The organism is Rhizobium sp. BK650 (genome assembly GCF_014195325.1).
Taxonomy (GTDB): Bacteria; Pseudomonadota; Alphaproteobacteria; order Rhizobiales; family Rhizobiaceae; genus Rhizobium.
This window is the reverse complement of sequence record NZ_JACIBK010000008.1, coordinates 226986-312388: the sequence shown is the minus strand read 5'-3', so window position 1 is coordinate 312388 and position 85403 is coordinate 226986. Positions and strand designations below refer to the sequence as shown.

88 protein-coding genes and 1 tRNA gene (1 of these 89 only partly in view) are annotated in these 85403 nt (G+C 59.5%); 41 read left to right on the top strand and 48 right to left on the bottom strand.

All coding sequences use genetic code 11. The features are described from left to right. The first annotated feature begins 468 nt into the window (after nucleotides 1-468). Entirely contained in the window at nucleotides 469-2412 is a 1944-nt protein-coding gene (locus FHX15_RS20770) for a M23 family metallopeptidase (protein ID WP_184400237.1), read from the top strand. A 68-nt stretch (nucleotides 2413-2480) separates the two neighbouring features. On the opposite strand, the gene clpB is transcribed toward FHX15_RS20770, so the two are convergent. The 6 genes from clpB to FHX15_RS20740 all read right to left on the bottom strand — a co-directional run bounded on the left by clpB (nucleotide 2481) and on the right by FHX15_RS20740 (nucleotide 12129). Continuing rightward, the gene (clpB, locus tag FHX15_RS20765; protein WP_184400236.1) at nucleotides 2481-5084 is read right to left on the bottom strand and encodes an ATP-dependent chaperone ClpB; all 2604 of its coding nucleotides are present in this window, start codon (nucleotides 5082-5084) and stop codon (nucleotides 2481-2483) included. 387 nt (nucleotides 5085-5471) lie between these two features. Beyond that, nucleotides 5472-6179 (bottom strand): DUF4167 domain-containing protein, encoded by a 708-nt coding sequence (locus FHX15_RS20760; RefSeq protein ID WP_184400235.1) that lies wholly within the window; start codon nucleotides 6177-6179, stop codon nucleotides 5472-5474. A gap of 345 nt (nucleotides 6180-6524) precedes the next feature. Further along, nucleotides 6525-7394 (bottom strand): peptide chain release factor N(5)-glutamine methyltransferase, encoded by an 870-nt coding sequence (prmC, locus tag FHX15_RS20755; protein WP_184400234.1) that lies wholly within the window; start codon nucleotides 7392-7394, stop codon nucleotides 6525-6527. Beyond that, a complete protein-coding gene (gene prfA, locus FHX15_RS20750) occupies nucleotides 7391-8470 on the bottom strand; it encodes a peptide chain release factor 1 (RefSeq protein WP_184400233.1) in 1080 nt (359 codons plus the stop codon). The genes prmC and prfA overlap by 4 nt, the downstream gene beginning before the upstream one ends. Nucleotides 8471-8498: 28 nt before the next feature. Then, nucleotides 8499-10766, bottom strand: a complete 2268-nt coding sequence (gene ptsP / locus FHX15_RS20745) for a phosphoenolpyruvate--protein phosphotransferase (protein WP_184400232.1) — start codon at nucleotides 10764-10766, stop codon at nucleotides 8499-8501. 88 nt (nucleotides 10767-10854) lie between these two features. Continuing rightward, the gene (locus FHX15_RS20740; protein ID WP_184400231.1) at nucleotides 10855-12129 is read right to left on the bottom strand and encodes an aspartate kinase; all 1275 of its coding nucleotides are present in this window, start codon (nucleotides 12127-12129) and stop codon (nucleotides 10855-10857) included. 409 nt (nucleotides 12130-12538) lie between these two features. Between FHX15_RS20740 and FHX15_RS20735 the strand changes: the two genes are divergently transcribed. Together FHX15_RS20735 and ubiG are read left to right on the top strand one after the other, a co-directional pair. Continuing rightward, nucleotides 12539-13021: a BA14K family protein gene (locus FHX15_RS20735; RefSeq protein ID WP_184400230.1), complete on the top strand. Its 483-nt coding sequence runs from the start codon at nucleotides 12539-12541 to the stop codon at nucleotides 13019-13021. A 166-nt stretch (nucleotides 13022-13187) separates the two neighbouring features. Beyond that, on the top strand, nucleotides 13188-13934 hold the full coding sequence (gene ubiG / locus FHX15_RS20730) for a bifunctional 2-polyprenyl-6-hydroxyphenol methylase/3-demethylubiquinol 3-O-methyltransferase UbiG (RefSeq protein ID WP_184400229.1): 747 nt from the start codon (nucleotides 13188-13190) through the stop codon (nucleotides 13932-13934). A gap of 51 nt (nucleotides 13935-13985) precedes the next feature. Here ubiG and FHX15_RS20725 read toward each other — a convergent pair whose 3' ends face one another. The 4 genes from FHX15_RS20725 to FHX15_RS20710 are packed head-to-tail and all read right to left on the bottom strand — an operon-like array spanning nucleotide 13986 to nucleotide 16345. Continuing rightward, nucleotides 13986-14414: a DUF1178 family protein gene (locus FHX15_RS20725; protein ID WP_184400228.1), complete on the bottom strand. Its 429-nt coding sequence runs from the start codon at nucleotides 14412-14414 to the stop codon at nucleotides 13986-13988. Next, on the bottom strand, nucleotides 14411-15268 hold the full coding sequence (locus FHX15_RS20720) for a carbon-nitrogen hydrolase family protein (protein ID WP_184400227.1): 858 nt from the start codon (nucleotides 15266-15268) through the stop codon (nucleotides 14411-14413). Before FHX15_RS20720 ends, FHX15_RS20725 begins: the two co-directional genes overlap by 4 nt. 9 nt (nucleotides 15269-15277) lie before the next feature. Further along, on the bottom strand, nucleotides 15278-15535 hold the full coding sequence (grxC, locus tag FHX15_RS20715) for a glutaredoxin 3 (protein ID WP_184400226.1): 258 nt from the start codon (nucleotides 15533-15535) through the stop codon (nucleotides 15278-15280). Between the two features lie 33 nt (nucleotides 15536-15568). After that, nucleotides 15569-16345, bottom strand: a complete 777-nt coding sequence (locus FHX15_RS20710) for a ComF family protein (protein WP_184400225.1) — start codon at nucleotides 16343-16345, stop codon at nucleotides 15569-15571. Between the two features lie 77 nt (nucleotides 16346-16422). On the opposite strand from FHX15_RS20710, the gene FHX15_RS20705 reads away from it, so the two are divergent. Further along, complete coding sequence (locus tag FHX15_RS20705; RefSeq protein ID WP_184400252.1) at nucleotides 16423-17307, top strand: methyltransferase domain-containing protein; 885 nt, start codon at nucleotides 16423-16425, stop codon at nucleotides 17305-17307. A gap of 15 nt (nucleotides 17308-17322) precedes the next feature. Here FHX15_RS20705 and FHX15_RS20700 read toward each other — a convergent pair whose 3' ends face one another. The 6 genes from FHX15_RS20700 to FHX15_RS20675 all read right to left on the bottom strand — a co-directional run bounded on the left by FHX15_RS20700 (nucleotide 17323) and on the right by FHX15_RS20675 (nucleotide 21461). Beyond that, nucleotides 17323-17490: a Flp family type IVb pilin gene (locus tag FHX15_RS20700; protein WP_184400224.1), complete on the bottom strand. Its 168-nt coding sequence runs from the start codon at nucleotides 17488-17490 to the stop codon at nucleotides 17323-17325. 67 nt (nucleotides 17491-17557) lie between these two features. After that, the gene (locus FHX15_RS20695) at nucleotides 17558-17896 is read right to left on the bottom strand and encodes a hypothetical protein (RefSeq protein WP_184400223.1); all 339 of its coding nucleotides are present in this window, start codon (nucleotides 17894-17896) and stop codon (nucleotides 17558-17560) included. A gap of 124 nt (nucleotides 17897-18020) precedes the next feature. Beyond that, complete coding sequence (mutT, locus tag FHX15_RS20690; protein WP_184400222.1) at nucleotides 18021-18434, bottom strand: 8-oxo-dGTP diphosphatase MutT; 414 nt, start codon at nucleotides 18432-18434, stop codon at nucleotides 18021-18023. Continuing rightward, nucleotides 18431-19237: a GNAT family N-acetyltransferase gene (locus FHX15_RS20685; protein WP_184400221.1), complete on the bottom strand. Its 807-nt coding sequence runs from the start codon at nucleotides 19235-19237 to the stop codon at nucleotides 18431-18433. The genes mutT and FHX15_RS20685 overlap by 4 nt, the downstream gene beginning before the upstream one ends. Continuing rightward, nucleotides 19218-20459, bottom strand: a complete 1242-nt coding sequence (gene argJ, locus FHX15_RS20680) for a bifunctional glutamate N-acetyltransferase/amino-acid acetyltransferase ArgJ (RefSeq protein ID WP_184400220.1) — start codon at nucleotides 20457-20459, stop codon at nucleotides 19218-19220. The genes FHX15_RS20685 and argJ overlap by 20 nt, the downstream gene beginning before the upstream one ends. A gap of 117 nt (nucleotides 20460-20576) precedes the next feature. After that, nucleotides 20577-21461: a peptidylprolyl isomerase gene (locus FHX15_RS20675; RefSeq protein WP_184400219.1), complete on the bottom strand. Its 885-nt coding sequence runs from the start codon at nucleotides 21459-21461 to the stop codon at nucleotides 20577-20579. A gap of 247 nt (nucleotides 21462-21708) precedes the next feature. On the opposite strand from FHX15_RS20675, the gene secA reads away from it, so the two are divergent. The 3 genes from secA (at nucleotide 21709) to FHX15_RS20660 (ending at nucleotide 27279) form a co-directional block, all read left to right on the top strand. Beyond that, nucleotides 21709-24426: a preprotein translocase subunit SecA gene (gene secA, locus FHX15_RS20670; RefSeq protein ID WP_184400218.1), complete on the top strand. Its 2718-nt coding sequence runs from the start codon at nucleotides 21709-21711 to the stop codon at nucleotides 24424-24426. Nucleotides 24427-24585: 159 nt separating this feature from the next. After that, on the top strand, nucleotides 24586-26001 hold the full coding sequence (locus FHX15_RS20665; RefSeq protein WP_184400217.1) for an oligosaccharide flippase family protein: 1416 nt from the start codon (nucleotides 24586-24588) through the stop codon (nucleotides 25999-26001). After that, complete coding sequence (locus FHX15_RS20660) at nucleotides 26002-27279, top strand: GNAT family N-acetyltransferase (protein ID WP_184400216.1); 1278 nt, start codon at nucleotides 26002-26004, stop codon at nucleotides 27277-27279. Here FHX15_RS20660 and FHX15_RS20655 read toward each other — a convergent pair. Beyond that, a complete protein-coding gene (locus tag FHX15_RS20655; protein WP_184400215.1) occupies nucleotides 27276-28907 on the bottom strand; it encodes an AMP-binding protein in 1632 nt (543 codons plus the stop codon). The two genes, FHX15_RS20660 and FHX15_RS20655, sit on opposite strands and share 4 nt — an antisense overlap. A gap of 221 nt (nucleotides 28908-29128) precedes the next feature. Here FHX15_RS20655 and FHX15_RS20650 point away from each other — a divergent pair, with 221 nt between their 5' ends. After that, nucleotides 29129-30109, top strand: a complete 981-nt coding sequence (locus FHX15_RS20650; RefSeq protein ID WP_184400214.1) for an aldo/keto reductase — start codon at nucleotides 29129-29131, stop codon at nucleotides 30107-30109. A gap of 245 nt (nucleotides 30110-30354) precedes the next feature. Further along, nucleotides 30355-31149 carry a class I SAM-dependent methyltransferase gene (locus FHX15_RS20645; protein ID WP_184400213.1) on the top strand — a complete coding sequence of 265 codons (795 nt, stop codon included), beginning with the start codon at nucleotides 30355-30357 and terminating at the stop codon, nucleotides 31147-31149. On the opposite strand, the gene FHX15_RS20640 is transcribed toward FHX15_RS20645, so the two are convergent. Further along, the gene (locus FHX15_RS20640; RefSeq protein WP_184400212.1) at nucleotides 31146-31718 is read right to left on the bottom strand and encodes a TetR/AcrR family transcriptional regulator; all 573 of its coding nucleotides are present in this window, start codon (nucleotides 31716-31718) and stop codon (nucleotides 31146-31148) included. The genes FHX15_RS20645 and FHX15_RS20640 overlap by 4 nt on opposite strands. Nucleotides 31719-31842: 124 nt before the next feature. Here FHX15_RS20640 and FHX15_RS20635 point away from each other — a divergent pair, with 124 nt between their 5' ends. Both FHX15_RS20635 and FHX15_RS20630 read left to right on the top strand, forming a co-directional pair. Continuing rightward, the gene (locus FHX15_RS20635) at nucleotides 31843-33138 is read left to right on the top strand and encodes an MFS transporter (RefSeq protein ID WP_184400211.1); all 1296 of its coding nucleotides are present in this window, start codon (nucleotides 31843-31845) and stop codon (nucleotides 33136-33138) included. An 85-nt stretch (nucleotides 33139-33223) separates the two neighbouring features. After that, nucleotides 33224-33308: transfer RNA gene (locus FHX15_RS20630), tRNA-Leu, on the top strand. A 106-nt stretch (nucleotides 33309-33414) separates the two neighbouring features. Here FHX15_RS20630 and FHX15_RS20625 read toward each other — a convergent pair. After that, nucleotides 33415-33720, bottom strand: a complete 306-nt coding sequence (locus FHX15_RS20625; protein WP_184400210.1) for a hypothetical protein — start codon at nucleotides 33718-33720, stop codon at nucleotides 33415-33417. Nucleotides 33721-33877: 157 nt separating this feature from the next. Between FHX15_RS20625 and FHX15_RS20620 the strand changes: the two genes are divergently transcribed. After that, nucleotides 33878-35620, top strand: a complete 1743-nt coding sequence (locus FHX15_RS20620) for a cation:proton antiporter (RefSeq protein ID WP_184400209.1) — start codon at nucleotides 33878-33880, stop codon at nucleotides 35618-35620. 115 nt (nucleotides 35621-35735) lie between these two features. On the opposite strand, the gene FHX15_RS20615 is transcribed toward FHX15_RS20620, so the two are convergent. Continuing rightward, a complete protein-coding gene (locus tag FHX15_RS20615; RefSeq protein ID WP_184400208.1) occupies nucleotides 35736-36038 on the bottom strand; it encodes a hypothetical protein in 303 nt (100 codons plus the stop codon). 200 nt (nucleotides 36039-36238) lie between these two features. Here FHX15_RS20615 and FHX15_RS20610 point away from each other — a divergent pair, with 200 nt between their 5' ends. Together FHX15_RS20610 and FHX15_RS20605 are read left to right on the top strand one after the other, a co-directional pair. Continuing rightward, entirely contained in the window at nucleotides 36239-36829 is a 591-nt protein-coding gene (locus FHX15_RS20610) for a YqaA family protein (protein WP_184400207.1), read from the top strand. Between the two features lie 22 nt (nucleotides 36830-36851). After that, the gene (locus FHX15_RS20605; RefSeq protein ID WP_184400206.1) at nucleotides 36852-37367 is read left to right on the top strand and encodes a disulfide bond formation protein B; all 516 of its coding nucleotides are present in this window, start codon (nucleotides 36852-36854) and stop codon (nucleotides 37365-37367) included. A 9-nt stretch (nucleotides 37368-37376) separates the two neighbouring features. On the opposite strand, the gene FHX15_RS20600 is transcribed toward FHX15_RS20605, so the two are convergent. Further along, a complete protein-coding gene (locus FHX15_RS20600) occupies nucleotides 37377-37934 on the bottom strand; it encodes an HNH endonuclease (RefSeq protein WP_184400205.1) in 558 nt (185 codons plus the stop codon). 156 nt (nucleotides 37935-38090) lie between these two features. After that, entirely contained in the window at nucleotides 38091-38777 is a 687-nt protein-coding gene (locus tag FHX15_RS20595; RefSeq protein ID WP_184400204.1) for a DNA-3-methyladenine glycosylase, read from the bottom strand. Between FHX15_RS20595 and gluQRS the strand changes: the two genes are divergently transcribed. Beyond that, nucleotides 38776-39657 carry a tRNA glutamyl-Q(34) synthetase GluQRS gene (gene gluQRS, locus FHX15_RS20590; RefSeq protein ID WP_184400203.1) on the top strand — a complete coding sequence of 294 codons (882 nt, stop codon included), beginning with the start codon at nucleotides 38776-38778 and terminating at the stop codon, nucleotides 39655-39657. The genes FHX15_RS20595 and gluQRS overlap by 2 nt on opposite strands. Here the strand turns inward: gluQRS and FHX15_RS20585 are convergent. Then, the gene (locus tag FHX15_RS20585) at nucleotides 39622-40593 is read right to left on the bottom strand and encodes a YihY/virulence factor BrkB family protein (RefSeq protein ID WP_184400202.1); all 972 of its coding nucleotides are present in this window, start codon (nucleotides 40591-40593) and stop codon (nucleotides 39622-39624) included. The genes gluQRS and FHX15_RS20585 overlap by 36 nt on opposite strands. A 68-nt stretch (nucleotides 40594-40661) precedes the next feature. Between FHX15_RS20585 and FHX15_RS20580 the strand changes: the two genes are divergently transcribed. The 7 genes from FHX15_RS20580 (at nucleotide 40662) to FHX15_RS20550 (ending at nucleotide 46049) form a co-directional block, all read left to right on the top strand. After that, nucleotides 40662-41495 (top strand): SDR family oxidoreductase, encoded by an 834-nt coding sequence (locus tag FHX15_RS20580; RefSeq protein ID WP_184400201.1) that lies wholly within the window; start codon nucleotides 40662-40664, stop codon nucleotides 41493-41495. Between the two features lie 18 nt (nucleotides 41496-41513). Further along, nucleotides 41514-41717 (top strand): twin transmembrane helix small protein, encoded by a 204-nt coding sequence (locus tag FHX15_RS20575; protein ID WP_184400200.1) that lies wholly within the window; start codon nucleotides 41514-41516, stop codon nucleotides 41715-41717. Between the two features lie 14 nt (nucleotides 41718-41731). Next, nucleotides 41732-42310 (top strand): cob(I)yrinic acid a,c-diamide adenosyltransferase, encoded by a 579-nt coding sequence (locus tag FHX15_RS20570; RefSeq protein WP_184400199.1) that lies wholly within the window; start codon nucleotides 41732-41734, stop codon nucleotides 42308-42310. 38 nt (nucleotides 42311-42348) lie between these two features. Further along, the gene (locus FHX15_RS20565) at nucleotides 42349-43140 is read left to right on the top strand and encodes a rhomboid family intramembrane serine protease (RefSeq protein ID WP_184400198.1); all 792 of its coding nucleotides are present in this window, start codon (nucleotides 42349-42351) and stop codon (nucleotides 43138-43140) included. Between the two features lie 178 nt (nucleotides 43141-43318). Then, a complete protein-coding gene (locus tag FHX15_RS20560) occupies nucleotides 43319-44068 on the top strand; it encodes an electron transfer flavoprotein subunit beta/FixA family protein (RefSeq protein ID WP_184400197.1) in 750 nt (249 codons plus the stop codon). Nucleotides 44069-44090: 22 nt separating this feature from the next. Beyond that, the gene (locus FHX15_RS20555) at nucleotides 44091-45020 is read left to right on the top strand and encodes an electron transfer flavoprotein subunit alpha/FixB family protein (protein ID WP_184400196.1); all 930 of its coding nucleotides are present in this window, start codon (nucleotides 44091-44093) and stop codon (nucleotides 45018-45020) included. A 147-nt stretch (nucleotides 45021-45167) separates the two neighbouring features. Continuing rightward, nucleotides 45168-46049 (top strand): 3-hydroxybutyryl-CoA dehydrogenase, encoded by an 882-nt coding sequence (locus tag FHX15_RS20550; RefSeq protein ID WP_184400195.1) that lies wholly within the window; start codon nucleotides 45168-45170, stop codon nucleotides 46047-46049. A gap of 178 nt (nucleotides 46050-46227) precedes the next feature. Here FHX15_RS20550 and tlpA read toward each other — a convergent pair whose 3' ends face one another. Beyond that, nucleotides 46228-46890, bottom strand: coding sequence for a thiol:disulfide interchange protein TlpA (gene tlpA / locus FHX15_RS20545; protein ID WP_184400194.1), 663 nt, complete (start codon nucleotides 46888-46890; stop codon nucleotides 46228-46230). A 26-nt stretch (nucleotides 46891-46916) separates the two neighbouring features. Here tlpA and argH point away from each other — a divergent pair, with 26 nt between their 5' ends. From argH to FHX15_RS20525, 4 genes are all read left to right on the top strand, one after another. After that, entirely contained in the window at nucleotides 46917-48320 is a 1404-nt protein-coding gene (gene argH / locus FHX15_RS20540) for an argininosuccinate lyase (protein ID WP_184400193.1), read from the top strand. Between the two features lie 131 nt (nucleotides 48321-48451). Next, nucleotides 48452-48646: an LPS translocon maturation chaperone LptM gene (gene lptM, locus FHX15_RS20535; protein WP_132655554.1), complete on the top strand. Its 195-nt coding sequence runs from the start codon at nucleotides 48452-48454 to the stop codon at nucleotides 48644-48646. Nucleotides 48647-48658: 12 nt separating this feature from the next. Then, nucleotides 48659-49927: a diaminopimelate decarboxylase gene (lysA, locus tag FHX15_RS20530; RefSeq protein ID WP_184400192.1), complete on the top strand. Its 1269-nt coding sequence runs from the start codon at nucleotides 48659-48661 to the stop codon at nucleotides 49925-49927. A 167-nt stretch (nucleotides 49928-50094) separates the two neighbouring features. Beyond that, on the top strand, nucleotides 50095-52734 hold the full coding sequence (locus FHX15_RS20525) for a TIGR02302 family protein (protein ID WP_184400191.1): 2640 nt from the start codon (nucleotides 50095-50097) through the stop codon (nucleotides 52732-52734). A gap of 58 nt (nucleotides 52735-52792) precedes the next feature. Here FHX15_RS20525 and FHX15_RS20520 read toward each other — a convergent pair whose 3' ends face one another. From FHX15_RS20520 to FHX15_RS20510, 3 genes are all read right to left on the bottom strand, one after another. Continuing rightward, the gene (locus tag FHX15_RS20520; protein WP_112545534.1) at nucleotides 52793-53152 is read right to left on the bottom strand and encodes a response regulator; all 360 of its coding nucleotides are present in this window, start codon (nucleotides 53150-53152) and stop codon (nucleotides 52793-52795) included. A gap of 119 nt (nucleotides 53153-53271) precedes the next feature. Then, complete coding sequence (gene hpt / locus FHX15_RS20515) at nucleotides 53272-53814, bottom strand: hypoxanthine phosphoribosyltransferase (RefSeq protein WP_184400190.1); 543 nt, start codon at nucleotides 53812-53814, stop codon at nucleotides 53272-53274. Between the two features lie 110 nt (nucleotides 53815-53924). Then, nucleotides 53925-54578: a hypothetical protein gene (locus tag FHX15_RS20510; RefSeq protein ID WP_184400189.1), complete on the bottom strand. Its 654-nt coding sequence runs from the start codon at nucleotides 54576-54578 to the stop codon at nucleotides 53925-53927. Between the two features lie 205 nt (nucleotides 54579-54783). Between FHX15_RS20510 and ftsE the strand changes: the two genes are divergently transcribed. From ftsE to FHX15_RS20490, 4 genes are all read left to right on the top strand, one after another. Further along, complete coding sequence (gene ftsE / locus FHX15_RS20505; RefSeq protein WP_007825071.1) at nucleotides 54784-55443, top strand: cell division ATP-binding protein FtsE; 660 nt, start codon at nucleotides 54784-54786, stop codon at nucleotides 55441-55443. Between the two features lie 67 nt (nucleotides 55444-55510). After that, the gene (locus tag FHX15_RS20500) at nucleotides 55511-56458 is read left to right on the top strand and encodes a cell division protein FtsX (RefSeq protein ID WP_409527022.1); all 948 of its coding nucleotides are present in this window, start codon (nucleotides 55511-55513) and stop codon (nucleotides 56456-56458) included. 65 nt (nucleotides 56459-56523) lie between these two features. After that, entirely contained in the window at nucleotides 56524-57237 is a 714-nt protein-coding gene (locus FHX15_RS20495) for a YdcF family protein (RefSeq protein ID WP_184400187.1), read from the top strand. A gap of 91 nt (nucleotides 57238-57328) precedes the next feature. Next, nucleotides 57329-58126, top strand: coding sequence for a 1-acyl-sn-glycerol-3-phosphate acyltransferase (locus tag FHX15_RS20490; RefSeq protein WP_184400186.1), 798 nt, complete (start codon nucleotides 57329-57331; stop codon nucleotides 58124-58126). Here the strand turns inward: FHX15_RS20490 and FHX15_RS20485 are convergent. Further along, the gene (locus FHX15_RS20485; RefSeq protein ID WP_184400185.1) at nucleotides 58123-58656 is read right to left on the bottom strand and encodes a gamma-glutamylcyclotransferase; all 534 of its coding nucleotides are present in this window, start codon (nucleotides 58654-58656) and stop codon (nucleotides 58123-58125) included. The genes FHX15_RS20490 and FHX15_RS20485 overlap by 4 nt on opposite strands. A gap of 50 nt (nucleotides 58657-58706) precedes the next feature. Between FHX15_RS20485 and FHX15_RS20480 the strand changes: the two genes are divergently transcribed. Beyond that, the gene (locus FHX15_RS20480) at nucleotides 58707-59723 is read left to right on the top strand and encodes a DUF2125 domain-containing protein (protein WP_184400184.1); all 1017 of its coding nucleotides are present in this window, start codon (nucleotides 58707-58709) and stop codon (nucleotides 59721-59723) included. A 269-nt stretch (nucleotides 59724-59992) separates the two neighbouring features. On the opposite strand, the gene maiA is transcribed toward FHX15_RS20480, so the two are convergent. The 4 genes from maiA to hppD form a co-directional block, all read right to left on the bottom strand. Then, nucleotides 59993-60625 (bottom strand): maleylacetoacetate isomerase, encoded by a 633-nt coding sequence (maiA, locus tag FHX15_RS20475; RefSeq protein WP_184400183.1) that lies wholly within the window; start codon nucleotides 60623-60625, stop codon nucleotides 59993-59995. Next, the gene (locus FHX15_RS20470) at nucleotides 60622-61647 is read right to left on the bottom strand and encodes a fumarylacetoacetate hydrolase family protein (protein ID WP_184400182.1); all 1026 of its coding nucleotides are present in this window, start codon (nucleotides 61645-61647) and stop codon (nucleotides 60622-60624) included. Before FHX15_RS20470 ends, maiA begins: the two co-directional genes overlap by 4 nt. A 49-nt stretch (nucleotides 61648-61696) precedes the next feature. After that, nucleotides 61697-63058, bottom strand: coding sequence for a homogentisate 1,2-dioxygenase (gene hmgA, locus FHX15_RS20465; RefSeq protein WP_184400181.1), 1362 nt, complete (start codon nucleotides 63056-63058; stop codon nucleotides 61697-61699). 68 nt (nucleotides 63059-63126) lie between these two features. Then, nucleotides 63127-64236, bottom strand: coding sequence for a 4-hydroxyphenylpyruvate dioxygenase (gene hppD / locus FHX15_RS20460; protein WP_184400180.1), 1110 nt, complete (start codon nucleotides 64234-64236; stop codon nucleotides 63127-63129). A 127-nt stretch (nucleotides 64237-64363) separates the two neighbouring features. Here hppD and FHX15_RS20455 point away from each other — a divergent pair, with 127 nt between their 5' ends. Beyond that, entirely contained in the window at nucleotides 64364-64864 is a 501-nt protein-coding gene (locus FHX15_RS20455) for an Lrp/AsnC family transcriptional regulator (protein WP_184400179.1), read from the top strand. A 7-nt stretch (nucleotides 64865-64871) separates the two neighbouring features. On the opposite strand, the gene FHX15_RS20450 is transcribed toward FHX15_RS20455, so the two are convergent. Then, on the bottom strand, nucleotides 64872-65333 hold the full coding sequence (locus FHX15_RS20450) for an Lrp/AsnC family transcriptional regulator (protein WP_184400178.1): 462 nt from the start codon (nucleotides 65331-65333) through the stop codon (nucleotides 64872-64874). 124 nt (nucleotides 65334-65457) lie between these two features. Between FHX15_RS20450 and FHX15_RS20445 the strand changes: the two genes are divergently transcribed. After that, nucleotides 65458-66249, top strand: a complete 792-nt coding sequence (locus tag FHX15_RS20445) for a phenylalanine 4-monooxygenase (protein WP_184400177.1) — start codon at nucleotides 65458-65460, stop codon at nucleotides 66247-66249. A gap of 26 nt (nucleotides 66250-66275) precedes the next feature. Here the strand turns inward: FHX15_RS20445 and FHX15_RS20440 are convergent, their stop codons facing one another. The 4 genes from FHX15_RS20440 to FHX15_RS20425 all read right to left on the bottom strand — a co-directional run bounded on the left by FHX15_RS20440 (nucleotide 66276) and on the right by FHX15_RS20425 (nucleotide 69593). Next, complete coding sequence (locus FHX15_RS20440; protein WP_184400176.1) at nucleotides 66276-66695, bottom strand: GNAT family N-acetyltransferase; 420 nt, start codon at nucleotides 66693-66695, stop codon at nucleotides 66276-66278. Nucleotides 66696-66697: 2 nt separating this feature from the next. After that, entirely contained in the window at nucleotides 66698-67624 is a 927-nt protein-coding gene (locus FHX15_RS20435) for a prephenate/arogenate dehydrogenase family protein (protein WP_184400175.1), read from the bottom strand. After that, nucleotides 67621-68718, bottom strand: coding sequence for a histidinol-phosphate transaminase (gene hisC, locus FHX15_RS20430; protein ID WP_184400251.1), 1098 nt, complete (start codon nucleotides 68716-68718; stop codon nucleotides 67621-67623). Before hisC ends, FHX15_RS20435 begins: the two co-directional genes overlap by 4 nt. A 98-nt stretch (nucleotides 68719-68816) precedes the next feature. Next, entirely contained in the window at nucleotides 68817-69593 is a 777-nt protein-coding gene (locus tag FHX15_RS20425) for a class I SAM-dependent methyltransferase (RefSeq protein ID WP_184400174.1), read from the bottom strand. A gap of 54 nt (nucleotides 69594-69647) precedes the next feature. Here FHX15_RS20425 and gloB point away from each other — a divergent pair, with 54 nt between their 5' ends. Then, nucleotides 69648-70418, top strand: a complete 771-nt coding sequence (gene gloB / locus FHX15_RS20420) for a hydroxyacylglutathione hydrolase (RefSeq protein ID WP_184400173.1) — start codon at nucleotides 69648-69650, stop codon at nucleotides 70416-70418. Between the two features lie 18 nt (nucleotides 70419-70436). After that, nucleotides 70437-70859, top strand: a complete 423-nt coding sequence (locus FHX15_RS20415; protein WP_184400250.1) for a cupin domain-containing protein — start codon at nucleotides 70437-70439, stop codon at nucleotides 70857-70859. Here FHX15_RS20415 and FHX15_RS20410 read toward each other — a convergent pair. Beyond that, the gene (locus FHX15_RS20410; protein ID WP_184400172.1) at nucleotides 70856-71749 is read right to left on the bottom strand and encodes a DMT family transporter; all 894 of its coding nucleotides are present in this window, start codon (nucleotides 71747-71749) and stop codon (nucleotides 70856-70858) included. The two genes, FHX15_RS20415 and FHX15_RS20410, sit on opposite strands and share 4 nt — an antisense overlap. Nucleotides 71750-71781: 32 nt before the next feature. Continuing rightward, nucleotides 71782-72564, bottom strand: coding sequence for a DUF3108 domain-containing protein (locus FHX15_RS20405; protein ID WP_184400171.1), 783 nt, complete (start codon nucleotides 72562-72564; stop codon nucleotides 71782-71784). Between the two features lie 241 nt (nucleotides 72565-72805). On the opposite strand from FHX15_RS20405, the gene rpmB reads away from it, so the two are divergent. Then, a complete protein-coding gene (gene rpmB / locus FHX15_RS20400) occupies nucleotides 72806-73102 on the top strand; it encodes a 50S ribosomal protein L28 (protein WP_184400170.1) in 297 nt (98 codons plus the stop codon). Between the two features lie 138 nt (nucleotides 73103-73240). Beyond that, a complete protein-coding gene (locus FHX15_RS20395; protein ID WP_184400169.1) occupies nucleotides 73241-73876 on the top strand; it encodes a VUT family protein in 636 nt (211 codons plus the stop codon). 168 nt (nucleotides 73877-74044) lie between these two features. Here FHX15_RS20395 and FHX15_RS20390 read toward each other — a convergent pair whose 3' ends face one another. The 5 genes from FHX15_RS20390 to FHX15_RS20370 all read right to left on the bottom strand — a co-directional run bounded on the left by FHX15_RS20390 (nucleotide 74045) and on the right by FHX15_RS20370 (nucleotide 79562). Further along, entirely contained in the window at nucleotides 74045-74626 is a 582-nt protein-coding gene (locus FHX15_RS20390) for an AAA family ATPase (RefSeq protein WP_184400249.1), read from the bottom strand. 76 nt (nucleotides 74627-74702) lie between these two features. Beyond that, on the bottom strand, nucleotides 74703-75701 hold the full coding sequence (locus FHX15_RS20385; RefSeq protein ID WP_184400168.1) for an esterase-like activity of phytase family protein: 999 nt from the start codon (nucleotides 75699-75701) through the stop codon (nucleotides 74703-74705). Between the two features lie 22 nt (nucleotides 75702-75723). Continuing rightward, nucleotides 75724-77625 carry a cobaltochelatase subunit CobT gene (gene cobT, locus FHX15_RS20380; RefSeq protein ID WP_184400167.1) on the bottom strand — a complete coding sequence of 634 codons (1902 nt, stop codon included), beginning with the start codon at nucleotides 77623-77625 and terminating at the stop codon, nucleotides 75724-75726. Between the two features lie 12 nt (nucleotides 77626-77637). Beyond that, nucleotides 77638-78630: a cobaltochelatase subunit CobS gene (cobS, locus tag FHX15_RS20375; RefSeq protein WP_112571788.1), complete on the bottom strand. Its 993-nt coding sequence runs from the start codon at nucleotides 78628-78630 to the stop codon at nucleotides 77638-77640. Between the two features lie 311 nt (nucleotides 78631-78941). Beyond that, nucleotides 78942-79562 carry a J domain-containing protein gene (locus FHX15_RS20370; RefSeq protein WP_184400166.1) on the bottom strand — a complete coding sequence of 207 codons (621 nt, stop codon included), beginning with the start codon at nucleotides 79560-79562 and terminating at the stop codon, nucleotides 78942-78944. A gap of 105 nt (nucleotides 79563-79667) precedes the next feature. On the opposite strand from FHX15_RS20370, the gene FHX15_RS20365 reads away from it, so the two are divergent. Beyond that, the gene (locus tag FHX15_RS20365) at nucleotides 79668-79949 is read left to right on the top strand and encodes a BolA family protein (protein WP_184400165.1); all 282 of its coding nucleotides are present in this window, start codon (nucleotides 79668-79670) and stop codon (nucleotides 79947-79949) included. A 3-nt stretch (nucleotides 79950-79952) separates the two neighbouring features. On the opposite strand, the gene FHX15_RS20360 is transcribed toward FHX15_RS20365, so the two are convergent. Genes FHX15_RS20360 through FHX15_RS20345 form a run of 4 tightly spaced genes read right to left on the bottom strand, consistent with a single transcriptional unit; the run spans nucleotide 79953 to nucleotide 83517 of the window. Then, nucleotides 79953-80432, bottom strand: a complete 480-nt coding sequence (locus FHX15_RS20360) for a DUF2938 domain-containing protein (RefSeq protein WP_184400164.1) — start codon at nucleotides 80430-80432, stop codon at nucleotides 79953-79955. A gap of 57 nt (nucleotides 80433-80489) precedes the next feature. After that, the gene (locus FHX15_RS20355) at nucleotides 80490-81800 is read right to left on the bottom strand and encodes an HlyC/CorC family transporter (protein ID WP_184400163.1); all 1311 of its coding nucleotides are present in this window, start codon (nucleotides 81798-81800) and stop codon (nucleotides 80490-80492) included. Next, on the bottom strand, nucleotides 81800-82930 hold the full coding sequence (aroB, locus tag FHX15_RS20350) for a 3-dehydroquinate synthase (RefSeq protein ID WP_184400162.1): 1131 nt from the start codon (nucleotides 82928-82930) through the stop codon (nucleotides 81800-81802). Before aroB ends, FHX15_RS20355 begins: the two co-directional genes overlap by 1 nt. After that, a complete protein-coding gene (locus FHX15_RS20345; RefSeq protein ID WP_184400161.1) occupies nucleotides 82927-83517 on the bottom strand; it encodes a shikimate kinase in 591 nt (196 codons plus the stop codon). The genes aroB and FHX15_RS20345 overlap by 4 nt, the downstream gene beginning before the upstream one ends. Before the next feature lie 148 nt (nucleotides 83518-83665). Between FHX15_RS20345 and FHX15_RS20340 the strand changes: the two genes are divergently transcribed. The 3 genes from FHX15_RS20340 to FHX15_RS20330 all read left to right on the top strand — a co-directional run. Next, nucleotides 83666-83842 (top strand): hypothetical protein, encoded by a 177-nt coding sequence (locus tag FHX15_RS20340; protein ID WP_184400160.1) that lies wholly within the window; start codon nucleotides 83666-83668, stop codon nucleotides 83840-83842. Nucleotides 83843-83846: 4 nt separating this feature from the next. After that, entirely contained in the window at nucleotides 83847-84800 is a 954-nt protein-coding gene (xerD, locus tag FHX15_RS20335; RefSeq protein ID WP_184400159.1) for a site-specific tyrosine recombinase XerD, read from the top strand. Between the two features lie 62 nt (nucleotides 84801-84862). Next, a protein-coding gene (locus FHX15_RS20330) for an acetyl-CoA carboxylase carboxyltransferase subunit alpha (protein ID WP_184400158.1) crosses the window boundary here: on the top strand, nucleotides 84863-85403 show its 5' portion. It continues 413 nt past the right edge of the window; only the first 541 of its 954 coding nucleotides appear in the window; its start codon is at nucleotides 84863-84865; its stop codon lies off the right edge, out of view.

Here is an 85403-nt window from a genome sequence, read left to right as displayed (position 1 = left end):
AGCTTCCCGCCAATCCGCTTGATTTCTTCAGAACGAGGAACTTCGTCGCCAGCAGCGCCGCCGCCCTCGTCAGTGATCGGGCTTATAATCCCTCAACATTCATACAGTCAACAGGGCTTTTTCAAAAAAATCATCTTTCTCGTATATCCTTGTTTTGTCTAGGGGTTTTATAACGACCTATAAAATCCGGTCCTTTTCCGGATTCGGATCGCCCTAGAAAGCCAGTGAAAACATGACTGTTTGTCGGTTTTCTTGTGGAAGATACGATTTTGATCACCTTCGCCCCGACATCATCACATTCTGCTGGTCAGAGGAAACACGCACGATTCACGCAGGCACGCGCGGATAACATGCCCATTCCTGTGTGATTTGACTTCGGCGCCCAAAATATGCACATCTTTCGCCCAGCCAGGATGGCCCGCGGATGCCCAGAACGACATCAAATGTAAGGATGCGAACCCAGCTGCCATGATGACGGAGAAAATGATGATCCGCTCGCTCGGCAGCGAGCCTCCGCTTCTGGCAGACGGGCGACGCGCACCCGACCGGCGCGAAGTTTCGCTTCGCTGGCTTTCGGGCACGTTCCTCACTGGCATTACCTCTTCGATCCTCATGGGTGTCGCGCTTTTTGCCGCCCTCGACGGCCGACAGCAATTGGCAATCCCGGCTGAAGCCTATGCAAGCACATCGGCAGACGCACATCAGGATACGTCCGTTGCCCGCGGCGGCCGTCTGATCGCCCCCGTCATCGCCGCCAAACCGTCCGACCGCGCCATCATGGAAGTCTCGACCGTCGTCCATGACGGCGAAAAAGAAGTCGTACGCCGCCAGCCCTTCTCCCATGTGAAGATGATGCTGGCTGCCAATCACGTGGCGACCGAGGATTATCCGGACTTCGATCCGCTGGCCATCTTCTCGGCTGACGAGCCCGAGCCAGCGCCGCAAAGCCGTACCGGTGCTATTTACGGCTCCGATGTCGAATCCGAAGTAGCATTGAAGACCGTTCCTTTCCCTACCGGCAAGTCCGACCTCAACATGGCCCCCGGCCTGACACTTGACGAAGTCGAAGAGAACGTCCGCTCCAACGGTTCTGTGCTAACGGACGGAAATGCCCAACTTGCCGCCCTCTACTACGTGGATCCGCGCCGCTTCTCCAACGAAGATAACGACGTCGACCTGACCGCCGGCCTCGCGGCCCGCGTGCTCGAACAGAACATGACGGTCTCGGCGCCAGAATCCATCACGCCGCAGACCGAGGAATTTGCGGACGACATCCTGCCGGTGCGCCAGGACACGACGATCGCCAAGGCGCTTGCCGATTCCGGTTACCCGCAGCTGCAGGCGGACGGCATGTCCGGTTACATCGCTCCCTTCCTCGGCACTGATACACTTTCGAAGGGCGACGTCCTGCGTATCGGCATCATTCAGAAGGGCGAGCAGGCAAAGATCATACGCGCCAGCATCTACCGCGGCACCCGACATCTGATTACAGTCGCACTCGATGACCATAGCCGTTTCGTAGCCGGCAGTGAACCGCCGATGCTGGACGCGATCGCCACCGCTTTCGAAGACAATTCCTTCGCCCCGGCCGCCGGCCAGAACCTGCCGCGTGTCTATGACGGTATCTACCGCGCAGCGCTCTCCTATGGCATGACCAAGGACATGACAGCGCTGATCATCAAGCTGCTCGCCGCCAATGTCGATTTCCAGGCGCAGTTGAGGCCGACAGATTACCTCGAAGCCTTCTTCTCCGTTACCGACAGCAAAGGCCAGGCGACGGAGGATTCCGAGCTTCTCTACGTCAATGCCCGCTTCGGCGATACACTGACGCGCTTCTACCGCTTCCAGGACCCGGAAGACGGCACGATCGACTACTTCGATCAGGACGGCAAGAGTATCCGCCAATTCCTGTTGCGCAACCCGGTTCCGAACGGCATTTTCAAGTCCGGCTTTGGTATGCGGCGCCACCCGATCCTCGGCTTCGCCCGCATGCACACCGGTGTCGACTGGGCAGCTCCACGCGGCACGGCGATCATTGCAGCCGGCAACGGCACAGTCGAAAAGGCCGGCTGGGATTCCGGCGGCTACGGCAACCAGACGATCGTCCGTCACGCCAACGGCTATGAATCCTCCTATAACCACCAGAGCGCCATCGCCAAGGGCATCGTGCCAGGCGCCAAGGTGCGGCAGGGTCAGGTGATCGGCTGGGTCGGCACCACAGGCGAATCCACCGGGCCGCACCTGCACTACGAACTGATCGTCAACGGAACGAAGGTCGACCCGCTGCGCATCCGTCTGCCGGGCGGCAAATCGCTCAAGGGCGATACGCTCGCCAAGTTCGAGGACGAACGCAAGCGTATCGACACGCTGCTGAACAACCAGCCCGCGTCGGACCAGGTCGCTAGCAAGTAGTTCTTCCTTTCTGCAGAGACAAAAATGGCGGCCCGAGAGCCGCCATTTTAATCCTCATATATGCAGCCTCACGCTGCTTCGTTCACCGACTGCTTCGATCGGAACAGCAACCGGTCCGAACCACTGGTGATGTTGACCGTCGATCCATCCGGCACCTCACCTGACAGGATCTGCTCAGCAAGCGGATCCTGGACGAACTTCTGGATCACCCTCTTCAGCGGGCGAGCGCCATAGACCGGGTCATACCCCTTGTTCGCCAGCCAATTGCGGGCATCTTCGTCGAGATCGAGCGTAATCTTGCGCTCGGACAACAGCGAAACCAGCCGCTTGAGCTGGATATCGACAATCGCGCCCATTTCCTCACGCTTCAGGCGGTGGAAGAGGATGATCTCGTCGATACGGTTCAGGAACTCCGGCCGGAAGTGACTGCGGACCACATCCATCACCTGCTCGCGCACCGTCTCGCTGTCATCGCCTTCGCGCAATTGCGTCAGGTATTCGGCACCGAGATTCGACGTCATGATGATCATCGTGTTGCGGAAGTCGACCGTACGGCCCTGACCATCGGTCAAGCGACCGTCGTCCAGCACCTGCAGCAGAATGTTGAAGACATCTGGATGCGCCTTCTCGATCTCGTCGAACAGCACGACCTGATAGGGCCGGCGACGGACAGCTTCCGTTAGCGCACCGCCTTCGTCATAGCCGACATAGCCCGGAGGGGCACCGATCAACCGGGCCACAGAGTGTTTCTCCATGTACTCAGACATGTCCATGCGTACCATCGCCGTCTCGTCGTCGAAGAGGAAGCGGGCGAGAGCCTTGGTGAGCTCCGTCTTGCCGACACCGGTCGGGCCGAGGAAGATGAACGAGCCGATCGGCCGGTTCGGATCCTGAAGGCCGGCGCGGGCCCGGCGCACGGCGCGCGAAACCGCTTGAACCGCATCGCCCTGGCCGATCACGGACTTTGCCAACTCGTCTTCCATCCTGAGCAGCTTGTCGCGTTCGCCTTCCAGCATCTTGTCGACAGGAATACCGGTCCAGCGGGAAACAACATGGGCGATATTGTCGGGGGTCACAACCTCCTGCACCATCGCGTTGCGGCTGTTGTCTTCCTTGCTTTCGGCATCAGCAAGTTGCTTTTCGAGACCCGGGATCACGCCATAGGCAAGCTCGCCGGCGCGCTGGAATTCACCCTTGCGCTGGGCGATCGCCAACTCATTGCGGGCGTCATCGAGCTGCTTTTTAAGGTCCGCAGCAAGGCCGAGCTTCTGCTTTTCCGCCTGCCAGCGGGCGGTCAGCGCATCAGCCTCTTCCTCGAGCGAGGTGAGCTCGCCTTCCAAACGCTTCAGCCGATCGGCGGAGGCAACGTCGGTTTCCTTCTTCAACGCCTCCCGCTCGATCTTGAGCTGGATGATGCGGCGGTCGAGTTCATCGAGCTCTTCCGGCTTCGAGTCCACCTGCATGCGCAAGCGAGCAGCCGCCTCGTCCATCAGGTCGATCGCCTTGTCCGGCAGGAAACGGTCGGTAATGTAGCGGTTGGAAAGGGTCGCAGCGGCAACCAACGCAGCATCGGCGATGCGCACCTTGTGATGCTGCTCGTACTTTTCCTTCAGACCGCGCAGGATCGAAATCGTATCCTCGACCGTCGGCTCCTCGACCACGACCGGCTGGAAACGGCGGGCAAGAGCGGGATCTTTTTCGACATGCTTGCGATACTCGTCGAGCGTGGTTGCGCCGACGCAATGCAGTTCGCCACGCGCGAGGGCAGGTTTCAGCAGATTGGAGGCGTCCATCGCCCCATCAGCCTTACCGGCGCCAACCAGCGTGTGCATTTCGTCAATGAAGAGGATGATCTCGCCGTCTTCCGACTGAACCTCGTTCAGCACTGCCTTCAGTCGCTCTTCGAATTCCCCTCGGAACTTCGCGCCGGCAATCAAGGCACCCATGTCGAGCGCCATCAGCTTCTTGTCCTTCAGGCTTTCCGGTACGTCGCCATTGACGATACGCAGCGCAAGGCCCTCGACAATCGCGGTTTTGCCGACGCCAGGCTCACCGATGAGCACCGGGTTGTTCTTGGTACGGCGGGAGAGGACCTGAATCGTGCGGCGGATTTCGTCGTCACGGCCGATTACCGGATCGAGCTTACCCTCGCGGGCTTCGCTCGTTAGGTCGCGCGCATATTTCTTGAGGCTATCGAAACCTTGCTCGGCGCTTGCCGTATCGGCAGTGCGGCCCTTGCGGATGTCATTGATGACCTGATTGAGCGCCTGCGCTGTTACGCCGGCATTCTTCAGCGACTGATAGGTCGAGGCAGACGCTTCGATCGCCAGCGCCTGCAACAGACGCTCGACCGTTACGAAACTATCGCCAGCTTTCTTTGCAGCCTCCTCGGCAGTCGAGAAAACCTTTGCGAGCGGCTGGGCGAGATAGATGTTGCCGTTACCACCGGAAACCTTCGGCAGTTTGGCAAGGGCGGCGTCATTGGCAAACCGTGCAGCTTTGGCATCGCCGCCGGCGCGTTCGATCAGTGAAACAGCCATGCCCTGATCATCGTCGAGCAGGACTTTGAGCACATGTTCCGGCGTGAATTGCTGGTGCCCCTGTGCAAGCGCATAGGTCTGCGCCGACTGGACGAATCCGCGCACCCGCTCAGAATATTTTTCGATATTCATATGTTACCTCCATGAATCGCTCTGCCCTTCATAAGGCACAGACCGATGATTGAGATTGAGCTCCCTCAAAAGGCAAGCCCTGTTTGCCGCCATTGAGATTTACGGCAACCTGGGCAGGATATGGTGGGGAATCCCAAGAGTTTAAAGGGGTAGCATGTGGGAAAACTTCGCCCGAGCGCCATCTCTCGCGCCTGCTATTTGGCTAACAACGGACGTCCGGCAGCACCATCGCGAAGCGGAGCGAATGCCTCGAAGGCGGCATGCGGAAGTACGTCACCGCAACTTTGCGCGTAAACTGTGTCGAGAAGCGAAAATGGCGAATAACTTCGCAAAAGAAAAGGCCGCCCAGAAAGGGCGACCTTTTGAAATTCCGCGCTCGAAGCAAGCCTATTCGGAAGCGGCCTCGGCGAGGGCAGGCGCTTCCGCGGAGGCGCCTTCTTCGCCAGCCGCTTCGCCTTCGGCACCACGGCGCGGACGGCGGGGGCGACTGCCGGCATTGCGTCGGCGGGCTTGGCGCTCGCGCTGGGGCGCCGCAGAACCTTCCTCTTCCATGGCAACTTCGGCAGGAATGCCTTCGATATCCGGCTGCGGCCCGGTTCCGTCGATCACTTCCGCCTGAGCTTGTGCAGGCGCAGGTGTCGCGGCAGCTGGCTGCTGCTGTTCTCGCCGCTGCTGGTGCGGCGGCTGAACGATGACGACATCATCGTTATTTGCTGTATCCAGCTCGTCGCCATCGCGGTCCGTATTGTCACGATCACTAAAATCGTTGCGGTCGTCGCGCTGGAAGCGCTCCTGCATCTGCGCCTGTGCGGCGGCAATGATGCGGTTATAGTGCTCGGCGTGCTGCAAGTAATTTTCAGCAATGACGCGGTCGCCGGAGCTCTGGGCGTCACGCGCGAGCTGAGCATATTTCTCAGCGATGTGCTGCGCAGTGCCGCGGATTTTCACATCGGGGCCGGAGCTGTCATAGGTCCGGGTCAGCGGGTTTCCGCCTTTGCGGTTAAAATTGTTGTTATTGTTATTTCCACCGCCGCCATTGTTATTGTTGTTATTGCCACGCCCTCGACCGCGCTTATTCTGCTGTCCTGGCCTCATCGATCGTTCACCTGAATTCTCTGTTTGTGATTGGATACATGGCACCAACCGCCAAGACCGGTCCATCCGGATCAGGGCCTTCGTGCCGCAAGCATAGTGCGCCTTCGCGCCGACCTGCCGCTTGTCTTCAAGTCAGTTTGACTGATTCACGCATTGGGTCGTGTTCAACCTTTGAAACTCTCGTTTAAAAGAGCAGACCCCCGAAGCTGAGCAAGTACCGAACGAATCTCGTTCATCCCTATGCGCCCAACGCGTAAGGGCAACCTATATTGCTTCCTCGGGAAATCCAAGCCTTTTCTTCGCAATAGCAATAATGTCCAGTTCGATGCTGCAATTTGCCGCCGGTCATGCCGGCGAGAACACAAGCACTCTATCGTTCTGACCATAGTCTTTCACAGATTGGAGGCACTTGAAGCCTTCCGCTTCAAAGATAGCCGTCACATCATTTCGCTGATCGTAGCCGATTTCCAGTCCGACGACCCCATTCGGCCGTACGAACCTTGCTGCATCCTTTGCTATGGCTTTGTAAGCGTCAAGTCCATCCGTACCGCCGTCCAGAGCTGCAGCCGGATCAAATTTCGTCACTTCGGGAGCGAGATCGTGAATGACATTGGAGGCAATATAGGGCGGATTTGAGACAATCGCATGAAACGTCCCGTGGATGTTCTCGAACCAGTTCGAGCGAATGGTTGTGAACCGCTCCTGCAATCCGTTTCTTTCTGCGTTTGATCTTGCCGTTTCAAGTGCATCGGCCGAGATGTCGCTGCCGACGCCTGATGCTTCCGGGCATTCACTCAGGAGCGCAAGGCAAATCGCTCCGGTCCCGGTTCCGATGTCTAGAATATGGAGATCGCCCTCGGTCTTTGCAAGATCGCGCAGATAAGGAATGATCGAATCGACGAGAATTTCGGTGTCCGGCCGCGGCTCCAGCGTGCCTGCCGAAAGCCGAAGCGGCAAGCCGTAGAACTCCCGCTCGCCAAGAATGCGATGCACCGGCTCGTGTTTCAATCGCCTCTCGATTGCCCGCCCAATGGTCCCTGCCTGCTCTTCCGAAATCGCCTCGCGGCCTGCCGTTAACATCGCGGTCGGAGAAAGTTTCAACAATCCCGCGATCAGCAGCCGCGCATCTGTCTGCGGATCGTCGATACCCGCTTCGGCGAAACGGCGCCGGGCCTCGGCAAGCACCTCTGAAACCGTCGGCCCGGACGCGGTCATTGCTGTTCGCCAAGCTGTGCGAGCTGGCTCGCCTGATAGTCCGCCAGCAGCGCATCCACCACTTCGTCGATCTCACCGACCATCATCCGGTCGAGCTTGTAGAGTGTCAGGTTGATGCGATGGTCGGTCACCCGCCCCTGCGGGAAATTATAGGTGCGGATGCGCTCGGAGCGGTCCCCCGAGCCGACTTGGCTCTTGCGGTCGGCGGAACGTTCACTGTCAGCCCGCTGCCGCTCAGCATCATAAAGACGCGAGCGCAGCACCTGGATGGCCTTGGCGCGGTTCTGATGCTGGGATTTTTCCGAGCTTGTCACCACGATGCCCGTCGGCAGGTGGGTGATACGCACTGCCGAGTCCGTCGTATTGACGTGCTGGCCGCCTGCGCCCGACGAGCGCATCGTATCAATGCGGATATCTTCCGGCCGGATTTCGATATCGATCTCTTCGGCTTCCGGAAGAACGGCGACAGTCGCCGCCGAAGTGTGAATGCGCCCGCCCGCTTCCGTCTCCGGCACGCGCTGCACACGGTGCACGCCGGATTCAAACTTCAGCTTGGCAAAGACGCCCTTGCCGGTGATCGTTGCAATGATTTCCTTGTAGCCGCCGGCTTCGCCTTCGCTCGACGACAGCACTTCCACCTTCCAGCCGTGCGTTGCCGCGTAACGCTCATACATGCGGAAAAGGTCCCCGGCGAAAAGAGCCGCCTCGTTGCCGCCGGTACCGGCGCGGATTTCCAGAATCGCGCTCTTCTCGTCGGCTGCATCCTTTGGCAAGAGCAGGATCTGGATTTCGTTTTCCAGCGCCTCGATCCGCTCTTTCACGTCAGGCAGCTCGAGTTCGGCAAGCTCGCGCATGTCGCGATCGACGGACCTATCTTCGAGCAGCACTTCCAGATCGGCAAGCTCATCGATTGCCTTCTCATAGGCGCGGATCTTAGTCACGACCGGCTGCAGTTCGGAATATTCGGATGCGAGCTTTACATAGATGTCCGCCGAGGGACCGGCGGACATGCGCGCTTCGATCTCGCCGAAGCGGCGCTCAAGCTCGCGCATCTTTTCAATGGGAAGCTTCGCCACCCCTTGCTCCTATTCTTCTTATATATCACTAAAGGGGAATATTGTGGCTCTCGGCGAAGCGGGCAAGCACCTCGCGCATTGGCACGGTCGCATTTCGGTCGTCCAGCGCCTCATTGACAGCTTTCGTCAGTGCTTCGGCATCGAGGCCGAGCAACATCGCCTTGACGGGTCCGATCGAGGCCGGCGACATGGAGATGGAACGGAAGCCGACACCAAGCAAAGCCATGGCCGAAAGCGGCTTGCCGGCCAGCTCGCCACATAGCGTCACGGGGGTCTTGTTGCGATCTGCGCCGCGCACGATATCGCGCAGAATCCGCAGGAATGGCCGCTCCAGCGGATCGAATCGTTCGGAAACCCGCGCATTGCCTCGATCGACTGCCATCGCGAACTGGAAGAGATCGTTGGAACCAACCGAAACGAAATCGACCGCATCCATTAACTCATCGAGCTGCCAGAGCAGCGCGGGCACTTCCAGCATCGCACCGAATTGCAGCTTGCGCGGCAGGCCGTGACCGAAGCGCGAAAGATGCTGCACTTCCTTCTGCAGAAGCTCACGCACCTGTTTGAGTTCCGAAACCTCCGTCACCATCGGCACCATCAGCTTTAGCTCGGCACCTGCCGCTGCCTTCAGCATCGCGCGCAACTGCGTGCGCAACAGTCCCGGCCGGTCGAGCGACAGGCGAATCGCCCGCCAGCCGAGCGCCGGGTTCTCTTCCTCGTGGCCACGGAAATAAGGAATAACCTTGTCACCGCCGATATCGAGCGTGCGGAAGGTCACGACTCGGCCACCCGCCTGCTTCAATACATTGCGGTAGAACATTTCCTGTTCTTCCGCCTTCGGCATGGTCGAGGCGATCATGAACTGCAGCTCGGTACGGAAAAGACCGATACCTTCCGCTCCCGATTCCGCCAGCTGTGGCAGGTCGACCAGCAAGCCGGCATTCATCAGCAGCTGGATGCGCTGCCCATCCTTGGTAACCGGCTCGACGGAGCGCAGCGCCCGGAATTGCTCTTGTCGCCTGGCGCGGAAACGGACCTTTTCTTCGTAGGAGCGCTGATGCTCCGGCATCGGCCGGATATGCACATGCCCCTCGTCACCGTCGATAATGACGGCGTCGCCGTTTTCGGCAAGCGCCACAACACCGGCCGCCTGGCCGATGACAGGAATGCCCATGGCGCGTGCGACGATCACCACATGGCTCGTGACCGCACCTTCTTCTAACACCAGCCCGCGCACATTGGCGCGCGGATAGTCAAGGAGCTCCGCCGCACCCATGGCGCGCGCCAAGATGATCGCATCGTTTGGAAAACCCTCGGCCGTCGTTCGTCCGGAGTAGCCGGTCAACACCCGCAGCAGCCGGTTCGCCAAATCTTCGAAATCATGCATCCGCTCGCGCAGATACGGATCTGTCAGGCGCATCATGCGCGCCTTAGTGTCGCTCTGAACCTTCTCAACCGCCGCTTCCGCAGTCAGACCGTTACGGATCGCCTCTTCCAGCTTACGCACCCAGCCCTGGTCGTGGGCGAACATGCGATAGGTTTCGAGCACCTCGCGATGCTCACCTTCCATGGAAACATCGCGGCGCGACAGCATGTCGTCGATAGAAATTCGAAGCGAGCCCATGGCTTCCGCCAGCCGCCGGATTTCTTTTTCCGCGTCCTCGTTGAGCAGATTGGTGACGACGATGCGCGGCTCGTGCAGCACAACGTAACCGAGGCCAATTCCGTCATTATACGTATCGCCGTCGACCGTTACCGAACGAGTGAGATCGAGTTCGAGGCCTGGCTTGGTAATTTTCTTGAGTTCGCCTGTCGCGATCATCTCGGCGAGAACCATCGCCGTAGTCTCGAGCGCTTCCAGCTCCTCGTCGCGGTAATTGCGGCTCGCTTTGTTCTGCACGACGAGAACGCCAAGAGAGCGGCCCGTGCGCAGAATCGGCACCCCGAGGAAAGAATGATAGATTTCTTCGCCCGTTTCCGGCAGGTAGCGGAAGGCCGGATGTGATTGCGCGTCTGAAAGATTGAGCGACTGGGCCGATGCGGCGATCGTGCCGACGAGGCCTTGCCCCATCTTCAGCTGCGAAAGGTGGACAGCTTCCTTATTGAGACCTTCGGTAGCATAAAGCTCGAGAACCCCATCGGCGCGCAGCACGTAGACGGAGCAGACTTCGGCCACCATGTTGCTGGCGATCTGGCGCACGATCCGGTCGAGTCGCTCCTGCGGCTCCAGCGGCTCCGCCATCAACTCGCGCAGCCGCTTGAGCAATACGCGCGGACCGCCGGAAAGGTCTCTCATTGCGTCTCAAGCTCCCGAAACAAACGCCTATGCGGCCAGAAAAACCGGCCGCATCTTCAACCTGAAGGGGCGGGCCGCCCGCTGGGAATCAATTCTTATCCAGACCGTAGCAGGAATGCAAAGTTCTGACAGCGAGTTCTGCATAGGGACCATCGATCAGGATCGAAATCTTGATCTCCGATGTCGTGATCGCCTTTATGTTGATGCCTTTTTCGGCAAGTGCCCGGAACGCGGTCGCCGCAACGCCCGCATGGCTGCGCATGCCGATACCGATGACGGAAACCTTCACCAGCCCCGATTCGCTCTGCGCGACGTCGTAGCCGATCTTCTGCTTGTTGTCGGAGAGAACCTTGATCGCCTTCTCGACATCGCCCGAGGGCACGGTGAAGGTCATGTCTGTCTTCGAGCCGTCTTCGGAAATGTTCTGGACGATCATGTCGACATTGATGTGGCTCTCGGCGAGCGGCCCGAAGATTGCGGCAGAAACGCCCGGCCGGTCGGCAAGACGGCGAAGCGAGATCTGAGCCTCATCCTTGGCATAGGCGATGCCGGTGACTACTTCCTGTTCCACGATTTCATCCTCGTCACAAATCAGCGTTCCGGGCGGGTTCAAGAGGTCGCCCATGCCCGGAGCATCGGGATCCTCGAAAGACGAACGCACGAAAGTGCGCACCTTATGCACCATGGCAAGCTCGACAGAGCGCACCTGAAGAACCTTGGCACCGAGCGATGCCATTTCCAGCATTTCTTCGAAAGCGATCTTCTTCAGACGCCGTGCCTTGGGCTCGATGCGCGGATCGGTCGTATAGACGCCATCGACATCGGTATAGATGTCGCAGCGGTCAGCTTTCACGGCGGCGGCGATCGCAACGGCCGACGTATCAGATCCGCCGCGTCCGAGCGTCGAGATGCGATTGTCTGGCCCGAGGCCTTGGAAACCGGCGACGACCGCAACCTGCCCCTCGCCCATCCGCTTGATGATATCGGCCCCATCGATTTCCATGATGCGGGCCGCGCCATGCGCATTGTCGGTGCGGATCGGGATCTGCCAGCCCTGCCAGGAGCGGGCATTGATGCCCATGCTCTGCAGCGCGATTGCGAGAAGGCCCGATGTAACCTGTTCGCCCGAGGCAACGACGGCATCATATTCGCGTGCATCGTAGAAGGGCGAATTTGCGCCGATTACCTTTGGTGTGCCCTGTACCCAGCCGACCAGTTCGTTGGTCTTGCCGGACATGGCGGAAACGACGACCGCCACTTCATGGCCGGCGTCGACTTCACGTTTCACATGGCGGGCAACGTTTTTGATGCGGTCCAGATCAGCGACGGAAGTTCCGCCGAATTTCATAACGATGCGTGCCATAAGCCTCTACCACGACCCGCGCGAGATTGCCGGAAACGAGATTTGCTTCTCCGGGACGCCACGCGCCATTCACAAATCGCCGGGAGGCTGTTTCATCCTCCGCGGCATCAGAAATCCCAATTGCCGATCGACCGAAGAGCCCGGAAATGCTGGTTTCTGGAACGCTTCTGAAGCCCCGCCAACCAAGGACGAAAGTTGGGCGTCTCTTAGCGAGTTTGACAAAGGGTGGCAAGGGCGGGAACGGAGTGAAATGGAAGCGACAGAATTTCGTCAAAAATGGTTGCAGCGGCTGCTGAAAAAGCGTCCTGTTCCCCATGTCGGTAAAGCAAGAGCACGCAGCCGTTTGAAACTTAATGGGCCCAAATGCGTTTAAATTGCAGATAGATGTATCAGCAATTTGGTGAGCAGAATGAGAAGATTAGCGATAATTGCATTGTCGATCGCAACCGCATTCTCCGGAATGCCTGCATGGGCGGGTCCGGTCTATACCGCAAATCCGGCCCAATCGGCAGCGCAGCCGCAGACCGCCGATCAAACCGACCTTCTTCAAGTGGGCTGCAACAATTTCACGAACTGTCCTCGTTATGACTACGGAGGCCGAGGCTGGCAAAATTACCGCTATTCGGACCGTTATCGATACGACCGCAGCTGGGATCGCCGTTACTACGGAGACCGCTACTACCGCGACCGCCATTATCGCCGGCACGACAACACTGGCGCCATTATTGGTGGTCTGGCTGCTGGCGCTATCATCGGTAGTATTATAGCCTCGCAGCCGCGTGAGCGTAACAGCAGCTCGCATGTCGATTACTGCTACAGCCGTTATCGCTCGTACCGTGCATATGACAATACGTACCAGCCCGCGTACGGCCCGCGCCGTCAGTGCCGGTAAATCGGCATCATCTCACATCCGAAACCCCGCCAAGACGCGGGGTTTTTTACTGCTTCAGCCTTGCTTTATTTTTTCGGTCTTTGCCAAGTCGCCGGTGCGAACTGACCGCCCTTGACTTATTGCCCCGATAGTCCGACTTCACTGACAGGATATGAAGGAGCGGCAGATGAACGAAGCGGCCAAAACCACCATCGACCAGAGCGAGGTCGATCGCTTTTCCGCCATGGCAGCCGAATGGTGGAGCCCGACGGGCAAGTTCAAGCCGCTGCATAAATTCAATCCTGTTCGCTTGGCCTTTATCCGCGACAAGGCGGCGGAGAATTTCTCACGCAATACTAAGAGCGCCAAACCATTGGAAGGCCTTCGCGTGCTCGATATCGGCTGCGGTGGTGGCCTCTTGTCCGAGCCGGTCGCCCGGATGGGCGCTGACGTCATCGGCGCCGATCCCTCCGAAAAGAATATCGGCATCGCCGCCACCCACGCCAAGGCATCGGGTGTCGTGGTCGACTATCGCGCCGTCACGGCCGAGCATCTCGCCGAGACCGGCGAGACCTTCGATATCGTGCTCAACATGGAAGTGGTGGAACATGTGGCCGATGTCGAGCTCTTCATGAATACCTGCGCGCGCATGGTCCGGCCAGGCGGCCTGATGTTCGTCGCCACCATCAACCGCACCATGAAGGCGGCCGCGCTGGCCATCTTTGCCGCAGAAAACGTCCTGCGCTGGCTGCCGCGCGGCACGCATCAGTATGAGAAGCTCGTGCGTCCGGAAGAGCTGGAAAAGCCGCTCGCTGCAAGCGGCCTCGAAATCATTGACCGCACGGGCGTCTTCTTCAATCCACTGGCAAACCAGTGGAACCTGTCGAAGGACATGGACGTGAACTATATGCTACTGGCAAAACGATCGGCCTGATAGCGTCCCATGCAGGCCGAGATATAGAAGGCCAGACGCGCAGCCCACATATCAGTTTACGTCTTCAGGCAGGATCGGCAGGGCGGCGATCTCAATGCCTTCGTCCACCAGCGACTGCGCTTCATCGGGTGTCGCCTGGCCGATAATGCCGCGGGCATCCGTCTCGCCGTAATGGATCTTGCGTGCTTCCTCGGGAAAGCGGCTTCCAACATCTTCGGAATTCGCCTTGATCGCGGCAACGGCTTCCTTGAGCTTCAGGAAGGCTTCACGACGGGCCGTATCCATGGCGACGACCTTCATCTCGTCCTTCTTGCGTGCGGTCGAAACGGAGGGCGCCATGAGCGACTTGGAAATGGAGCCGGAATTGCAGACAGGACAGGTCAGAAAACCGCTCGCGACCTGGCGATCGAAATCCGCGCTTTCAGAAAACCAACCTTCGAACTCATGGGCATTCTCGCAAATAAGGGAATAGCGGATCAAGCTGCTACGCCTCCTGAAACGTCCCCCGCAATCCTCTCGATGGAAAATTCCCGACCATTCTTGAGGTTCGGAATCTTGTCATGCGCGGCCTTCACAGCCGCGGGATCGATCTCCGCCAGAATGACCGCCTCACCAGTTGGGCCGGCGGAGGCCAGCACTTTCCCCCAGGGATCGATGATCATCGAATGGCCAAATGTCTCTCTGCCATCCTCGTGCAGGCCAGCCTGAGCCGCAGCGACGACGAAGACACCGTTTTCGATGGCGCGGGCTCGCAGCAGGATTTCCCAATGCGCTTCGCCCGTCTGCTTCGTGAAAGCGGCCGGAACGGTCATCACCTCGGCGCCGGCAACCGCCTGCGCACGGAAAAGCTGCGGGAAACGCACGTCGTAACAGATGGCAAACCCCATCTCGGCGAAGGGCAGCGACAGGACACGCGCCTCCGATCCTGGCCGATAGGCAGCGCTTTCGCGCCAGCTCTCGCCGTTGTCGAGATCGACGTCAAACATGTGGATCTTATCGTAGCGGTTCAGGATCTCGCCGACAGGCCCGAAGAGGAAACCGCGATTGGCGATCTTGCCATCATCGAGAGCGATCGCCGTCGAGCCGACATGCACGTAAATACCGAGCTCGGCCGCGAGCTCGGAGCCGGTCTTGACGATAATGTCATTGCTCTCGTCGCGCAGTGCTTCCTTTGCTGCAGCGCGATCGCGCTGCAGCATGCCGGTCATTTCGGGCGTCTGCACGTAAGTCGCGCCCTTCGTAGCAGCTTCCCTGACAAGGCGCGCCATCGAAGCGGCATTCCGCTCCGGATCGACACCGGAGCACATCTGGATGGCGGCGGCGGTGAAGCTCATTGCTCTTCCTCAGGCTGCCAGCAGCGGATCGAGCTTGCCTGCTCGATCTAGCGCGTAGAGGTCGTCGCAACCGCCGACATGGGTGCTGCCGATGAAAATCTGCGGGAAGGTGGTGCGGCCGTTCGACTTGCCGAGCATTTCCTGGCGAAGTTCAGGCGAGAAGGTCGCGTCATGCTCGACATAGTCGACGCCCTTCTCTTCGAGCAGGGACTTTGCGCGTGTACAAAAGCCGCAGAACTGCCGCGTATAGATGGTAACGGGTACCATGAATGATCTCCAGACGGTGCTGTTTTCTTATTGTCATATAGTTTCCGCAAGGGCCCTTGCAAAGGTCAAAACCGTTATATCGGCAGCACCTGCCTTACGCAGCGTTCGCGTTGCAGCACCGACTGTCGCGCCTGTCGTATAGACATCGTCGACGAGCACGATGCGCTTGCCGAAAACGTCATTTTCTCTATTGGCGGCGATGATAAAGGCGCCACGAACATTCTCCTCTCGCGCCCGAATTCCGAGGCCGACCTGTTGGCTGGTTCGCTTCGCACGCAGAAGGGTTGCAGGCAGCAGCGGCTTTCCGGCGAGCCGGGCCAGATGCCGGGCGAGTTCCGCTGCCTGGTTGAACTTGCGCGAAACCATTCGGGTGCGATGAAGGGGAACCGGAACGATGGCATCGCAACACTCGACCATGCCGTCTGAAGCGCGCAGCATCCAGCCGGCCATCATCGGTGCAAGGTCGGTGCGATCCCGATATTTGAGGCCATGCACCAGAGTGCGAATGGCATTGTCATGCACGGCTGCCGAACGCAGCCGGTCGAAGGGCGGCGGGTTGGCGATCGCCTCAGCGCTCAGTATGCCGGCTCCAAGATCGTGGGAGAACGGAAAGCCGAGCACCTCGCAATAAGGCCGCTCGATGAACCGAACCTCGGACCAGCATTTGGCACAGAGCCCACGGTGACCGCCCGTCGAAACACCGCAGGCCGCACAGGACGGCGGATAGACGAGATCGGCAAGCATGAAAAAAGGCCGCAGAAGCTGCGCCCATGCCTGTCTCTTCTCTCTTTCCGTCTCGATCATCCCCATATGAGGCAGACTAGCGCGTCGGGAACCAAAGGAAAATCGTCTTGCCGCCTGCCGGACAGGGGATTATGGACATCACTATGGATATCATCTTCGATAAGGTGCAGATCGCCGCGAACCGCCGTCGCGCGCTCGCAAATAATGATCTGAAGGCAGGCTTCCTGCTCGATATCGCCGCCGAGGAACTGGCAGACCGCCTGGCAGTCGTGGAGCGCAGTTTCGAACATGCGGTAGAATTGCACGGCACGACAGGTGCCGCCGCCCGTGCGGCGATGGCGACAGGCAAGGTCGGCAGCCTAACCCGCGTGGAAAGCGACATCCGCTACATCACGTCAGGCGACTCTTTTCTCGAAGCACCGCTCGAAGACGTGCCGCTTGCACCCCAGTCGGCCAATCTGGTGATTGCACCGCTCAACCTGCATTTAACCAACGATACGCCCGGCGTCTTCATACAGATTCGCCGTTCATTGAAGCCGGATGGCCTCTTCCTCGCTGCCATTCCAGGCGCCGGTACGCTGCAGGAACTGCGCGAAGTGCTGCTGGCGACCGAAATCGAGATGACCGGCGGCGCAAGCCCGCGGGTCATCCCTTTCCCCGACGTCCGCGATGTCGGCGGCCTGCTGCAGCGCGCAGGTTTTGCGCTCCCCGTCATCGACGCAGAGAATTACACGGCACGCTACGATTCGCTATTTCCGCTGATGCGTGACCTGAGAGCAATGGGCATGACCAATCCGCTGGAAGCCCGCAGCCGCAAACCGCTGACGCGGGCTTTCTTCTTGCGCGCAGCCGAAATCTATGCCGAGCGCTATTCCGACCCGGACGGCCGTATTCGTGCGACGTTTTCAATAATCTACGTGTCAGGGTGGGCACCGCACGAAAGCCAGCAGCAGCCGTTAAAACCGGGATCAGCAAAAGCTCGGCTTGCCGACGCCCTGAAGGTGGAAGAGAAGAAGCTCAGGCAATGACACCTGACACACAGTTCATCTGATCGTCAGGTTGTTTTCGATGGTGCCGAATACGCCTTGCATGCCGTTGGTGAATGTACCCAAGCCTCCGATGAGCGCTGCCGCCATCAGCGCCGCGATCAATCCATATTCGACTGCTGTCGCACCGCTTTGGTTTGCCAGAAACTTCTTCAGAAAATTCATCGACCTGACCCTAACGCGCCCAAGACGGCAATGAAGTTGACGGCCTCCGGCCGGAAGCTTGATGTCCTCAGCAGCCGGCGCCGACGCCATAACCCTGGATGACGCAGACCGAACCAGGGGTATCCTGGAGGACGCTGCGGCGGATCGTATAACGCTTGCCGTTCTCGGTCTTCGGGCCATTTTCGGACTTCGGGATGGAGCCGGTGGTGATCGTATCGAAATCAGCCGGCGCACTGGCGAGCACGCTTTTCTTCGAGGAATCTGCCAGCATCGGCGTCAGGATGAGGGTGAGCGCCACTACGGCCGTGCCGAACAGAAGGGCGATATTGAGCGCCCCCGTCCTGCGTGAGGCAGACGAAGAAGCCTGTTCCTTCTCCCGCACAGCTTTCCAGAAATCGTCGTCCATGACGTCAAGCCCTTAAATACGCACGCCAGTTGCTTGAGTGAGGCTGATCATTGCCAGAAGGTGCTAAATGATCGATTAATATCCACAGGCGAAACCGACGTTTCGCGCCAACAATTAGTAAAAACTAAAGTAAATCCTGGAGTACCGGGATGAGCGGCTCGTCGGCCGGGGGCATCGGGTAGTCGCGCAGCGCCTGCGGGCGCACCCATTTGATCGCCTGCCCCTCGCGACCGTGTGGAATGCCTTCATAACGACGGCAGATGTAAAGCGGCATCAGCAGGTGGAATGTATCGTAGCTGTGGCTGGCGAAGGTCAATGGCGCAAGGCACGGCACCTTGGTCGAAATGCCAAGCTCTTCATCCAGCTCACGCACCAGAGTTTCTTCTGGCGTCTCGCCGAACTCCACCTTCCCGCCGGGGAATTCCCAAAGGCCGGCAAGCGATTTGCCTTCGGGCCGCTGTGCCAGAAGGATACGCCCGTCCGCATCGATCAGCGCGCAGGCTGCGACCAGGAGAAGCTTCCTTCCGGCTTCGCTCATTCGCAACGCTCCTGCCAATAGCAATAGTGATAGACATCGCGAAAACCGAGACGCTCATAGAGAGCAATCGCCGCTGCGTTGGAAAGCTTCACCTGCAGCCAGGCGGTGCGGGCGCTGCGCATTCTCGCCCAGCGTAGCGCCGAGGTCAGGATTTCGATGCCGAGCCCCTTGCGGCGATGGCTGCCTGCGACCGAGAGCGACATGATGCCGGCGAGGTCGTTGTCCTGCACGCACAGTACGGTTGCCAGCGACCCACGGGTCGCATCCTCGATCATGAAAAGCCCCGACGGAGGCTTGATCGCCGAAATGATTTCGGCAAGCGCAGGCTTCAACGATACGGGCGCTTCATCGACGGCAAGATTGGCATCGACGAACCGCCCGACATCGTGGGTCGGAAGATGATCGAGCGTATCGGGCAGCTCGGCCTGCGACAGGTCGCAGACCATGACGGCCGTCTCATCGAAACGCTTCCATCCCTGCTCTTTGATCAGATCGACCAGAAGGGGCGAAGCAAGCGGCGTCTCACGCACCACAGCCGGACGTCCGTAAGCCTCGAACTTGCGGCTTGCCTTCTCCAGCCGGATCTCGACATCGCGATGATCGGAAGGATCGAGCGGAACGATGGAATTCAGGCGATTCGAGGGATGGCCCGCCGTCAGGCGGATCTGCCAGCTTCCGTCATATTGCACGGACGCAGCCGGCCAGGCGCGAAAACCCACGGCTTCCAGCCGCCGGACCAACGGCAGGTTCTGCTTTGGACGGGGTGCCTGCGTCAACGAACGATCAGCTCCGGTAGTCGCCATTGATCGCAACATATTCCTTGGTGAGGTCGCAGGTCCAGACGGTAGCCTTGCCGGAACCGAGGCCCAGATCGACCTTCACAGGAATATCCTGCTTCTTCATCACCGCGGAGGCCGCTTCCTCGGAATAGGCGGGGTCACGCTCGCCGTTGACGGCAACGCGCACGTCACCGAACCAGATGGCGAGCCGGTCGCGATCGGCCATTTCACCGGCCTTGCCGACGGCCATGACGATACGGCCCCAATTGGCATCCTCTCCGGCCGCGGCGGTCTTGACCAGCGGCGAATTGGCGATGGAAAGCGCGATCGTCTTGGCCGCGGCATCGCTCTCGGCACCGGTCACGGTGATTTCGAGCATCTTTGTGGCGCCCTCACCGTCACGAGCGACCTGGATCGCCAGGTCCTTAAAAAGGTCGTTCAATGCCGAACGGAATGCGTCGAGCCGCTGATCGTCCGCACTCGTAATGCGTACCTGTCCATCGGCTGCGGCGGCACCCGTCGCAAAGAGCATCAGCGTATCCGACGTCGAGGTATCGCTGTCGACCGTCATGGAGTTGAAGCTCGGCTCAACACCGGCAGACAGCAGCGACTGCAGGGCGGAGGAGGCGATATCGGCATCCGTGACGACAAAAGAAAGCATGGTCGCCATGTCGGGCGCGATCATCCCGGCGCCCTTGGCGATGCCGTTGATCGTCACCTTCACGCCGCCGATTTCGGCAGATCGAGTCGCAACCTTCGGATAGGTATCGGTGGTCATGATGGCCTTGGCGGCCTCGAGCCAGAAATCGCCGGTCGCATCGGCATACATCTTGTCGAGCACGCCGGCAAACTTGGTGGCATCGAGCGGTTCGCCGATAACGCCGGTCGACGCCAGAAAGATCTCGTTTTCACTGCAGCCGACGGCAGCGGCAGCGGACTTCGCGGTGAGTTCGGTCGCAGCGCGGCCTTTCATGCCGGTGAAGGCATTGGCATTACCGGAATTGACGACGACGGCGCGTGCCGTGCCACGCGGCAGGTTGGCCCGGCAGAAATCGACTGGAGCGGAAGGGCACTTCGACTTGGTGAAGACGCCCGCGACGGCCGCAGGCGCGTCAAAGACCATCATCAGCACGTCCGTGCGGTTCTTGTATTTAATGCCCGCGGAAGCGGTCGCCATGCGCACACCGCGAACGGGTGGCAGAAAGGCAAAGGTTTTCGGGGCAAGCGGAGAAACCGTAGCGGACATGGAATGTGACCTGCCAATGAGCGTTTCCAGACGGATGAAATCCGGTTCGCCGCCCGGAAATGCGACAATAAACGAGATAGTGAAGGGCCCGGAAGAACCGGGCCCAGATGCTGATGATTACTGCTGCGGCGTCGGAGCCGGCGCGGGTTCGGCACCCGGCTGAGGCTGCTTGTTCGCGTCTTCGTAACCCTTGCGGAGCGTTTCGTCCATGATCTCGACCTTGGAGGAAGCCTTCGCATCGTTCAGAAGCGCAAGATACTTGTCGCGCATGACGAGCTGACGAACCTGGTCCTGGACCTGTTCGAACGGCGGCGGCGGCGCGTCGCGCTTATCCTCGACCTTAATGATATGGTAGCCGAAGTCGGTCTTCACTGGGGCCTTGGAATAGGTCCCCTTGTCGAGGGCGAAGGCTGCATCTTCAAATTCCTTGACCATGCGGCCGCGGGTGAAATAGCCGAGGTCGCCACCATCATCCTTGTTCGGATCGGTGGACTTTTCCTTGGCGAGCTCAGCAAAGTCCTTGCCGGCGTCGAGCTGCTTGATAATGTCCTTCGCCTCGTCCTCGGTCTTGACGAGGATGTGGCGGGCATGAACCTCTTCCTGCTTCGGCAGAGCGGCGACTTCCTTGTCGTAGCGTGCCTTGACGTCGGCATCGGTCACGGTGTCGACGACATGCTTCTTGAAGTAGGCGTTGTGAAGCTCGCGGTCGGTCAGGTACTGCATGCGCTTCTTGAAGTCGTCTGTCTGGTCGAGCTTCTCGGCTGCAGCGTCGGAAGCCAGAAGTTTTACGTCAATGGCGGCCGAAAGTGCGGCAACCTTCTTCTGGTCGTCGGGAAGCTGCGCGAGCTGCGGATCGAGATTAGCCACAGCCAGATCGAGTTCCGACTGGTGGATTTCCAGCGTACCGACCTTGGCAACGACCGCATCATCGGCAAAGGCCGGTGCCTGGAAGGCGACGAGGGCCGTAAACGCCAGCGCAGCAAGTTTGTTGGTGCTCAACATCAAATAATCCTTCACAATTATACCCGCCGGCTTCAGCTTTCATGAATCCAGCCCGAAAACAGCCTTCAACACCGGAATGTGGCCTTTCTATATCAGCCAAATCCGTTGACATCATTTGCCCCCCCTCTTATCTGTCACGCAACCTCGCGTCCAGAACAGTTTCCGGGCGTTTTCAACGCGCGCCTGTTTTTCGGCTGGGTAGCGAACAAGAAACGTCGGGGATGAATATTCAGAAAGGACCAGTCATATGGTCAGCTTTGGCGGTATTGCCCGCAAGTTATTTGGCTCAGCCAACGATCGCCGCGTGCGATCCTTTCAGCCGAACGTCGCCGCAATCAACTCTATTGAAGAGAAGACCAAGGCGCTGACGGATGAGCAGCTTGCCGCAAAGACAGTGGAGTTCCGTGCTCTCCTCGCAGAAGGCAAGACGCTGGACGATATCCTGATCCCGGCCTTCGCGGTCGTTCGCGAAGCCTCCCGCCGCGTTCTCGGCATGCGACCTTTTGACGTCCAGCTTGTCGGCGGCATGATCCTGCATTCGAACGCCATCGCCGAAATGAAGACGGGCGAAGGTAAGACGCTGGTCGCGACCCTGCCGGTCTATCTGAACGCGCTTGCCGGCAAGGGCGTGCATGTGGTTACCGTCAACGACTACCTCGCACAGCGTGACGCAGCGACAATGGGCCGTCTTTATGGCTTCCTCGGCCTGACCACCGGCGTCATCGTCCACGGCCTTTCCGATGAGGAGCGCCGCGACGCCTACAATTGCGACATCACCTACGCGACCAACAATGAGCTCGGCTTCGATTATCTGCGCGATAATATGAAGTACGAGAAGAACCAGATGGTCCAGCGCGGCCACAATTTCGCAATCGTCGACGAAGTAGACTCCATCCTCGTCGACGAAGCCCGCACGCCGCTGATCATCTCCGGCCCGCTCGATGACCGCTCCGACCTCTACAATACCATCGATACTTTCATTCCGCTGCTGGCACCGGAAGATTACGAGATCGACGAAAAGCAGCGTTCGGCAAACTTCTCCGAAGTCGGCACCGAGAAGCTGGAAAACCTGCTGAAACAGGCCGGCCTTCTGAAGGGTGCCTCGCTCTACGACATCGAAAACGTCGCGATCGTTCACCACATCAACAATGCGCTGAAGGCCCACAAACTCTTCCAGCGCGACAAGGACTATATCGTCCGTAATGGCGAAATCGTCATCATCGACGAATTCACCGGCCGCATGATGCCGGGCCGCCGTTATTCGGAAGGTCAGCACCAGGCGCTGGAAGCCAAGGAAAAGGTGCAGATCCAGCCGGAAAATCAGACACTGGCCTCGATCACCTTCCAGAACTATTTCCGCATGTACGACAAGCTCGCCGGCATGACCGGTACGGCGCAGACGGAAGCGGAGGAATTCGGCAACATCTATAATCTCGACGTCATCGAGGTTCCGACCAACCTGCCGATCAAGCGTATCGACGAAGATGACGAAGTCTATCGGACGGTCGAAGAGAAATACAAAGCGATCATCACCGAGATCCTGGACGCCCATAAGCGCGGCCAGCCAGTGCTCGTCGGCACGACCTCGATCGAAAAGTCGGAATTCCTCGCCGAGCTCATGCGCAAGCAGGGCTTCTCGAACTTCCAGGTTCTGAACGCCCGCTATCACGAGCAGGAAGCCTATATCGTTGCCCAGGCCGGTGTGCCGGGTGCCGTGACGATCGCCACCAATATGGCCGGTCGCGGTACTGACATCCAGCTCGGCGGCAACCTCGAAATGCGTGTGGAACGTGAGCTCGGCGAAGTTGAGGCAGGCCCGGACCGCGACGCAAAGATCGAAGCGATCCGCGAGGAGATCAAGCAGCTTAAGGAAAAGGCGCTCGCCGCCGGCGGTCTTTACGTCATCGCCACAGAGCGTCACGAAAGCCGCCGCATCGACAACCAGCTGCGCGGCCGTTCCGGCCGTCAGGGCGACCCCGGCCGGTCCAAGTTCTATCTGTCGCTTCAGGATGACTTGATGCGCATCTTCGGCTCGGACCGCATGGACACCATGCTGCAAAAGCTCGGCCTGAAGGAGGGCGAAGCAATCGTCCATCCGTGGATCAACAAGGCTCTGGAGCGCGCCCAGAAGAAGGTCGAAGCCCGCAACTTCGATATCCGCAAGAATCTCCTAAAGTACGACGACGTTCTGAACGACCAGCGCAAGGTCATCTTCGAACAGCGCGTCGAGATGATGGAAGCGCCGAACATTTCCGAGACTGTCTCCGACATGCGTCGCGAAGCCATCGACGATCTGGTCACCACCCATATCCCGGAGCGCGCCTATGCCGAACAATGGGATGCCGTGGGCCTCAAGACACAGGTTGCCAATATCCTGAATCTCGATCTGCCGATCGAGGACTGGGTAAAGGAAGAGGGCATCGGCGAGGACGATATCCGCGAGCGCCTGACGGAAGCCGCCAACGCCGCCTTTAACGAGAAGGTAGAGCGCTTCGGCCCCGATATCATGCACTACGTCGAGCGCCAGGTCGTCATGCAGACGCTTGATCATCTGTGGCGCGAACATATCGTCAACCTCGACCACCTGCGCTCCGTCATCGGTTTCCGCGGCTATGCCCAGCGCGATCCGCTGCAGGAATACAAGTCGGAAGCCTTCGAGCTTTTCCAGGCGCTGCTCAACAACCTGCGCCAGGCCGTCACTGCACAGCTGATGCGCGTCGAGCTCGTACAGCAGGCTCCGCCGCAGCCGGAACCTCCGATCATGCAGGCGCATCATCTGGACCCGACGACCGGAGAGGATGAATTTACGAACACGACCTATCAAGCGCTTGAGGTCACGGTCCCGCCGGAAAACCGCAACCCCGACGATCCCGCGACCTGGGGCAAGGTCGGCCGCAACGAGGCCTGCCCCTGCGGTTCGGGCAAGAAATACAAGCACTGCCACGGTGCTTTCGAACAAGTTTAAAAATGGCGCCTTCGGGCGCCATTTTTCTTTGGGTAGTTTCCGCCCAGTTATGGACCAGCGCCACAGGCATACTTCCTCATTGGGCATACCGTTTCTTAACCCTGGTCTGGCAAGACTTGCCGGTGCGAATGCCCTGCCCTTGAGTTTTGCGTGTTCAGAATGGCGGTCATAGAAACAGCGGAAAAGATGCTGCCCGCGGGGCTGCGGCCAATCGCCGGTCGGGCGCTCCGCATGGCTGCCGCGGTGCTGACTGAGCGGGGCGACAAGGCCGCCGCCCAGCGTATGGCGCTGATCGCCTTTTCGATCCGCATCCTGAGCGCCGCCCTCGCCTTCCTGTCGCAGATCGTGCTCGCCCGGCTGATGGGCGAATATGAATATGGCATCTTCGTTTTCGTCTGGGTGCTGGTCGTTCTCTGCGGCGATCTTTCGTGCATCGGTTTCCACACCGCAATCGTCCGCTTCTTGCCGCAGTACCGCGCCGCCGGCGCCTTTGCCGAAATCCGCGGCCTGACAGGCACTGCCCGCGTCTTCGCGATGCTCTCGGGTACGACCGTTCTCATTGCAGGCATGCTCGGCCTGCATTTCTTCGGCGACAGGATCGAAAGCTACTACCTCGCGCCGATCTTCCTGGGTCTGATCGCCATGCCGATGATCGCGCTCGGCGATATTCTCGAAGGCACATCGCGGGCCAACCACTGGCCGGTCATGGCGCTGAGCCCCGTCTATATCGTCAGGCCGATCCTCATCATCCTCTTCATGCTGATCGCCGTCGTCTTCGGTTCGCCGCACACAGCAGTCACCGCAATGCAGGCAGCGCTTGCGGCAACCTTCGTTACCGCGCTGGGTCAGTACATCGCCACGCTCTACCGGATGCGCCAGCATTATGACGTCGGGCCGCGCAAGGTAGACTTCTTGGAGTGGCTGGGCGTTGCCTTTCCGATCTTCCTGATCGAAGGCGTGAGCTTCCTGCTCACCAATTCCGACGTCATTGTCGTCGGCATTTTCTTAGAACCGCATGACGTAGCGATCTATTTCGCAGCCGCCAAGACCATGGCGCTGGTGCATTTCATCAACTTCTCGGTAAAGGCCGCCGCTGGTCCGCGCTTCTCCTCCATCATCGCCGAAGGCAATCGTGCCGATCTTGCGATTGCAGCCGTCGATGCCGCCCGCTGGACGTTTTGGCCTGCGCTCGCGGTCGGTATTGCTGTCTTGGCCGCGGGGCATCTGCTGCTGTCGCTTTTCGGTGGTGCTTTCACGGCCGGCTATGTGCTGATGGCGATCCTGCTGGCCGGCATCCTCGCCAAGGCGCTGGTCGGCCCAGCCGAAACACTGTTGATGATGGCGGGCAGGCAGAAACTTTGCGTTGCCCTTTATGCTGGAGCACTCGCCGCCAATGTCTGCCTCAATATCCTGCTGATCCCACACTACGGTATCGTCGGCACGGCGATCGCCACGGCCTCCGCCATGGCCGTGGAAGCGATGCTGCTCTATGTCTTCGTTCGCCGAGCGCTTGGCTTTTCGCTTTTCGCCTTCGCACCCCCTTCCGCCGCAACGCCAGAAATGAGAGCCCGATAGATGGTACGCGTACCACCCGTCACCGAGAGCACCGACAGCAACGCGAACCGCATGGTTCACGATCTTGCCGCGCTCAAGTTCGAAGCGCCGCAAGCTGAAGCACGCATCGAAATCGGCCGGCCGGGCCGCGAACTCTGCCTTTACCCCGGTAAACTTGGCTACGATCTGCAGGAGGAACTGGACTTCCTCTCCAACCGTGCGATGGAGCCAAATGTCTTCTTCAGCGGCCGTTTCCTGGCCCCGGCCATGCCGCGGCTGGAGGATCGACAGGTCAATTTCGCCATCATCCGCGACCATAACGAACATCGCAGCCGAATGCGTCTGCTGATGCCGTTCTCTGTCGATAAGCCTGGCTTTGCCGTCGGTCCGTCGATCATCCGCGGCTGGGCAAACAGCTTCGGTCCGCTTGGCACCCCGCTCGTCGATGCCGAAGACGCGGCCGAAACGCTGGACAATCTCTTCGAAGGCCTGGTCACGCCGGACCTCGGCCTGCCAGGCACACTGGTGCTGCCGGACGTGCGGCTGAACGGCATGTTCGTGCGGATGGCAAAGGCTGTGGCCCTCAGCCGCAACCTGCCGTTAACCGTCGCCAATCCTTATGAGCGGCCGATGCTGCAGAGCGACGACGACGCCATGGCCTATCTCGGCCGCACCATATCATCCTCCCATCTGCGCGAGATGCGCCGCCAGTGGCGGCTGCTCGAAGAGCTCGGCACGGTCGTTCATACCGTCGCCCGCCAGCCGCGTGAGATCCATCTGCGCTTCGAGGAATTCCTCGCGCTCGAGGCCGGCGGCTGGAAGGGCAAGCGTCGGAGCGCGCTAGTGACTGACCGCTATCACACCGCCTTCGCCCGTGAGGCCGTCTCCAATCTGGCGGAGGTCGACGCGGTGCGCATCCACACGATCGATCTCAAAGGCAAAGCGATTGCCTCGGTTGTCGTGCTGATGATGGGCGGCGAGGCCTATACCTGGAAGACCGCCTATGACGAAAACTATTCCCGCTATTCGCCGGGCAAGCTGCTAATGAGCGAACTGACGGAATGGCACCTCGACGACGCCAATGTCGTACGCTCGGATTCCTGCGCTGTCTCCGATCATCCGATCATGAGCCGCTTCTGGCAGGAGCGCGAACAGATGGGCACGCTGGTGATCGGCCTCACCCAGAACGGCGACCGCGACATGCGCCAGGTCGCGGCCCAACTTCACATGTATCGCAGCACCCGCAATATGGCGAAGATGTTGCGCGAGAAAATCATGTCACTTGCAGGCCGAGGCTAACCTTCTGCCGCAGCCTTTTCCCGCAACAGCCGGCGAATGACCTTGCCCGTGGTTGTCAGCGGCAGAGCATCGACGAATTCGACCTCGCGCGGATACTCGTGCATCGAAAGCCGGGTTTTCACCCAGTCCCGGATTGCCGCAGCCAGTTCCGCACTTGGGCTGTAGCCCGGCGAAAGCACGATATAGGCCTTGACGATCTCCGTACGCAGCGCATCGGGCTTGCCGACAGCAGCGGCAAGCTGCACGGCCGGATGGCCGATGAGACAGTCCTCGATCTCAGCCGGCCCGATACGGTAGCCAGATGAGGTGATGACGTCGTCGTCACGGCCTGCAAAGGTGACATAGCCCTCGGCGTCCTGCCGGCCGATATCGCCGGTCAGCAGCCAACCCTTGGCATATTTTCTCTTTGTCGCGTCGGGATCTTTCCAGTAACCGAGAAACGTTACCGGATCAGGGCTGGCGATCGCGATCTGCCCCTGTTCTCCGACCGGTAGCTCGTCGCCTTCATCGCTGACGATTGCTACCCTGTGGCCGGGCGAAGCCCGCCCGATTGCACCGGCCTTCGTCACCCCGAAGGCAGCGCTCGAAGACAGCACGAAATTGCACTCCGTCTGCCCGTAAAATTCATTGACGGTAATGCCGAGCGTACGGCGCACCCACTCGTAGGTTTCGCGCCCCAGGGATTCACCCGCCGAACCGATGGTGCGCAGCACGAGATCGTATTTCGAACGCGGCTCCTCGACGGATTTCAGGAGCCGGAGGGCCGTCGGCGGAATGAAGGCATTGCGCACCTTCATCTCGGCCATGATGCGATAGGCCATGTCCGCATCGAATTTCTGAGCCGGCGAAGAAACGACGGGGACGCCGAGAAGCAGGCTCGGCAGCAGCGCATTGAGCAAGCCGCCGGCCCAGGCCCAGTCTGACGGTGTCCAGACCTTGTCTCCCGCCTGCGGAAAACCTTCGTGAACGAACTGCATGCCGGGAATGTGGCCGGCGAGTACCCGATGACCGTGCAGCGCGCCCTTCGGCGGCCCCGTCGTGCCTGACGTGAAGATCATCAGCGCCGGTTCATCCGGGCCTGATTGCGCGATATCGAAGACGGATGGATGGGAGGAGACCAGATCGGCAAAGCCGAGCGTATCAGCCGAAGCTCCCTCGATATTGATGACATGTTTGACGTCAGGCAGCCGGTCGCGGATTTGATTGAGGCGTACAAGACCGAAGCCGTTGGTTATGACAGCTGTCGCACCCGCAGTCTTCAGCCGGTATTCCAGCGCTTCGACCCCAAAGAGCAGCGCCAGCGGCAGGGCAATCGCGCCCATCTTGTAGATCGCCACATGCGAAATGACCGTTTCGAAACATTGCGGCAAGAGCAGCGCCACACGATTCCCCCTGATGATGCCGAGCGCTGAAAGTGCGTTGGCGAGGGATGAGGAGCGGGCGGCCATTTCGCCATAAGTCAAAGACAGGTGGTCGCCGTCGGGACTGAAATGTTCGAGGCAGACGCGACCGGGATCGCGTGCGGCCCAATCGTCGCTGGCGGCACGGCCGATATTGAAATCCGCAGGAATCTGCCAGGAAAAATTGCGGTAGAGAGTGTCGTATTGATCACCAGGTGGCAGTTTCATGGGCAAGATCCGGTAAAATGCTGCACCAGCTAACACCTCCATATGCGGACACGCAAGCGGTGTAATCCGCAAGGATAAGGCGAGATCCCATACTAGGATCACCCCTTATTGCGCCATCTGCAGAACAAATTCCCTTGAGCTTGCTGAGACTTCGGCGATTTCTGCGCTACATCATGCGCATGCGCCTGGGGAGTCGCTGAAATTCATCACGGAGCACTTTCATGGAATATGTAAAATTCGGGAAGACCGGTCTCGAAGTTTCGAAGATCTGCCTGGGCTGCATGACCTATGGCGAGCCCAACCGCGGAAACCACGCCTGGAGCCTGCCGGAAGAAGAAAGCCGCGCATTGCTGAAGCAGGCAATCGATCTCGGCATCAATTTCCTCGACACGGCCAACACCTATTCCAACGGCTCTTCCGAGGAGATCGTCGGTCGTGCTATCAAGGATTTCTCCAAGCGCGAGGACATCGTGCTCGCCACCAAGGTGTTCAACCGCATGCGCCCCGGTCCGAACGGCGCCGGCCTGTCGCGCAAAGCGATCTTCGACGAGATCGACAATAGCCTGCGCCGCCTCGGCACCGACTATGTCGACCTCTACCAGATCCACCGCTGGGACTACACGACACCGATCGAGGAAACGCTGGAAGCGCTTCATGATGTCGTGAAGGCCGGCAAGGCGCGCTATATCGGCGCCTCCTCGATGTATTCCTGGCAGTTCGCCAAGGCGCTCTATACCTCCCGCCTCAACGGGTGGACGGAATTCGTTAGCATGCAGAACCACCTGAACCTGCTCTACCGCGAAGAAGAGCGGGAAATGCTGCCCTTCTGCGAAGACCAGAAGATCGCCGTCATTCCCTGGAGCCCGCTTGCCCGCGGTCGTCTGACCCGTGACTGGGATGAAAAGACCAATCGCAGCGAGACCGACGAATTCGGCAAGACGCTCTACAAACAGGCCGAAGATGCCGACCGCAAGATCGTCGAGAAGGTCGCCGAGATCGCCAAGGCCCACGGCGTTTCCCGCGCCCAGATCGCCACCGCCTGGATCCTGCAGAAGAGCGTCGTCACTGCCCCGATCATCGGTGCATCGAAGCCCAACCACCTGACGGATGCCGTCGGCGCACTGTCGGTAAAGCTGAGCACCGAGGATATCGCCGCACTCGAAGCGCCCTATATTCCGCACAACGTCGCCGGCTTCAAATAAGCCGCCATGGCAGTCTCCCCCCGATAACGCAGAGGGAGACCACTCCATTTCCGATATCAGCATTTTCGGCATCGCCGCACATAGAATATCGATGCCCTGCTCGGTCGCGACCTATTGAAGCAGATCACACTGCTGTGCGCTGGGCGAACGAAAATGTGACCTCTTTCGAAACGGCGCGTGCCACACCATCACGAGTCGGTCACACTTGAGCCGTAGCGGTTTGCTTCACACAGAGGGCCGTCCGCATGACCATCGTTCCTTTCGAAGCTCGCCGCTTCCGCACCACCGCCGACTATTACAGCCGCTTCCGTGTCCCCTATCCGGACAGGCTGATAGAACGCGTCGCCGAACGGACCGGCCTGAAGCCGGGCGAGCGTGTGCTGGATCTCGGCTGCGGACCGGCACCTCTCGGCGTGGCCTTTGCCCGGCTCGCGGGTGCTGATGTGATCGGGGTCGATCCTGAACCCGAAATGCTGGATGTCGCCCGCGGCAATGCCGCCGAAGCAAGCGTGAGCATACGGCTCGTCCAGGGCTCCTCCTACGATCTCAGCCCGGACTTAGCACCGCTGAAGCTTGCCGTCATGGGCCGCTCCTTCCACTGGATGGACCGCCCGGCAACGCTTGCGGCCCTCGACAAGCTTATCGCTACGGGCGGCGCCGTCGTTCTCTTCTCCGACAGGCATATATCGGCGACACCGGATTGGCGTGACGTCCTGCACCAGCTCTCGGAAGCCTATTCGCCGGAAAGAAGCGCCGAGCGTCAGCAGCGCCGAGGGGTAGAGTTCGGGCCGCATGAGACGATCCTGCTGCGTTCATCCTTCCGCAAGCTCGAACGCATCGGCATCGTCAACGAGCGTCTCATCGGCACGGACGATATTGTCGGCCGTGCCTTTTCCATGTCCGTCACTTCTCTCCAAGCGCTCGGCGACAAGGCACAGGAATTCGAGGCTGCCTTCCGCAGCGAGCTAGCCGCCCTGTCGCCGAACGGAAAATTCACCGAAATCGTCGAAGGCAATGCATTGATAGCCTTCCGCGATTAAAGCTCCGAGTTGAGCTTGCGGCGCATCGTGACCAGGAATTGTTCGGCGAGCGCCCGATCCTCGACCGCCCGGGCAAGGATGACAGCTCCCATCATCGACGAAAGCGTCGTTGTCGCATTGGCGCGGCGCTCTTCCAGCGTCTCGCCCGGCACGATATCCTGCAAAACATCCACCAGCGTCGACAGTCCCTCACTGAAGGTCGCCCGGACCGCGCCTTCGCTGCGGCTGACTTCCTGGGTCAGCGAGGCGAATACGCAACTTCCGCCGGGATCATCGACCGTGCGCCAGTGGATGTAGTGATCGAGTAGCGCCTGCAACGGTCGCTCCGGCTGGCTGGCAATCTGTTCTCGCCAGCGTTCCTCCACGCGCTCGATCAGCTTGCGGCTGACCTCCAACGCAAGATCGTCCTTCGATTCGAAGTGGCCGTAAAACCCGCCATGGGTCAGGCCAGCGGCTTTCATGATGTCGGCGACGCCAACGCCGTCAAAGCCATTCTCGCGGAAGAGCACGCTGGCTGCCGTCAGAATCTTTTCGCGGTTTTCTGCAAATTTCTGGCGGCTGACTCGCATTTTTTGTCTCCGGAAATGGTCGCTTGACAATTTATATGATGTCCATCATCAATACGCAACAAATATGATGATCATCATGTAAGCACTCTTGTACGGTCCCCCACGTCATAAACGGAATTTGTCCATGGTCTCTGCAGTCCTCGCGTCATCCCTCGCCCGGCGGAACATCCACTATGGATGGGTCGTCGTCGCCGCCACCTTCCTGACCATGCTGGTAACCGCCGGCGCCATGGGTGCGCCGGGTGTCCTCATCAAACCGCTACAGGACGAATTTGGCTGGGAAACCTCGCAGATCTCCTCTGCCCTTGCCATCCGCCTGATCCTTTTCGGTCTGATGGGCCCGTTCGCGGCAGCCTTCATGAACTATTTCGGCGTTCGCAAAGTCATCGTCTTTGCGCTCGCCCTCATCGGCGCAGGTTTCGTCGGTTCGCTGTTCATGACCAAGCTGTGGCATCTGCTGGCTCTGTGGGGCATCGTTGTCGGCTTCGGCACCGGACTGACGGCCATGGTCCTGGCCGCCACGGTTTCCACGCGCTGGTTCGTCAAGCATCGCGGTCTCGTTGTCGGCATGCTCTCGGCAAGCTCGGCGACCGGCCAGCTCGTCTTCCTGCCGCTGATGGCGGAGCTGACCGAACGCTACGGCTGGCGCGCGACCGTCTTTTTCGTCTGCGCCATGATCATGGTCGCCGCCCTTCTAGTGCTGCTCTTCATGCGTGACCGACCCTCGGACGTAAACCTGCCCTCAGTCGGAGAAACCCAAGTTGTGCCGGCTCCGGCCCGCGGCACGCTCGGCGCCGCACTTGCGACGCCGATCACAATCCTAAAGGAAATCTCGAGAACCTCGACCTTCTGGATCCTGTTTGCCACCTTCTTCATCTGCGGGCTCAGCACCAATGGCCTGATCCAGACGCATTTCGTCACCCTCTGCGGCGATTTCGGCATCATGCCGGTCGCAGCCGCCAGCGTGCTTGCAGTTATGGGCATCTTCGATTTCTTCGGCACAATCGGTTCCGGCTGGCTCTCCGACCGCTTCGACAATCGCTGGCTGCTCTTCTGGTATTACGGCCTGCGCGGCCTCTCGCTGCTGTTCCTGCCCTTCAGCGATTTCTCTTTCTATGGTCTGTCGATCTTCGCCGTATTCTACGGCCTCGACTGGATCGCCACCGTGCCGCCGACTGTTAAGATCGCTGCCGACCGCTTCGGCCGCGAAAAAGCAGGTCTCGTTTTCGGTTGGGTCTTTGCTGGCCATCAGCTTGGCGCCGCGACGGCCGCCTATGGCGCCGGCCTGTCGCGCACGGCGCTGGAAAGCTACCTGCCCGCCTTCTTCATTGCCGGCGCCTTCTGCCTGCTGGCGTCGATCCTGGCGATCACGCTGAAGAAATCCGGCCTCACCGGACCAAGCGCAACGGTCGCCCACTAAACCTCGATTTCCAAACTCCAAAACTTCGCCCGCCGTCTTGCACGCGCGGGCGAACGCATGTTAGACAGCCGCCTCGTATTTCGCTGCCCCATTGGCGGAATTGGTAGACGCGCTCGACTCAAAATCGAGTTTCGAAAGAAGTGCTGGTTCGACCCCGGCATGGGGCACCAAATATCTCTGAAATGACTTTATGCTTCGCCCGCGCCCCGAAGGGCGAGGGCATAGACCTTGGTGATCGATGTTCAGCGAGTCGAGTGCCGAGCCTCACGTCAGGCTTTAGTCACAGCGGCGCACCGTTTTTGTGACAGTGCCTTCGTCGGTCTCACGGGTGATGCTACGTGTGTAGCAGCGGTCACGGTCCCGATCGCGCCAGCGATCCCGTTCGCGCACCGCGCCGAACGTAATGCCGCGATCGCTAATGGTAACACCAGGGCGAGCCCGATCACGGTCATAATGGTCATAACGGTCATAACCGTCGTACGCACGCTCGCGGGTGACCGTCACACTGTCTGCCATCGCAGGCGCTGCAGCCGAGCCCAGGGCAAGGGCAGCGATTGCGCAATTGATGATGATCTTTCGCATCTCTCTTCTCCTTGTTTTCCTGTAGAGGCAACGATGCGGGAGCCTCGTGGTTCCGGAAAAAAGCCGACAATTTAGGCCCACTCCATTCAAATCAACTCTTTAACTTTGCTGGCGCTTCATCCTAAAGTGCCGGCCTCCGGGCATTTTGAGAGGGCTGATGCATCAGGAAACGGGATTGATTGCGACGGTAGCCATAAGCTTCGTCTTTGCGGCGGTTCTTGGCTATTGCGCCGACAGGCTGCGGCTGCCGCCACTGGTCGGCTATCTCTTCGCCGGCATTTTCATGGGACCGTTCACACCAGGCTTTGTGGCCGACACGGAGCTTGCCAGTCAGCTCGCCGAAATGGGTGTGATCCTGCTGATGTTCGGCGTCGGCCTGCACTTTTCCGCATCCGATCTTCTGGCCGTGCGTGGCATCGCCGTGCCGGGCGCGATCGGTCAGATCCTGCTTGCCACCCTGCTCGGCGTCGGCCTCGGCAAACTCTGGGGCTGGAGCCTCGGCGCAGGCATCGTCTTCGGCCTCAGCCTTTCCGTCGCCAGCACCGTCGTCCTTCTGAAAGCGCTGGAAGAACGCAATCTTATCAACACTGCCGGCGGACGCGTTGCCGTCGGTTGGCTGATCGTCGAGGATCTGGCAATGGTGCTGGCGCTCGTACTGCTGCCCGCGCTGGCCGAGCTGCTGGGCGGACACGCAAGTGATACCTGGCACGGCGTAGACCTGCCGCTTTGGATCACGATCGCGCTCACCTTGCTGAAGGTCGCGGGCTTCGCAGCCATGGCGATCTTCCTCGGCCCGCGCATTGTGCCCTGGCTTCTGACGCTGATCGCCCGCACCGGCTCGCGTGAACTCTTCACCCTCGCCGTCCTTGCCATCGCTCTCGGCATCGCCTTCGGCTCGGCGGCGATCTTCGGTGTTTCCTTCGCGCTCGGTGCCTTCTTCGCTGGTGTGGTCATGAGTGAGTCCCATCTCAGCCATCGCGCCGCCGCTGATTCACTACCGCTGCAAAATGCCTTTTCGGTATTGTTCTTTGTCTCGGTCGGCATGCTCTTCGACCCTTCTATCATCCTGCGTCAGCCTCTGGCCGTCATCGGAGCATTGGCGCTGATCATCATCGGCAAGGCGGTGATCTCCTTCGCGATCGTAACCCTGCTGCGCTATCCGATCGGCATGGGCCTGACGGCCGCCGGCGGCCTTGCCCAGATCGGCGAATTCTCCTTCATCCTCGCCGGTCTCGGCGTTTCGCTCGGGCTCTTGCCACAAGAAGGACAGGATCTGATCCTCGCAGCCGCAATCCTCTCCATCACTCTCAACCCGCTCGTCATCTTCGTTGCGGAGAAGCTCAATCGCCAGATCAAGGTGAAGTGGCCGCGCATCTACGAAGGCTACGGTCGGAAGAACCAGGATATCCTGGCGCGGGAACTGGAAAAGATCCGGGCGCTCGGCGAGGAGCGCGCACGCCAGCATCATCTGCGGATCCAACAGCTGGTCGATACCTTTCCGCTTTTCTCCGAAGTTGGCGAAGATGCGCTCGAGGAACTTCTGCTGCTGTTCAACCCGAAACTCGCCTCGCCCGGCGAACGCGTCATCCGCCGCGGCGACCGCGGCGACAGCATGTATTTCATCTCCTCCGGCGCTGTCGAAGTACGGCTGGCAAGCGGCGCGGTACGGCTTGAACCCGGTGCATTTTTCGGCGAAATGGCGCTGCTCAGCGGCGGACGCCGGACGGCCGACATCATCGCCGTCGATTTCTGCCAGTTCGAAGTGCTGGAGCGACGCGATTTCAACATGTTCATGTCGCGCCATCCGAATCTCCGCGCGGTCGTCAGTGAGATGGCCCAGAAACGCACCGAGATGAACGTATTGCGCCAGCAGTGGGAAAAATCGATGGACCTGTCTTAAAAGCGCCACGGCTATGGCCGCGACTCCTCAGGCCGGTTCTATTAAGGGTAAGATTACTCACTAGCCGCGCAGCCGTGGCGCCGCTGCCGATTGGATAATCGGCAGCAAGACTCGATCACGCGGTCGTGATGTTCTCCAGCTTCGGCCAATAAAGGTCCGAATAGAAATCGACCGGAATGGGGTCGAGCCGGCAGATCGCCTCGACAGCAAATTCGATCTGCATGGCGAGATATTTGATGGCTGATGGCATCGGCACGCCGACGGCAAATTCCCTGACCCGCAAGCGGTGATACCCGCTGGCGCCAAGGCGTCGCTCGGCCTCGCGGCGAACATCCTCATGGTCCGGCGAGCGATGATCCTCTCTACCATCCGTTTTTGCGGCAGTGCTGAGCCCGCCCTGTATCACCCTCACCTTCATTGCACGCCATCACCTATGTCAACCGCTCGATAACTTGCCGCAGATTCGCGGCTTTGCCATCCCGCTAAATTTTAGGAGGACATACCCGCATCAGATCACGAAAATTTTCAGTGCGAGCGCCTAGAAGCCGCAGAGCGAGCATTTACAGCGTCATGATCGGCCCCTAATGCTTTGTGCGTCGCAACAAGGAAAGGAACCGGATGCTCCGCAGACTTTACGACTGGACCATGTCTCTGGCCTCGACAAAATGGGCCGAAGTCTGGCTTGCCGTCATCGCCTTCGTCGAAAGCTCCGTCTTTCTAGTTCCGGCTGACGTCCTCTTCCTGCCAATGGCGCTTGCCAAACCCGAACGCTCGTATCGCTACGCGATCATCGCTACCGTCGCATCGGTCCTCGGTGGCATTGCCGGCTGGGCGCTTGGCTATTACGCTTACGAGACCGTGGCTCGCCCGATTCTGGAATTCTACGGAAAGCTCGATCAGTTCGAGCAGATGAAGTCCTACGTCACCTTTGAGACGATCCTGCTGCTGCTTGTCACCTCAGGTCTGGCGCATCTGCCTCCGATCAAGGTCGTCACGATCCTGTCCGGCGTCATCCACGTCAGCCTGCCGCTCTTTATCGTTTCGGCGATCATCGCCCGCGGCGCCCGATTCCTCTTCCTCGCCTGGCTCTTGCGCCGTTACGGCGAGCCGATCCGCCACTTCATCGAGAAGCGCCTTGGCCAGATCGTCGGCATCGGCGCGGCGGTCGTGATCGTGCTATATCTAGCCTACCGATATTTTGCCCACTGAGCCAACTTCGCGGAGTTCCGCCATGAATGCCACCACCACGACGCTTGCCCGCTCGGGCTTCACTCTCTCGCTTCTGCTCGCCATCGGCATGGCGGTGGTGGTCGGAACGGCTCTCGGATTCCAGTATATTGGCGGCTATATTCCGTGCGCGCTCTGCCTGCTGCAGCGCCAGCCCTATTATTACGGCATTCCGATCGCGATCGTCGGCGCGGCTACGGCTCTCATCGGGCTGCCGAGCTGGATGACGCGCGCCATCATTCTCGCAGTCGGCATCCTCATGCTCGTCGGCGCCGGCATGGGTGTCTATCACGCAGGCGTGGAATGGCATTTCTGGCCCGGCCCTGCCACCTGCTCGACCACCGCAAGCAGCATGACCACCAATGCCGGCGATCTCCTCGGCGAGTTGAACACGATCAAGGGCCCGTCCTGCACGGATGCAGCACTGCGCGTTCTCGGCCTGTCCTTTGCGGGCTGGAATGTGATCGCGAGCCTGATCCTCGCAACCTTCGCTTTCTGGAGCGTGAAGAAGACTGCGTAAGCACTCCGATCAGGGCTGCAGCTCGGTATCCCAGTAGAGGTAGTCGAGCCAGCTGTCGTGCAGATAATTCGGCGGGAAGAGCCGGCCGTTATTGTGCAGGTCCTGCACGGTCGGCTGATACGGCTTCTGCGCCGGGAACATGCCTGCCTGCCGCGGAAGCTTGCTGCCCTTGCGCAGATTGCAGGGGGAACAGGCTGCCACGACATTCTCCCACGTCGTCTCGCCGCCATGCGCACGCGGGATGACATGATCGAAGGTCAGATCGTCATGCGCGCCGCAATACTGGCACTCGAACCTGTCACGCAGGAAGACATTGAAGCGGGTAAAGGCGGGATTGCGGGAAGGCTGAACGTAAGTCTTTAGGCACACGACACTCGGCAGCCGCATCGAGAAGCTCGGTGAGGAAACCTCGTGCTCATATTCCGCGATGATATTCACACGGTCGAGAAATACCGCCTTGATCGCGTCCTGCCAGGACCAGAGCGACAAGGGATAGTAACTCAACGGCCGATAGTCGGCGTTCAGAACGAGCGCCGGCAGGGCCTGTGGGGAGACTGCAATCGTCAAGGAGCCCTCCTGGATCGATTCGGCATCTGCACCTGTATATTAGGCCGGTTGTTACAGGATTGTGAAGTCCAATAAAATCAGGGAATAAAGGCGAATCGAGGGACGCTGGCGTTAGAACCCTCCAGGTACGATGCAACAACCTAACCAGGAAAGGCTTTAATCGATCGGCAGTACGTCCCGGCGCATTTTTGCGGCATAGTAAGCCCAGAAAAGCCGGGCTGCGACGGAGCGCCAGGGCGACCAGATTTCTGCAAGCCCGGCAAGGACTTTGGTCTGAGGGCGTTCAGCGAGACCGAATGCCGCAGCAACGGCTGCCTGGAGCGCTACGTCGCCCGCCGGAAACACATCCACATGCCCGCCGCAGAACATCAAATAGACCTCTGCCGTCCAAGGTCCGATACCCTTCTGCGCAGTCAATTCCGCCAGCGCTTCCGCAGGAGGCTTTTGAACCAACCCCTCCAGGTCGATTCGCCCGTCGGCAACGGCTTGCGCGATGCGCGTCAGTGTATCGGCTTTGGCGCGCGAAAGTCCGAATTCACGCCAGGCCTCCGGATGAAGCAATATGTAAGTCTCGGCACTCAGCAGTCCGCTTTCAGGCTGCATCCGCCGCCAGATCGCCTCGGCGCTGGCGCGTGATACCATCTGCGACACGATAATATGGGCAAGGCCGGCAAAGCCCGGCTCGCGCAGCCTGAGCGGGACAGGGCCGGCCTCCCTGGCAATCGCGACCAGCCGCGGATCGAGAACAAAGAGAGAGGCAAGTCCCTCTTCAATATCCTTTTCATTGCTGATGACCCGCACCTTGCCTCGCGATCGCTTCAAATCCATGCCAGAAGAAAGCATGATCAGCATTTTGCGTCAAAAACCCGTCTTCCGTTTCGCCCCCAGCCCCAATGGGCGGCTGCATCTCGGTCACGCACTGTCAGCCTTCCTCAACGATGACACTGCCAAGGCCGCTGACGGCCGGCTGCTCCTGCGTATCGAAGACATCGATCTGGCCCGATGCACGCCCGAATTCGAAGCCGGCATCTATGCCGATCTCAATTGGCTGGGTATCGAATGGGAGGAGCCGGTCCGTCGTCAGCAGGAACATTTTCCCGAATATCAGGCCGCCCTTCATTCGCTGATCGAGCGGGGACTGGTTTATCCCTCGTTCCTGACACGCACCGAGGTCAAGAAGCGAGTCGCTGCCTATGAGCGGCTAGGCGAGTCTTGGCCGCGCGATCCTGACGGCACGCCGCACTATCCCCCCGACGATCGCGACCGCCGCGAGGAAGAGCGTGACGCCATGCTGGCCTCAGGTCTCAAGCATGCGTGGCGGCTCGACATGAACAAGGCCCTGGATCTGGTCGGCGAGCCGCTGTTCTGGACGGAAACCGGCGATGAACGAAGGGGCGAGATACTGGCCGAGCCCGACGTCTGGGGCGATGTCGTCCTTTCGCGCTCGGATGCACCCTCCAGCTACCATCTCTCCGTCGTCATTGACGATGCGCTGCAGGGCATAACCCAAGTCGTGCGCGGTCTCGACCTTTTCCACGCCACCTCGGTTCACAGGCTGCTGCAGCATCTGCTCAACCTGCCGCAACCCATCTATCATCATCATCGCCTCGTCGTGGATGCCGACGGTCGCAAGCTTTCCAAGAGCGAGGGTGATACCGGCCTTGCGGAACTACGCGCGAAAGGGCTGTCAGCTGCCGATATTCGCCGGCTTGTCGGACTTTGATTCGGCGGCATGGTCGCGACCGACCACCGAAAAGGTTCGCGAGAAGTTGCGCAGCACCCGGAACTTCATCAGCGCCGCATTGATCTCCGCGCCAACAATGAAGATGACACCCACCATGTAGAGAAAGATCAGCACGATCACCACCGATGCCAGACCGGCATAAGTGGCAGTATAGGTGGCAAAGGTCGCCAGATAATAGGCAAAAATCAGCGCGCCGGCGAGCCAGGACAGCAAGGTCAGAAACACGCCTGGAACGACATCGAAGACACGGCGCTTGCCGGCAGGCAACCAGAGATGGACGACGAGCAGAGCGATGATCAGCATGACGAGAGTGCCGTAGATACGCCAGCTGAAAACAATTTCGAGCGTGTCGACGGTAATTGGCAGCCATTGACGGACCCTGGCGGGAAGCCATTCGAGGCTGTCGTTATGCAGCAGCCAGTCACGCGCATAATCGAGGCCGACTGGAACGGCCACGAGCAGAATGCTGATAACTGCAAAGATGATCACAGCGATAAGGACATAGCCGAGACTGGCAAGGCGCGTCAGATACCAGGGCCGTGTCTCTTGCACGCGATAGGCACGGTTCAGCGAGATTCGGAGCGCCTCGACGCCATTCGAGGCGAAATAGGCGGCAGCCAGCACGGAGATGGTCAGAAGCCCGCCACGCGGGATCGTCAATACCTGCACGACCTGGTCTGCCAGGGGCTTGGCGATCGCTTCCGGCCATGTGTCGAAGATCAAGTGGATGGCTGTAGTGGAAAACTGGTCCGCACCGAGAAAATTGGCAAGCGCCGTGCCGAAGATCAGAAAGGGAAAGACCGCAAGCAGGCTGGAAAGCGCCACATGGCTCGCCATCGCAAAGCCATCATCCTCGATGAGGTGGCAGATCGCATCGTAGGCCACATCGTAAAGCGTGCGCAGGATTTTCGGCATTCGGCTTCCCAATTGTATCCTTTTGGCGAATATGGGAAACAAGTCCCGTTTTGTACAGGAATCGTTGAATGGCCGACCAGCGCACCATCGTCGTGACCGGATGCTCTTCCGGCATCGGCGCTTATTGCGCCCGCGCCCTGAAGACGGATGGCTGGCGCGTTTTTGCGACCGTGCGCAAGACTGATGATCTCGCGCCGTTGCAAGCCAACGGCATCGAAACCTTCCTGATGGACTACACCCAGCCCGAGACAATCTCGGCTCTGGTGAGCACGGTGATCGAACGCAGCAACGGGCGGATCGATGCGCTGTTCAACAACGGCGCTTACGGACAACCGGGCGCGGTCGAGGATCTGTCGACGCAAGCGCTGCGCGACCAGTTCGAAACCAATGTCTTCGGCTGGCACGAACTGACGCGACAGGTCATTCCTTCGATGCGCCGGCGCGGCCAAGGCCGCATCGTGCAATGTTCCTCGATCCTCGGCCTTGTGCCTTATCGCTACCGCGGCGCTTACACAGCCTCGAAATTCGCGCTCGAAGGCCTGAGCATCACTCTCCGAATGGAACTCCAGGGAAGCGGCATTCACGTCAGCCTGATCGAGCCGGGTCCGATCACCAGCCGCTTCACGGCAAACGCGCTGGCGAAAATCAAAGAGCATATAGATCTGGAAAACTCGCCCCATGCCGTCGAGTACCGCCGGCAGCTTGCGCGCCTTGAAGGCTCAGGTCCGGTCAACCGACACAAACTTGGCCCCGAGGCGGTCTATGCGGTATTGACGCGTGCATTGAACTCGAAAAATCCGAAGCCACATTATCCAGTAACGACTCCGGCTAAACAGGGCATATTGCTGAAGAGGTTGCTTCCGGCCGACCTCTTCTACCGCCTGATGCGCTGGACGGACTGAAGAAGAAAAGAGACTGCCATGTCCACGGTCACCTACGTCATCGCGATCATCGTCATGGGCCTCGTTGCCCTGGTGCTGATCCGCGGCCTGTTCAACATGATGAAGGGTGGCGATGCGAACCTTTCCAACAAGCTGATGCAATTGCGCGTGCTGCTGCAGGCGATCGCCATCGCCCTGATCATGCTGACGCTCTGGCTGACCGGTGGCGGACGCCCTAGCTGATCAGAGAGCCGGCAATGGTAAAGCTTAACAAGATCTACACCAGAATGGGCGATGATGGCACGACGGCGCTGGTCTCCGGCCCGCGCCGCACCAAGCACGATCTGCGTGTCGAGGCCTATGGAACCATAGACGAAACGAATTCGGCGATCGGCGTCGCCAGGCTGCATACGGCAGACCTACCCGAAATCGACGCCATGCTGGCGTTGATCCAGAACGACCTCTTCGATCTCGGTGCAGACCTTGCCACTCCCGAGACCGACGAGCCACAGGCTTATGAGCCGCTGCGTATCGTCGAAGGCCAGGTGGACCGGCTGGAGCGGGATATCGACAGGCTGAACGCTGATCTGCAACCGCTGAAATCCTTCGTGCTTCCAGGCGGCAGCCCTGCCGCCGCCCATCTGCATCTCGCCCGAACAATTGCGCGCCGCGCCGAACGGCTGATGGTAGCGCTTGCCCGCAGCGAGGCAGAGATCGTCGGTGCCCCTGCCCTCAAATACGTCAACCGCCTCTCCGATTTTCTGTTCGTTGCCGCGCGTCATGCCAATGACGGCGGTAAGGCGGATGCGCTTTGGGTTCCCGGAAAAAACAGGTAACGTCCCGGCCATCGCAAGCGCCCCGGGGGCAGGCCTTCATGTTCATACCGCTACACGATGCCAATACGCTGAAGTACATCAGGGTTCAGTGGGTGACACTCGGCCTGATGGCCGCAGATATAGCCACTTGGATCTTCACCACTGTCGAAAGTGAGCAGGTCGCCCAGAGCACGACCGTCGGCCTCGGCTATATCCCGGCCGTCGTTTTTGGCTATGCGGTGCTGGCGCCAGGGCTGGAGATCGTGCCAGAAGCAGCGACCTACATCACATATTCCTTCGTCCACACGAGCTTTTGGCATCTTGCCGGCAATATGATCTTCCTCTGGGTCTTCGGTGATAATGTCGAAGATGCAATGGGTCACCTGCGCTTCCTCGCCTTTTATCTCCTCTGCGCTGCAGCCGGTGCTCTCTGCCACGGCCTGCTGGCGACGGCGTCGGAAGCGCCACTCGTCGGTGCGTCGGGGGCAATTTCGGGGGTCGTGGCTGCCTATCTGATGCTGCATCCGCGCGTGCGCGTCTGGGTGCTGGTCTTTTTCCGCGTGCCATTGCCGCTGCCGGCCTTCATCCCGCTCCTGCTCTGGGTTGGCCAGCAGTTTCTTATGCTGCTGATCGATCCCAACGGCAACGTCTCCTGGGGCGCACATGTCGGCGGCATCGTCGCCGGCGCCCTCCTCGTGCTGGTGATGCGCCGGCCAGGCGTACCACTCTTCGACCGGCAGATCGTGACGCCGCGCGCCGTTCGCGACCGACCAATTCCCGTCCGCGTCACCGCTTCGGGCATGCCCGTGCCTCCACGCCTGCCCTGGGGACGTGACAAGCTTAGATATTGACGTGAACGTAAGCGTTAATATATTGCGCATTCAAATTGATCGTCTGCGTCGTGGAAGCGTTGTATTTGGAGGAAAAACGCGTATCCATGTCGCCATTCGACAATCGGAGCGGCGTCCAAGCGCGCATTTTCCCAGAAGTCTCTGTTGAAGGCCCATCTCTGTTCGAAGGAAGGACCCCATGAAAATTCTCGTCCCAGTCAAGCGCGTTGTCGATTACAACGTGAAGATCCGCGTCAAGCCGGATGGATCGGGCGTCGACCTTGCCAACGTCAAGATGTCGATGAACCCGTTCGACGAGATTTCCGTCGAGGAAGCCCTTCGCCTGAAGGAAGCCGGCAAGGCCGAGGAAGTCATTGTCGTCTCGATCGGCCCTGCCAAGGCAGAAGAAACCTTGCGCACCGCGCTCGCCATGGGCGCCGACCGCGCGATCCTGGTTGAGACTGATGATGCGGTCGAGCCGCTCGCCGTTGCCAAGATACTCAAGGGCGTTGCCGACGCCGAAAAGCCCGGCCTGATAATCGTCGGCAAGCAAGCGATTGACGATGATTCCAACCAGACCGGCCAGATGCTCGCTGCCCTCCTCGGCTCCGCCCAAGCGACTTTTGCCTCCAAGATCGCGGTCGAGGGCGATAGCGCTACCGTCACCCGTGAGATCGACGGGGGCCTGCAGACGATCAAGATCAAGCTTCCGGCCGTGGTGACGACCGATCTGCGCTTGAACGAGCCGCGCTACGCTACGCTGCCGAACATCATGAAGGCGAAGAAGAAGCCGCTCGACAAGAAGAGCCCGGCCGATTTCCACGTTTCCACCGCGCCGCGCCTGAAGGTGCTGAAGACGGAAGAGCCGTCCGGCCGCAAGGCGGGCGTGAAGGTGAAGTCGGTCGCAGAGCTGGTCGATAAGCTCAAGAACGAAGCCGGCGTCCTCTAAGGTTCGAGAAAGGAATACGACCATGGCCATTCTTCTTCTGGCTGACCACGACAACAGCAGCCTTTCCGACCAGACCGCCAAGGCTCTTACGGCCGCGTCTCAGATCGGCGGCGACGTGCATGTACTTGTCGCCGGCAAGGGCGCAAAGGCTGCAGCCAACGCGGCTGCAAAACTCTCCGGCGTCTCAAAGGTACTGCTCGCCGAAAGCGATGAACTTGCCAACAACCTTGCCGAGCCGCTCGCCGACTTGATCGTTTCGCTCGCCGGCAACTACGACACGATCGTCGCTGCGGCTACCTCTACCGGCAAGAACGTCCTGCCGCGTGTTGCAGCTCTGCTCGACGTCGCACAGATCTCCGAAATCATCGAAGTGGTTTCGTCGGACACCTTCATACGTCCGATCTATGCCGGCAATGCCATCCAGACAGTGCAGGCGACCGACGCCAAGAAGGTCATCACCGTGCGTACCGCCTCCTTCGCCTCTGCTGGTGAGGGCGGTTCGGCTGCCATCGACGCAATCCCGGCAGTTTCCGATCCTGGCCTTTCGAACTTCGTATCCGACGCGCTGTCGGCCTCCGAACGTCCGGAACTGACTTCCGCCAAGATCATCATTTCCGGCGGGCGCGCGCTCGGCTCAGCCGAGAAATTCAAGGAAGTGATCCTTCCGGTTGCCGATAAGCTCGGTGCTGCCGTCGGCGCTTCGCGCGCTGCAGTTGACGCTGGTTACGCGCCGAATGACTGGCAGGTCGGTCAGACCGGCAAGGTCGTCGCCCCGCAGCTCTACATCGCCTGCGGCATCTCCGGCGCCATTCAGCATCTGGCCGGCATGAAGGACTCGAAGGTCATCGTCGCGATCAACAAGGACGAGGAAGCGCCGATCTTCCAGATTGCTGACTATGGATTGGTCGCTGATCTCTTCGAAGCCCTGCCTGAGCTTGAAAAAGCCCTCTGATCGGGCAGATTGCACTCTTTTCGCACTTGCGAATGACTGGAAAATTGTCTTCTATCGGTCTACTAATTTTGCCGGGCGATCTTTCGTCCGGCAATTTCATATAAAAATACCGGCAGCGCGGGGGCGTATGCCGGGCGGGGGTTGGAGATGAGTGCGGTGTTGAAGAATATTGGTATCATCGGTGCTGGCCAGATGGGCTGCGGCATCGCGCATGTTTCGGCCGCCGCAGGATACAAGGTTCATATTTACGATCTGTCGCAAGATCGTATCGAATCCGGCCTTGCCACCATCAACGGCAATTTTGCGCGCCAGGTGACGAGCGGCAAGATGACCGACGAAGAGCGCAGTGCAGCGCTTTCGCGCATCACCGGCTCCGCTGATGTCAACGACCTCGCGCCCTCCGATCTGGTTATCGAGGCGGCGACCGAAGACGAAAGCGTCAAGCGCAAGATCTATGCGCAGGTCTGTCCGGTGCTGAAGCCGGAAGCAATCCTTGCCACCAACACCTCTTCCCTGTCGATCACCCGACTTGCCGCAGCGACCGACCGCGCAGAACGCTTCATGGGCATCCATTTCATGAATCCGGTGCCGGTCATGAAGCTTGTGGAACTGGTGCGGGGCATTGCCACCGAAGAAACGACTTTCTCCGCCGCCAAGGAATTCGTCGGCTCGCTGGAAAAGACGGTCACGGTCGCTGAGGATTTCCCAGCCTTCATCGTCAACCGCATTCTTCTGCCGATGATCAACGAAGCGATCTACACGCTCTATGAAGGCGTCGGCACGGTCGACGCCATCGATACTGCCATGAAGCTTGGCGCCAACCACCCGATGGGGCCGCTGCAGCTTGCCGACTTCATCGGCCTTGATACCTGCTTGTCGATCATGCAGGTCCTCCATGATGGGCTCGCCGATAGCAAATATCGCCCCTGCCCGCTGCTGGTGAAATATGTCGAAGCCGGATGGCTCGGCCGCAAATCCGGCCGCGGCTTCTATGATTATCGCGGCGAGACCCCGGTTCCGACCCGCTAAGCCGGTATTCGCCTGAAAAGGCGAATGGAACAAATGCTCGCAACGTGCTTTCCTTGCCGTGAACGGAAGGAGACGCCATGTCGAGCGAATTGCCGATGTTCCTGCTTCAGTGCGGTGTCCTGATCGGACTTGCGGGCGTCTTCTTCATTCGTGGCGCCGGCGATCCCTGACGCTCGCCCTATGATCCGATAGCACCCTTAATCAACGCCTTGGCATCTTCGCTGTCCCATGCGGCCGGACCGTTCATTGCCGAGATCAGGCAGCCCTTCTCATCGAGCAGCAACGTCACCGGAAGACCGAAAGCAAGGCCTTCCTTCTTTAGGCTGTTGAAGACACCAATCGTATTGTCACGGTAGAGCTGTAACGCATCGACACCGATTTCGCTGAGGAACGCCTTCGGTTTCTCGTCGTCGCCAGTGTCGATGTTGACGGGTACGACCTGAAACTTGTCGCTGCCCATCTCCTTCTCCAGCGCGTTCAACGCCGGCATTTCCTCGCGGCAGGGCACGCACCATGTAGCCCAGAGATTGAGAAGCACCGTTTTGCCGGCAAAACGGTCGAGCGTCACCTGGTTGCCGTCAGGGCCATTGAAAGTGACAGCTTGAAGTTTTTTAGGCTGGTTGACAGCAACCATGGCGGCCACCTGACCCTTCATGAGCGAGCTCAGATTGGCGGCGCGCTCTTTGGTCAGCGGGCATTCGGCCGAAGCGGTAACGCTGACGCCATTGCCAATGCCCGTCTCCTTCACGTATACCGCTGCCGCACCGGCAACAACGCCTGCAACGGCGGCGATTGCGATCAGTTTCACGGACGGCAGGCCGAAGGGTTTTTTTGTCGTCATTTTATTCTCCAGGACGGGCATCTCCCATGGCCGAGGGCAATACGGACACCAAATCCTCCAACCAGATGTGGGGCGGACGTTTCGCCTCCGGCCCCGATGCGATCATGGAGGAGATAAATGCCTCGATCGGTTTCGACAAGAAGCTGTTTGCCCAGGACATCCGCGGATCGATCGCCCACGCCACGATGCTCGCCCACCAGGGCATTATTTCTGCCGACGATAAGGACAAGATCGTTCACGGGCTAAACACGATCCTGTCAGAAATCGAAAGCGGCAATTTCGAATTCTCCCGGCAGCTCGAAGACATTCACATGAACGTCGAGGCCCGGCTTGCGACCCTGATCGGCCCGGCTGCCGGCCGCCTTCACACAGCTCGTTCCCGCAACGACCAGGTGGCGCTCGACTTCCGCCTCTGGGTCAAGGAAGAACTGCAGAAGACCGAGGCAATGCTGACCGATCTGATCGCAGCTTTTCTCGACCGCGCCGAGGAGCATGCCGAGAGTGTCATGCCCGGCTTCACCCATTTGCAGACCGCCCAGCCGGTGACCTTCGGCCACCATTGCATGGCCTATGTGGAAATGTTCGGTCGCGATCGTTCGCGTGTGCGCCACGCCATCGAACACCTGGACGAAAGCCCGATCGGTGCTGCAGCACTTGCCGGCACCGGCTATCCGATCGACCGCCATATGACGGCCAAGGCTCTGGGCTTCCGGGAGCCGACCCGCAACTCGATCGATACAGTCTCCGATCGCGACTTCGCTATCGAATTCCTGGCAATTGCCGCGATCTGCGCTGTGCATCTGTCTCGTCTTGCCGAAGAGATCGTCATCTGGTCGACGCCGCAATTCGGCTTCGTACGCCTCTCCGACGCCTTCTCGACCGGCTCTTCCATCATGCCGCAGAAGAAGAACCCTGACGCAGCGGAGTTGGTGCGCGCCAAGACCGGCCGCATCAACGGCTCGCTGATCGCCCTGCTGACGATCATGAAGGGCCTGCCGCTCGCTTATTCCAAGGACATGCAGGAAGACAAGGAACAGGTCTTCGACGCTGCCGAAAGCCTGGAACTGGCGATTGCCGCCATGACCGGCATGGTACGCGACATGACGATCAACACGGCCCGCATGAAGGCGGCAGCCGGCTCCGGTTATTCGACCGCGACGGATCTCGCCGACTGGCTGGTGCGTGAGGCGGGTCTCCCTTTCCGCGACGCCCATCATGTCACCGGCCGCGCCGTCGCCCTTGCCGAAAGCAAGGGTTGCGATCTCTCGGAGCTCCCGCTCGCCGACCTGCAAGCGATCAATCCCGCCATCACCGACAAGGTCTATGACGTACTGACGGTCGAAGCCTCCGTCGCCAGCCGCAAGAGCTTCGGCGGTACCGCACCGTCGGAAGTCAGGAAGCAGATCGCCTATTGGCGCGCCCGCAACTAATGCATGTCCCGACGAACCGGAAGCCGGTTCGCCATCCGGATGCGTTCAGCACGAAGCTTCAACAATCAGGGTGCACAAGGCTGACAAACTTCGCTATGAAGGTGCCAGCCAGCGCCGATATGAGGATATCCATGCAGACGAGCTTGCCGCATTTCATCCGCCTCACGGTGGTTTTTGCCGTCATCGGCCTTGCCGTTGCCGGATGCGGCCGCAAGGGCGATCTCGATCCGCCGAGCGCCAATGCGACGAAGGGCGGCGATCTTTCCAAGCCGACGAAACAGCCAGGCTCCGTCGACAAGCCCTTTATTCTCGATCCCCTTCTCTAAGGCCAGACTCACGTGAACCATTTCGAGTATCGCGACGGCATTCTCCACGCGGAGAATGTTTCCGTTCCTGAGATCGCCAAGGCGGTCGGCACTCCTTTCTACGTCTACTCGACAGCAACGCTCGAGCGTCATTACCGGGTCTTCGCCGAGGCCTTCGGCGATGTCGATTCCATGGTCTGCTACGCGATGAAGGCAAATTCGAACCAGGCCGTGCTGAAAACGCTCGGCCGGCTGGGCGCCGGCATCGACGTCGTGTCCGAAGGCGAGTTGCGCCGCGCGCTGGCCGCTGGCGTTCCCGCCGACCGCATCATGTTCTCCGGCGTCGGCAAGACGCCGCATGAGATGGATTACGCGCTTGAAGCCGGCATTTACTGCTTCAACGTCGAATCCGAACCGGAACTCGTAGTCCTCAACCAGCGCGCCGTCCGCGTCGGCAAGAAGGCTCCTGTCTCCTTCCGCATCAATCCCGATGTCGATGCCCGCACCCATGCCAAAATCTCGACCGGCAAGAAGGAAAACAAGTTCGGCATTTCCTGGGAACGCGCCCAGGCCATCTATGCCCGCGCCGCCAGCCTGCCCGGCATCGAGGTGACCGGTATCGATATGCATATCGGCAGCCAGATCACCGAGCTGCAGCCTTTCGATGATGCTTTCAAGCTGTTGCACGATCTGGTCAATACGCTGCGCGCCGACGGCCATACCATCCATCACGTCGATATCGGCGGGGGCCTCGGCATTCCTTACAAGGACGACAACAATCCGCCGCCTTTGCCGGATGCCTATGCTGCAATCGTGAAGAACCAGCTTCGCACCCTCAACTGCAAGATCATCACCGAGCCCGGCCGCCTCATCGTCGGCAACGCGGGTATCCTCGTCACCGAGGTCATCTATGTGAAGGATGGAGGTGAGAAGACGTTCGTGATCGTCGATGGCGCTATGAACGATCTTATCCGTCCGACCCTCTACGAAGCCTATCATGAGGTTCTTCCCGTGGTGATTTCGGTTGCCAACGCTCCGCGTATCCGCGCCGATGTCGTCGGCCCCGTCTGCGAAACAGGCGATTATCTCGCCCTCGACCGCGAAATGGCGGCCCCAAAGCCGGGCGACCTCTTGGCCGTCGGCACCGCCGGAGCCTACGGCGCGGTTCAGGCTGGCACCTATAACAGCCGCCTGCTGGTGCCAGAGGTGCTGGTCAAGGGCAACGAATTCCATATGATTCGTCCGCGCCGGACCTATTCGGAACTGATCGGCCTCGATTCTGTCCCGGCCTGGCTGGACTAAAAGTCGCAATCACTTTTTGGCGACCACACACGAAAAATCGGTATTCACAGGGCCTCGCCCTCGCCTTCGCCACAAAGAGTGTTATCCTTTTCCTTCGTGAGCGTATTGCCCAGCAATCGCCGGAAGCGCCCTCTGTTCCTGAACGCCAGATCGCGGAGACCGGATTGATGACAAGCCCCGCAGGGCAGAAGAAAGGCGCATTCGCGCTTCAACCCTCTCTGGCGCGGCTGGTGGCGGTAAAGCGTTTCTTGGCTCGCATCGTGATTTTCGCCGAGCAAGTCCTCCCGCTGGCGGTGCCAGTCCTTTCCGTCATCGCGATCTATCTCTCGGCCTCCTGGTTCGGCGTCTTCCGCTTGGTGCCGGACTGGCTACGCATCATCCTGCTGATTGCCTTTGCAGCCGGCTTTGTTGCGGCGCTGCTGCCGTTCCATAAGCTTCGCTGGCCGCGGGTGATTGAAGCCGATCGCATGCTGGAAGAGCGCAATCGCCTGCCGCACCAACCCGTCATGGTGCAGGAAGATGAGCCGGCCTTTGATACGCCTTTCGCCCGCATATTATGGCGCGAACATCAGACACGCATGGCGCGGAAGATCGTGACGCTGGATGCTGGCTTGCCGCGGCCCGATATCGCCCGGCACGACCGCTTCGCGCTGCGCGCCTTCCCCGCACTGCTTGTCGTCACCGCCTTCGGTTATTCCCTATCAATCAACGGCGGCTCCATCGCCGACGCATTTCAGCCTGCACCCGTGCAGATTACAAGCAATCCAGCTGTCCGTATCGATGCATGGGTGACCCCACCCACCTATACCGGCCGCCCGCCGATCTACCTGACGGCCGATGGCAGCGAGCAGACGCCGATCGGCGTGCCGCAGTTTTCCAGCCTGACAGTGCGCGTCAGCGGCGGACAGTCGGCCGAAAAGGTGCTCTTCAGGAAAGCCAGTGGCGAAAGTCTGGAAATCGCGGTTCAGGAAGACGGCCGGCCGCAGCGACCGACCGCAAACGCCAAAACCGAACAGCCTTCGGATACGTCGGCAACGGCAGCCGCACAGACGCATGTCATGAAGCTTGAGGAAAATGGCGCATTGCAGGCAAATGGGCGCACCTGGAGTTTCGACGTACTGCCGGACAAAGCGCCGGAAATCGCCTTCGACGGCATGCCGCGTCGCGCCGTCAACGGCGCGCTGGAAATCGGCTTCACGATGAAGGACGATTATGGCGTGCAGGAAGCCCATGCTGAGATCGTCCCGATAGAATCCGATCCCTCGGCAACACCGCTCTATCCGCTGCCGGACTTTAAGCTGGATATTCCCCGCCGCAATGCGCGCGATGGCAAGGGCCTGACGAGCAAGAACCTGACGGAACATCCCCTCGCCGGCAAGCGCGTGCGTATCACTCTCGTCGCCAAGGATGCCGCAGCGCAGACGGGTCGCAGCCCGCCATATGAGATGGTCATGCCGTCGCGTCCCTTCAGCGAGCCGCTCGCCGCCGCCGTCGCCGAAGAGCGCCAGACTTTTGCGCTCGATACTCGTAAGATGCCTGAAGCGATTGCCCTTAACGAGGCTCTGACGATCCGGCCCGAAGAGACGATCCCGAACACGACCCACTATCTGCTGATCAAGTCTGCGCTTGCCCGCATGAAGCTCGCCAAGGGCGACGAGCAGCTCAAAGATACCGCGCAATATCTCTGGGATATCGCTCTCGGCATCGAGGAGGGCGACCTCTCGCTTGCCGAGCGACGGCTGCGCGATGCTCAACAAAACCTTGCCGACGCGCTGAACCGCAATGCGCCCGATGCCGAGATCAAGAAACTGATGGATGAGCTTCGCAAGGCGATGCAGGCTTATATGAACGAGCTCGCCCAGCGCCTGCAGAACGCTCCTCTGCAGCAGCCGAACCAGAATGCTCAGAATTTCCTGCGCCAGCAGGATCTGCAGCGCATGATGGATCAAATCGAAAATCTTGCCCGGTCAGGCAATCGTGAGGCTGCCCAGCAAATGCTCTCTGATCTGCAGCGGTTGATGAACAACCTGCAAACGGCCCGCCCGCAGCGTGGCCAGCAGCAGGATCAGAACAGCCAGATGACGCAGCAGATGAACAAGCTCGGTCAGATCCTGCGCGACCAGCAGAAGCTGATGGATCAGACCTTCCGCCTTGACCAGCAGCTTCGCGACCGTATGCAGCGCGGCGATCCTAATATGGACGACATGATGCCGGACGACGAAGGTCAGCAGCAACAGCAGCAGGGTCAAGAGGAGCAGCAAGGCCAGCAGCCCGGCGAGCAGAACCAGATGACGGCTGAGCAACTGCGTGAAGCGTTAAAGCAGCTTCGCTCGCAGCAGGATACGCTCGGCAAGCAATTGCAGGAATTGCAGAAGAACCTGGGCGATATGGGCATGAAGCCGGGCGAAGGCTTCGGTCAGGCCCAGCGCGAGATGGAAGGCGCCGGTCGCGACCTCGGACAGGGCAACGGCAGCGGCGCCCTGGAAGGCCAGGGCCGCGCTCTCGAAGCCTTGCGCAAGGGCGCTCGCGATATGATGAGCCAGATGATGCAGGCGCAGCAGGGCCAGCAAGGACAGCAGGGACCGAACGGTCAGGCCGGTCAGGGCAACCAGAACGGCCGCGATCCGCTCGGCCGCCCGCGTCAGACCAATGACGCAGGCGGTATGAACAACGATGTGAAAATACCCGACGAGATCGATGTTCAGCGCGCCCGGGAAATTCTGGATGCGATCCGCGAAAAACTCGGCAACAATCCGACCCAGGCAATCGAGCGACAATATCTCGAACGGCTGCTGGATATTCAGTGATGCCGAGAAAATAAGGTGCGGTTGGCGTGCCTCGGGGGCACGCTCGTGCCCATAGATGTCAGGCTACCAAAGCCCGTGCCACTGCCTTGCGGATGTCAGGCAGGGCAAACGGCTTTGGTACGACATCGATGATCTTTTCAGCGAGGTCGTCCGCCCGTTCGCGCTGTTCGGCATAGCCGGTCATCAGCAAGATTTTCAACGCCGGAAAAGCGTCCTTCGCCTGATGTGCGAGTTCGATGCCGTCCATGACCGGCATGCGAATATCGGAGAGCAGCAGATCGTAGCTGCCGCCCTTCAGCTTTTCCAGCCCTTCTGCCCCATCGGCAGCTTCATCGGTCTCATGACCGTCAAGGCGTAGTGCCCGGGCTACGAAAGTGCGAAGGGAATCCTCGTCTTCCGTGATCAGAATTTTTGCCATCTGTGCATTGCTCCGTCGTCATGCCCCGCGACGGAAATCGCATGCGGTTCCCTAGCGATCGGTAAACATGCCAAGCCGATCGGCGAAATGGTTAACAAGCCGTCTTGAAGCAAGACGGCTTATGCGTCGCCGGTAACCACGCCCACGAAGGGCAGCTCGCGGAAGGCGTAGGCGACATCCATGCCGTAGCCGACGACGAAATAGTCGGGGCACTCGAAGCCGACATAATCCGCTTCTAGCTTTTCCTTGCGCTTCACGCTCTTGTCGAGCAGCACCGCGATGGTGACGTTGCGCGCGCCACGCTGATAGAGCAGTTCTTTGGCGAACAGCAGCGTACGGCCGGATTCGAGGATATCGTCTATCAACAGGACGTCACGGTCCTTCACATCGCTATCGATATCCTTGACGATGCGCACGCCCTGCGAAACGGTGCCTGTGCCATAGCTCGAGAGCGTGATGAATTCGACTTCCGGAGCAAGACCGGTATCGTGCAGCGCACGCAACAGGTCGGCGGCGAAAATGAAGGAGCCCTTGAGCACCGCAATGACCAGCAGGTCCTTCGTCGGACCCGCGGCAATCTCCCGTGCCATGGAATGATTGCGCTCGGCGATCTGCTCGGCGGTAAAGAGCGGCTCGATGTTTTTTCCGCGCACGACAGGCATAAAGGCTTGCTCCATAAAATGAAGGGTAAGCCGTTAGCACATTAATTCCGGTGAAACACCCCGCAAATACAGGTTTTGCCGCCAGTCAACCTAAAATGCCTGCCAGCGGTTCAAGGCATGAAGGAAAGCCGGACCTCCGGCAGCTTGCCGCCGGCATACTGCACGCGGGTCGAAAAGCCCCGGCTCTGACCGGCGTAGACGACATCTGTCGGCGGCTCAATGACGATGCTGGCCGTCAGCCGTTCGTCGGAGACGAGATCGGCGCGGATCGGCTTGACCTGCTGTGTCACGCCGCTTTCGTTCTCGATTATGCCATTGATCAGCAGGATGCGCATACCATTGGCATCGCGCGGCGTGATCGTCACATGCGAGAAGTGAAGCGTGTCTGCCGGCGCCGCCCCGCCTTGCGATAGCCCGGAAAGTCCACCGGTAAGCCCGAAGACCAGCACGAAGAGCGAAATTGCCAGTGCCGCAAAGCCTCGCAGCGATGCCCGCTGCAGCCAGACCTCCAGGCTGCGCAAGACTGCCGCAACGATGGCAACCAGAACCGGCGGTGGAGCTTTGGTCGTAAAGGTAGTGTGATGATTGTCGTTACGAACCCCGGCATAAGCCGCACGTGGCCTCGCCTTGCCGACAACAACGAATTCGGCATCCGCGACGTCGTCCATGCGCGGCATGCGGCGGACCTGGCGGATGGATGGTTCCGGCGGCAGAAAATCATACCCCTTGCCGGCGGTCTGTCGTCTGAAGGAGGATGCTTCCATGGTGGCGGCCTCTCAGATGTCCACATGGTTTCGCTGCCCGAGACAATCTTGGCATTGAAACGAATCTAACCCAGTCGTAAATTTCAATGGTTAATGCTTCGCAAAGATCGCCATCAAACGGGCGTCTTTCCGGCAAAATTTACCGGCTGTTAACGGTGTTGGTTAACAAGTCATGCGGTGAAACCACGAAAGACTGAGCTGCCCGTTGATCCACTTCGAGAATGTCGGTTTGCGATATGGCATGGGTCCGGAAATCCTCCGGGACTTGACCTTCGACATCCCGAAAAAGTCCTTCCAGTTTCTGACCGGCCCGTCCGGCGCCGGCAAGACGACGCTGCTGCGCCTGCTCTTCATGTCGCTGCAGCCGACCCGCGGCCTGATCCGCATGTTCGGGCGCGACATCTCAGAAATACCCCGTCCGGAGCTGCCGCTGCTGCGCCGCCGCGTTGGCATCGTCTTTCAGGATTTTCGCCTTCTCGACCATCTGACGACCTATGAGAACGTCGCCTTGCCGCTTCGGGTGCGCGGCAAGGACGAAAGCACCTACAAGACCGACGTTCTGGAGCTCCTCAAATGGGTCGGCCTCGGCGAACGCATCAACGTGCTGCCGCCAGTGCTATCCGGCGGTGAGAAGCAGCGCGCCGCCATCGCCCGCGCATTGATGGACAGACCGGAAGTTCTGCTTGCCGACGAACCGACCGGTAACGTCGATCCGCCGATGGCCAAGCGCCTGCTGAACCTCTTCATGGAACTCAACCGCTTGGGCACTGCGGTGGTGATCGCCACTCACGATCTCTCGCTGATGGACCAGGTGGAGGCCCGCCGTATGATTCTTTCGGAAGGGCATCTCGATATTTATGACTAAGACGCCCACCAGAACCCGCGCAAAAAGGCCCGCCGCTGCCCCTGCCCAGCAGCCCAAGCGGTCGGAAATGCGCGTACGACCGACGGCACCGATCCTGCCTCCGTCGAACATTCAGGGCAATGCGCTGATGGTGGTGATCGCCATCATGGCCTTCCTCGCCTGCCTGACGCTCGGTGGCGTCAGCATGGTCCGCTCGACGGCGGCGAGCTGGGAAAGCCAGATTTCGCGAGAAATCACCATCCAGATCAAGCCCGATGATAACATGGACATGGAAAAGGCCCTGGTTCAGGCCCGTGACATCGCGCTGACCTTCGTCGGCACCAAGAGTGGCCAGATCGTTGACGAAGCTGCAACGGCGCGCCTTCTCGAGCCCTGGCTCGGCAGCGGGCTAGACATCAAGGAATTGCCTGTACCGCGCCTCGTCATCATCACCATCGATGAAAGCCATCCACCGGATTTCGCCGCAATGCGGGACCTCTTGAAGGAGAGCATTCCGCAGGCTTTCCTCGATGACCACCGCACCTGGGTCGACAGGCTGGTTGCGATGGCCCGCACCACGGTCATGATCGGCACCGGCATCCTGCTGCTGGTCTTCACCGCGATGGTGCTGACGGTGGTCTTCGCCACCCGCGGCGTACTCTCCGGCAACCGCCACATCGTCGAAGTGCTGCATTTCGTCGGCGCCGAAAGCTCCTTCGTCGCCACGGAATTCCAGAAGCATTTTCTGAAGATCAGCCTCAAGGGCTCGGCGATCGGCAGCGCGCTGGCTGCCCTCTTTTTCGCAGGCGCCGGTTTCTTGCAGAGCAGAACGATCGCCACACCCGAGACCGATCAGGCAACGGCCCTCTTCGGCACCTTTTCGGTTGGCGCGCTCGGCTATCTCGGCATCTTCGCGACGATGATCGTGATCGCGCTGCTGACAACCGTAACCGCACGGCTCACCGTCATGCGCACGATCTACGAAATCGATATATTGCGCTCCGATCCAACGCGTGCGGACGGTATTGCAAATTGACGCCGCATATCGGTTTGTCATGAAAGCGTCTGTTCCGCGCCGCAATCAGCGTATAATCACGACTCATGACGATGGGCCATACAACACGCAATCCGATTCGTCCGGACCCGGGGCTTGAAAGCCCCGCGAGCGTCCCGCCTCGGCGCGGCCCAATCCGTCGCGTTTTGCGCTGGATGGGCTTTTTTTGCGTGCTGGCCGCTGCATTGGTCTTTGTCGGCTTCTTGCGCTTTGCCGATTCGGTAACGACCCTGAAGCCGCCTGCCGAGCCGCGGGCGGACGCGATCATCGTGCTGACTGGTGGTTACCAGCGCATCGATCAGGCCGTCGAACTGCTGCAGAAAGGTGCTGGCAGGCGGCTGTTGATATCGGGGGCGCATCCTTCCACGACGCCGAAGCAGATCCGCAAGATGACTCAAGGCTCCGCCGATCTCTTCTCGTGCTGCGTCGACATCGGTTACGATGCCCTTGATACGATCGGCAATGCCGAGGAAGCCTCGAACTGGATTCACGCCAGGGGCTACAGGAGCATTTTGGTCGTCACCAACAACTATCACATGCCGCGCAGCCTCGCCGAGCTCGCCTATGTGGACCCCGATATCCAGTTCATCCCCTATCCTGTCGTCAATTCCGATCTGAAGGCGAGCGACTGGTTCGCCGACCCGAACGCTTTGCGCGTCATGTTGGCCGAATACGCCAAGCTCCTTCTGGCAGGTGCGCGCAACATTGTCGGCCTGCGCCATACAGGGCTGCGTTCCGCGAGCCTGGGTGACCAGAGCTGAGGCTTTTGCGCACTCCAGTAATCAGGGTGCTTTTTATAACGGACAATATCGTGTAGGCCGGTCTGCGTGACCGTGCCTTCGGGAAAGTTTCATGATCGCTCTGCGTTCCGTTTTGTTCAACACGATCTTCTACGCCAACCTCATCATCAGGATGATCGTGCTCTCCCCCATCTACTTCATCATCCCGCGCAAGCTTGCCTATAGCGTTCCCAAGAACTGGGCACGCTCGAACCACTGGCTGATGCGGGTGATCGTCGGAACGACTTTCGAGATCGAGGGCATCGAGAACTTGCCACATGGCAGCTACATCATTTCACCGAAGCATCAGTCCTTCTGGGACACTTATGCACTGCTGCCCAACCTCGACGATCCGGTCTACATACTTAAGCGCGAGCTGATGTGGATCCCGCTCTTCGGCTGGTACGCCAAGAAACAGCGTATGATCCCGGTCGATCGCGGCGCCCGCGGCAAGGTAATGGTCGAAGTACTAAAGCGGACCAAGGCGGAACTTGCTACCGGTCGCCAGCTCATCATCTACCCCGAGGGTACACGCCGCCCGCCAGGCGCCGAACCTGTCTACAAATACGGCATCGCCCGCATGTATCGCGACCTGCAGCTCCCGGTCGTGCCCATCGTTATGCACCCTGGCCTGTTCTGGCCGCGCCGCAGCACCATGCGCTATCCCGGTCATTTCAAGGTAAAGATCCTGCCGCCCATCATGCCCGGGATGGACCCCGACGCCTTTTTCGCCCATCTGATAGATGTGACGGAAAGCGCCAGCGATCAGCTTCTGATCGAAACTGCCGAACGCAACCCTCATGTGCCGCTGCCGCCGACCGCCGTGAAACGGCTGGCTGAACTCCGCAAAGAAAAGGCTGTTACCGCTTAAGCTGCATTGCGCAGCCGCGTGACTTCCTCGACGACCTGCTCCAGCCACTGGTCGCGAATACCCATCTCCTTGAGATGCGCAAGTGTGTTGAAAACATAAGCATCGTTCGGGCCGGACTGGCCGACCGAGACATTGACGACACGTGCGGCGGCCACCGCATCCAGCGCGCCGGCATATTGCTCATGAGCACGGTCGACCACATAAGCGACGGCCCGCGCGCTGCGACCGTCCGAAAGCTGCAGTGGCAGATGCCGTTCCAGATAGACATTGGTGACAAGTTCGCGGGCACGTAGATAATCAATCACCTCGTCCCATTTTTCCGGGCCTACGCGAAATGCCATGCCGCGGCAGGCTCCGCCCCTGTCCAGGCCAAGAACAAGACCGGGATTTTCACGGCTGCCGCGATGGACGAAGGAACGAACACAGAGCGAACGCCTGTAGCCATAAACCAGGGCCTGCGATCGCTCGACGAATTCGAAGCCCGGATTCCACATCAACGAGCCGTAGCCAAATACCCAAAATTCGTCCATATCGCACGCCAGATCAAAATCAGATTTCGCTCTCACCATTGGAGAACATCATGGCAGCGTCAAGCCAATCCGGCAGCGGCCAATATAGCAGCGGCAAGAAATTCTGGTTGTTGGGCGGCGCTATCCTCCTTGTGATCGCTCTTTATACGGGCGGTTGGTTCTATGCCGCCTTCGCGTTGAAACAAACGGTGCTCACTGCGATTGCGCCACGCGCCGATGCAGCCGTCAGCGGCGAATGCTCCGACATTGAGTTCCGCGGCTTCCCCTTCCGCATCGGCTTGTTCTGCTCGAAAGTGGACGTGGATGACAATGTCAACGGCATCTCCGCCACCTTCGGCGCGCTCCGCTCCGCCGCTCAAGTCTATGCCCCAGGCCATATCGTCTGGGAGCTTGACGCACCGGCCGAGATCCGCACCGCGCAGGGCCTGACAGTCAATGCCCGATGGGACAATCTGCATTCGAGCCTCGTCACCAAGGCGCAGGGCATCGATCGCGCTTCGACCGTCATCGACGGGCTGAAGGCGGTGGCCGTTTCCTCCTTCACCGGACAAACAGTCAATTTCGATGCCGCACACACTGAGATCCATCTACGTCAGAACGGGGCGGATCTTGACGGCGCAATCTCGGTCGAAAACTCCAACGCCGTGCTCAAGGATTGGCCGCAAGTTTTCCCGAAATTTTCCGCCAGCGCCGACCTCACTCTGGCGGGCAAGGCTGGGATGATCGACGGTACTGACCAGCAGGGCATCCATGGCTCGCAGGGTGAGCTTCGCCGCATCGTCGCCAATATCGGCGACGGCAAGGTGATGACCATCTCCGGCCCTTTCGCCTTCGACGAAAGCGGCTTCCTCTCCGGCAAGTTCAAGCTGGAAATCGAACAGCTCGGCCCGTGGGGTAAAAGCATCAAAGAGGCTTTCCCCGACGTCGCCTCGACCGTGGATACCGCAACGAAGCTTCTGAAGGCCTTGGCCGGTGGCGGCGATAAGGTTTCGGTCGATCTCGTTGTGGATCACGGCAATGCGACAGTGAGCGGCTTCATTCCGCTCGGCAAGATCCCGCCAGTCTAAGGCCTAAGTTTGTTGCGGACGCCGATGACTTTTGCTCCAGCAGATCGCCGGCGAGTGGACGCACCCCACCGTTCACCCGACATTTGAAATCATCATCCGAGAGACCCCGGCGCCACCCATCTGCGCACTGTCTCTCTAACGCGAAATGGATCGCTGAGGATCTCGAGGGGGTCATCCGACGGCTGCGTCGCATTTCGACAGAAAGCAGTTACCCTCCACGACAAAGCCGAGCGCCGTGTCTTCATGAGGGAAGTCCAGTTCCGGTTCCATTACGGTCTCACATTGTCAGGATGCGCCGCTTGAAAGGCTGCCAACTTGGCGCATTTGGTGTCGATATCGACGATGCGCCTGAAATCGGTCATATCCACTCCCCAGCGGCGGGCATTGTAGACTTGTGGAACAAGGCAAAGGTCCGCCATCGTCAGCGCATCCCCAAAACTGAAGTCTCCATCGAATTTGCCGATCATGGCTTCCAGTTTGCGAAGTCCGTCAGTGATGAAATGTTTCATCCAGTTCTCACGGGCGTCAGCCTTGTCAGTCATGGTCGTGAGATGCGCCACGACATGCATGTTGCATATCGGATGGATGTCCATGGCGATCGAATATGCGAGCGCGCGCACGTTCTGGCGACCGGCAATATCGGATGGCAGCAATCCGCATTCCGGCCGAAGCTCGGCCAGATACTCGATGATCGCCAGCGACTGGGTCAGTGTTCTTCCGTCGATCACCAATGTCGGCACGAGGCCCTGCGGGTTGAGCGCCAGATATTCCGACTTCTTATGCGCTCCCTCCAGCAGGTTGATGGGCACTATCCTATAGTCAACCGGCAGGAGATTGAGCGCGATGCGGACGCGATAACTCGCCGATGACCTCCAGTAGTCGTAAAGAACGACATCGCTCATCGCAGCTCGACTCCGTTGTATCTCTCGACCGTCTGCTCGATCGCACCGAAAATCGAATGACCGGCATGGTCTTTCATCTCGATCCGAACCTGATCCCCGAACTTCATGAATGGCGTCTTTGGCGATCCGGTTTCGATCGTCTCAATCATCCGTATTTCAGCGATGCATGAGTAGCCGTCTCCTCCGTTTTCGATTGCTCTGCCCGGACCGCCGTCCAGCTTGTTGGAAACCGTTCCCGATCCGATGATCGTTCCGGCCCTCAGATTGCGAGTTTTGGCCGCATGGGCGATCAGCCGGCCGAAATCAAAGGTCATGTCGATGCCGGCATTCGCCTTGCCGAATGCCCTGCCGTTCAAGCTCACAAGCAGGGGAAGATGCAGTTTGCCGCCGTCCCACGCGTTTTCGAGTTCGTCCGGCGTCACCGCGACTGGAGAAAATGCCGATGCCGGTTTGGATTGGAAGAAGCCAAATCCCTTGGCCAGTTCGTCCGGTATGAGACCGCGCAGCGATACATCGTTGACGAGCATCACCAGACGAATGGCGCCGAGCGCCGCATCCGCATTGGAGCCCATCGCAATGTCACCGGTGATGACAGCGACCTCGCCCTCCATGTCGATCCCGTAAGCTTCGTCAGCCACCAGGATCGGGTCGCGCGGCGCGAGGAAATTGTCCGAACCACCTTGATACATCAGCGGGTCGGACCAGAAGCTCGTTGGTATCTCGGCACCTCGCGCCCTGCGCACCAATTCGACATGATTGACGTAGGCCGAACCGTCGGCCCATTGGTAGGCCCTCGGCAAAGGCGATGCAGTGTCCTGTTCATGAAACCGGATTGTCGGCTGGGCTCCCGTCTCAATGCCTTCGGCAATCAGCGCAAGTCTCGGAGCCACGTGTTCCCAGTCATCGAGTGCTGCCTGCAGCGTGCGGGCAATGTGACCGACTTCAGAGCAGCGGGTGAGATCGCGGGAAACGACAACGAGCCGACCGTCTCTCGTGGAGTCTTTTAACGTCGCAAGCTTCATATTCCGTCCCCGTGCCCGAAGATGCCCGACCGATCATCACTTGATGCCATCACTTGATCCCGGGGGTTCCATCGAACTTGCGCTCCAGGCCGTCCCAACACTGCAGGTAATTGTCCTGCAGGGTCTCAAGCTCGGCGGCGTATTTCGTCAATTGCTGCGGGTACCGGGTCTCGAACATGAAAGCCATGGTGTCATCCAGCTTCACGGGTTTGAGCCCTGAATTGGATGCCTTTTCGAAGGCGAGCGCGTCCGGCCCGTGGGGAAGCATCATATTGTGCAGGCTCATGCCGCCCGGCACGAAGCCCTCCTCCTTGGCATCATACTGGCCATGGATCAGGCCCATGAACTCGCTCATGATGTTGCGGTGGTACCAGGGCGGACGGAATGTGTGTTCGGCCACCAGCCAGCGCGGAGGAAAGATCACGAAATCGACATTGGCCGTGCCCGCATCTTCGGTCGGGGCGGTCAGCACCGAAAAAATCGACGGATCGGGATGATCGAAGCGGATCGCGCCAACTGGGGAAAATGTCCGCAAATTATATTTGAAGGGGGCGTAGTTGCCGTGCCAGGCAACCACGTCGAGCGGCGAGTGGCCGATATCGGTGACATAGAATTTTCCGCACCACTTCACATGCACGCGGCAAGGTTTTTCCTTGTCCTCGAAAGCGGCGACCGGTGTCTTGAAGTCACGTGGGTTCGCCAGGCAATTGGCGCCAATTGGCCCGCGGTCAGGCAGGGTGAATTTCGCGCCATAATTTTCGCAAATGTATCCGCGCCAGACTGTTTGCTCGCCGCTTCGCAGGACTTTGAACATCATGCCACGCGGTATGAGACATATTTCCAGAGGTTCGACATCCATCATGCCCATTTCGGTGAATACTCTGACGGCGCCGAGTTGCGGCACGATCAGCAGTTCACCGTCAGCGTTGAAGAAATAATCATCGATCATGTCCTCGTTGAAGACGTAGGCATGCGCGGCCATGCCTACCTGGGTCGTGACATCGCCCGCCGTGGTCATCGTCCGCACCCCCTCAAGAAATGTCAGCTTCTCAGTGGGCGTGGGAACAGGATTCCAGCGAAGCTGCCCAAGCGGTAGCGAATGCTGGTCCAGGCAAGGCGCGGTCTTCCAGAACGGATAGGAGGCGCTCGAAAAGCGGCTTGTGTGACGCACGCTCGGACGAATGCGATAAAGCCAGGACCTTTCGTTCGTCCCGCGCGGCGCTGTGAACGGCGAGCCCGACAGCTGCTCGGCATAAAGGCCGTAATTGCATTTCTGAGGGCTGTTCTGCCCTTGGGGCAAAGCGCCGGGAAGCGATTCCGTCTCGAAGTCGTTGCCGAACCCCGGCATATATTTCAGTTTATCTGCCGTCGAGGCTTCACCGCCCAACGTCTGGATCGATGTCTGGTCCATGCTCACTCCTCCCCTAAACCTCTCCGACGCCGCGCATCTTGTCGGACGCCCTTGCGACGCCGAAGAGTTTACTCCGCTGCAGTACCGATGACACCACGTTTGATCTGATCGGCCTCGATCGACTCGAAGAGGGCACGGAAGTTCCCCTCCCCGAAACCCTCGTCGCCCTTGCGCTGGATGAACTCGAAGAAGATCGGCCCGATGACGGTTTTGGAGAAGATCTGGAGCAGGATTTTCGTCATGCCCCCGTTCACCACGCCTTCGCCGTCGATAAGGATACCGTGCCTCTTCATGCGGTCGATAGGTTCGCTATGGCCGTTCACGCGTTCATAGGACATATCGTAATAGGTCTCCGGAGGACCCGGCATGAAACGCAACCCATTGTCGGCGAGCCTGTCGGTCGCCTCGTAAATATCTTCCGTCCCGACGGCGATATGTTGGATGCCTTCGCCCCGGTATTTCTTCAGATATTCCTCGATCTGGCTCGTATCGTCCTTCGATTCATTCAGCGGAATGCGGATCTTGCCGCAGGGCGACGTGATGGCGCGGCTCACCAGACCGGTGATGCGCCCGTCGATATCGAAGAAGTGGATCTGCTTGAAATTGAAGAGGTTGCGATAAAAATCCCACCACTTGTCCATGTTGCCGCGGAAGACGTTGTGGGTGAGATGGTCTAGATAATAGAAACCGATCCCCTGGGGACGCGGGTTGCGCTCGCCGAGCCAGTCGAACTCGGCATCGTAAGACGATCCCTTTGCACCATAGGTCTCGACGAAATAGAGCAGCGAGCCGCCAATGCCGACGATCGCCGGCACATCGAGCGCCTTGTCGTTCCCTTCGTAAGGGACAGCGCCTTTTGACACCGCGTGATCGAATGCGTGCCTGGCGTCGACGACGCGCCATGCCATCGACGGAGCGCAGGGACCGTGCTCTGCGACAAAACGAGCGGCATGGCTGGTGGGTTCGGCATTCAGGACATAGTTGATATCGCCCTGACGCCAGACGGTGATGTCTTTCGTTTTGTGCTTTGCGACGGGGATATAGCCCATGCGCGTGAAGAGCTGGCGCAGCGTCTCGGCTTCGGGGTGAGCGAATTCGACGAATTCGAATCCATCGGTGCCGGCGGGGTTGTCGACGGTGATTTCCGAGGGCGGCGCATCATGCGGAAAAGGGCCCATTTTCTCCTCCTGGTAACTGGGCTTTGATATGCAAAGTGTGGCCCAAAACGCATGCAAAGTTCTTGCATTGTTTGCGACATCGGAAGAGATTATGCACGGTTCGTGAGAGTTATAGAGGTTTTGCGCAATGGATGAACAGCTGGACAAATTGGATTTGCGCCTGCTCCAGGAACTTCAAAAAGATGGTCGCCTTACGAACAATGAATTAGGGGAGCGGATCGCGCTTTCCCCCTCGCAATGCTCCCGCCGGCGCACCAGACTGGAGTCCGAGGGATATATTCGAAGCTACCGGGCCTATCTCGATCAACAGAAGCTGGGTCTGGATATGTTGGTGGTCATTTCCGTCACACTTGCGACCCACAACAGGGACAATGCCCGCAGGTTTTCGCAGCTGATCAACGGGCTGCCGGAAGTTCTCGAAGCCTATGCACTGACCGGGGAAATGGACTATCACCTCAAGGTGGCGACCCGCGGGCTCGCGGACCTCTCCAAGTTCGTTAACGACGTTCTATTGCCCCATGAGTCGGTGCAGCACGTGAAGACGTCGATCGTGCTCGACACACTGAAGACATTCGAAGGCTTCCCGATACACGTGCCAGGCAGCTGGCATGGCGAAAGCACGCGTTGATCCGGTGTCAGAGCGGCAGTTCGGTCGAGAATTTCAACTCGCGCAGCACGAAGCTCGATACGACCGTGCGCACATGCGGGTTGCGCATCAGGTAGCGGGTCATGAAGGCTTCATAGCTTTCCACATCTCTCGCCCTGATCTTCAGCATGTAGTCGAAAGCGCCTGACAAGGCGTAGCACTCCATGATCTCCGGCCGCTCCAGCACCACGGAGGCAAACGATGCCACCGCCTCTTCGTGATGATCCTCCAGTGTCACATGCGCGATGACGCAAAGCTTGAGATCGAGTTTTCCGGGATCAAGCAGCGTCACGCGCTTTCGGATAACGCCGTCGGCCTGCAGTTCCTGGATCTTCCGCCAGGCCGAACTCTGCGACATGCCGGCCCTTTCCGCCAGGTCCGCCAGCGAAAGGCTGCCGTCGGCCTGAATGAGCTGCAGAAGCGTGCGGCGGAAATTCCCAGGTTCTTTCATTTACTGCATCATATCGGGGAATATTTCCCACCATTATGGCAACAGCCGCCGGGAAAGAAAAGAAAATCCTCCAAACTCGGATCATAATGACGGGGAATATCGACGTGCCTGGGAGGATCAGCCTATGACCAAGGAAAGCACCTACACCGCCAAACTGCCCGGCCCGGATGGTTTGTATTCCTACACTCCCGAAGAGGATGCGATTTGGGGTGAACTCTATCTGCGTCAGATGAAACTGCTCGCCGATACGGCCTGCCGCGAATATCTTGATGGCGTGAAAACGCTGGGGCTCAAGCCTGACAAGGTGCCACAGCTTCTCGATGTGAACCGACGCCTGAACGAGACGACCGGCTTCGGCGTGGAAGGCGTGCCGGCGCTCATTCCACCCTCGCGCTTTTATGAACTTCTCTCGCAAGGCAAATTTCCCCTCGCAACGTTCCTCCGCCGCCGCGAGCATATCGACTATATCGAGGAACCGGACCTGTTCCACGAGGTCTTCGGCCATTGCCCCATGTTGACCAATCAGAGCTATGCCAATTTCGTACGGCATTTCGGCGAAACCGCCGTCCGCCTCGGCAAGGGTTATTCGTGGCACCTGTTCCGGATCTTCTGGTTTACGGTCGAATTTGGCCTGATCAATACGCCGCAAGGCCGCCGCTGCTTCGGCGCGGGTATTGTCTCATCGCCCAGCGAAGCGAAGGCGGCAATGGAGGGCAAGGCGTGCGAATTCAGGCCGTTCGATCTGTTGACCGTGCTGAGGACACCTTACCGAATCGATATCCTCCAGCCGATCTATTATGTCGTCGACAGTTTCGCCGATCTTGAAGCTATCGTGGATCAGGATATCGAGGGCATGATCCTCAAGGCGAAATCACTGGGTGATTTTGCCCCTACATTCGAAGCCAAAGCCTCTTGAAGCGTGGATGAATACTTAATCGGCACCTAAACGAGCTTCTTGAGGAAGAATACTTCCGGCACCATCTGGATGCAGGGCAATTTGATCGAGCCGGTTTCAGAAAAGCCGTTGCGGCGATGCCAATCCTGCGGCCGGCTTTCGTCGCATTCGCTGGACGTCATCAAGAGCCGCGCGCCGCTTTCGCGCATCTCCTTTTCCCAGGCGAGAAATAACGCCGTCCCAACACCGGACCGGCGATGGCCATCCAGCACACGGATCATTTCCATGTACGGAATCCTGCCCCAGAAGCGGGAGAAGCGCAGGAACCCGACAATCTCGCCCTGCTCACGGGCGATCAGATATTCGCCAAGATCGATACAACGGGAAACCCAAGCCTTGCCGACATGAATGTCTTCGCGAAGCAGCCATTCCTTGTCCGACTGGCTTGGCTTCGCGATCTCAATCATGACTATTTCTTTTCCAAAGGATGCGGCCGGCCGAAATCCGGCGCATCCACATCCTGACCTGCCTGGACGATCGAGCGGCGGATAGCGCGGGTGCGGGTAAAGAGTTCGAAGATCTTGTCGCCCTCGCCCCAACGGATCGCCCGCTGCAGATAGGCAAGGTCTTCCGAGAATCGCGCCAGCATTTCCAGGATTGCGTCACGATTATGCAGGCAAACGTCGCGCCACATCGTCGGGTCGGAGGCGGCAAGACGCGTGAAATCGCGGAAACCGGAGGCGGAATATTTGATGACTTCCGATTCCGTCACCGTCTCCAGATCATCGGCCGTGCCGACAATATTGTAGGCTATGAGATGCGGTAGATGGGAGACGATCGCAAGCACCTTGTCGTGATGCTGGGCGTCCATTTCATCCACTCGTGACCCCAGAGCTTCCCAGAAGCTGCGCAACGCCTTCAGCGCTACCGGATCAGTTCCTTCGAGCGGCGTCAGGATGCACCAGCGTCCCTCGAACAGGCCGGGAAAGCCCGCATCCGGACCAGACTTTTCCGTACCCGCGATCGGATGGCCGGCAATGAAATGCACATGGCTGGGCATATGCGGCTGCATCTGAGCAATCACGGAAGCCTTGGTCGAACCGACATCCGTAACGATCGCGCCGGGTTTCAAACTGCCGGCGATCTCTTTCGCAACGCTTTCGGAGGCGCCGACCGGCACCGACACGATAACGAGATCGGCATCCTTTACCGCCTCGGCCGAGGAGGTCGTGTAGCGATCGCCGAGATCAAGTTCTTCCGCACGTTTCAGCGTCTCGGCGCTGCGTGTGGCGACGACGACTTCCTTGGCAAGGCCCAGGCGTTTGATGTCATGAGCAAGAGAAGAGCCGATCAGCCCGATGCCGATGAGGGTGATGCGGTCGAACTGCGAAGTCATGCCTTGCGCCCCATGAATTCGCCGAGCGCCTCGATGACGCCGAGATTGGCCTCTTCCGGGCCGATGCTCATGCGCAGCGAGTTCGGAAAGCCATAGCCGCGAACCGCGCGCAGGATATAGCCGCGGCTCGTCAGGAACTCATCGGCCTCCGCTGCCCGCTTGCCGTCGATGTCGGGGAAATGAATGAGAACGAAGTTGGCGACCGATGGCGTGACCTTCAGGCCGATGGCCTCAAATGCGCTCGTCAGCTTCTCGATCCACATCTGGTTGAAGGACACTGCCTCCTGGACAAAGGACTGGTCGCGGATCGCCGCAGCACCCGCGGCAATTGCGGGCGCATTCATGTTGAAAGGCCCGCGCACACGGTTGAGCGCATCGATAATCTCAGCCGGCGCATACATCCAGCCGACGCGCAGCGCAGCGAGGCCATAAACCTTCGAGAAGGTGCGAGTCATGACCACATTGGCGTTGGAGGAGACGACCTCGATGCCGGCTTCGTAGTCGTTGCGGCGAACATATTCGGCGTAGGCCGCATCGAGCACGAGGATGACATGCTTCGGCAGGCCGGCCTGCAGGCGTCGGATTTCGCTGACGGGAATATAGGTGCCGGTGGGATTGCCGGGATTGGCAATGAAGACGACCTTCGTCTTATCCGTCACCGCAGCAAGGATCGCATCGACATCGACCGTATGGTCCTTTTCCTTGACCATGACCGGTGTGGCACCGGCACCCATGATCTGGATCTTGTACACGAGAAAGCCATGCTCGGTGATGATGCCTTCGTCGCCGGCGCCGAGATAGACGTGGCAGAGCAGTCCGAGCAACTCGTCGGATCCGTTGCCGCACAGGATGTTTGCCGGGTTGAGGCCGTGCACGGAAGCAATCGCCTCGCGCAGTTCAAGCGCCTGTCCATCGGGATAACGCTCAAGATTGCCTGCCGCCGCCTTGAATGCTTCGATCGCCTTGGGGCTTGCGCCGAGCGGCGTCTCGTTGGAGGAGAGCTTGTAAACACGAGCTACGCCCGGCGCATGTTCCTTGCCCGGCACATAGGCGGCAATATCCAGAATACCGGGACGCGGAACAGGCTTGCTCATCTCAACGCTCATGAATCGACCTCTGAAACCGCCGAAAAACCGGCGAAAGACTTGAGTGGCATTAAAGCCGAATGGCGTTTTTGTCGAGGGCTGCAAGCCTAGCGACTGCGTGTTGTCGGCACGCCGTGCGGTGCAAGCACAGGCACGAAGACGCGGCGGGAGGCGCGGGCAGCAACCGGCAGACCTTGGTAGAGCCGCTTCTGTGCCTCGACAATGATGACGCCGGAAAAAGCTGGCCATAGAGTTCGACCGATCCGCTCGAAGCCGCTGCGCAAGCGCAGCACAGCCCGCAGCTTAGACGGCGGGAAGAACAGCGCCTCGGCTGTGGCGCCCGGCGTAAAATTGGTCTCACGCAAGAGATGGGTGAGCTGGCCGCGCGAATACGGTCGGCCGGAGCCAAAGGGCGTATGCTCCATGCGCGCCCAGACACCGCGCCGATTTGGTACCACGATAACGAGCCGTCCGCCAGGCGCCAATACCCGCCAGAGCTCTTTCAGTGTCTCGCGTGGACTTTCGGCAAATTCCAGTGAATGGACCATTAATACCCGGTCGATCGAGGAATCCGGCAACGGCAATTCTTCATCGAAAATCAGTGCGGTGGAAGAGAGCGAGCCGACGGGCCAGTTTACGGCCCCCTGCCCCGCCGGCATAAAGGCGAAGGTGCGTTCTGTATCGGCCTGAAAACGGTCGAGAAACGGCACGGCAAAACCGATGCCGACCAGCCGCTCCTGCGGCAGCCGTACCCAGAGCGACGATAGCGCCATGGCAATCGAATGCTCGGCCATGCGCCCCAGCTCGGAATGATAGAATTGACGAAGATCGACGATATCGGCGTGCATTATCCCAAATGTTATCAATGACCGGTTGGACTTCAAGGCCGGAACCTCTACATTCCCGGTCAGTTCGAGGGATAAGGGATTACTTGAGCAATGAAATCTTTGGAATTAGAAGTTTTTCTCTGCCGCAGCGACAATTTCGGCGTTCTGGTCCATGATGCGGAAACTGGGCAGACCGTCTCGATCGACGCGCCCGATGCGGCAGCTGTCGAAGCGGCTGCTGCGCGCCGCGGCTGGAACATCACTCATATCTTCACGACCCACCACCACATCGACCACGTGGAAGGAAACCTGGCGCTCAAGGAGCAATACGGCCTAGAGATCATCGGCCCGGTCAACGAAGCAGTGGTTATTCCCGGCCTCGACAAGTCGATGGGTGACGGCGACAGCTTCCTCTTCGGCGACCACACGGTCAACGTCATCGAAACGCCGGGCCATACGGCGGGCCATATCTGCTACCACTTTGTCGACGATAAGCTGCTCTTTGCCGCCGACACGCTCTTTGCGCTCGGCTGCGGTCGCCTGTTCGAACGCCCCGCCGCCGACATGTGGCATTCGCTGCAGAAGCTTGCCGTCCTGCCGGATGAGACTGCCGTCTATTTCGGTCACGAATATACGCTGTCCAACGCCCGCTTCGCTGTCACTATCGATCCCAGCAACGTACGCCTGAAAAGCCGTGCAGCGGAAATCGAGTCCCTGCGCGCCGAAGGCAAGTTCACCATTCCGACCACGCTGGGGCTCGAAAAGGAAACCAATCCCTTCCTGCGCGCGGCCGATCCCGCCATCCGACGCAACCTGCTGATGGAAGGCAAGACCAATGAAGAAGTCTTCGCTGAGATCCGCAAGCGCAAGGACAATTTCTAAGGCATGACCGACGGCAACCTGTCTCCCGAGCAGATCATCCGCGAGCTCGGCATGCAGCCGCATCCCGAAGGCGGCTGGTATGTCCAGACCTTCCGCGACGAGAATGGCGGCGAGCGCGGCCATTCGACAGCGATCTATTATCTGCTCGCCAAGGGCCAGCGCTCGCACTGGCACCGTGTCCATGATGCTGCGGAAGTCTGGCACTACTATGCCGGGGCGCCTTTGGCGCTGCATCGTTCCGAAGACGGAAGCCACAGCGAAACGCTGAAACTCGGCGCGGACATTGCCGGCGGCGAACGGCCGCAGGCGATCATCCCCGCCAACTGGTGGCAATCGGCCGAAACGCTGGGCGACTTTACGCTGGTCGGCTGCACGGTGGCACCTGGCTTCGAATTCTCCAAATTCGAAATGGCGCCGCCGGATTGGAAGCCTGGCACTTAAGCCTGTTCTGTCACCGGTCGCATTTGCGGCTTGCGGCGGAACATTTCCTGCGCTGCCAGCACCGCGCCGCCGGTGATCAGCAGGCAAGCTAGCGCAATGCGCCAGCTCGGCTCGGCAACGCCGAACACGGTCAGAATCAGCGTGGACAGCAGCGGCGCGGCATAACTTGCGGCGCCGAGAATCTGAATGTCGCCGTTCTTGACCCCATAATCCCAGGCATAGAAGGCCGCACCAACCGGCAAAAGACCGAGGCCGACCACCGCAATCCATTCGAAGCCTGTTTCCGGCCAGACCGTCGTCTCAAGCCCCAGGTGGGAGAATAGCGAAAGCACCGACGTAGCAATGCAGAAGCCCGTGACGACATCGGTCGAAACGGCATCGAAACGCCGTGTCAGCAGCGAATAGCCCGACCACGTGAAGGCGCAGAGGAAGGCCGCTCCGTAACCGACGGCATAGGCACCGTCGAAATCGATGCCGTTGCGCCCGACGATCATGAAGGTGCCGCTGAGCCCCGCCAGAGCGCCGACGATGTGGTACCAGCGCAGCCTCTCGCCCGGCAGCAATGCCGAACCGACGACGATCAGCAGCGGCCAGAGATAGGCAATCAATCCCGCCTCGACGGCCGGCGCGTTTCTCAGCGCCGTGAAATAGAGGAAATGGTAGCCGAACAGGCCGGTAATGCCTGTAATCCAGACCTTCGCTGGCTGTTTCAGAAGCGCGATCCGCGATGGGTTGAAAACGAGCACGAGAATCCCCGGAATGCTGCCGATGGCAAAACAGATGGCCGAAAGCTGAAACGGCGGCATCTTGCCCGACGCGGCGGTAAAAAGGGCCAGAAACGACCACATGAGAATGGCCGTAAATCCGACCAACGTTGCCCGGAGCTTCACCCTTCCCCCTCGCGGAGACTGCTAAGACTCCGTCAGCTGTTCACGCTACTGTATTTCACAGCCGTGATCGTTACCGTCCCGTATTCCGTGGGAATGCGGACATAGACTGGTGCATATACATCTGCCGGCTCAGCCTTGGCAAACCAGATTTCCATGCGATTGCTCTTGCTGAGATAGACAAGGTCCTTGCGACCCTTCTTGTAGCCGGAGCGCGGAATGAAGCGAACGCCGCAGACGGTCGCCTTGCCCTTGAAGCCGTCGGTCGAGAAATCTTCGTCGCCCTTCGGCGATAGCACGAGGTCCATCCGCGTCTCGCCGTCGAAGATCGGCAGCTTCTGTGAGCAGACATTCGTATCACCGGTAAAGATGAGGCCCGAGATCGGGTCAAGCACGGAGCGCATGTCACTCTGCGTTACCGGAATCCATTCTTTCGGTCGGCGTGGCTCAGGCGTCGTGGTGGCCGAAACGATGTCGCCATTGCGGTAGCTGACCTCGTAAGTCCGCACCTTCTTGCCTGTCTTGTAATAGAGAACGTATTTCGCCGCTTGCAGCCGGTCATTGCGTACCACACCCGTGACACTGGTCTTGGCCAGGATGTCGGTCACAAGATCGGCAAGACCGGCCGATTTGATATCGCCGTCAATATTGTAGCTGTGATCGTCTTCGATCTTCGTAAGGAAGGCGGCTCGCGCGATCGTCAGGCCTGCAAGGGCCACCTTATATTCCGTACGGTGCTGTATCTCGCTAGCACCGACCGGCACGGCCAGGAGCGCCGCAAATGCCGAAACCAATATTCGTCTGCCAAGATGAGCCATAGTGAGCGCCTTGTCTTGCCGGGCCGCTTGCGCCCTTGCACTGCGGTCTATACTCCTGCCGCACCGCGAAGAAAACAGCAGCTTTTTGACAGAATTGCGGGAAAGGCCAACGTTTGGCTTGACGCGCGCGACCTGTCTGACTATAGAACCGCAACTTTCCAATCATGGCCTGTTGGATTGCGCAGCTGGTTGTCGCCGGATTGTCACCCAATGGCCCGAGAAAAACAAGAATAGGTGTTCCATGTCCCGCGTGTGCGAATTGACCGGCAAGGCCGTCCTGACTGGTAACAATGTCAGCCATGCCAACAACAAGACCAAGCGCCGGTTCCTTCCGAACCTGTGCCAGGTTACGCTGATCTCCGACGCGCTCGGCCAGCGTTACCGTCTTCGCGTTTCGGCTGCTGCTCTTCGTTCCGTCGAGCATCGTGGCGGCCTTGATGCTTTCCTGCTGAAGGCCAGCGAAAACGAACTTTCGATGCGCGCTCGCCTGCTGCGTCGTCAGATCGTCAAGAAGACTGCTGAAGCTGCTGCTGCTTAAGCCTCGACTGACGTCCTTCTAAAAGCTTTGAAAGGCTTGCACGGTTAATACCGGACAAGCCTTTTGCTTTGCCGACTGGATCCCCGATTCCACGCTGAAATTTTCACTCGAGCTGGTGGCATCACCCAGGATAAAAAAATGCTGAAGACTCGCTATACCCTTATCTATGTTGCGCTGATGACGTTTGTCGTCGTCGCCTCCAACTTCCTCGTCCAGTTTCCGCTGAACGCCACGGTTGCCGGCATCAATCTCGCCGACATTCTCACCTGGGGCGCTTTCTCCTATCCGATTGCCTTCCTGATCACCGACCTGACGAACCGCCAGTTCGGCCCCCAGGCTGCCCGCAAGGTAGTTTTCGCAGGCTTTGTCGTCGGAGTCGCGCTTTCCTTCTTCACCTCGGTGCCGCGCATCGCGATCGCCTCCGGCTCGGCCTATCTCGCAGGCCAGCTTCTCGATATCGCCGTCTTCAACCGCCTGCGCCGTCAGGCCTGGTGGCGCGCACCGCTCGTCGGCTCGCTGATCGGTTCGGCGCTGGATACGGTGATGTTCTTCTCGCTGTCCTTTGCCGCATTCTTTGTCTTCCTCGGCCCGAACGAGCCTTTTGCGCTGGAGAACGCGCCGATCTTCGGCGTCCTCTCCACGGAAGCTCCGCGCTGGATCTCCTGGGCGCTCGGCGATTTCTCGGTGAAGATGCTTGTCGGTCTGGTGATGCTGCTGCCCTATGGCGCACTCATGAACGTGTTGCGCCCGATGCAATCCGCTCCGGCACGGTAAACACCGTCCCGCAATCCGCCCTCGGATCGAAATCTTCGCATTCCCCACCTTGCTTCTCGCTTTGGATGGAGATCATTTCTGGTCGAGCGACCCAGGAAAACGCTCTGATCATGAATGCTGGACGGGCTGGCTGCAGACCTTGCTGCAGCCAGCCCGCACCAACCAATGTCAGCGCCGACTCAGAACTCGCGACGACTGAGAATGCCCTGCAATGACCGCCGGGTGGCTCAGCACTTCCGCAATGAGTTCTCCGACTGGCCGTGATGAATCGAGCCGCAAGATCGGCCTTGTCAGCGTATTCAGCCACGCCTCATGCCCGACGAGACTTCGGCGTTCCGGTCCCGCGGTATCGTACCTCTCTGCCCATTCCATGAATTCGCGGCTTTTCACTGCCATGTCGCCACCGGGCCTGATCCGCTCGCCGTACCGCTCCTCCTCGCGCTTGCGGATGCGTTCCATACGTGCAATGGGATCGATCGTCAGAAAGACGACCAGATCGTAAAGCGGCTCGAATTCCGCGCCCCAGCTCAGCGCCGAGCCGGAAAGCACCCAGTCAGCATCGGGCGGTGCTTCTTGCCGAAGCATTGCGATACGAGCTGCGGCCTCGCGCTTCGTCGTGAAGGGCGGATCGGTCGGCATCCAGAAGAAGTGATCGGTATCGAGATGACGGATGCCGAGCGTTTCGGCCAGCGCCAAGCCAAGCGTGGACGTGCCTGAGCCCGAGGCTCCCGTGATATGGATGTGCATGATACGCTCTCGTAAAGGGTGACATCTGCGAAGGGATGGACCGGATAGCGCAGAGTTATGACAGCCGTTCGACGGCCGCTCAATCGACCAGCCGGAATTCCAGCATCAGATTGCGCTGAAGGATGGAGTGATTGTCGTCCGACACCAGAATGATATGCGTCGAACCATCGGCCGCCTGGAAGGCGTCAAGCCCTTCCATATTGTCGATATTGTAGTTGAAATTGCCCTCGACGAGCAGTTCTCCATTCACAATAGCACCGGGCTTGATATCCGCCGCTTTGATGCGGCGGATGCGCATGCCGATGCCTTCGGCCATATTGAAACGCCGCTCCAGTAGCAGAAGATCGCCGCCAGGCATGAAAGCAGCATCGGTCACATCGAAACTGCCATCCCTCTCCACTGTGAATTGGCCTTTTAACGGTCCGGCAAGAATGGCCGCAAGACGGTTGCCATCTTCATCGAGGCTGCGTTCCGTCACGATGATGGGCGCGCCTTTGAGCAGGCTGGATCGAGGCGCGACGACTACGGTTTCTATGCCGCGATTAGCCCTCAATTCATCTTGGGGAATGAGTATGTCGATTGTCGCAAGCGCGCGCGAAACAAGAAAGCCGGGGTCCGGATAGACGTCGACGCGATGATACTGTTCAAAAGATACAAGAATCCGGTCGCCATCCAACGCGAGGCCTTCGGCATCCATATGCCCCTTACCCTCGTAGGTCCGGCCAACTCGATCCCGCATCGGGGTAATTTCGACACCGGAAAGGCCGGACAATTTGCCTTCGCCGTCGCGCTCGATGCTGCCGGTCAGCCACTGGCCGGTATCAAGTACACCGATAAAACTCTTGCCGTCAGGCCGTATGCGGATGGAAGAAAGCGAACCGAAGAGTGAATTGCTGGACACCATCTCCAGCCCGCCGATAAATTCCAGTGGGCCGAATCTGGTCTCGTCACGACCGATATGGAAATCCGAAACCTGGCGGCTGATGATCTTTGCAGGCTCTCCCGCAGAAGCACCGGAAAAGCCTGTCGCGAGGCTCAGCAGAACCAAAGCCGCGCGAGACAGGTTTTCAAACGCCATCCGGACCTTCCCCGAGACTATATCAGCCAGTGCGGCGCAGGCGGCCACCGCGCGGCTGCGCGGCATGATCTTCGAACAATTCCGCAAGCTGCTCCGTCATCGCGCCGGCAAGCTCGTCGGCATCGACGATCGTCACGGCGCGGCGATAGTAACGCGTCACGTCATGGCCGATGCCGATTGCCAGAAGCTCGACCGGGGACCGCGTCTCGATCTGCTCGATCACGGCGCGCAGGTGCCGCTCCAGATAATTGCCCGGATTGACCGACAGCGTGGAATCGTCGACCGGCGCGCCATCCGAGATCATCATCAGGATGCGGCGCTGCTCGCGCCGGGCCAGCAGACGGTTATGTGCCCAGATCAGCGCCTCGCCGTCGATATTTTCCTTGAGCAGGCCTTCCCGCATCATCAGGCCGAGATTGGTGCGCGAGCGCCGCCACGGGGCATCGGCCGACTTGTAGACGATATGGCGCAGGTCGTTAAGACGGCCGGGCGTCTGCGGTTTGCCACTGGCAAGCCAGTTCTCACGTGCCTGGCCGCCCTTCCAGGCCTTGGTCGTAAAGCCAAGGATCTCGACCTTGACGCCGCAACGCTCCAGCGTGCGCGCCAGAATATCAGCGCAGGTGGCCGCAACCGTGATCGGCCGGCCGCGCATCGAGCCGGAATTGTCGATCAGCAGTGTCACGACCGTATCGCGGAACTGCGTATCGCGCTCCATCTTGAAGGAGAGCGGCTGCGTCGGATCGATGATGATACGCTGCAGGCGGGCCGTATCGAGATAACCTTCCTCGAGATCGAAATCCCAGGAACGGTTCTGCTGCGCCATCAGCTTGCGCTGCAGGCGGTTCGCAAGACGGCCGACGGCACCCTGTAGGTGCGCCAGCTGCTTGTCGAGGAAGGCGCGCAGGCGCTCAAGTTCGGCGGCATCGCACAGCTCTTCGGCGGTGATGATCTCGTCGAACTCTTCCGTATAGACGTGGTAATCGACCTTTTCGTTGAAATCGGCAAACGGCGTGTTCGGACGGCGGGTTTCGCCCGGCGTTTCGGAATCGTCGTCGCCCTCTTCCATCATGTCGTCGTCGGAGATTTCGGCGCCTTCTGTCTCGCCGTCCTCCATCTGCTCGTCGGCGACTTCGCTGTCCTCGACAGGTGCCGCATCGCTGCCGGCATTCTCATCGACCTCGTCCTCGTTCTGCTCGTCGCCGGTCGGCTGATCCTCCTCGCTCGACTGGTCATCGGAATCGGGGTCGCTGTCGTCATCGCCATATTCCTCAGCCATTTCCATGGCTGAGAGCATGTTGCGGATAACCTTCGAGAAGGCCTGCTGGTCGTTGATGACACCGGAGAGATTGTCGAGCTCGCTGCCCGCCTTCTCCTCAATGAAGGAACGCCAGAGATCGAGAACCTTTCCGGCCGAAGCCGGCGGTTTCTGGCCGGTGAGCTTCTCGCGCACCATCATGGCAACGGCTTCGCCGATCGGCGCGTCTTCCTGCCGTTCGATGCCGGTGAGATTCGCCTTCGCGTATTTCTCCTCGGTCATGGAGCGCAGGTTGGCGGCCATGCCTTCCATGCGCAGCGAACCGATCGATTCTACGCGCGCCTGCTCGACGGCATCGAAGATCGCCCGGGCATCGGAGCCCTGCGGCGCCATGCTGGAATGGACCTTTTCGTCGTGACAGGCGATACGCAGCGCCATGGAATCGCCGAGCCCGCGCGTCACCGCCAGCTCATGCGCCGTAGGGCGCTTGGAAAGCTCCGGCAGGCGGATGCGCTCGCCTGTCATGCCGGGGCGTTCATTGGCGAAGGCCACTTCAACCTGATCATCGCCCGCAATTGCGCGCACGCAACCTGTTATGGCGCGCCGCAATGGCTCGACATCGACAGGCGCGCCAGGCTTTGCTTTCGAATTGTCACCACGAGATGCCATGATCGACTGGCCTTAAGCTCCCAGCACGATATTGGCAGCGCTTTCCTTCAGTTCCACGCCAAAGGCGCGCTGATAGTGCTCAGCCACCAGCGGACGCTCCAACTCGTCGCACTTGTTGAGGAAGGTGACACGGAAAGCGAAGGCGATATCGCCGAAGATCTCGGCGTTCTCAGCCCAGGTGATAACGGTACGCGGGCTCATGACGGTCGAAAGATCGCCGTTCATGAACGAAGCGCGTGTCAGATCGGCAACGCGGACCATTTTGGAAACCGTCTCGCGGCCTTCCTTGTCCTTGCCGAAGCTCTTCACCTTGGCGGCGATGATGTTCACTTCATGGTCGTGCGGCAGGTAGTTCAGCGTCGAGACGATCGACCAGCGGTCCATCTGCGCCTGGTTGATCTGCTGCGTGCCGTGATAGAGGCCGGTCGTGTCGCCAAGGCCGATCGTGTTGGCGGTGGCAAACAGGCGGAAAGCCGGGTGAGGACGGATGACGCGGCTCTGGTCGAGCAGCGTCAGGCGGCCCGAAGATTCCAGAACGCGCTGAATGACGAACATCACGTCAGGGCGGCCGGCATCATATTCGTCGAAGACGAGTGCAACATTGTGCTGGTAGGCCCAGGGGAGGATGCCATCCTTGAATTCCGTGACCTGCAGGCCATCCTTGACGACGATCGCGTCCTTGCCGACGAGATCGATACGGCTGACATGGCTGTCGAGGTTGATACGCACACAGGGCCAGTTCAGACGGGCCGCGACCTGCTCGATATGCGAAGACTTACCCGTACCGTGGTAGCCGGAAATCATCACGCGTCGATTATGGGCAAAGCCGGCGAGAATCGCGAGCGTCGTCTCCCGGTCGAAGAGATAGTCGGGATCGAGGTCCGGAACATAGGCATCGCCCTTGCTATAAGCGGGAACGCGAATGTCGGAATCGATACCGAAGACCTCCCGGACCGAAACGGTGGTATCGGGCAGTTCGGAAATATCAAGGTCAATCTTGCTCATCATGTCTCCAAGGCGGGTGACGGCCACCCGGCCACATTATCTCAGCCATTGCGCAGCCATGGTGCCGCAGTCTTTTGTCCCGCGCTCTCCAGGGTCGGAACGTCGGCGATACTTCTCCGGGACTGAAACGAAACCTCGGCGGCATAATGACCGCTGGCGAGCATTCTTGAAAGAGTCCCGGACAAGAAACGCCACGTCCGGAAGGTTGGCCGGGGCGGTGTCAGGAAAACACGAAAAACCATGCCGCGGTTGCCTGCGGCCTCAGCCGATGTGGACCATACCCGATTGAAGCTTAAGAGCAAGGACGGGAATTAACAAAAACCGTTCTGCTTCAATAATTGATAGGCCTGGATGACGGCGCGGAAACGCTCTTCCGAGCCGCGATCGCCGCCATTCGCATCGGGGTGATGCTTCTTGACCAGTTCCTTGTACTTGCTCTTGATCTCCGCCGAGGTGGCATCCGCGGCAAGTCCCATCGTATCGAAGGCCTTGGCTTCCAGCGATTTCAGCTTGCGGGCCTGCGGGAAACGCGGGCCGCTGCCCTTGCCGCCACCTTCTTTTACGAAGCCAAAGGGATCACGCACGCGCGAATAGGCACCGGAGCGAATCTCGGCATGCAGCGGGCTGTTCTTGGCATCTTTGTTGACACCGACCGTCCAGGTGGGGCGATGACCTGTTATCGCCTCCTTCTGATATCGCGCGATCTCCCCGTCCGACAGGCCGGAGAAATAGTTGTATCCCTTGTTGTAGTCCTTGACGTGCTCGAAACAGAACAAAAAGAACTGGCCTTCCGCATTGCGTCCCACGGGGGCGCGATGCGTGCCTTTTTTGTCGCAGCCGTCCCACTGGCAGGTTGGAGGCGCCTGTTCGGCCTCCTGCTCCCGCTTGCGGCGTGTTCGGATACGATCGAAATATTTGGAATCAAGTCTCATGACGGCGCTAATTATGGGGCCGCTGGCTGATGACAACAAGAATTGACAAACGGGAATGTTGCTGGCTTGGTGGGAACCTTTTTCCTGAACTCGAAAGACCCGGTGATGACACTGCAGACCAGCATCGAAGAGAAGCTCAAGGCGGCCTTTGCGCCCGAGCGTCTTGCCGTCATCAACGAGAGCCACCTGCATGCCGGGCACCAGCCAGACATGACAGGCACAGGCGAGACACATATGCGCATTCGCATCGTCTCGGAAAAGTTCGCCGGCATGTCGCGGCTCCAGCGCCATCGGGCAGTCACCGATCTGCTGAAACCCGAATTGGACGCTGGACTCCACGCGCTGGCCATCGAACCAGCCGCACCCGGTGAAACGACCCGCTGGTAGTCCTCAGCGAATGATTAGAGCCGTCACGTAGAGCCCGAAGCCGAAAACGGTATGGGCAAGCAGGTTCAGCACGCGGACCTTGGTGGGGTTCGGCGTCTTGGAGGCCACCCAGCCGAGGCCAAGGCCTGGCTGCATCAGGAACCAGCCGGCGCCGACCGTGACGATGCCGAGAATCCAAGCCGGCAAGAATGTCGGTGCGGCAAACCAGGCCGGGCCGACGAAGAAGGCCAGAAGAACGCCGTATAGAATGCCGACGGCGTAGTGGCCGATCCAGCCGAGTGCCAACTCGTTGGAATAGGGTTCGGCATTCCCTATATCGTCGTGAAACACCTTGCCCTTGCCAATATGCCAGAACCAGCGGCCAGCTGGCGCCCAGTTCGGCGAAGGCGTCACGCCGAGCTTTGCAAGCAAGATCGCCCAGATGTCCATGAGGATGGTTGCCCCGATGCCGATGACGACGGAGCGCCAGAGAATGTCGAACATGTCAGATCCTGTGGGATAAGCCGGCACGGAGAAACCCGCCAGCAATGGAAATCTTGGTCAGGCGGGTTTCGACTCGTCTTCCTCGGCGGGTCGGATGCGAAGCTTGGTGATACGGTTCTTCTCACGTTTCATGACGACAAAACGCTTGCCGTGGAAGGTAAAAGCCTGCCGCTCTTCGGGAATGGTCATCGATTCATGGATGACGAGGCCGGCGATCGTCGTCGCTTCCTCGTCCGGCAGGTTCCAGTCCAGCGCGCGGTTGAGATCGCGGATCGGCACACCCCCGTCGACAACGATGGAACCGTCGGCCTCCTGACGCACGCCCTGCATGTCGATATCATGCTCGTCCGAGATATCGCCGACAATTTCTTCGAGAATATCCTCGAGTGTCACGATGCCTTGCACTTCACCATATTCGTCGACGACGACGGCAAAATGCTGCTTGCGGCGCAGGAAGGCATTGAGCTGATCCTCGAGATTGGTGCTGTCGGGCACGAACCAGGGCTTCTGGGCGATCTTCACGATATCGAGCTGCTGTGGCTCCATGTTTGGCTCGGCAAGTGCGCGCAGCAGATCCTTGGCGTGCACGACGCCGATGATATTGTCGATCGTACCACGCCATAACGGCATACGCGTATAGGGACTTTCGAGAATCGCCCGAACGACGGATTCCGGCGGATCGTCTGCATTGATCGCCCGCATCGCCGTACGGTGGACCATGATATCGGAAAGCTCGAGTTCGCCGAGATCAAGCACGCCGCCAAGGCGGTCGCGGTCCGCCTTCACGACGGAACCTTCGCGATGCAACAGATCGACGGCGCCGCGCAGCTCCTCATGTGCCGATAGCATCGAGACTTCGCGCGACAGGTTGATCCCGAAGAGCCCAAGAATCTGGCGGACGATCGCATTGACAAAAGAAGAAATCGGACCGACCACGGCGACGAAAAGCCGCGTCGGTATCGCAACGGTGAGCGCAAACCGCTCTGGCGTCGAGATCGCCCAACTCTTCGGCAGGACTTCCGCGAAGATGACGAGGATGATCGTCATCGCAAGCGTCGCCAGCGCCACGCCGGAATTGCCGAATATCCCGAGGAAAACGCTCGTCGCCAGTGACGAGGAGAGGATATTGGCGAGGTTGTTACCGATCAGCAGCGCGCCAATCAGCCGGTCACGGCGCTCGATGAGTATCCTGACAAGGCCGGCTCGCTCATCGCCATTCGCTTCCAGGGTATGAATCCGGCTTCTCGAAACAGCAGTCAGCGCGGTCTCGGATCCTGAAAAGAAGGCAGACATCAATACCAGGGCCGCGATCGAAACGATCTCTGGCCAGTAGACCGATAAAAACGCCAGGGTGCCCTCGACTGACATCAGGGATGTTTTTCCTTGAGAAAGCTGATCACTTCGGAAGCCGGTACGTCATTGGCGACGAAAGATTGGCCGATGCCGCGTGTGAGAATGAAGGTGAGTTTGCCGCCTTTGACCTTCTTGTCCTGCGCGATCGCATCCATCAGTACGTCAGCCGGCGGCAGGATACCGGGGATGTCCGACATGCGGGTCGGCAGACCGACCGCCTTCAGATGTGCTTCGACACGGCGGGCATCATCGGGGCTCGCAAGATTCATGCGCGCCGAAAATTCGTGCGCCAGCACCATGCCGATAGAAACCCCCTCCCCATGAACCAGCCGGCTGCTGTCATAGGCGGTGGCAGCCTCCAGCGCGTGACCGAAGGTGTGGCCGAGATTGAGCAGCGCCCGTCGACCGTTTTCTCGCTCGTCGGCGACCACGACATCCGCCTTTGCTTGGCAGCTCACCGCAATCGCTTCGATACGGGCCGAACCGCCGGCAAAGACCGCCTGCCAATTATTCTCCAGCCAGGCGAAGAAATCCGGCTTGTCGATCAAGCCATATTTGGCGACTTCGGCATAGCCGGCGCGAAATTCGCGTTCGCTCAAAGAGTTTAATACGTCGGTATCGGCGAGCACCAGATCCGGCTGATGAAAGACGCCGATGAGGTTCTTGCCGTGGCGGCTGTTGATGCCGGTCTTGCCGCCGACGGAGGAATCCACTTGGGCGAGCAGCGAGGTCGGCACCTGCACAAAGCGAACCCCGCGCCTGACGATGCCGGCCGCAAAGCCCGAGAGATCGCCGATAACACCGCCGCCGAGCGCAATCACGTAATCATTGCGTTCGACGCGGGCTTCCAGAACCTTGTCGCAGACATTGATCAGATGCTCGAAACTCTTGGTCTTCTCGCCGGCCGGCAGCACGACATCAGCCGAGACGATACCGGCAGCATCAAGGCTCGCCTTCAAAGCGTCCAGATAACGCGGTGCCACATTTTCGTCCGTTATGATGGCTGCCTTTCGGCCTTTCAGGCGTGAGGCAATCTCGCCACCTGCGCTGGCAATCAGTCCCGGCCCGATCAAAATGTCATAGGCCCGCTCGCCAAGCGGTACATGTACTTTGCGGGCGGTGGAAGCAGGCGTCATTGCGTTCATGATACTGCACTTTCTTTCTGGGCCTCGACAACGGCTCTCAGCACTTCATCGGCCATGACTTCCTTGCGCACGTCGCGCGAAAGCACCGTGAGATCGGCCTCGGCATAAACGGGGTATCGCGCATTCATCAAGTTTTCGAGAGTTTGCTTCGGGTTTTCGGTCTTCAGCAGCGGACGTGTATCGCGCTTGTTGACCCGGTCCCAGAGTACGTCGAGATCGGCCTTCAGCCAGACCGAGAGGCCGCCCTTCTTGATATGCCTGCGCGTGCGAGCGTTGATGAAGGCCCCGCCGCCCGTAGAGACCACCCGCGGGCCGCCCTTCAGCAGGCGCTTCATCACCCGCGCTTCGAGCGCTCGGAACTCTTCTTCTCCATAGGCCGCGAAAAGCTCCGTGATCGTCATGCGCGAAACACGCTCGATCTCGATATCGCTGTCAATGAAGGGAATGCCGAGCTGGTGCGCAACGAGGCGGCCGACCGAGGATTTTCCGGCCCCCATAAGACCAACCAGGATGAGGTTGCGTGAACCGAGCGCGGCGCGAGCTCTGTCTCTCAGGCTGTCTGCAACGAAAACTGGGGGTTCACTCATCGGTCCATTCACACTTTGTTTGCAAACGGTATCGACAAATGCGGCTGTAGCGTCAAGTCGCGGGCAAGGGAATCATCGCACCAATACCGCTTCTTGCACTTGCAAACACGCTTCCTATAACAGGAGCAGAGTTCTAAGGAGTACCGGAATGCCGACCCTGATCCGTTTCCTGTCCGTCCTGGCGATCATCGCCGGACTGATCTATGGAGCGATGTGGGCGCTTGTTACCTTCGTTGAGCCACAGGAACGCGACGTGACCATCCGCATTCCCTCCGAGCGCATGAATCCGCCTTCGACCGGCACGATCAACACAACGAAGAAGTGACGCGATGAAGGATCTAGGCCGCGTCCACGTGGAATCATTTCTCGAAATGATGAGCGCCGAGCGCGGCGCAGCGGTCAATACACTGCTATCCTACCAGCGCGATCTGGACGATTTGCAGTCTTTTTTGCACGGCCGCAGCATCCGTCTTACGGAGGCAGCGTCGGGGGACCTTGGCGCCTACCTGGCCTCGCTCTCCGCGCAAGGCTTCAAGCCTTCTTCGCAGGCCCGCCGGCTCGCTGCCATGCGCCAGTTCTACAAGTTTCTCTACGCAGAGGGTCTGCGCACCGATGATCCGACCGGCGTTCTCGACGCACCGAAGAAAGGCCGGTCGCTTCCGAAGACAATGGGTGTCGAGGACGTGACGAAGCTGCTCGCCCAGGCGGAGACGGAAGCGTCCGACCCCGCGCCCGGCCAGCTTCACCGTCTGCGCATGCTGGCACTGCTAGAACTGCTCTATGCAACCGGCATGCGCGTGAGCGAACTGGTCTCGCTGTCCTCCCGCGTTCTCGATCAGGAGGGCCGCTTCCTGATAATCCGCGGCAAGGGCAACAAGGAGCGCTTGGTGCCGCTTTCCCAATCGGCGATCGCTGCGCTAAGATCCTATGGCCGCAGGCTGGCCGCGGAAAACGCGGCGTCAAAAGAACCTCAGGACAGTCCCTGGCTTTTTCCGGCTGCCTCGAAGGAAGGTTACCTGCCTCGCCAGGTCTTTGCCCGCGATCTCAAGAATCTGGCAATCCGCGCCGGCCTCATACCGTCAATGATTTCGCCCCACGTCATGCGTCACGCCTTCGCGAGCCACCTTTTGGCTAATGGTGCGGACCTGCGCGTGGTACAGGAACTCCTCGGCCATTCAGACATTTCGACTACACAGATCTACACACATGTGCTGGAAGAACGGCTCCAGCAGCTCGTCCATACGCACCACCCCCTTGCAAAACAGGCGAAAAAGCACGAATAGGACCGGCGACAAGGGACAGAACCAGGAAACTGTCCCGGGCACAAGGAACGGAAACGCACCTCATGCACAACTATCTCGACTTCGAAAAGCCGATCTCGGACCTCGAAGGTAAGATCATCGAGCTTAAGAAGCTGGCGACGGAAGACGAAAGCATCGACACCTCCGACGAAGTCGGCAGGCTCGAAGTTCGGGTCCGCGAGGCGATCGTCGAGATCTATTCCAAACTGAACGCCTGGCAGAAGACGCAGGTCGCGCGCCATCCGCAGCGTCCGCATTTTGTTGACTACTCAAAGACGCTCTTCCAGGAATTCACGCCCCTTGCCGGCGATCGCAAGTTTTCCGAGGATGCCGCCATCCAGGCTGGCCTTGCCCGCTTCCGCGGCCAGCCGGTCGCCGTCATCGGTCAGGAAAAGGGCAACGACACGAAGAGCCGCCTGAAACACAATTTCGGCAGCGCGCGTCCGGAAGGCTATCGCAAGGCGATCCGCATTCTCGAAATGGCGGACCGCTTTCAGCTTCCTGTCATCACTCTCGTCGATACCGCAGGTGCTTATCCGGGCGTGGGCGCCGAAGAGCGCGGTCAGGCCGAAGCCATCGCCCGTT

What these genes read in the sequence shown, in the direction of transcription:
- FHX15_RS20570 (WP_184400199.1), top strand. Translation starts at nt 41,732, where the DNA reads ATGGTAAAGCTTAACAAGATCTACACCAGAATGGGCGATGATGGCACG.
- FHX15_RS20520 (WP_112545534.1), bottom strand. Translation starts at nt 53,152, where the DNA reads ATGGCAAAAATTCTGATCACGGAAGACGAGGATTCCCTTCGCACTTTC.
- FHX15_RS20655 (WP_184400215.1), bottom strand. Translation starts at nt 28,907, where the DNA reads ATGAAACTGCCACCTGGTGATCAATACGACACTCTCTACCGCAATTTT.
- FHX15_RS20445 (WP_184400177.1), top strand. Translation starts at nt 65,458, where the DNA reads ATGACCAAGGAAAGCACCTACACCGCCAAACTGCCCGGCCCGGATGGT.
- FHX15_RS20560 (WP_184400197.1), top strand. Translation starts at nt 43,319, where the DNA reads ATGAAAATTCTCGTCCCAGTCAAGCGCGTTGTCGATTACAACGTGAAG.
- FHX15_RS20710 (WP_184400225.1), bottom strand. Translation starts at nt 16,345, where the DNA reads ATGGGGATGATCGAGACGGAAAGAGAGAAGAGACAGGCATGGGCGCAG.
- gloB (WP_184400173.1), top strand. Translation starts at nt 69,648, where the DNA reads ATGAAATCTTTGGAATTAGAAGTTTTTCTCTGCCGCAGCGACAATTTC.
- prmC (WP_184400234.1), bottom strand. Translation starts at nt 7,394, where the DNA reads ATGACCGCGTCCGGGCCGACGGTTTCAGAGGTGCTTGCCGAGGCCCGG.
- FHX15_RS20720 (WP_184400227.1), bottom strand. Translation starts at nt 15,268, where the DNA reads ATGAGCTTCACCGCCGCCGCCATCCAGATGTGCTCCGGTGTCGATCCG.
- FHX15_RS20355 (WP_184400163.1), bottom strand. Translation starts at nt 81,800, where the DNA reads ATGTCAGTCGAGGGCACCCTGGCGTTTTTATCGGTCTACTGGCCAGAG.
- FHX15_RS20740 (WP_184400231.1), bottom strand. Translation starts at nt 12,129, where the DNA reads ATGGCACGCATCGTTATGAAATTCGGCGGAACTTCCGTCGCTGATCTG.
- FHX15_RS20405 (WP_184400171.1), bottom strand. Translation starts at nt 72,564, where the DNA reads ATGGCTCATCTTGGCAGACGAATATTGGTTTCGGCATTTGCGGCGCTC.
- argH (WP_184400193.1), top strand. Translation starts at nt 46,917, where the DNA reads ATGGCCGAGGGCAATACGGACACCAAATCCTCCAACCAGATGTGGGGC.
- FHX15_RS20500 (WP_409527022.1), top strand. Translation starts at nt 55,511, where the DNA reads ATGCGCGTACGACCGACGGCACCGATCCTGCCTCCGTCGAACATTCAG.
- maiA (WP_184400183.1), bottom strand. Translation starts at nt 60,625, where the DNA reads ATGAGCGATGTCGTTCTTTACGACTACTGGAGGTCATCGGCGAGTTAT.
- FHX15_RS20525 (WP_184400191.1), top strand. Translation starts at nt 50,095, where the DNA reads ATGACAAGCCCCGCAGGGCAGAAGAAAGGCGCATTCGCGCTTCAACCC.
- ptsP (WP_184400232.1), bottom strand. Translation starts at nt 10,766, where the DNA reads ATGAGAGACCTTTCCGGCGGTCCGCGCGTATTGCTCAAGCGGCTGCGC.
- FHX15_RS20450 (WP_184400178.1), bottom strand. Translation starts at nt 65,333, where the DNA reads ATGAAAGAACCTGGGAATTTCCGCCGCACGCTTCTGCAGCTCATTCAG.
- ubiG (WP_184400229.1), top strand. Translation starts at nt 13,188, where the DNA reads ATGAACGAAGCGGCCAAAACCACCATCGACCAGAGCGAGGTCGATCGC.
- hmgA (WP_184400181.1), bottom strand. Translation starts at nt 63,058, where the DNA reads ATGGACCAGACATCGATCCAGACGTTGGGCGGTGAAGCCTCGACGGCA.
- FHX15_RS20685 (WP_184400221.1), bottom strand. Translation starts at nt 19,237, where the DNA reads ATGGCGACTACCGGAGCTGATCGTTCGTTGACGCAGGCACCCCGTCCA.
- tlpA (WP_184400194.1), bottom strand. Translation starts at nt 46,890, where the DNA reads ATGACGACAAAAAAACCCTTCGGCCTGCCGTCCGTGAAACTGATCGCA.
- FHX15_RS20675 (WP_184400219.1), bottom strand. Translation starts at nt 21,461, where the DNA reads ATGTTGAGCACCAACAAACTTGCTGCGCTGGCGTTTACGGCCCTCGTC.
- FHX15_RS20580 (WP_184400201.1), top strand. Translation starts at nt 40,662, where the DNA reads ATGGCCGACCAGCGCACCATCGTCGTGACCGGATGCTCTTCCGGCATC.
- secA (WP_184400218.1), top strand. Translation starts at nt 21,709, where the DNA reads ATGGTCAGCTTTGGCGGTATTGCCCGCAAGTTATTTGGCTCAGCCAAC.
- FHX15_RS20440 (WP_184400176.1), bottom strand. Translation starts at nt 66,695, where the DNA reads ATGATTGAGATCGCGAAGCCAAGCCAGTCGGACAAGGAATGGCTGCTT.
- argJ (WP_184400220.1), bottom strand. Translation starts at nt 20,459, where the DNA reads ATGTCCGCTACGGTTTCTCCGCTTGCCCCGAAAACCTTTGCCTTTCTG.
- FHX15_RS20610 (WP_184400207.1), top strand. Translation starts at nt 36,239, where the DNA reads ATGCTCCGCAGACTTTACGACTGGACCATGTCTCTGGCCTCGACAAAA.
- FHX15_RS20645 (WP_184400213.1), top strand. Translation starts at nt 30,355, where the DNA reads ATGACCATCGTTCCTTTCGAAGCTCGCCGCTTCCGCACCACCGCCGAC.
- FHX15_RS20705 (WP_184400252.1), top strand. Translation starts at nt 16,423, where the DNA reads ATGGATATCATCTTCGATAAGGTGCAGATCGCCGCGAACCGCCGTCGC.
- FHX15_RS20605 (WP_184400206.1), top strand. Translation starts at nt 36,852, where the DNA reads ATGAATGCCACCACCACGACGCTTGCCCGCTCGGGCTTCACTCTCTCG.
- clpB (WP_184400236.1), bottom strand. Translation starts at nt 5,084, where the DNA reads ATGAATATCGAAAAATATTCTGAGCGGGTGCGCGGATTCGTCCAGTCG.
- gluQRS (WP_184400203.1), top strand. Translation starts at nt 38,776, where the DNA reads ATGATCAGCATTTTGCGTCAAAAACCCGTCTTCCGTTTCGCCCCCAGC.
- FHX15_RS20735 (WP_184400230.1), top strand. Translation starts at nt 12,539, where the DNA reads ATGAGAAGATTAGCGATAATTGCATTGTCGATCGCAACCGCATTCTCC.
- FHX15_RS20360 (WP_184400164.1), bottom strand. Translation starts at nt 80,432, where the DNA reads ATGTTCGACATTCTCTGGCGCTCCGTCGTCATCGGCATCGGGGCAACC.
- FHX15_RS20365 (WP_184400165.1), top strand. Translation starts at nt 79,668, where the DNA reads ATGACACTGCAGACCAGCATCGAAGAGAAGCTCAAGGCGGCCTTTGCG.
- FHX15_RS20480 (WP_184400184.1), top strand. Translation starts at nt 58,707, where the DNA reads ATGGCAGCGTCAAGCCAATCCGGCAGCGGCCAATATAGCAGCGGCAAG.
- FHX15_RS20650 (WP_184400214.1), top strand. Translation starts at nt 29,129, where the DNA reads ATGGAATATGTAAAATTCGGGAAGACCGGTCTCGAAGTTTCGAAGATC.
- FHX15_RS20370 (WP_184400166.1), bottom strand. Translation starts at nt 79,562, where the DNA reads ATGAGACTTGATTCCAAATATTTCGATCGTATCCGAACACGCCGCAAG.
- FHX15_RS20455 (WP_184400179.1), top strand. Translation starts at nt 64,364, where the DNA reads ATGGATGAACAGCTGGACAAATTGGATTTGCGCCTGCTCCAGGAACTT.
- aroB (WP_184400162.1), bottom strand. Translation starts at nt 82,930, where the DNA reads ATGAACGCAATGACGCCTGCTTCCACCGCCCGCAAAGTACATGTACCG.
- FHX15_RS20660 (WP_184400216.1), top strand. Translation starts at nt 26,002, where the DNA reads ATGGTACGCGTACCACCCGTCACCGAGAGCACCGACAGCAACGCGAAC.
- hisC (WP_184400251.1), bottom strand. Translation starts at nt 68,718, where the DNA reads ATGAGCAAGCCTGTTCCGCGTCCCGGTATTCTGGATATTGCCGCCTAT.
- FHX15_RS20625 (WP_184400210.1), bottom strand. Translation starts at nt 33,720, where the DNA reads ATGCGAAAGATCATCATCAATTGCGCAATCGCTGCCCTTGCCCTGGGC.
- FHX15_RS20665 (WP_184400217.1), top strand. Translation starts at nt 24,586, where the DNA reads ATGGCGGTCATAGAAACAGCGGAAAAGATGCTGCCCGCGGGGCTGCGG.
- FHX15_RS20345 (WP_184400161.1), bottom strand. Translation starts at nt 83,517, where the DNA reads ATGAGTGAACCCCCAGTTTTCGTTGCAGACAGCCTGAGAGACAGAGCT.
- FHX15_RS20595 (WP_184400204.1), bottom strand. Translation starts at nt 38,777, where the DNA reads ATGCTTTCTTCTGGCATGGATTTGAAGCGATCGCGAGGCAAGGTGCGG.
- FHX15_RS20770 (WP_184400237.1), top strand. Translation starts at nt 469, where the DNA reads ATGATGACGGAGAAAATGATGATCCGCTCGCTCGGCAGCGAGCCTCCG.
- cobS (WP_112571788.1), bottom strand. Translation starts at nt 78,630, where the DNA reads ATGAGCAAGATTGACCTTGATATTTCCGAACTGCCCGATACCACCGTT.
- FHX15_RS20435 (WP_184400175.1), bottom strand. Translation starts at nt 67,624, where the DNA reads ATGACTTCGCAGTTCGACCGCATCACCCTCATCGGCATCGGGCTGATC.
- xerD (WP_184400159.1), top strand. Translation starts at nt 83,847, where the DNA reads ATGAAGGATCTAGGCCGCGTCCACGTGGAATCATTTCTCGAAATGATG.
- lptM (WP_132655554.1), top strand. Translation starts at nt 48,452, where the DNA reads ATGCAGACGAGCTTGCCGCATTTCATCCGCCTCACGGTGGTTTTTGCC.
- FHX15_RS20550 (WP_184400195.1), top strand. Translation starts at nt 45,168, where the DNA reads ATGAGTGCGGTGTTGAAGAATATTGGTATCATCGGTGCTGGCCAGATG.
- FHX15_RS20620 (WP_184400209.1), top strand. Translation starts at nt 33,878, where the DNA reads ATGCATCAGGAAACGGGATTGATTGCGACGGTAGCCATAAGCTTCGTC.
- FHX15_RS20700 (WP_184400224.1), bottom strand. Translation starts at nt 17,490, where the DNA reads ATGAATTTTCTGAAGAAGTTTCTGGCAAACCAAAGCGGTGCGACAGCA.
- FHX15_RS20470 (WP_184400182.1), bottom strand. Translation starts at nt 61,647, where the DNA reads ATGAAGCTTGCGACGTTAAAAGACTCCACGAGAGACGGTCGGCTCGTT.
- hpt (WP_184400190.1), bottom strand. Translation starts at nt 53,814, where the DNA reads ATGCCTGTCGTGCGCGGAAAAAACATCGAGCCGCTCTTTACCGCCGAG.
- FHX15_RS20615 (WP_184400208.1), bottom strand. Translation starts at nt 36,038, where the DNA reads ATGAAGGTGAGGGTGATACAGGGCGGGCTCAGCACTGCCGCAAAAACG.
- FHX15_RS20485 (WP_184400185.1), bottom strand. Translation starts at nt 58,656, where the DNA reads ATGGACGAATTTTGGGTATTTGGCTACGGCTCGTTGATGTGGAATCCG.
- FHX15_RS20640 (WP_184400212.1), bottom strand. Translation starts at nt 31,718, where the DNA reads ATGCGAGTCAGCCGCCAGAAATTTGCAGAAAACCGCGAAAAGATTCTG.
- mutT (WP_184400222.1), bottom strand. Translation starts at nt 18,434, where the DNA reads ATGAGCGAAGCCGGAAGGAAGCTTCTCCTGGTCGCAGCCTGCGCGCTG.
- rpmB (WP_184400170.1), top strand. Translation starts at nt 72,806, where the DNA reads ATGTCCCGCGTGTGCGAATTGACCGGCAAGGCCGTCCTGACTGGTAAC.
- FHX15_RS20575 (WP_184400200.1), top strand. Translation starts at nt 41,514, where the DNA reads ATGTCCACGGTCACCTACGTCATCGCGATCATCGTCATGGGCCTCGTT.
- hppD (WP_184400180.1), bottom strand. Translation starts at nt 64,236, where the DNA reads ATGGGCCCTTTTCCGCATGATGCGCCGCCCTCGGAAATCACCGTCGAC.
- FHX15_RS20565 (WP_184400198.1), top strand. Translation starts at nt 42,349, where the DNA reads ATGTTCATACCGCTACACGATGCCAATACGCTGAAGTACATCAGGGTT.
- FHX15_RS20635 (WP_184400211.1), top strand. Translation starts at nt 31,843, where the DNA reads ATGGTCTCTGCAGTCCTCGCGTCATCCCTCGCCCGGCGGAACATCCAC.
- FHX15_RS20510 (WP_184400189.1), bottom strand. Translation starts at nt 54,578, where the DNA reads ATGGAAGCATCCTCCTTCAGACGACAGACCGCCGGCAAGGGGTATGAT.
- cobT (WP_184400167.1), bottom strand. Translation starts at nt 77,625, where the DNA reads ATGGCATCTCGTGGTGACAATTCGAAAGCAAAGCCTGGCGCGCCTGTC.
- FHX15_RS20585 (WP_184400202.1), bottom strand. Translation starts at nt 40,593, where the DNA reads ATGCCGAAAATCCTGCGCACGCTTTACGATGTGGCCTACGATGCGATC.
- FHX15_RS20395 (WP_184400169.1), top strand. Translation starts at nt 73,241, where the DNA reads ATGCTGAAGACTCGCTATACCCTTATCTATGTTGCGCTGATGACGTTT.
- FHX15_RS20555 (WP_184400196.1), top strand. Translation starts at nt 44,091, where the DNA reads ATGGCCATTCTTCTTCTGGCTGACCACGACAACAGCAGCCTTTCCGAC.
- FHX15_RS20695 (WP_184400223.1), bottom strand. Translation starts at nt 17,896, where the DNA reads ATGGACGACGATTTCTGGAAAGCTGTGCGGGAGAAGGAACAGGCTTCT.
- FHX15_RS20490 (WP_184400186.1), top strand. Translation starts at nt 57,329, where the DNA reads ATGATCGCTCTGCGTTCCGTTTTGTTCAACACGATCTTCTACGCCAAC.
- FHX15_RS20760 (WP_184400235.1), bottom strand. Translation starts at nt 6,179, where the DNA reads ATGAGGCCAGGACAGCAGAATAAGCGCGGTCGAGGGCGTGGCAATAAC.
- grxC (WP_184400226.1), bottom strand. Translation starts at nt 15,535, where the DNA reads ATGGTACCCGTTACCATCTATACGCGGCAGTTCTGCGGCTTTTGTACA.
- FHX15_RS20385 (WP_184400168.1), bottom strand. Translation starts at nt 75,701, where the DNA reads ATGGCGTTTGAAAACCTGTCTCGCGCGGCTTTGGTTCTGCTGAGCCTC.
- FHX15_RS20495 (WP_184400187.1), top strand. Translation starts at nt 56,524, where the DNA reads ATGACGATGGGCCATACAACACGCAATCCGATTCGTCCGGACCCGGGG.
- FHX15_RS20340 (WP_184400160.1), top strand. Translation starts at nt 83,666, where the DNA reads ATGCCGACCCTGATCCGTTTCCTGTCCGTCCTGGCGATCATCGCCGGA.